General features: G+C 57.2%; 106 protein-coding genes and 1 tRNA gene. 34 read left to right on the top strand and 73 right to left on the bottom strand.

What is annotated here, in order from left to right; translation table 11 throughout:
- Window positions 1-485 precede the first annotated feature (485 nt).
- Both FDY93_RS01185 and FDY93_RS01180 read left to right on the top strand, forming a co-directional pair.
- A complete protein-coding gene (locus tag FDY93_RS01185) occupies window positions 486-794 on the top strand; it encodes an addiction module antidote protein (protein ID WP_138233902.1) in 309 nt (102 codons plus the stop codon).
- Between the two features lie 296 nt (window positions 795-1090).
- Window positions 1091-1633 (top strand): hypothetical protein, encoded by a 543-nt coding sequence (locus FDY93_RS01180; protein ID WP_138233901.1) that lies wholly within the window; start codon window positions 1091-1093, stop codon window positions 1631-1633.
- Between the two features lie 77 nt (window positions 1634-1710).
- Here FDY93_RS01180 and FDY93_RS01175 read toward each other — a convergent pair whose 3' ends face one another.
- The 25 genes from FDY93_RS01175 to gltX form a co-directional block, all read right to left on the bottom strand.
- Window positions 1711-2070: a hypothetical protein gene (locus FDY93_RS01175; RefSeq protein ID WP_171018851.1), complete on the bottom strand. Its 360-nt coding sequence runs from the start codon at window positions 2068-2070 to the stop codon at window positions 1711-1713.
- A 398-nt stretch (window positions 2071-2468) separates the two neighbouring features.
- Entirely contained in the window at window positions 2469-3311 is an 843-nt protein-coding gene (locus FDY93_RS01170) for a hypothetical protein (RefSeq protein WP_138233900.1), read from the bottom strand.
- A 321-nt stretch (window positions 3312-3632) separates the two neighbouring features.
- Complete coding sequence (locus FDY93_RS01165; RefSeq protein ID WP_138233899.1) at window positions 3633-4430, bottom strand: sulfotransferase family 2 domain-containing protein; 798 nt, start codon at window positions 4428-4430, stop codon at window positions 3633-3635.
- 178 nt (window positions 4431-4608) lie between these two features.
- Complete coding sequence (locus tag FDY93_RS01160; protein WP_171018849.1) at window positions 4609-5367, bottom strand: phytanoyl-CoA dioxygenase family protein; 759 nt, start codon at window positions 5365-5367, stop codon at window positions 4609-4611.
- A gap of 90 nt (window positions 5368-5457) precedes the next feature.
- Window positions 5458-7665 carry a glycosyltransferase family 2 protein gene (locus FDY93_RS01155; protein WP_138233897.1) on the bottom strand — a complete coding sequence of 736 codons (2208 nt, stop codon included), beginning with the start codon at window positions 7663-7665 and terminating at the stop codon, window positions 5458-5460.
- An 86-nt stretch (window positions 7666-7751) separates the two neighbouring features.
- Window positions 7752-8729: a sulfotransferase family protein gene (locus tag FDY93_RS01150; RefSeq protein ID WP_138233896.1), complete on the bottom strand. Its 978-nt coding sequence runs from the start codon at window positions 8727-8729 to the stop codon at window positions 7752-7754.
- A gap of 3 nt (window positions 8730-8732) precedes the next feature.
- A complete protein-coding gene (locus tag FDY93_RS01145) occupies window positions 8733-10985 on the bottom strand; it encodes a glycosyltransferase family 2 protein (protein ID WP_138233895.1) in 2253 nt (750 codons plus the stop codon).
- A gap of 88 nt (window positions 10986-11073) precedes the next feature.
- A complete protein-coding gene (locus FDY93_RS01140; protein ID WP_138233894.1) occupies window positions 11074-12243 on the bottom strand; it encodes a glycosyltransferase family 2 protein in 1170 nt (389 codons plus the stop codon).
- Between the two features lie 63 nt (window positions 12244-12306).
- Window positions 12307-12885, bottom strand: coding sequence for an LbetaH domain-containing protein (locus FDY93_RS01135; protein WP_138233893.1), 579 nt, complete (start codon window positions 12883-12885; stop codon window positions 12307-12309).
- On the bottom strand, window positions 12878-13150 hold the full coding sequence (locus tag FDY93_RS01130) for a hypothetical protein (RefSeq protein WP_138233892.1): 273 nt from the start codon (window positions 13148-13150) through the stop codon (window positions 12878-12880). The genes FDY93_RS01135 and FDY93_RS01130 overlap by 8 nt, the downstream gene beginning before the upstream one ends.
- Before the next feature lie 812 nt (window positions 13151-13962).
- The gene (locus FDY93_RS01125; protein WP_138233891.1) at window positions 13963-14850 is read right to left on the bottom strand and encodes a WcbI family polysaccharide biosynthesis putative acetyltransferase; all 888 of its coding nucleotides are present in this window, start codon (window positions 14848-14850) and stop codon (window positions 13963-13965) included.
- A gap of 47 nt (window positions 14851-14897) precedes the next feature.
- Window positions 14898-15569 (bottom strand): sulfotransferase family 2 domain-containing protein, encoded by a 672-nt coding sequence (locus tag FDY93_RS01120; RefSeq protein WP_220446070.1) that lies wholly within the window; start codon window positions 15567-15569, stop codon window positions 14898-14900.
- 77 nt (window positions 15570-15646) lie between these two features.
- Window positions 15647-18424 carry a glycosyltransferase gene (locus FDY93_RS01115; RefSeq protein ID WP_138233889.1) on the bottom strand — a complete coding sequence of 926 codons (2778 nt, stop codon included), beginning with the start codon at window positions 18422-18424 and terminating at the stop codon, window positions 15647-15649.
- Between the two features lie 101 nt (window positions 18425-18525).
- On the bottom strand, window positions 18526-19926 hold the full coding sequence (locus FDY93_RS01110; protein WP_281282502.1) for a mannose-1-phosphate guanylyltransferase/mannose-6-phosphate isomerase: 1401 nt from the start codon (window positions 19924-19926) through the stop codon (window positions 18526-18528).
- 18 nt (window positions 19927-19944) lie between these two features.
- On the bottom strand, window positions 19945-21048 hold the full coding sequence (gene rfbB, locus FDY93_RS01105) for a dTDP-glucose 4,6-dehydratase (RefSeq protein WP_138233888.1): 1104 nt from the start codon (window positions 21046-21048) through the stop codon (window positions 19945-19947).
- A gap of 307 nt (window positions 21049-21355) precedes the next feature.
- The gene (gene rfbD / locus FDY93_RS01100; protein WP_138233887.1) at window positions 21356-22216 is read right to left on the bottom strand and encodes a dTDP-4-dehydrorhamnose reductase; all 861 of its coding nucleotides are present in this window, start codon (window positions 22214-22216) and stop codon (window positions 21356-21358) included.
- 125 nt (window positions 22217-22341) lie between these two features.
- Window positions 22342-22890 (bottom strand): dTDP-4-dehydrorhamnose 3,5-epimerase, encoded by a 549-nt coding sequence (gene rfbC / locus FDY93_RS01095; protein ID WP_138233886.1) that lies wholly within the window; start codon window positions 22888-22890, stop codon window positions 22342-22344.
- Between the two features lie 127 nt (window positions 22891-23017).
- Entirely contained in the window at window positions 23018-23932 is a 915-nt protein-coding gene (gene rfbA, locus FDY93_RS01090; protein ID WP_138233885.1) for a glucose-1-phosphate thymidylyltransferase RfbA, read from the bottom strand.
- A gap of 164 nt (window positions 23933-24096) precedes the next feature.
- Entirely contained in the window at window positions 24097-25731 is a 1635-nt protein-coding gene (locus tag FDY93_RS01085) for a polysaccharide biosynthesis/export family protein (protein ID WP_171018848.1), read from the bottom strand.
- Window positions 25732-25778: 47 nt separating this feature from the next.
- Window positions 25779-26993 (bottom strand): KpsE/RkpR family capsule polysaccharide export protein, encoded by a 1215-nt coding sequence (locus FDY93_RS01080; protein ID WP_138233883.1) that lies wholly within the window; start codon window positions 26991-26993, stop codon window positions 25779-25781.
- Window positions 26994-27026: 33 nt separating this feature from the next.
- Window positions 27027-27719, bottom strand: a complete 693-nt coding sequence (locus FDY93_RS01075; protein WP_138233882.1) for an ABC transporter ATP-binding protein — start codon at window positions 27717-27719, stop codon at window positions 27027-27029.
- The gene (locus FDY93_RS01070; protein ID WP_138233881.1) at window positions 27716-28507 is read right to left on the bottom strand and encodes an ABC transporter permease; all 792 of its coding nucleotides are present in this window, start codon (window positions 28505-28507) and stop codon (window positions 27716-27718) included. The genes FDY93_RS01075 and FDY93_RS01070 overlap by 4 nt, the downstream gene beginning before the upstream one ends.
- A 289-nt stretch (window positions 28508-28796) precedes the next feature.
- Window positions 28797-28872 (bottom strand) — tRNA-Ala (locus tag FDY93_RS01065).
- Window positions 28873-29071: 199 nt separating this feature from the next.
- The gene (gene galU / locus FDY93_RS01060; protein ID WP_138233880.1) at window positions 29072-29983 is read right to left on the bottom strand and encodes a UTP--glucose-1-phosphate uridylyltransferase GalU; all 912 of its coding nucleotides are present in this window, start codon (window positions 29981-29983) and stop codon (window positions 29072-29074) included.
- A 374-nt stretch (window positions 29984-30357) separates the two neighbouring features.
- Window positions 30358-31833 (bottom strand): glutamate--tRNA ligase, encoded by a 1476-nt coding sequence (gltX, locus tag FDY93_RS01055; protein ID WP_138233879.1) that lies wholly within the window; start codon window positions 31831-31833, stop codon window positions 30358-30360.
- A gap of 310 nt (window positions 31834-32143) precedes the next feature.
- On the opposite strand from gltX, the gene FDY93_RS01050 reads away from it, so the two are divergent.
- Together FDY93_RS01050 and FDY93_RS01045 are read left to right on the top strand one after the other, a co-directional pair.
- Entirely contained in the window at window positions 32144-32701 is a 558-nt protein-coding gene (locus tag FDY93_RS01050; RefSeq protein WP_138233878.1) for a hypothetical protein, read from the top strand.
- 55 nt (window positions 32702-32756) lie between these two features.
- Window positions 32757-35249, top strand: a complete 2493-nt coding sequence (locus tag FDY93_RS01045; RefSeq protein ID WP_246068405.1) for a TcfC E-set like domain-containing protein — start codon at window positions 32757-32759, stop codon at window positions 35247-35249.
- Window positions 35250-35345: 96 nt separating this feature from the next.
- Here the strand turns inward: FDY93_RS01045 and FDY93_RS19910 are convergent, their stop codons facing one another.
- Complete coding sequence (locus FDY93_RS19910) at window positions 35346-35621, bottom strand: hypothetical protein (RefSeq protein ID WP_421654395.1); 276 nt, start codon at window positions 35619-35621, stop codon at window positions 35346-35348.
- Window positions 35622-35964: 343 nt separating this feature from the next.
- Between FDY93_RS19910 and FDY93_RS19905 the strand changes: the two genes are divergently transcribed.
- Entirely contained in the window at window positions 35965-36339 is a 375-nt protein-coding gene (locus tag FDY93_RS19905; protein ID WP_421654393.1) for a hypothetical protein, read from the top strand.
- Between the two features lie 7 nt (window positions 36340-36346).
- On the opposite strand, the gene FDY93_RS01035 is transcribed toward FDY93_RS19905, so the two are convergent.
- The 9 genes from FDY93_RS01035 to fliD form a co-directional block, all read right to left on the bottom strand.
- A complete protein-coding gene (locus FDY93_RS01035; RefSeq protein WP_138233876.1) occupies window positions 36347-37045 on the bottom strand; it encodes a fimbrial biogenesis chaperone in 699 nt (232 codons plus the stop codon).
- 65 nt (window positions 37046-37110) lie between these two features.
- A complete protein-coding gene (locus tag FDY93_RS01030; protein WP_138233875.1) occupies window positions 37111-37389 on the bottom strand; it encodes a hypothetical protein in 279 nt (92 codons plus the stop codon).
- 415 nt (window positions 37390-37804) lie between these two features.
- Entirely contained in the window at window positions 37805-38371 is a 567-nt protein-coding gene (gene flhC, locus FDY93_RS01025) for a flagellar transcriptional regulator FlhC (protein WP_138233874.1), read from the bottom strand.
- A gap of 11 nt (window positions 38372-38382) precedes the next feature.
- Window positions 38383-38685 carry a flagellar transcriptional regulator FlhD gene (flhD, locus tag FDY93_RS01020; protein ID WP_138233873.1) on the bottom strand — a complete coding sequence of 101 codons (303 nt, stop codon included), beginning with the start codon at window positions 38683-38685 and terminating at the stop codon, window positions 38383-38385.
- A 480-nt stretch (window positions 38686-39165) separates the two neighbouring features.
- A complete protein-coding gene (locus FDY93_RS01015) occupies window positions 39166-39525 on the bottom strand; it encodes an EscU/YscU/HrcU family type III secretion system export apparatus switch protein (RefSeq protein WP_138233872.1) in 360 nt (119 codons plus the stop codon).
- Window positions 39522-40475 (bottom strand): flagellar hook-length control protein FliK, encoded by a 954-nt coding sequence (locus tag FDY93_RS01010; RefSeq protein WP_138233871.1) that lies wholly within the window; start codon window positions 40473-40475, stop codon window positions 39522-39524. Before FDY93_RS01010 ends, FDY93_RS01015 begins: the two co-directional genes overlap by 4 nt.
- Complete coding sequence (locus tag FDY93_RS01005; RefSeq protein ID WP_138233870.1) at window positions 40472-40858, bottom strand: flagellar protein FliT; 387 nt, start codon at window positions 40856-40858, stop codon at window positions 40472-40474. The genes FDY93_RS01010 and FDY93_RS01005 overlap by 4 nt, the downstream gene beginning before the upstream one ends.
- On the bottom strand, window positions 40855-41271 hold the full coding sequence (fliS, locus tag FDY93_RS01000; RefSeq protein WP_138233869.1) for a flagellar export chaperone FliS: 417 nt from the start codon (window positions 41269-41271) through the stop codon (window positions 40855-40857). The genes FDY93_RS01005 and fliS overlap by 4 nt, the downstream gene beginning before the upstream one ends.
- Window positions 41272-41293: 22 nt before the next feature.
- The gene (gene fliD / locus FDY93_RS00995; protein WP_138233868.1) at window positions 41294-42646 is read right to left on the bottom strand and encodes a flagellar filament capping protein FliD; all 1353 of its coding nucleotides are present in this window, start codon (window positions 42644-42646) and stop codon (window positions 41294-41296) included.
- Between the two features lie 262 nt (window positions 42647-42908).
- Between fliD and FDY93_RS00990 the strand changes: the two genes are divergently transcribed.
- Entirely contained in the window at window positions 42909-44021 is a 1113-nt protein-coding gene (locus FDY93_RS00990; protein ID WP_138233867.1) for a FliC/FljB family flagellin, read from the top strand.
- Between the two features lie 140 nt (window positions 44022-44161).
- On the opposite strand, the gene fliE is transcribed toward FDY93_RS00990, so the two are convergent.
- A complete protein-coding gene (fliE, locus tag FDY93_RS00985; RefSeq protein WP_138233866.1) occupies window positions 44162-44491 on the bottom strand; it encodes a flagellar hook-basal body complex protein FliE in 330 nt (109 codons plus the stop codon).
- A 264-nt stretch (window positions 44492-44755) separates the two neighbouring features.
- On the opposite strand from fliE, the gene fliF reads away from it, so the two are divergent.
- The 13 genes from fliF (at window position 44756) to fliR (ending at window position 55831) form a co-directional block, all read left to right on the top strand.
- Window positions 44756-46495, top strand: a complete 1740-nt coding sequence (gene fliF, locus FDY93_RS00980; protein WP_138233865.1) for a flagellar basal-body MS-ring/collar protein FliF — start codon at window positions 44756-44758, stop codon at window positions 46493-46495.
- Window positions 46488-47525, top strand: a complete 1038-nt coding sequence (gene fliG / locus FDY93_RS00975; RefSeq protein WP_220446069.1) for a flagellar motor switch protein FliG — start codon at window positions 46488-46490, stop codon at window positions 47523-47525. Before fliF ends, fliG begins: the two co-directional genes overlap by 8 nt.
- On the top strand, window positions 47518-48195 hold the full coding sequence (locus FDY93_RS00970; protein ID WP_138233864.1) for a flagellar assembly protein FliH: 678 nt from the start codon (window positions 47518-47520) through the stop codon (window positions 48193-48195). Before fliG ends, FDY93_RS00970 begins: the two co-directional genes overlap by 8 nt.
- Window positions 48192-49634: a flagellar protein export ATPase FliI gene (gene fliI, locus FDY93_RS00965; RefSeq protein WP_138233863.1), complete on the top strand. Its 1443-nt coding sequence runs from the start codon at window positions 48192-48194 to the stop codon at window positions 49632-49634. Before FDY93_RS00970 ends, fliI begins: the two co-directional genes overlap by 4 nt.
- Window positions 49631-50095 (top strand): flagellar export protein FliJ, encoded by a 465-nt coding sequence (gene fliJ / locus FDY93_RS00960; protein ID WP_138233862.1) that lies wholly within the window; start codon window positions 49631-49633, stop codon window positions 50093-50095. The genes fliI and fliJ overlap by 4 nt, the downstream gene beginning before the upstream one ends.
- A gap of 20 nt (window positions 50096-50115) precedes the next feature.
- Complete coding sequence (locus tag FDY93_RS00955) at window positions 50116-51306, top strand: flagellar hook-length control protein FliK (RefSeq protein ID WP_138233861.1); 1191 nt, start codon at window positions 50116-50118, stop codon at window positions 51304-51306.
- A gap of 179 nt (window positions 51307-51485) precedes the next feature.
- Window positions 51486-51971, top strand: a complete 486-nt coding sequence (gene fliL, locus FDY93_RS00950; RefSeq protein ID WP_138233860.1) for a flagellar basal body-associated protein FliL — start codon at window positions 51486-51488, stop codon at window positions 51969-51971.
- Between the two features lie 11 nt (window positions 51972-51982).
- A complete protein-coding gene (fliM, locus tag FDY93_RS00945; RefSeq protein ID WP_138233859.1) occupies window positions 51983-53026 on the top strand; it encodes a flagellar motor switch protein FliM in 1044 nt (347 codons plus the stop codon).
- The gene (fliN, locus tag FDY93_RS00940) at window positions 53023-53490 is read left to right on the top strand and encodes a flagellar motor switch protein FliN (RefSeq protein ID WP_138233858.1); all 468 of its coding nucleotides are present in this window, start codon (window positions 53023-53025) and stop codon (window positions 53488-53490) included. Before fliM ends, fliN begins: the two co-directional genes overlap by 4 nt.
- Entirely contained in the window at window positions 53487-53885 is a 399-nt protein-coding gene (gene fliO, locus FDY93_RS00935; protein ID WP_138233857.1) for a flagellar biosynthetic protein FliO, read from the top strand. The genes fliN and fliO overlap by 4 nt, the downstream gene beginning before the upstream one ends.
- Window positions 53886-53932: 47 nt before the next feature.
- Window positions 53933-54649 carry a flagellar type III secretion system pore protein FliP gene (gene fliP / locus FDY93_RS00930; protein ID WP_421655070.1) on the top strand — a complete coding sequence of 239 codons (717 nt, stop codon included), beginning with the start codon at window positions 53933-53935 and terminating at the stop codon, window positions 54647-54649.
- A gap of 109 nt (window positions 54650-54758) precedes the next feature.
- Window positions 54759-55028 (top strand): flagellar biosynthesis protein FliQ, encoded by a 270-nt coding sequence (fliQ, locus tag FDY93_RS00925; protein WP_138233856.1) that lies wholly within the window; start codon window positions 54759-54761, stop codon window positions 55026-55028.
- 17 nt (window positions 55029-55045) lie between these two features.
- The gene (fliR, locus tag FDY93_RS00920) at window positions 55046-55831 is read left to right on the top strand and encodes a flagellar biosynthetic protein FliR (RefSeq protein ID WP_138233855.1); all 786 of its coding nucleotides are present in this window, start codon (window positions 55046-55048) and stop codon (window positions 55829-55831) included.
- 78 nt (window positions 55832-55909) lie between these two features.
- Here the strand turns inward: fliR and flgL are convergent, their stop codons facing one another.
- The 11 genes from flgL to flgB form a co-directional block, all read right to left on the bottom strand.
- Window positions 55910-57109 (bottom strand): flagellar hook-associated protein FlgL, encoded by a 1200-nt coding sequence (flgL, locus tag FDY93_RS00915; protein ID WP_138233854.1) that lies wholly within the window; start codon window positions 57107-57109, stop codon window positions 55910-55912.
- Between the two features lie 46 nt (window positions 57110-57155).
- Window positions 57156-58775 carry a flagellar hook-associated protein FlgK gene (gene flgK, locus FDY93_RS00910; RefSeq protein ID WP_138233853.1) on the bottom strand — a complete coding sequence of 540 codons (1620 nt, stop codon included), beginning with the start codon at window positions 58773-58775 and terminating at the stop codon, window positions 57156-57158.
- A 73-nt stretch (window positions 58776-58848) separates the two neighbouring features.
- Window positions 58849-59175, bottom strand: a complete 327-nt coding sequence (locus FDY93_RS00905; protein ID WP_138233852.1) for a rod-binding protein — start codon at window positions 59173-59175, stop codon at window positions 58849-58851.
- Entirely contained in the window at window positions 59175-60275 is a 1101-nt protein-coding gene (locus tag FDY93_RS00900; RefSeq protein WP_138233851.1) for a flagellar basal body P-ring protein FlgI, read from the bottom strand. The genes FDY93_RS00905 and FDY93_RS00900 overlap by 1 nt, the downstream gene beginning before the upstream one ends.
- 35 nt (window positions 60276-60310) lie before the next feature.
- Window positions 60311-60976, bottom strand: coding sequence for a flagellar basal body L-ring protein FlgH (locus tag FDY93_RS00895; RefSeq protein WP_138233920.1), 666 nt, complete (start codon window positions 60974-60976; stop codon window positions 60311-60313).
- Between the two features lie 8 nt (window positions 60977-60984).
- Window positions 60985-61767: a flagellar basal-body rod protein FlgG gene (gene flgG / locus FDY93_RS00890; protein ID WP_138233850.1), complete on the bottom strand. Its 783-nt coding sequence runs from the start codon at window positions 61765-61767 to the stop codon at window positions 60985-60987.
- 26 nt (window positions 61768-61793) lie between these two features.
- Window positions 61794-62546 carry a flagellar basal body rod protein FlgF gene (locus tag FDY93_RS00885; RefSeq protein ID WP_138233849.1) on the bottom strand — a complete coding sequence of 251 codons (753 nt, stop codon included), beginning with the start codon at window positions 62544-62546 and terminating at the stop codon, window positions 61794-61796.
- A 28-nt stretch (window positions 62547-62574) separates the two neighbouring features.
- A complete protein-coding gene (flgE, locus tag FDY93_RS00880; RefSeq protein WP_138233848.1) occupies window positions 62575-63765 on the bottom strand; it encodes a flagellar hook protein FlgE in 1191 nt (396 codons plus the stop codon).
- Between the two features lie 22 nt (window positions 63766-63787).
- Window positions 63788-64462: a flagellar hook assembly protein FlgD gene (gene flgD, locus FDY93_RS00875; RefSeq protein WP_138233847.1), complete on the bottom strand. Its 675-nt coding sequence runs from the start codon at window positions 64460-64462 to the stop codon at window positions 63788-63790.
- Complete coding sequence (gene flgC / locus FDY93_RS00870; protein ID WP_138233846.1) at window positions 64462-64863, bottom strand: flagellar basal body rod protein FlgC; 402 nt, start codon at window positions 64861-64863, stop codon at window positions 64462-64464. Before flgC ends, flgD begins: the two co-directional genes overlap by 1 nt.
- Window positions 64864-64899: 36 nt before the next feature.
- A complete protein-coding gene (flgB, locus tag FDY93_RS00865; protein ID WP_138233845.1) occupies window positions 64900-65310 on the bottom strand; it encodes a flagellar basal body rod protein FlgB in 411 nt (136 codons plus the stop codon).
- Window positions 65311-65477: 167 nt separating this feature from the next.
- Here flgB and flgA point away from each other — a divergent pair, with 167 nt between their 5' ends.
- The 5 genes from flgA (at window position 65478) to FDY93_RS00840 (ending at window position 68839) form a co-directional block, all read left to right on the top strand.
- Window positions 65478-66164 carry a flagellar basal body P-ring formation chaperone FlgA gene (flgA, locus tag FDY93_RS00860; RefSeq protein WP_220446068.1) on the top strand — a complete coding sequence of 229 codons (687 nt, stop codon included), beginning with the start codon at window positions 65478-65480 and terminating at the stop codon, window positions 66162-66164.
- 101 nt (window positions 66165-66265) lie between these two features.
- Window positions 66266-66550 carry a flagellar biosynthesis anti-sigma factor FlgM gene (gene flgM, locus FDY93_RS00855; RefSeq protein WP_138233843.1) on the top strand — a complete coding sequence of 95 codons (285 nt, stop codon included), beginning with the start codon at window positions 66266-66268 and terminating at the stop codon, window positions 66548-66550.
- Window positions 66547-66996, top strand: coding sequence for a flagella synthesis protein FlgN (locus FDY93_RS00850; protein WP_138233842.1), 450 nt, complete (start codon window positions 66547-66549; stop codon window positions 66994-66996). The genes flgM and FDY93_RS00850 overlap by 4 nt, the downstream gene beginning before the upstream one ends.
- A gap of 56 nt (window positions 66997-67052) precedes the next feature.
- Window positions 67053-68297, top strand: a complete 1245-nt coding sequence (locus tag FDY93_RS00845) for an EAL and HDOD domain-containing protein (protein ID WP_166217326.1) — start codon at window positions 67053-67055, stop codon at window positions 68295-68297.
- A gap of 155 nt (window positions 68298-68452) precedes the next feature.
- Window positions 68453-68839 (top strand): energy transducer TonB, encoded by a 387-nt coding sequence (locus FDY93_RS00840; RefSeq protein WP_138233840.1) that lies wholly within the window; start codon window positions 68453-68455, stop codon window positions 68837-68839.
- A 54-nt stretch (window positions 68840-68893) separates the two neighbouring features.
- Here FDY93_RS00840 and FDY93_RS00835 read toward each other — a convergent pair whose 3' ends face one another.
- The 13 genes from FDY93_RS00835 to motA form a co-directional block, all read right to left on the bottom strand.
- Window positions 68894-69595: an RNA polymerase sigma factor FliA gene (locus tag FDY93_RS00835; protein ID WP_138233839.1), complete on the bottom strand. Its 702-nt coding sequence runs from the start codon at window positions 69593-69595 to the stop codon at window positions 68894-68896.
- Between the two features lie 225 nt (window positions 69596-69820).
- Entirely contained in the window at window positions 69821-71920 is a 2100-nt protein-coding gene (gene flhA / locus FDY93_RS00830) for a flagellar biosynthesis protein FlhA (RefSeq protein WP_246068404.1), read from the bottom strand.
- Window positions 71917-73053: a flagellar biosynthesis protein FlhB gene (gene flhB / locus FDY93_RS00825; RefSeq protein ID WP_138233838.1), complete on the bottom strand. Its 1137-nt coding sequence runs from the start codon at window positions 73051-73053 to the stop codon at window positions 71917-71919. Before flhB ends, flhA begins: the two co-directional genes overlap by 4 nt.
- Before the next feature lie 132 nt (window positions 73054-73185).
- Window positions 73186-73878 carry a protein phosphatase CheZ gene (gene cheZ / locus FDY93_RS00820; protein WP_220446067.1) on the bottom strand — a complete coding sequence of 231 codons (693 nt, stop codon included), beginning with the start codon at window positions 73876-73878 and terminating at the stop codon, window positions 73186-73188.
- A 37-nt stretch (window positions 73879-73915) separates the two neighbouring features.
- Window positions 73916-74302, bottom strand: coding sequence for a chemotaxis response regulator CheY (gene cheY, locus FDY93_RS00815; protein WP_256367382.1), 387 nt, complete (start codon window positions 74300-74302; stop codon window positions 73916-73918).
- 24 nt (window positions 74303-74326) lie between these two features.
- Window positions 74327-76084, bottom strand: coding sequence for a methyl-accepting chemotaxis protein (locus tag FDY93_RS19830; RefSeq protein WP_138233836.1), 1758 nt, complete (start codon window positions 76082-76084; stop codon window positions 74327-74329).
- Window positions 76085-76131: 47 nt separating this feature from the next.
- A complete protein-coding gene (locus FDY93_RS00805; RefSeq protein ID WP_138233835.1) occupies window positions 76132-77187 on the bottom strand; it encodes a protein-glutamate methylesterase/protein-glutamine glutaminase in 1056 nt (351 codons plus the stop codon).
- Between the two features lie 145 nt (window positions 77188-77332).
- Window positions 77333-78166 (bottom strand): CheR family methyltransferase, encoded by an 834-nt coding sequence (locus FDY93_RS00800; protein WP_246068403.1) that lies wholly within the window; start codon window positions 78164-78166, stop codon window positions 77333-77335.
- 5 nt (window positions 78167-78171) lie between these two features.
- Window positions 78172-79800 (bottom strand): methyl-accepting chemotaxis protein, encoded by a 1629-nt coding sequence (locus FDY93_RS00795; RefSeq protein WP_138233833.1) that lies wholly within the window; start codon window positions 79798-79800, stop codon window positions 78172-78174.
- 6 nt (window positions 79801-79806) lie between these two features.
- A complete protein-coding gene (locus FDY93_RS00790; protein WP_138233832.1) occupies window positions 79807-80304 on the bottom strand; it encodes a chemotaxis protein CheW in 498 nt (165 codons plus the stop codon).
- A gap of 14 nt (window positions 80305-80318) precedes the next feature.
- Window positions 80319-82385 carry a chemotaxis protein CheA gene (gene cheA, locus FDY93_RS00785; protein ID WP_138233831.1) on the bottom strand — a complete coding sequence of 689 codons (2067 nt, stop codon included), beginning with the start codon at window positions 82383-82385 and terminating at the stop codon, window positions 80319-80321.
- Window positions 82385-83257, bottom strand: coding sequence for a flagellar motor protein MotB (gene motB, locus FDY93_RS00780; protein ID WP_138233830.1), 873 nt, complete (start codon window positions 83255-83257; stop codon window positions 82385-82387). Before motB ends, cheA begins: the two co-directional genes overlap by 1 nt.
- Window positions 83254-84117, bottom strand: coding sequence for a flagellar motor stator protein MotA (gene motA / locus FDY93_RS00775; protein WP_138233829.1), 864 nt, complete (start codon window positions 84115-84117; stop codon window positions 83254-83256). The genes motB and motA overlap by 4 nt, the downstream gene beginning before the upstream one ends.
- Before the next feature lie 238 nt (window positions 84118-84355).
- Here motA and FDY93_RS00770 point away from each other — a divergent pair, with 238 nt between their 5' ends.
- Together FDY93_RS00770 and FDY93_RS00765 are read left to right on the top strand one after the other, a co-directional pair.
- Entirely contained in the window at window positions 84356-85048 is a 693-nt protein-coding gene (locus FDY93_RS00770) for a PI-PLC domain-containing protein (RefSeq protein ID WP_138233828.1), read from the top strand.
- Window positions 85032-86240 carry a glycerol-3-phosphate dehydrogenase/oxidase gene (locus tag FDY93_RS00765; protein WP_138233827.1) on the top strand — a complete coding sequence of 403 codons (1209 nt, stop codon included), beginning with the start codon at window positions 85032-85034 and terminating at the stop codon, window positions 86238-86240. Before FDY93_RS00770 ends, FDY93_RS00765 begins: the two co-directional genes overlap by 17 nt.
- 281 nt (window positions 86241-86521) lie before the next feature.
- Here the strand turns inward: FDY93_RS00765 and FDY93_RS19900 are convergent, their stop codons facing one another.
- A complete protein-coding gene (locus FDY93_RS19900; protein WP_421655067.1) occupies window positions 86522-86731 on the bottom strand; it encodes a transcriptional regulator in 210 nt (69 codons plus the stop codon).
- Between the two features lie 163 nt (window positions 86732-86894).
- On the opposite strand from FDY93_RS19900, the gene FDY93_RS19895 reads away from it, so the two are divergent.
- From FDY93_RS19895 to FDY93_RS00740, 4 genes are read left to right on the top strand one after another with little or no spacing between them, the layout of a single operon-like run.
- A complete protein-coding gene (locus FDY93_RS19895) occupies window positions 86895-87080 on the top strand; it encodes a helix-turn-helix transcriptional regulator (RefSeq protein WP_171018847.1) in 186 nt (61 codons plus the stop codon).
- Window positions 87056-87466: a hypothetical protein gene (locus tag FDY93_RS00750; protein WP_138233825.1), complete on the top strand. Its 411-nt coding sequence runs from the start codon at window positions 87056-87058 to the stop codon at window positions 87464-87466. Before FDY93_RS19895 ends, FDY93_RS00750 begins: the two co-directional genes overlap by 25 nt.
- Window positions 87459-88535 carry a hypothetical protein gene (locus FDY93_RS00745; protein ID WP_138233824.1) on the top strand — a complete coding sequence of 359 codons (1077 nt, stop codon included), beginning with the start codon at window positions 87459-87461 and terminating at the stop codon, window positions 88533-88535. Before FDY93_RS00750 ends, FDY93_RS00745 begins: the two co-directional genes overlap by 8 nt.
- On the top strand, window positions 88535-89047 hold the full coding sequence (locus FDY93_RS00740; RefSeq protein ID WP_138233823.1) for a hypothetical protein: 513 nt from the start codon (window positions 88535-88537) through the stop codon (window positions 89045-89047). The genes FDY93_RS00745 and FDY93_RS00740 overlap by 1 nt, the downstream gene beginning before the upstream one ends.
- A gap of 23 nt (window positions 89048-89070) precedes the next feature.
- Here the strand turns inward: FDY93_RS00740 and FDY93_RS00735 are convergent, their stop codons facing one another.
- The 5 genes from FDY93_RS00735 to FDY93_RS00720 all read right to left on the bottom strand — a co-directional run bounded on the left by FDY93_RS00735 (window position 89071) and on the right by FDY93_RS00720 (window position 91363).
- Window positions 89071-89505, bottom strand: coding sequence for a hypothetical protein (locus FDY93_RS00735; RefSeq protein WP_138233822.1), 435 nt, complete (start codon window positions 89503-89505; stop codon window positions 89071-89073).
- Between the two features lie 8 nt (window positions 89506-89513).
- Window positions 89514-90005: a type II toxin-antitoxin system HicB family antitoxin gene (locus tag FDY93_RS00730; RefSeq protein ID WP_138233821.1), complete on the bottom strand. Its 492-nt coding sequence runs from the start codon at window positions 90003-90005 to the stop codon at window positions 89514-89516.
- Window positions 90006-90009: 4 nt separating this feature from the next.
- On the bottom strand, window positions 90010-90273 hold the full coding sequence (locus FDY93_RS19550) for a type II toxin-antitoxin system HicA family toxin (protein ID WP_138233820.1): 264 nt from the start codon (window positions 90271-90273) through the stop codon (window positions 90010-90012).
- Window positions 90274-90496: 223 nt separating this feature from the next.
- On the bottom strand, window positions 90497-90661 hold the full coding sequence (locus FDY93_RS19370) for a hypothetical protein (RefSeq protein ID WP_171018846.1): 165 nt from the start codon (window positions 90659-90661) through the stop codon (window positions 90497-90499).
- A gap of 204 nt (window positions 90662-90865) precedes the next feature.
- Complete coding sequence (locus FDY93_RS00720) at window positions 90866-91363, bottom strand: hypothetical protein (RefSeq protein ID WP_220446065.1); 498 nt, start codon at window positions 91361-91363, stop codon at window positions 90866-90868.
- Between the two features lie 205 nt (window positions 91364-91568).
- Between FDY93_RS00720 and dusA the strand changes: the two genes are divergently transcribed.
- Genes dusA through FDY93_RS00705 form a run of 3 tightly spaced genes read left to right on the top strand, consistent with a single transcriptional unit; the run spans window position 91569 to window position 94015 of the window.
- Window positions 91569-92504: a tRNA dihydrouridine(20/20a) synthase DusA gene (gene dusA / locus FDY93_RS00715; protein WP_246068408.1), complete on the top strand. Its 936-nt coding sequence runs from the start codon at window positions 91569-91571 to the stop codon at window positions 92502-92504.
- Window positions 92505-92564: 60 nt separating this feature from the next.
- Window positions 92565-93509, top strand: coding sequence for a transaldolase (gene tal / locus FDY93_RS00710; RefSeq protein WP_138233817.1), 945 nt, complete (start codon window positions 92565-92567; stop codon window positions 93507-93509).
- A 44-nt stretch (window positions 93510-93553) separates the two neighbouring features.
- Window positions 93554-94015 carry a tellurite resistance TerB family protein gene (locus FDY93_RS00705; protein ID WP_138233816.1) on the top strand — a complete coding sequence of 154 codons (462 nt, stop codon included), beginning with the start codon at window positions 93554-93556 and terminating at the stop codon, window positions 94013-94015.
- Window positions 94016-94098: 83 nt separating this feature from the next.
- Here FDY93_RS00705 and FDY93_RS00700 read toward each other — a convergent pair whose 3' ends face one another.
- The 7 genes from FDY93_RS00700 to hrpA all read right to left on the bottom strand — a co-directional run bounded on the left by FDY93_RS00700 (window position 94099) and on the right by hrpA (window position 103512).
- Window positions 94099-94623, bottom strand: a complete 525-nt coding sequence (locus FDY93_RS00700) for an STAS domain-containing protein (RefSeq protein WP_138233815.1) — start codon at window positions 94621-94623, stop codon at window positions 94099-94101.
- Window positions 94624-95006: 383 nt separating this feature from the next.
- Window positions 95007-96239, bottom strand: coding sequence for a PP2C family protein-serine/threonine phosphatase (locus tag FDY93_RS00695; RefSeq protein WP_138233814.1), 1233 nt, complete (start codon window positions 96237-96239; stop codon window positions 95007-95009).
- Window positions 96223-97176 carry an MlaA family lipoprotein gene (locus FDY93_RS00690; protein ID WP_138233813.1) on the bottom strand — a complete coding sequence of 318 codons (954 nt, stop codon included), beginning with the start codon at window positions 97174-97176 and terminating at the stop codon, window positions 96223-96225. Before FDY93_RS00690 ends, FDY93_RS00695 begins: the two co-directional genes overlap by 17 nt.
- 153 nt (window positions 97177-97329) lie before the next feature.
- Window positions 97330-98154 carry an HvfC family RiPP maturation protein gene (locus tag FDY93_RS00685; RefSeq protein WP_246068402.1) on the bottom strand — a complete coding sequence of 275 codons (825 nt, stop codon included), beginning with the start codon at window positions 98152-98154 and terminating at the stop codon, window positions 97330-97332.
- Window positions 98144-99016: an HvfB family MNIO-type RiPP peptide maturase gene (locus tag FDY93_RS00680; RefSeq protein ID WP_138233812.1), complete on the bottom strand. Its 873-nt coding sequence runs from the start codon at window positions 99014-99016 to the stop codon at window positions 98144-98146. Before FDY93_RS00680 ends, FDY93_RS00685 begins: the two co-directional genes overlap by 11 nt.
- 90 nt (window positions 99017-99106) lie before the next feature.
- On the bottom strand, window positions 99107-99385 hold the full coding sequence (locus FDY93_RS00675) for an HvfA family oxazolone/thioamide-modified RiPP metallophore (protein WP_138233811.1): 279 nt from the start codon (window positions 99383-99385) through the stop codon (window positions 99107-99109).
- A gap of 212 nt (window positions 99386-99597) precedes the next feature.
- Window positions 99598-103512 carry an ATP-dependent RNA helicase HrpA gene (gene hrpA / locus FDY93_RS00670; RefSeq protein ID WP_138233810.1) on the bottom strand — a complete coding sequence of 1305 codons (3915 nt, stop codon included), beginning with the start codon at window positions 103510-103512 and terminating at the stop codon, window positions 99598-99600.
- Between the two features lie 227 nt (window positions 103513-103739).
- On the opposite strand from hrpA, the gene FDY93_RS00665 reads away from it, so the two are divergent.
- Window positions 103740-105218 carry a peptide MFS transporter gene (locus FDY93_RS00665; RefSeq protein ID WP_138233809.1) on the top strand — a complete coding sequence of 493 codons (1479 nt, stop codon included), beginning with the start codon at window positions 103740-103742 and terminating at the stop codon, window positions 105216-105218.
- Window positions 105219-105586: the final 368 nt, after the last annotated feature.

Below are 105586 nucleotides of genomic sequence, written 5' to 3'. Positions count from 1 at the left end.
CAGGCGGTGAATGCCGAAACCCTGGGCTGGAGTGCTGCGACACTGGTTGCCGGCTACTTCGTCGTGCGCGACAAAATCAAAACCAACAGCGGCTACGCCCGCAACCTGCCGGGATTCATCAGTAGTACCTTCGGGGACGGGAACCAGCGCTGGGTGGGTTGACGCGCTGACTTTGGCTACCGGCTTGAGCGCCGGCTTTCCCGCGTAACGCTTGATGCAACATCTCCACACCTGAAGGTGGGAGTTACTGGCGCCACTAACCGCATTTTGGGTGGGCCACCCGACCAGAGACCAATCAGCCACGAGCTACGCAGTAGCAATCCAGACGAAAAAACCAGTTGCAGATAGTATCCCAAAGGATACACTTTGTGCGTGCCGGAAATGACAAACACCATCAACGAGTACACCGACGAACACGGAAAGAGTCCCCATGCGGAATGGCTGGGGAGGCTGCGTGTGGCAAGATCACAAGCGGAGGTATCCAAATGGCGCCTAATGTCAGAGCGACCCACAATGAGCATCTTCGTGACCCCGAAGTGGCAGCAGAATACCTGAGCGAAGCCCTGGAAGAAGGTGACGCCTCCGTTATTCTGATGGCTCTTCGCAACATCGCCGAAGCCCAGGAAGATGGTATTACCGGTTTGGCGAAGCGCTCCCACCTGGGCCGAGAAAGCATGTACAAAATGCTCTCAGCAAGCGGCAACCCCAAACTTTCCAGCTTCACTAAAGTGATCCATGGATTGGGCTTGAAACTGAAGGTTGAGATCGACAAAAACCCGCACAGAGCAGCCTGAAAGCGATGTGATCTCATACATCTGTGTATGAGTGTAGGTTGACGTACAAAGGTTCTCGCTGCGCGGTAAAGACAAGATTCTGGGACAATGGCGGATATTCTGTTTGGTGCGCAACATTGGAAAATTGATGGAGCAGATGGCAAATCAGTGAACCCAAAGGTTATTGACGGAAATCGAGTGCTTTTCTGGCAGGGCTGAATGATAATGTAAAAAATTTTTTAATCGACCATTGATGACCAATAAAATGTGGCTGGAAGAGAAACAGTTTTTCAACAGCCTCGTAGTGCGGAAAAATAGTGAAAGCAGTTCATCTTCTACCCCTAACTCTATTGTTGGCTAACATTTCATCTGCGGATGAGTTAATTATTTCGTATGCGCCATCTGCAACTATTAAGAGCGACATAGATGAAAGCGAGCTTAAAAGCAACTCATATTCGAGGTTGGATTTAAATCCCGGGACGGCTAACGGGATCCGATGGGTACCTTCGTCCGAATTGTTTTACGTCGATTTTACTTTTATTGATTCAGATAATGATGCCCGGGGTGATCATGACCGTGATTACAAATCGCTATCGGCTGGGCCTCGCTTTATCATAGAGGGCCCTATCAATGAAAGTCTAAAATCATATTTTGGGTGCACCGCAGGAGTAGGAGCGACTGAATTTGGCATTGAATCTGGAAAGATTCGATCTATGGCCGAGGCTTCTTTTAAAGGTGGTCTAGTATTCAAAGATACATTTATTATCGGCCCGGAAGTAAAATTCCAATTTATCGGTAGCCCTGGTGAAACAGTCGCCCACGTGCTTACATTTAATCTCAATGCGGGAATCAGGTTCTGACGTTTGGCACAGCGGTGTGCCGCCGGGATCCACAAGCATAACTATGTATTGCCAGGGAAAGCTACGTCCCGGCGGTGCTACTGATAGCTCCAGGCTCCACTTTCGTCGACCAGTGTCTTGCCGTTCTGCTCCACAAGCAGTTGACCCGACTCAAGTACCTTGTAGATAGTGTTGCCATTTTTGAACTGGTAGCCGAGAAACTGGCAGGGCGTGACGCCATCGGCACATGTTTTGGAGATAGTTTTGCCTTTCAGGCTCAGCTGCTCGCCAGATTTGTGCGAGGTACCGTGATAGCTGACATCGTCACAGGTTACATTGCCCTCGGGGCAGTTCACCTGGATCTTGATGGTGTAGTTATCGGTGACCAGTGTGTCAGCAACGACTGGGCTGACGAGTAGGAAAGTCAATGCAGCGGCAAGTATTCTGGGGCTCTGCATAAGTCCTCCGGCTATTTCTCTAACAATCGGTAGCGGTCGGTAGACAACTATTCTAGGGTGATGTGATCACTTGTCACTACTACAGGTAAATTCTGTTAGTGTTCCCCCCCCTCAAGCCCAACACCCACTCTCGCAGGGGCTTGCCGGCTACCACACAAACTCTCGAGCAGAGACGCCTCTGCTAGGCAGTAACTTCGGATTAGGTAAAGCACCGTTCATCTTGTTTTTCAGCAGCTCAATGGGCTTCATCTGTAATCGTTCATTTTAGAGCGTCATTCACCAAGCCAATAGTCAACACTATTCTGGCCACCATCAACAACACGAGGCGGCTCAAAAAATTAAGATCGAAATTTTACTGCCTACAAATATAAATATTCTTATATTCAACTAAAAAACACCTAACTAATTATTTTCTCCTGGGCGAGATATGGTTCAAAATCGAACCTATCAGGTTTCCCCAAAATTGTATGCACACAATACTTATCAATTGCATCAACATAATTCTCAAGAACACGCATAGTTGAGATATCGCCATTCTTCATATGAATAATTCGGTGCTTGGTTTTATCTAAAAATAAAATATCGCTCTCGGAATAGTCATAACCACCAGTAGGAACATGAACCAAAAAAGATCTTAAATCATAAATATTTCCATCAGTATCCCGTTGCAAATCTAAGGCATCAATGACACCTCTAAATTCATATTCGGTTAGATTCAACCACTCAGCCCAATGATTAATGATTGCCCAGCCACTGGCTATAGGGATGGGAAGGAATCTACCGGATGGCTGAGGTATGACATCATCTGATAAAACAAGCCCATCCATAACCCCCTTACGGTAATACGCTTCCCGAATTTCCACAGGTAAATCGTCAGCCATTGTTTGGCGTCGCATAATACTGGGACGGGGAACTCCAACTTGTACAAGTTGCCCGTGAACTTCTAGATACAAATAAAGCTTACCTTTAGGGCTAAGTCCATTTTTGTTAGGTGGTCTTAATGGGTAAGCTCCTCCGACGAACAATTCACCAGACTCTTGCAATAACTTACCTGTAAGTGGTTGAAATCGAGTCAATTCTGAAAACAACCACTCCTTACCATTATCTAGAACAGAAAGCACATCTGGTTCTTTACCAAAATCATAGATCATTGATTTGGCAAGTACCGAAGCATCTTCAGGCTTGAACCAGACTGAGTACGCTCGCTGTCGATACTTTTGTGCACTAAAGTATTTAGACATCATAAATTACCTCAATCAATTCCTACAGCCGTCATCAAGAAGCTCGCCTACTTTGTCCAACATTTCATCTTTAATTTCCGCCTGCCGAAACTTTAACCAAGCTTGATACTCCGCAGAAATTTCTGCATTGCAACTACTCGCCAAAACTAAAAATAAAGCTCTGCTAGCGTTGCACCCTCCACAAGCCCAACACCTGCTCCCGCAGCGTCTCCGCCCGCGCCGCCACATCCAGCGGCTTGCCGGCTACCACACCAATTCTCAACCAGATATGCCTCGGCCAGGAAGTAAAGGCCTGGCCACTCCGCTGCGAATTTCGAGCCACTAAGCGTACATCAAACCGTCAGCGCCAAATTTACTCAGATATAAATCAATATCACTCCGGAACACCCTTGATACAATCTCCACCAACTCCTCGTTATACAGTGACTTCAGATCAGGCAAAGCGCCGTTCATCTTGTTTTTCAGAAGATCAAAGGGTTTGACCATGCTGAAATCTTCCCCACTGACGAGATCAAAACCATCCCTGCCATGATTGGTCAGCGAGCGAGCATCGATGACATCGATACCAATACGCTCTTTCAGAGTTTTCACAGCTCGGGAAAAATCCTCCAGTGCAAAGTAGTCGTCATACTCTTCATACACCAGAAAATCCACCTGTGGCCTCCAGTGAATGTTGGAGTTGCGGACGCCGGGCTTCTCCATGCTTCTGACAAAAAAGTCGAAAGTAATGTCCTCCACACCGATATTACGGTTGTGGACATCCACGTAACGCCAGGCATCCAGATCCCGTCCCACGATTTTATCCAGGTATACGCTTACCAGTCTGGAAAAGGGGCAGCGCAAAACGGTAAACGTATACTTTGCCTTCACCAGCTCAGGCAAAGTAGCAACAAACGTGTGATTATTGTTGTGAATCCAATTGAACTCCGACTTATCCCTGATGCAGCCATTCGCATAGGCCACGGTGGTTCTGAGAGTGGAACACGCGTTTTTGGGGATAAAACTGTAAACCGCATCGCTGTTATATATACACAGAGCGTGGTTTTGCGCAAACTTGTGCTGGGGATTTTGGTTGAGCGGGCTATAGTTTTTATTGCTGTATTTTAAAAAACGATTCATTGGAGCCTCCAGGTCTCAAGCAATACTCTTTGATTTACGCACGGGAGAAATCTTCTTTGTATAGTGGACCCCAGAGGGACTGACGGGAGCTCGATTAATCCTTAACCTTCTGGATTTACTGACCGCCCATCATGGTCAGGCATCTATGAATTGGATGATGATCCCGTAAAATGTGCTGTTAGTTTTTACCAGGCTTACGGTAGAACGAATACCGCCGAACCCATCTGGGTTTGCGCCAGCGAATCTCCATCTCTGTACTTTGCATGGGAGTGAAATAACGACAACCGTCAAAGTAATAGTGGGTAACCTGACTGTGCCTTGTGCGCGCTTTGTCCGGATGGCTACCGCCCCCGTGCAGCAGATTGGCATGCCAGATCAGAACTTGCCCCTTTTGCAATATTCCGCGCTGAACCGGGAGCCCCTTCCGCTCAACCAGCGACTGTATATAGCGCTCGTACTCCGGATAATGCGCATAAGACGGTGTCACCCCGACATCCTGCATAGTTATTTCAGGTAATTTATGACTGCCCGGGTAATAGATGAGAGCGCCATTGGTCTCATCCACATCCTCCAACGCTACCCAGACTCCGGCCATAAAACCCGAAGGCTGGCTGTTGAAATGAATGGTATCCGAGTGCGTTTTCTGCTCGGTACCCACCGGAAAGTTCAAGGTCTGAAATGGGCGGGGCTTACGCCCAAACAACTGCTGCAACGACTTCAGAACCCGCTTGTCCAGCGCGACTGAACGCACCCCGGCGTCATAACGCCATGCATCCTGAACGCGAGTGCCATGCAGATATTGACCTCCACCACCAGGCCGATCATAGAGGCGTTCAACGCCCTCGATCACTCGGTCCAGAAGATCATCCTTGATCTTATAATCCAGTATCAGAAAACCATCTCGTTGGAACTCGGTAATCTGTTGCTGACTAAGCATCTCTCGAACTCTCCATGTTCTCCGCCCTATTCTGTTTACTGGACGGACTTTCCGCATTACTCGAGGGGCCGGCCACAGCACGAAAACGGTTTATGCCAATGAGAAATCTTCAAAGATCAGAGTAAGATTCGGGTTATACGCAGGGTCGCTATCCAGCTGCGATCCCCAACGCCTGCGCATATAGTCCGCCTCGCGCTGGGCGCGACGTCGTTTTGCAGCAGTATCGTCAGCACCGCGGGATACGGATTCGTGATGGTATAGCTCTGCATGGGGTGTCCACAGGTTGCGATACCCAGCCTCGCGCACTTTTAGGCAAAGATCGACATCGTTGTAGGCCACAGCGAGATATTCTTCATTCAAACCGCCGACCTCATCAAATACCGACTTGCGCAATACAAGACAAGCCCCAGTTACAGCGGAAAGATTCTGCACTGCCGACAAACGCCCCATATACCCCGCCGCATCTCGCAAAGCGTACTTGTGGCTGTGCCCGGCGGTACCGCCGATACCCAGAATCACCCCACCGTGCTGCAGCGTATCGTTGCCGTAATACAGCTTCGCCCCCACGCACCCAATCTCCGCGCGGCTGGCGTGCGCGACCATCTCACACAGCCAGCCCGGTGTAATCACTTCGATATCGTTGTTGATCAGCCCCAGAATCGAGCCACGGGCATGCGTAGCACCATAATTATTGATGCCTGAATAATTGAACGGATGGTTCCAACGGTGCACGCGCACCCGCGTATCCGACTGCACCCACGCCAGATAGGCCAGGGTTTCCGCGCAGCGGCTCTGGTTATCCAGAATCAGCACCTCGAAATTGGGGTATTCGGTTTTCTCCAGAATCGAATCCACACACCGGCGCAGTATGTGCACCCCATCCCGGGTCGGGATCAGCAGGCTGACCAGTGGTGCCGGTTGCGGCAGCGGCCAGCGACAGCGGGCCACGGCCGCGCCATGCACAGAGCGTGTCGGCAAAGCCTCCAGAGCGACCGGGTGTTTATCCCCCTCCGCCGACTGCAGATAAGTCTGCAGACTCTGCCACTCTTCTTCACACAGCAGTTCCAGCGCAGCGCCCGGCAACAGCTTCTGGTGATAGAGCACACGCGGAATATGCGTGACTGTGGCTGCTGGCAAAACATCTCGGCAGCGCAACAAATTGCCGTATACCGAGAGATTCTGCCCCGCCGGGAAATCAAACCCCAGCTGCTGCAACAGATCGCGCTGGAAAAAACAGCACTGGCCGACATAGTTATAGGCCAGCAAAAGATCCGGGTTCCAACCCGGCTTGAATAGCGGTGCCTCTCTGCCCCCCGCCCGGTTCAGGCTGTCTGCATCGGTATACAGCAGCTGAGCCTTCGGATTCTGGTTGACTACCCGAGCCACAAAAAACAACGCATGAGGATGCAAGCGGCCACAGGCCGGAAGTTCCGAGCAATACAGCAGGGTATTGTGCGGCATTTCTGGTTCTGGCAGTCGTGCTGGGGAATTTACAATCTGCAGGCGTGTGTCATCCTGCGCAGCCGCATTAAAGCGTTCGATAACCGGATGTCGCGCCCTCTGCAGTTCCGGACAGACTTCTACCGCCAGCCGCCAGTGCGGATAGGATTGTGCCAACACGGAGCGCTTGGCCTGCAGCGCATATTCCACCGTTTGTGCCGAGAGCCGCAAACGCAGGACAAACTCCACCGGTGTATCCAGCGCGGCGACAAACCCTGCAACCTCTTTGCTGCCGGGCATCTGCTCAGTCTCAACCTGCGCGAGCCATTCAGTGTACCCTGCATCCGGGCAGCGGTTGTGGAAAGTCTCCCCGTAGTGCATCAGCGCTACCGAACACCAGCTACGCCCCTTTTCAGCGGCTTCTTGCTTCAGGGCTTTGTTTACAACGCGACTGGACTGCCCACGAAAACTGCGGTGCATGTTGGCCAAGCGCTGGCATAGTCGGTCGCGGGCGAAGTGGGGGGCCAGCCAGGCGAGGCAACAGTGGGCAACGGTATAGCCGGTAGCAGGTCGCAGTCCAAGCTCGTCCTGTTCACCAACACTGAAAATCTCCAGCCTCGCTGCCCGCACCCGCGCCGGGAAATGACAGATACGTTTGGCGATCTTTCCCCGACGTAACGGCAGCGTAACCGTTAGTGCGGGATCAAAGCCCTCCCCACAATCCACATGCAACAACACGTGCCGGGCTCCGCGGGCTTCTGCCAACTGGAACTCAAGCATATACCAGCCTTTTCCGGGCAGGCGGCCGTGCCATACGAAGGATGCAGCACTGTTCGCGCCGCCGCTATCAGCAGACAACGCACTGGGTTCATGACGAATAAGCCTGCGGAATACTCTCAAACGAGACACCCAAACAACATCAAGCTGTACTTACGGTAGACATATTATGCTTTGCCCGGCACCTGCTTCGGTAAACGCCAGGGCGAATTTGCTAACGGTTGGCCCGTCGTTGCCACAGTACACTCGACTAAGTCTTTACTTGTCAGGCTTGGCAGCTTTACTGAAAAGCCAATGTTCGCTCCACGCGGAACACCGTAGGCATGCAGCCCTTGGCGAAATCCTTTGGCGGCAACTTCCGCCCTTAACTTTCCGTTTACGGATACTTGAATATACGCGGGTGACTGCGCACCGGTAGCATAAGCCCAGCCCATTAACTGCTGGTCCCGGTATTCGGTAACCATACCGGATACATAGGGATCGCCGCGACGACGGAGCTTAGTCCGCCAATCAAACTGATCGCGTGCCATGTTGTAAAGGCGGATATCAGCTGCATTCAAGCGACGGAATTCTATCTCCTGATCCTCGGAAAGCCTATAAGGCTCTCTCCAGTTTTCCCGCCCGGTATTGGATTCCATTCTGGGAACATCCAAGCCGAAACCATCACGCAGTAGATCAAGGGATTCGTCGTAGCGCTCGGTAATCCCGACAAATCCCAACGCCGCCCAATGCACCCCCCGGAACATATTGTGTTGCCGATTGATAAATTGCGGACTGCGGTAGAATTGTTCGAGGCTCCCCTCATACCCAGCATGCTTAACCAGGTGGTGGTACTCAGAGACTGTCCGTTGAAGCGGATCACGCAGAAACGTAATCATATTGACAACAGGAAATGCAGGCATGTACCGCGAGGCACCAAAGTGGCCGGTCAGGAATTGATAATTGCTTTGCTCAAATTTCAGCCTGAAATCCCACATGTCTGAACGTTCGTATAAACATTCATTGACGATAGCGCTGGTGTCAGAGCTGCCAGCACCGTAGTCCCTACAGACACGGTCTTCCCCAAAAAACTGATCTACACCCAAGCGGAAGCTGGTACCAGCTGTCTTGGGGACATGGACAAAAACTAGTGGAGAAACGCTCACTGACTACCTCAAAGAAAAATTTTCGTAATCCAAAGTAAGGTTACGGTTATACGCTGGATCAATCAGCAACACATCGCTCCACTTAGATCTCATATGGTTAATCTCCGCCTGGAAACGGGCGGCCTTTTCTGGCGCAGTATCATCACCACGGCTGATCGACTCGTGATGGTATAGCTCGGCATAGGGTGTCCACAGGTTTCGGTAACCCGCTTCGCGGACTTTTAAGCAAAAGTCGACATCGTTAAATGCAATGGTGAGGTTTTCCTCATCAAGCCCCCCCACCTCTTCGAATACCGATTTGCGCACCAACAGGCAAGCTGCGGTCACTGCTGAGTAGTTCTGAACAAGGTTCAACCGATAAAAATAGCCGGGGTCAGTGCGGGGAAAGTGCTTGTGGGAGTGTCCGGCCACGCCGCCCAACCCCAGCACAACGCCCGCATGCTGAACGGTATCATTTGGATAATAGAGTTTGGCGCCGACGCATCCTATCTCCTCGCGCGCTACGTGAGAGACCATCTCATCCAGCCACTCCGGCGATATTACTTCAATGTCATTGTTTACCAAACCAACAATATCGCCTTTAGCCTGTGCAACACCGAAATTGTTCATTGCTGAATAATTGAACGGGTAGTCGTAGTCCACAACCCTGACATTCTCACGCGCAGAAATTTCCTGGAAGTATTGCAGTGTCTGCTCGCAGGAGCTTTGATTGTTTAACACCAGAATTTCGTAATTCCGGTAAGTGGTCTTATCTATAATCGAGTCGATACACTGCTTCAGAATTTCGTAACCATCGCGCGTGGGGATGAGTAGAGTCACCAGGGGTTGCGGCTCTGGCACAGGGTGCTGGACACGGAAGGTATTCGGCGCAATGCCCTCACTGACGTCAACTACTTGCCCCTTCCGACGAAAGTGATCCGTTAGGGCCGCGATGCTTGCGGCAGTTGTATAGTCTTTCTCCCCGGAGTCCAGTGCCGTGGATCCCTCCGTCGCTCTCCAGTGATACAACACTCGGGGAATATGCACCACCTGCTCCGGGCGCACCATCTCAACGCAACGTAACAAAAGGTCGTAATCCTGACTGCCCTCAAAACCAGCGCGGAAACCACCCACCGTACGTACGAGGTCCGCATGGTAAACGCCCAGATGGGACACAAAGTTCTGCGCATACAGCAGATCAGGATTCCAATCGGGCTTGAAGTGCGGCTCGCAACGACGTCCGTCTTCGCCAAGCTTATCTTCATCCGAGTAGACGATTCTCGCATCCGTATGCACCTGCAATGCAGCAACCACCTCCAACAACGCATGCGGTGCAAGCTCGTCGTCATGATCGAGCAATGCGATGAACTCACCTCGAGCCAGCCCTAGCGCACTATTACTGGCTGCGCAAATATGACCATTCACTTCACGTCGAACCCAATTGATACGGGGCTCGTCATTTGCTGCTTTATCCAGAATCTGGGGAACCGATTCGTCCGTCGATGCATCATCCGCCAGGCACAACTGCCAATTCTGGTAATGTTGAGCTCGCACCGAGGCAATGCATCTCTCCAGGAGATCAGGACGTGTGTTATACACGGGAACAACAATCGAAATTAACGGTTGATACGTAAACGCCTTTATCCGGTTCGCTACCGTTTCAGGGTTATATTCCAAACGCTCGCGGGCAACAATCGTATCGTAATCAGCGCTCGCACTGGGAGATAACAGCTTGTGGTATTCCTGCCACAAACTACTCTCTTGCGGCTCCTGCTTATTGATTCCAGATGCTTTGAGCACCCGCAACTGATCTGCACCAACATAGGGAGAGGCCGCCAGCTTCCGCAGCATTGCCTTATGAGCAAAACCCGAAGTCACTCGAGCCAAAACAAACTGCTGGAATTCTACAGTGGCGGGACACTCACTGGGGTCAAACCGCAACGCCTGCACAACCCGCGGAAAGTAACAGAGGCGCTTGACAAGCTGGCCCGCGGGAACAGCCAAGGGAAAACACGTCTCTTCGGCGAAGCCATCCCCGTAGTCAACATACAGCTTGCCCAGCTGCATGGGCATATCGGACTGCATGCGAATCTCGAGCATGTACCAGCCCCTGGGGTACTGTTGTGCCTCGGGAACAACAGCCAGTGCTGGATCCCCCCCCGATAGCTGCCAATGCCGGTCTGCTCCGTGGGCATCATTGAGAGGATAAAATGAACAGGACTGGCGACGCGCCAGCCAACGGCGCAACTCGCCATAGAGGTCTTTAACAAACTGCATGAACTAACCAATTACTGAAACAGAAATCCGCAAAAAATGAAAACCGGGCCCGGCGATCATACAGTGACCAACCCGCCTTTTCGCTAAATTAATTAACACTACCTACTTTGTGAACCACAGCGGGCATAAAACAACCATATATGGATGCCTGCACTTCGTCATTCTCAGTAAATGCCCGGACGTGGCGAAAGCGGAATCCACATAGCAGCCGGTCCGACACCCCGGCCCTCACCACATCAGGCCGCTCCTGATCCACATCCACTATAAATTCATCGCCATTAATCAATAGCCTTACCTTAAGCGCGCCAGTAAACTCGCTCTTCGCCCATCCCTGTATAACGGACCCTTTGACAGAAAGGTGCAGGCTACCAAATGCCCAAAGCGGAGTTTCTGTCGCCAAGCGTGTTTTCAAAGCATCAATGCCCTTTTTAACATCAGCAACGTAAGGCAGCAGTGTGTCATCGAGGCACTCATTACGGTCATGTCCCTTAAAATACACTTCCCCTTTCTTGCGACCGGCACTCCCTGCGACCGATCCCTTGCTGAATTTTTTTAAGAAATGCTCTTGGCGAGACTTTACAACGTAGTGATTGACCCTTAATCCATCACCAACCACCTTCACTGTTCGTGGCGCCGATATCCTACTATCTTCAAAATCCGAAAGCTGACCATCTGGCCCGTAGTAACGTCCATCTTTTAACTCGCAATGATGCACAAGCATTCTCTGAACCATTGAGGGTTTGACCAAGGATTTAATATGACGATTGAAATCGTGGTGCACCTCTGAGCAACGAGTAAAGCGCTCTATCACTGGCTTTGCCTTAGTAAAAACCTCCCCCGAAGACCCAAAACACCGCCAGTTGAGTGCGAGCGCGCCAGCATCAGAAGTTTCATAAAACCATCTCAGATTATCCGGCAACGACTGGCCATTAGGGCAAACAATAAACTCATCCGCGTCGATAAAGGCCAGAAGGTCGACCTCATGGCCATGAGTGCGAAGAATATGCGTATACGCTGCGGACTGTGGCCCTTGATCTCCTTTTCTCGGAAAAAATACGCGGCTGATGATACCTAAAGAATCCAATGCCTCCAGTAGCTGAGAGGTTCCGTCATCACTGACGTTATCTGCGATAAAAAAAGGACCAAAGCCGATCAGGCTATGATAGGCAAGCCACTCCAAAACATAGTCCGCTTCATTCTTTAAAATTGCCGCGACACCTGTAATGTATTGGTTGCGCCCTAACGGATACTTACTCATCGTAAAAAATACCGAACAAAAAATTACAACCCCAACCCTAACCCAAGAAGAAATCAATTGAAACTAATCAGGAAGCAAAACTCTCGGTTTTTGCATCACTACCTTACTCCCCTCGGGAACGTCAAAGTTTAAAATTGCTCCGGCGCCAACCACAACACCATTCGCGACTGTAATATTACCTATCACCACGCTATTCGCCCTGACGGAAACATTATCCAAAATAGTAGGATTTCCGCCTTTTCCCGAGCCAATTGTTACATTCTGATTAACCCAAAAATTTTTCCCAATGCTCTTGGCAAAAATAACCGTAGAAAATCCATGTTCAATATAAAATCCAGGGCCAACATTATCGCATGACACGAAAAGATTAGTCACAAACATCCAGGGCGAAGAGCCAACTACAGATCGGAAACGAGAAAGCAAACCTGCCACTTCAAATTTTTTTTGCGCAATTCTCATGCGATACTGAATCAAACTGCGAAATTCCTGCCGACCAGACCATAATCTCTCAAAAGGATCACCAATGGGTTTCACCACATCGACCCATCGTTCAATATCCTGAAGAATATAGCTTTGAACTTCGGCCGGTAATGAGCCAATAAAAGACTTAATCTTCTCCGCTCCGGCTGGATCATTATTCATAATGAGCAATTACCTCCGGCGCTTTTCCAACCACTTTCTTAACTTCAAAAACCTGGGCGGACAAATCCTCACTCTCCCCATCTACCTCAACAACAAGAAGACCGCCTCTTCCGTCAATTTCAGCTAGCTCACGAAATTTATTAGTCAGCCTACTTACGACGGTAACCTCATCCAACTTATCCAGCAGGTAAGCTTGTAAAACGATCATATATTCAATGCGCCAATAACAATAGCGCTCTGACCTCCTAGAACGGGCAGTTAACATATGAGATCCTCTTTCCGCCAATCTAACTCTTTATCATCTAAAATACTTTGAAAGTAGTAGCACCAGCTTTATGAGGTCCCAGGTGAAAAATTATTCGATCAAACCTCACACTAATTTGACTACCACCCTCACAGGTTTCGGAATCAAGCTCGAAGTAAATGCTTTGATTCTTTTGCACTTTAGACCAATGCGCCTCGTTCTTATGCTCAAGATTGTTAGTAAGCGAAATTTGTTATCGACACCACCCTGCGGAAATATTGTCATGCCATTACTACCAGTAGAAAACACCTGATTAAAAACACCTACATCCGTCACTCCTCAAACTTTGTTAGAAATTCTACCGCGAACCTTACCAACTGCTCGGTCCAAAACAGCCTTCGAAAATTTTGAGCCCTGTGGTGCAACTATAAAGCCACTCCAAACCGCGCTATGCCACTTCCGCATCGAGGCAGCGTCAGAATTAAAATTGTCGAAAAAGTCCAATCTTGCCTTTGACTGAGTCGCCGCATCTATATAAATCCCACCATTTCTCAAGGCAAACGCAACCCCAAAATATCTGGCCACTCAGCCGGAAACGTTGCGGGCAAAAATGCGCCAACAACTTCAGGTTCGAAACTTTCTACGATATAGCTAACAGCTCGATCTTGATTAAACAGAACATGTGAATAACCGGACTTTCCGCCTCCCAAGCGTTCATTAATGGACCAATATCTTTAAGCATTCCTAACTAACCCCAATATTGGGCAAGTAACTTCAGCATCATAAAATCACACAAAAATTAAGGTTTCTTCGACATACGCATATGCGGTCTCTTAAATGCCAGAAATTTGGATATCCCCTGAATAATTAGCCAACTTAAAATTTTCAGAGAATCGGTCATATATTTCATAAAAGCCATGGACCATCTCTGTAGGCTCGTATTTTTTCCTTCTCCCCAGCTTAATCATTCCTGATTCCTCACAACTATACTCGACACCGAAATGAGCATCAGAACTTAGGAAATTCGCCCTTAAACTTGGATTTACACGCGGAGAAAACTGATTAAGCATCTCTGGAAGATGATCCATTGAAGACTTTACAGCAGGAACACCTGCAACCGCCATCAATCTTCGAGCATACTCAACAAGTAATGATGTTGATGGATGATTGAAAGTAAAAAACAAGCGTTCATCAAGGTATGTGTCCTCTATGTGTTTCGCAATTTTCACATCAACAATGCGTTCCCTGCTACGCAATTCCTCCAATGAAGAGGTAACGCTTTGAAAAAATTGAAGGTTATGACCTTTACTTTCCAAGTGTTCTACAGCCAACTCCGGACTTAAGCCTCGTTTCCATGATTCAAAAATCGTCCGGTTTTGATAATCGCCCATTGGCCCCTTAAGCGGCCCAACTCCAGGGATGCGAATATAGAACCAATCCGGCGTATATCCAGTAAAGTAGAGATTTAGCGTGGTAATCACCTTTTCATCGAACCTATTCTTTAGAAAACTTGTTCGAACAAAATCACAAGGATAGTTATCGAAGACCAGCTGAGAAATAATTATATCCGCCGAATCAAAAGCTGATTCAAACTCCGAAAACTGCTCACTTTTCAGCAAGTGAACTATCGCAACATCGGTAATTTGAACTTCTTCATTCAGTGATTGTAAAATTTTAGCCAGAGGCCTAGCTTGGCAATTACCAACAAGAACAATCTTCACACTTCCCCCTTACTTGCGAACACCCGCATCTCTGCTTAGCGGAAAAATCAGACAAGCTTTGTATATAGAGCAAGATCAAGTTGATTTTCGGTAACGAGCAGTTGGTACGTTTCGTCTCCCAGCTCATTTTTTATGGACTCCAGCTTTGCGTCCAATGCTGTATTTGAGTCCCGCGAAACATTCTTTCTTTCCGGAACGAGCTTAAGCCCTGGAAAACCGAAATCTCTAAGCTTGCGTTCTAGCAGTGAAATCGACTCGTCAAAACTTTCCACGACCCCAAGAAATGGTAGCGATTTAACAGCGCGAATCGCATTGTTTAACTCATCGTCTTCCGAGCCAGGAAACATTGGGGCGAATCGTGCAACGTGAAAATTCCTACACTGCCGGTCAGACTTAAGAGCCAACCTGGTTTCGATATATCCTTTGAAGCCGGTATTCCTAGCTAGTACAGCACCAAAGCTATCTCCACCTTGTTTCCGTTCAAACGCATATGCAGATGCAATTCTGTCAATTGGGTGGCGAACAAATACAACAGGAAAAACTTCCACGCCATCTATGGCCGGCGGAGGGAGCATCGCAGTATGAGAAGAAAAACATTTTGCCTGCGGATTATCAACAATCCACTGACGAACTTGCTCATGATTTATCTTCGGGTTACCTGGAAACTCTCGAGTAACCCATTCATCACCTTTAAAATTTTCTTTAAATGCAGCATCCAATGAAGTTCCCGCATTTTTGAACAGATGGTAATGAAAAATTATTTTCCTCACTTCAACCTCACATTTCTAAATGGTAACTAGCGAATAGAATATATGCCGATTGAAGCAAATATATTCTTGAACTGTTTCTTACCATACTCCAACGAAAATTGTTCTTGCACTATCACGTTACTGCTCTCTGAGAGTCTCACCCAAAGAGCTCTATCATCATAAAGTTTGCAAATTGCGCTTACCCAAGCGTCAGGATTTTCAACGATGAGCGCACTAACACCATTAGTGAGTCCGGTACCTTCAGCGGCAACTTCCGTCAACACAGTTGGTAAGCCATAAGCCATTGACTCCAGCACTTTGCCTTTGATACCTGCGCCGGACAGCAGTGGAGCGACGAATACCCGGTGATCCATATACACTTGATCCAAATGTTCAGCAAAGCCGACCATTTTTATATTATCGGCTTCGAACTCTTTAAAGCTATCGGGCATATTACTGCCATACACATATAGACAAATATCCGGGCGGGCCTTTCGCAGGCGCGGCATAATCTCTCGAGCCAGGTACTCTACTGCCTCGACATTAGGATAATGGTTGTACCCGCCAAGAAAAGCGATCCCTTCCCGCTTTTCAAATGCGGGGCCTGCGGCCTTCTCTTCAAGCACCCAAGGAGTAATATGGAGCTTTTCTGCTTCAAGGATATGAGAAGTAATTACCGCATGTTCCGTTGCGTTGTAGCACAGTACTGCATCTGCCTTCCGGCAAACTGCGAGCTCTTTTTCGCGGGTTTCTATGGCTCGACGAAGCATTTCCTCATTTCGGCCATCTTTCAGCGCACCACGCATTTCTCGCAGGAAGTGGAGATCTGCGTTATTGAAAACGATCTTTGCGCTAGATGCCTGCTTGATGTAATCAATGTACTTTTCCGCTACTTGATAGCGAGTGATGTACACCGCATCCATCTCTTGCAAACGGCGCTCTAATACCTGCTGAACAGAAGTATAAAATGGCGCGTATAACACCTCTACGCCTAATCGCTGCAATTCTGTGGTGTACTTACCAAAGTGCGCCATATTCTCCGGAATAAACGTCACCTTGAAACCGAGTTCAAGCATCAGTTTGATTTCCTGAACAGCCGCATAGCTCCCTGCGTCCTTGTTCGGCATGGGACTTGCGTAGTCGATCACGAGTATGCGCTGATCAACATTGCGATCTTTTTCTTTCGCAAGGGCTTTAAAGCTGGGCTGGCCATTATTGCGGAATGCGCGGAACCACTTGCTACGGAAAGTCCGCTCATTGATCACCTGATAGCGCTTCAGTCCTTTGGTTACGTCACGGCCATGACTCTGGCCTTCAAAGTGCACAACCACAGAATGAGGCACATATACGGTTTTGAAGCCTGCGGCGCGCACTTTGAATGCAAGGTCCGTGTCTTCGTAGTAGCAGGGTACTAGTTCTTCACTAAAGCAGCCCACCTGCTTCCACAGTTTGGCGCGAATACACATGGCCGCGCCGGTAAGATAGTCCACTTCTCGTGCATAGTTATACTCGGGTGTATAGGCGTTTTCACCACGCCCGACGTTCCAGGGCTGACCGTTACCCCAAACGATACCGCCAGCCTCCTGCAAGGTGCCATCAAGGTTCAACAGCTTTGAGCCGGTCATGCCGATGGAGTCATCACTATCGAGCTTCTTTATTAGTTCATCCAACCAGTAGGATGTGACTTCGGTATCGTTGTTCAAAAATACGATAAACTCGCCTTTCGCCATTTCTGACGCGCGATTACAGCTGCGCAGGAAGCGAAGATTTTCCAGGTTTCTGGATACTACCAGGTTGCCAATTACCTGCTCCGCATAGCGCGTTTCGTCGGTAGAGCAGTCATCAGCCAGAATTACCTCATAACTCACGTTGTTATATGCCAGCGCGATGGAGGCGATACAGTGATAGGTGAGTTCAAATTTATTGTACGCCGGCACAATAATGGAGACCCGTGGTGCCTCAAATTGCGGCAAATTGAAGCTGGGAAACTTTTTGCGCCCTTCGTAACCTTCAACGACAACCTTGTGGACCGTGGCGAGATCAGCTATAGCCAGTACAGATTCCGCTCTGGCATGTGCCTCAAGGTGATAATTCATTGACTCGTAGCGATGCCCTGCCTGAGGCGGGCGAGACATAAATCCCGGCTCACGGTAGCTTTCACGAATAAACTGCCAGGGCGTTGAAACCGGATGTACCGTAAACCATTCCATTGCAAGAATGCCCTGGTCGCCTTGCATGCCAAGTTTAAAGAGTTTTGGCTGTCCATCTTGAAGGCTGATCGGCAAAGGTAGCAAAATCTCTTGCGCCTCTGGTGTGCAGTCCACATCGCGGGAGAAGACAGGCTGCTCTTCGTGATACAAAGTGATGTGTCGCACACCAACCGGACCATTTGCCTGCAGGCGTGCCACGATATGTCCATCGCGTACCCGGAGGAGCTCTGCATAAACCGCCTGTCCATTTTTTGCTGAAACAGAAAATTCATGATGTTCAATCTTTGCCAGGGTTTCGCCGTGGAGCAGAGTTACCTCAAGATTCCCTGATTGCGGGGCATCAATCTCTACTGGAATTTCAAACCCATGTCCACCTTCGTTTACTCCAGCCTCAAGCAAGTCTGCACGATAGAGATTGGCCATTCCGGCGCCAACCACTCGATCATCGACGACGACCTGCAGTGGTACCGGCTCACTTTCACCGATAATTGCAGCCCACCCCCGAATCACGCCGGCTTCCAGAGCGTCGATATTTCCTTTGACTCTTCGCACAGGCTCGTTCGCGCTCTGTGGTACTGACTCGCTGATATTCACAACATCTTCCAGTGGACTCATATCGAGCACCCCATCTCAAATTTCCAATTTTGTTGTAAGCCACGGCAGTCATGTCGAAATGTGCTGTAGCTACGGATATGTCTTACTATGACACCGACAGACTAGACGCGGCCGTACTGATCCTCGAACCGGACAATGTCATCTTCACCAAGATATGAGCCTGTTTGAACTTCGATCATCTCGAGAGGAATTCGACCGGGATTTTCCAGACAATGCACTACACCAATCGGGATATAGGTAGATTCGTTCTCACTGATCAGGGATGTTTTCTCCCCTACCGTTACCCGTGCCGTTCCAGAAACAACGACCCAGTGCTCCGCTCGGTGGTGATGCATCTGAACAGAGAGCTTCGCCCCAGGGTTTACGGTAATACGCTTTACCTGATCACGCTCACCAAAGTCTATCGAATCGTACTTCCCCCAGGGCCGGTATACTTCTCTATCGTGCAAGCTCTCTCTCCGGCCGCTTGCTTTTAACTGGGTGACGATCTTCTTAATACTCTGCACTTGGTTTTTGCAAGCGACTAACAGTGTATCTTTTGTCTGGACCACGACGATATTATCGAGCCCTACGGTCGCGACTAGTTGCTGACCGGCATCGATGTAGCAGTTCTTGGTATCTTGCGCAATAACATCCCCATTTAGTACATTTCCAGAGTCATCTTTTGCACTAACATCCCAAAGGCTCGCCCAGCACCCCACATCACTCCATTGCGCATCCATTGGTACGACGATGGCCTTTTCCGTTTGCTCCATGACGGCGTAATCGATCGACACATCGGAACAGGCTGAAAAAATTGCTTTATCTGGCCGCACAAACAGCTGATCATTTACTGCGCACGCCATGGCATTTTTGCAGGAAGTGAGAATATCGTTTCTATACTGCTGTAATTCCGCGATATAACTATCCGCACGAAAAGCGAACATTCCACTGTTCCAAAAGTATTCGCGACTTGCAAAGTATTCTTCGGCCACCTCAGCAGAAGGCTTTTCTACGAATTGCTTTATAGCAGATGGCTGGTGGATGGATTCGGCTTTTATATACCCGTATCCCGTATGTGCAGATCGGGGCACCACCCCAAAGGCGACTAAATTTCCTTCCGCAGCAAAGTTCTGTGCGGTAATAACCGCCTGCTGAAATGCCTCTCTATCCTGGATGACATGATCTGCGGCAAGCACAAGGAGCAATTCGTCCGGTTCGGAAACGAGAGCCGCGAGTGCAATCGCCGGTGCGGTATTACGGCCTTCCGGCTCCAGGATTATTTTTGCTTCGTGCTGGCCACATTGCCTCATCGCCTCTGCAGCGAGAAACCGGTGCTCCTCGTTGCAAATAATGATGGGGTCATTGCAATCCATGCCCTCCAATCTGGCAAGTGTCTCAACCAGCATTGACTGTTCCCCAAGTAAGTTGAGGAATTGTTTCGGCATCAGCTGCCTTGATGCTGGCCAAAGGCGGCTACCGGTGCCGCCAGCCATGATCACTGGTGTGATTTTTCCCTCCACGTCAAATCCCTCTGTATTTCAGACTTCGTATTGTGTTTTTACCCAATCCTGGTAGCTGCCATCCATCACAGATGACCACCAAATTTCATTCTCAAGAAACCACTGCACGGTCTTGGCAATACCGCTGTCAAAGGTTTCTGCGGGCTGGTAGCCGAGCTCTTTATTGGAGCGGGATGGATCGATGGCGTACCGCCGATCATGGCCAGCGCGATCTTTTACATAGGCAATCAAATCTACAGACTTACCCGACTTGGCCTGAGTGGCTTGCGGGAAGCGTTCTGCCAGCTCTGGATTCTCCGCAAACGCTTTGTCCATCAACCCACAGATTAGTTTGACGATATCAATATTGGCCCATTCGTTGATGCCGCCAATGTTGTAACACTCGCCCAGGCGTCCTTTTCTTATCACCAGATCAATTCCACGCGCGTGATCTTCCACATACAACCAGTCACGGATCTGCTGGCCGTCGCCATAAATTGGCAGCGGCTTGTCGTGCAGAATATTGGTAATCACTAGTGGAATGAGTTTTTCCGGGAAGTGGTAAGGTCCGTAATTGTTGGAGCAATTACTGGTGGTTACGTTCAGGCCATAGGTGTGGTGGTAGGCGCGCACCAGGTGGTCTGATGCGGCCTTACTGGCGGAATATGGGCTGTTTGGTGCGTAGGGCGTGGTCTCGCTGAATGCGGGGTCATTGGGCCCTAGAGTGCCGTACACCTCGTCTGTGGAGACGTGGTGGAAGCGATGGTTTTCTTTATTGAGACCTTCATCCAGCCAGATTTTTTTGGCGGCTTTGAGCAGGCTGTGGGTGCCGATGATGTTGGTTTCAATAAAAGCATCCGGACCAGTGATGGAGCGGTCCACGTGGCTCTCTGCGGCGAAGTGCACCAGGGTGTCGATACGGTGTTCTTTCAGCAGGGTTTCTACCAGGGCGGTATCACAGATATTGCCGTGGCAGAACACGAAGTTGGGGTTTTCTGCTACCGGGTCGAGGTTGGCTTTGTTGCCGGCGTAGGTAAGTGCATCCAGCACGACGACTTTGTCTTGTGGGTAGGTTTTCATCCAGTAGTGGACGAAGTTGGCGCCGATAAAGCCGGCGCCGCCTGTTACCAGTAAGTTGTTCATTGTTTTCGTTCCGTTGGTCTGGATTCCGGCCTGCGCCGGAATGACGATGCTTAGTAATTTTTTGCCTGGATTCCGGCCTGTGCTGGAATGACGGGCTTAGTAATTTTTTCTCTGGACTCCGGCCTGCGCCGGAGTGACGGTGTTTGGTAAATTTTTTCCTGGATTCCGGCATTCGCCGGAATGACGCGTCTTATGTGCCAAGCGGGGGCTTGGTGTTGCCGGCGGTTGGGTTGTGGAGCTTGTGCGGCGTTTTTGGGTTCGCCTGCAGGCAGGCTCCTACATGGGTGCCGGTGCGTATTTTGTCTGGTTACTGTGTCAGGACTTTTCTTAGGACTTGGCGCCAGTGGGTTAATTCGAGCCCTGTTTCTTTTGCCAGCCGGGTTTTGTCCAGCACGCTGTAGTGCGGGCGGGTGGCGGGGGTTGGGTAGTCGCTGGTGGCGATGGGCTTGATCTGCACCTGTTTTTCCTGAGGTAACAGGTTTGCGGCTTTGCCTTCTTCGAATATGGCGACGGCGAAGTCGTACCAGCTGGCGGCACCGGCATCGGTGCAGTGGTAGATGCCTTTGGCCTCGGGATTTTTTGCCAGGGCGAACAGGGCCTGCGCCAGTGTGCCGGCCCAGGTGGGTGTGCCAACCTGGTCTGCCACTACGCCGAGTTGCTCGCGCTCGTTCATCAGGCGCAGCATGGTATTTACGAAATTGCCGCCTTCGCGATCGTATACCCAGGCGGTGCGCACGATGATTGCTTCCGGGAGGACGGCTTCTACCGCTTTTTCACCGCGGGCTTTACTCTCGCCATACACACCCAGTGGTTGGCGTTGGTCTTGCGGTTGGTAGGGATGGGATTGTTTGCCGTTGAACACGAAGTCGGTGGAGACGTGGATCAGACGGATGCCCAGTTCGCGGCAGGCCAGTGCGAGGTTTTCCGGGCCCTGGGCGTTGATGGCGTTGGCCTGATCCGCATCAGTTTCCGCTTTGTCTACGGCGGTGTAGGCGGCGGCGTTGATTACGGTATCAGGCTTTTCCTCTTTCAGTACTGCAAACACTTGCTCTTTGTCTGCGATATTTAAGGTTTCGCGGCCGTGGGCGATAACAATAATATCGGACGAGGCTTGCTTTTGTAGTTGCTGGCCCAGTTGGCCGTTTTTGCCGGTAATCAGGATTTTCATTTTTTCTGCGCTTGTGGGTTCGCCTGCAAGCAGGCTCCTACGGGTAATTTGTTTGTTTTTTGCCGAGCTAGGGCTCGGCGGTCCCGGGGTGGTTCGCCTGCAGGCAGGCTCCTACGGGAGTGGGCTCAACTGAAGACGGTGGCGTCTTTTAGTAATTTGCCTTCGGCGTCTTTGGCGGAGAGTTTTGGTTGCTCGCCGTTGACCAGGGGCCATTCAATACCGATTGCCGGGTCGTCCCAGCGCAGGGAGTGTTCGTGTTCTGGGGCGTAGTAGTCGGTGCACTTGTATACGAACTCGGCGTATTTGCTGGTGACGTAGAAGCCGTGGGCGAAGCCTTCCGGCACCCACAGTTGACGCTTGTTGTCTTCGTTCAGCAGCACGCCCACCCACTGGCCAAAGGTGGGGGAGCTTTTGCGTAGGTCTACGGCTACATCAAACACCTCACCGGCGGTAACGCGCACGAGTTTGCCCTGGGTGTTCTGGGTCTGGTAGTGGAGGCCGCGCAGGATTCCCAGGCTGGATTTGCTGTGGTTGTCTTGTACGAAGGTGCGCTCGGCGCACTCGCGGTTGAAAAAATCCTGACGGTAGGTTTCCAGGAAGAAGCCGCGTTCGTCGCCGAAGACTTTGGGTTCGAGGATTTTTACGTCGGGGATTTTTGTTTCTATTACGTTCATTGGTATTTCAACTTGGTGTTTCTGGTGCCCGGGGTTTGTTTGTTGGGCACGTCGCTTTGCTTTTTTGCGCAACCTACGGTTGGTTCGCCTGCAGGCAGGCTCCTACAGGCGGTGGTGGCGTCCGGGCTTAGCGGGTGAAGCGGTGGTCGGTCTTGGACTCGGCGAGAATCTGCATCAGGTATTCGCCGTAGCCGCTTTTCATAAGCGGTTGGGCCTGTTTTTCCAGTGCTTCTGCGTCGATAAAACCTTTGCGGAAGGCGACTTCTTCCGGGCATGCGATCTTCAGGCCCTGGCGGCGCTCGATGGTCTGTACAAATTGTGCTGCTTCCAGCAGGTTGTCGTGGGTACCGGTGTCGAGCCAGGCGGAGCCGCGGCCCATCAATTCCACGTTGAGCAGTTCCCGCTCCAGGTACACGCGATTGAGATCGGTAATTTCCAACTCGCCGCGGGGGCTCGGTTTGATCTCCCGCGCCAGGTCGCATACCTGGTTGTCGTAAAAGTACAAACCGGTAACGGCGTAGTTGGATTTTGGTTGCGCCGGCTTTTCTTCGATGCTGATGACCTTGCCGGTGCTGTCGAATTCCGCCACGCCGTAGGCGCGCGGGTCTGCCACGTGGTAACCGAAAACCGTTGCGCCCTCGGCGCGCTGATCTGCACGCTTCAGTGTTTCGGTAAAGTGCTCGGCGTAGTAAATGTTATCGCCCAACACCAGCGCGCTGGGGTTGTTGCCCACATGTTCGCGGCCGATCAGGAATGCCTGCGCCAGGCCATCCGGCGAGGGCTGCACGGCATAGGAAAGGTTGATACCCCACTGGCTGCCGTCTTCCAGCAACTTCCGAAACAGCGGCTGCTCTTCCGGTGTGGTGATAATGAGGATATCGCGGATACCCGCCATCATCAGTGTAGTGAGTGGGTAGTAGATCATCGGCTTGTCGTACACCGCCATCAGCTGCTTGCTCACCCCTTTGGTGAGCGGGTACAGGCGGGTGCCGGAGCCGCCGGCAAGAATTATTCCCTTTCGTGACGCATTCCCTGTTTTCATTCACTCCCCCAATTACACTTTGCTTAAATTTGGCCTAACACTGCTCAGCAAGTTTGAGGCCAAGTTCACCTTTCGTGCGCACTTTGCCACATCAATTTTTACTGCGCTTACGAGCGGCCAGAATTTACCTGGCCGCGCGAATTTTCATTTTCAGAACGTCATTTTCAGAACGAGAGTACTGCCGCCGTTCCCACCGCAATACGGTAGAGAATTTCCGTTACGTCTTTAGTGACCTGTAACTCACTTGCCTGAATTTTTGGCATCACCATGATCTCATCGCCCGGGCGAAGGACGCCTTTCAGGCGGTTATCAAATTTGCTTTCCTTGATACGGCTGATGGTGCCGTCCAGATGCAATACCACCAGCTCATCGGTATCGGCATTGTTGGAAAAACCACCCGCCAGCTCGATGTAATCTTCCAAGGTATTGCGCTCGTTAAAGACCAGCGAAGTGGGGAATATCACCTCACCCACCACAGAGACGGTAGAGGCGCGCAGCGGCACTACCAGCTCGTCGCCATCCTCCAATAGCATGGCGCCGGCGTTAGTATTGTTCGCCAGCACAACCTGCCCACGAGGCTTGGCATTGCGCGCCTTGGCGATGAAGTTCTGGATCATGGCCGCGGAATCTTTGATCGAGGCCTTATCGGAGGTGGTGGTCGGCTGCCGGGTAAGCGCCTCCATTTCCAGCGCATCCAGTGAGCGTTCCAGCGCGACCTTCTGTTTTTTTGCCACACTTTTGCGGTAAAGCTGAATCGCGAAAGGATCCGCGTTATCCCGGTAGCGCAGCTTGTCCAGCAGGTCCTGCAGGGTAGCGCCGTATGGCAGTACATAAGCCGCCGGGCCATCGACTTCACCGTTCACCCGCACCGAGATACTGCTGATGTCGCTGTCGCTGACCAGCTCAACGTGCGCACCTGGGTGCAACGGCGTGAGCAGGGCCTCCTGCAACGGCATATAGCTCGCCTGCTGTTCATCGTCGATGACCTGGGTAATGCGCGCATAGTTGGCCTGAGGATCAGGCTTTGCCACCATCAGCATTTCACCCAGCTGCGTGGTCGGGCCTATAAATTCAATCTGCCCGGACTCCTGCACCGCACCCTCAATACTGATAAAGCCCTGCCGCGGCCCCACCACAATGGAGTCACCATTGCGCAGTTGCAGTGCCGGCATCCGCCCGTCTACCAGAAAGTTGTACAGGTTTATACGCTGGAGTTCTTCGCCCTGCCGCAAGACCTTGATGTCGATAAAGCTGCCGCTCTCACGACTGATGCCGCCGGCACTGTCGAGGTAGTACAGAACGGAATCGGATGAAAATCCGGGGTACAGCCCGGGACTTTTCACGTAACCGGTAACGAACACTTTTACCGGCTGGCTGGCTTCAAGATTGGCGTAAGCCTGCACATTATTCTTGAACACACGCTTTACATGGCGCAGTACAAAGTTATTCAGCTCGCCGTTATCGACGCCCGCCACATGGACCGGCCCTACCTCCGGGATAAAAATATTGCCCTGCGCGTCTACCGTGAGCACGGCGTTAAAGCTGTAGGCCCCCCACAGTTGCAGCGCAATCTGGTCGCCAACGGTGACGCGGTAGCCGCCGTTAAATCCGCGGAACGGTTGATCCTTGAAAGCACCCTTGAACAGAGACTCACCAAACGCCGGCAGATGATCGCCAGCCTTCACCTGTTGACGCTCTTTATCCAGCTGCTGGGTGTCCAGCGCCCAGGCCCCAGACGCCAGGCCCAAAAGAACAAGCAGACTGAAAATCCTACCTTTGCGGAATGATTGTTTTGCCATAGCGGATGTCGATTTCAGGAGTTTCATTTTTTTCATGTTTACTGTGCTCACACGCGATGGTCGCGGATGCTGGCTACCAGCATTCTGCCAATGCCATAGAGCAGTAGCAGGATCACAGCCAGGCTCGCCAGGTTATACAGCTTGTGCGGGTATTCCGCCTCCTCCGCCACGGAGGGCTGACTGATGACCATCAGGTGCTTGAGCCGGCCCGAGGCCTCCATACGCGCGGTTTCGAGCGCCGTCAGAGATGCCTGGTACGCATCCATGGCAAACTGGAGATCCAGCTGTAGGTTCTGGAAGTGCGCATTGAGGCTATTGAGGCGCTCCTCCCCCCCCTCTTTAGAGACACCGACAAGGCGCACTTTCTCCGCCTCGATCTGTTGTTCGATGGAATTGATTTCCGCCTGCAGCGAGACAACCTGAGAGGAATCGGAGTGCAGGTAGGTTTTTGCCGCGGTGAGCTTAGCCCGCTGCTCCGCGAGCGTTGCTTCCAGCCCCTGGATGATGGCGCTGATGCCCTTGGTCAGCTCTTCGGGGCTGACCACGTTATTGCGGTTTTGGAAGTCGAGAATGTTTTGCTTGCTGGTGCGCAGTTTTGCCTGTGCCAGCTCCATTTCACTGCGCACAAACGAGACCTGTTTGTCTGCGAGCTGGTTACTGATGGCGTTAACAAAATCTTCAGATTTGCGCACCACGGTATCCACCAGTTGCCGCGCGAATTCCGGCTCGAACGCCTGCACCTCGATTGTGATGATACCGGAAGTTTCGTCGTGACCAATGGCGATGTGACTGCGGTAGTACTCCAGATAGTCTTCTTGCGACGCATCGGCCGCCAGGCGGGAAAATACATCGTATTGATCGCTTTTGTAATACTCCGCCAGCTTCAACGTATCATCGAGGTACAGCGCCATATCCAGCGACTGGATATAGTTCACCACGAGAAAAGCATCCTGATTGTCTGACCCCATACCCGGCACCAGAAAGCCGAGAGAGGACGACATACCCTGATTGCTGCTGTTGTCTTTCACAATCAGCTGGGTAGTGCTCACGTAGCGGTCTGACACCCAGAACAGGTAATAGGCGCTCACCGCGAGCAGAGGCAGCAGCACAAAAGCGGTAGCGCCACTCAGGCGTTTTATCCACGCCGGTTTACGGCCATCACCAGCAGCCGTCAGTTTGCGCAAAATCGCGCGCGCTGTTCTGGCGGCTTTCTTCTGGCCAGCCTGCTCCACTTCAGTTGTTGTTTTCTCTACAGCTTCCATAATGCTTCTTTACTATGCACCCTATGCGCCCGCCTACGGCTGCGCGGGGCTGTTTTGTGCCGGTTTGGGTAAACCCTGTTGATAGAGCCGGATCGCTTCATCCACGGTATCGAAGATCTGCAGACCCGAAGGCCCCAGATAAAGCCCCACATCACAATTTTTTTTCAGTGTCGGCATGCTGTGGGCGACGATGATAAAGTTTGCGGACTTGCGCTTTTCTTCGATCACCTGTTCACACTTGTGCTTGAAGTGCGCATCCCCCACGGACATGACTTCGTCTACCAGGTAGTAATCAAAATCCACAGCAATACTCAAGCCAAAGGCGAGCCTTGAGCGCATGCCCGAGGAATAGCTTTTTACCGGCGCGTCAAAATAGTCACCGATCTCGGCGAAATCCTGCACTCGGTCCAGTACCTTGCGTTTCGCACTGCCCCAGATACCGTGAAGACCGCAAACGAAGGCGGCATTCTCGCGCCCGGTCATGCTGCCCTGAAAACCGCCGGACAGCCCCATGGGCCAGGATATGCGCTGGTCGGTAATCACACGCCCGGAGTCCGGGTAGTCAATACCGCCCATGATCCGCAGCAAGGTGGTCTTGCCCGCGCCATTGCGGCCGAGAATACCGATATTCTTTCCCTCGGGGAAAAAAGCATTCACATCCCGAAACAGCACCTTGCGACCAGCCGGAGTGCGAAACGACTTAGTGAGATTACGCAACTCGATCATTGACTGCGCACCAGGTCTCGCCATTGACTGCGGTATACCAGCAGCCCGAATGCCAGCATGACCAGCGAGCTCGTCGCCAGATAGGGTAAGTTCGCAAACATACCGTGGTAACTGGCAAATAGCCCCTCACGGGTGAGCTCGATCATATGCAGCAGCGGATTCCAGGACAGGTAACCGTGATACTCCTCCGGCACCTGTTCCAGCGAAAAAAACACACCAGAAATAAAATACAGCGGGCGCACGATCATCGGTGCAAACTTGGAGGCTTCAGGAAATTTGGTGCCCATCACGCACATGGTCAGACTGATGCCGAGGCAAAAACCGAAAAACAGCAGATTGATCACCACCAACAGCAAAAAGTCGTTGAAGCGGGCGCTGATGCCAAACCAGGCCAGAATACCCAGCAGAACAACCAGGCTGAACAGGTAGATGGCGAATTCCAGCAGCACACGCGAGAGAACGGCATCGAAGGGCCGCAACTGGCGGTAGTTGAACAGGCCACGATTCGACTCAACCGCGGCCACCCCCTTGCTGAAACAGTTACTGAAAACGATAAACGGTGCAATGCCGCCCAGCATAAACAGCATGGTGGGGATACCGGGGTAAAATTCCGCACCGGTAAAACTGAAGATGGCCGCCAATAGCAGAATGTGCATGGCGGGCTCCAACAGCACCCACGCATAGCCGAGACGCCACTTGCCGAAGCGGGTCTTCATCTCGCGGATCAGCAGCGCGCGAATTACGTCGCGCTGGATCTGCCAGGGGCTGCGCTGGATACCTGGATACATGGGAATTTGTCTTGCTTTTATGGCTATGCCGGGTAGTTATTTCTGAAACCGGGCCCCGAGAAAAAAAATATTCCAAACCTGGGAGATTTATCCCAAAAATGCCGTCAACAAACGCAAAAAGCGCGACATGCATCCGCAAATGCGAGCGGGCAATTCTACTTGAATGAGCATCGAGAATCACCGGCAATGCCATTACATGTGATTACACGCGCTGTAATTCACGACAATTTTTTTGGCAGCAAACCAGAAACAAAAAAGCCGCATCCTCTCGGATGCGGCTTTTCGTATTTGGTGGAGCTAAGCGGGATCGAACCGCTGACCTCAACACTGCCAGTGTTGCGCTCTCCCAGCTGAGCTATAGCCCCAAATTTTGCTGCGCTTTCGTGTTGCGTTTCCCCCGAAAGCGAGGCGCATTTTAACAGCGAACCTCCGGGTGTCAACAAGAAAAAACAACTTTTTAATCAAATAGTTAGCGACCAAACTCCGCATCCAAAACTGGCGCCAAATCTGGAGCTGTGGTCACAACCGAGAAAGCCGCCCCCCGGCTGGACCAAACCCGCCCTATCAGGCGGATACGGGTTCTTCGCTGGCGCGCACCGCCAGGAACTTTTTCAGCTCACTGCCGATTTCTGCATGCTGCAATCCATATTCGAGCTGGGCCATCATGTAGCCCACCTTGTTGCCGCAATCGTGACTGCGGCCGACAATGTGGTAGGCCTCCACCGCCTGCTGCTTGAGCAGTTCGTCGACAGCGTCGGTCAGCTGGATTTCACCACCGGCACCGGGGGCGGTTTTTTCCAGCAGGCCCCAGATTTCTGCCGGCAACACATAGCGGCCGACCACGGCCATGTTTGAGGGAGCCACATCCACTGCGGGCTTTTCCACCATGCCGTCAATCTTGGCCACACCGCCAACCGACAGTTCCGCCCCCAGGCAATCCACCACACCGTATTTGCTGACTTCCGCCCACGCCACCGGTTCCACCATGATCTGGCTGGCCTTGGTGAGTTCGAAGTTGCGCACCATGGCCGCGAGGTTGGTGCTGGTCAGATCCGCCGCGTATTCATCTACCAGCACATCGGGCAGCAGCACCGCGAAGGGATTGTCACCCACTACCGGGTGCGCGCACGCAATAGCATGGCCGAGGCCCTTGGCCTCCGCCTGGCGCACGGAAATAATCGTTACATCCTTGGGGATGATGGCCCGCACTTCGTCCAGCAGCTGGCGCTTGAGGCGGTTTTCCAGCTGGGCTTCCAGCTCGAAGGAGGTATCGAAATGGTTGGTGATGGCATTTTTACTGGCGTGGGTAACCAGCACGATTTCCTTAATGCCGGCCTTGACCGCTTCGTTGACCACGTACTGGATCAGCGGCTTATCGACAATCGGCAGCATCTCCTTGGGGATGGCCTTAGTGGCCGGCAGCATGCGCGTACCCAGTCCCGCCACGGGGATGACTGCTTTCTTTACGGTCGTCATATTTTTTCCTTATTTCCTTATTGTTACTTCCGGGTTAATCCATTAATCCAAACTGCGCCGAATTCTACATGTGAATTGTGACAAATGTCACACAGAGGCAGGTGACTGCCTGATTCGGCTGGCGGCTTTGTTTTTTGTACAGACAATCGCTCAAGATTTCTACAGCAAAATAAGTGCCAGCCGAGAGTGATGTGGGACGGCATCGGTGATTGGCTCTGTAGGAGCTTGCCTTGCAAGCGAACTTTCCGGAGTTCGGTGTTCGGTGTTCGCCTGCAAGCAGGCTCCTACACAGGGTGCGATCGGTGTTCGCCTGCAGGCGGGCTCCTACACAGGGTGCGATCAGCATCGGCCGAGGTTCGCCTGCAGGCAGGCTCCTACAGGGAGGCGTACTCTTTTTCCCAGCGCTTCAATACCTTTTTACCGGCACCGCCCAGTACCTCGATGGCCTGGCGCAGGCGCGCGCGGCTGAGGTCGGGGCCCAGCAGGTCCATGGCGTCCATTACGGAGAAAGACGCGGTGGTACCGCTGATGGCGACAAACAACGGCGCGTTAAAGTCCTTGAGTTTGATCTCCATCTGCGCGGACAGTTCTTTCATCGCGGCAAAAATATTGTCTTTGCTCCAGCTGCGCAGGGCCTCCAGACGCCACAGGGCGAATTGCACCAGGCGTTTCTGCTCCTCCAGCTCCAGCTTGCTGCCGCTGGCGAAGCTCGCTTCACTCAGGTCCAGCTTGCCAGCCGCAAGAAAACTGACCAGCGGCGCGAAATCACCGAAGGTCTCCATGCGGCCCTTGGCGTGGGGCAGGACCTTCATCAGGTTGTCGCGGTTCAGCAGCCAGTTCTGCAGGCGGTCGGCCAGCTGTGTGTCTTCCAGCTCGCGAATCCACAGGCCGTTCAGCCAGCTCAGCTTCTCCACATCGAACACCGGGCCGCCCAGTGACACCCGCTTGATATCGAAGTGCGCTCGCATCTCGTCAAGGGTGAACTTTTCGCGCTCGTCCGGCATGGACCAACCCATGCGGCCGAGGTAGTTCAGTAGAGCCTCGGGCATGTAGCCGGCACGCTGGTAGTAAAGGATGGAGGTGGGGTTCTTGCGCTTGGACAATTTGGTCTTATCCGGGTTGCGCAGCAGCGGCAGGTGACACAGCACCGGCATTTCCCAACCGAAGTACTCGTACAGCAGTTTGTGCTTGGGCGCGGAGTTGATCCACTCCTCACCGCGCAGTACGTGGGTGATTTCCATCAAATGGTCGTCCACCACGTTGGCCAGGTGGTACGTGGGCATACCATCGGACTTGAGCAGCACCTGGGCATCCACCTGGGCCCAGTCGATCTCGATGGTGCCACGCAGCAGGTCTTCGATCACGCAGGTGCCGGATTCCGGCACATTCATGCGCACCACATAGGGCTCTCCTGCGGCCTTGCGCCTCTCCACCTCTTCCGCGGGCAGCGCGAGGTCGCTCGGCTTCAAGGTTACCCGACCGGCTTCCTGCAACTGCGCGCGCAGCTGCTCCAGTTCGTCCGCGGTGCGGTAGCAGTGGAAGGCATGGCCTTTGGCCACCAGATCGTTGCAGTGCTTCTTATATATGTCGCCGCGTTCACTCTGGCGGTACGGACCGTGCGGACCACCCACGTCCGGACCTTCGGCCCAGTCGAGCCCCAGCCAGCGCAGGCTGTCGAGGATTGCCTGTTCGGACTCGGGGGTGCTGCGCACCTGGTCGGTGTCTTCGATACGCAGGATGAACTGGCCACCCTGGGCCTGGGCAAAGCACTGGTTGAACAGGGCGATATAGGCAGTACCTACGTGGGGATCACCGGTGGGGGAAGGAGCAATACGGGTTCTTACGGTCATTGGAAACCTGGATTCTGGGTGGACAAAGGGATGAGAAAAAAAGGAGCGGCATTATATCGCCACCGCCCCAGAGCGCCCAGTGGGCTCGAAAAGTTGAATCAAACGCCACTCAAACCTGTATAACCCGCCCCAATGAACTAACCACAAAAAACAAGCAATATTTCTCAAAATTTGCGTGACTGCTATCACAAAAACCGTATGATCGCGCCGATGCCGGCATAGTTGGAGGAACTAACGCCAACCTGCGGTAGTCGGCGCCTGGGCTCGAGCCCGACAACAACACTACAAGATTTCGTAGGGGACACCCAAAATGAAAAAAGGCATTTCCGCACTCATAGCCCTACTCGCGAGCACCGGTGCTCTGGCCGCGACTCAGGGCAACGTCGGTGACAGCACCTCAACTGGCACTGTTGGCATCACCCTCGATGTGAACACCAGCATTGTTGCCAAGAACTTCAACGACATGAGCCTCTCCCTGGAGAACACCGCTCCGGGCAGCGACATTGTGGGCTCCGAATCCTTCTGCGTGGGCGGCCTCGGCTTCAACGAGTACACCATTGCCTTCAGCAGCCTGAACGGCAGCACCGGTAGCGGTACGGCCACCGATGCACCTTTTGAGCTGGAAAGTGGCGCCGATCAGATCGCCTACCAGGTTGGGTTTGCTGACAGCGTTGGCGCCACAACCCCGGCGGCCAGTGCCGACAGCAACGGCGATGTGAGTAGCCAGTACGCGAAAAATGGCGACCTCGGCTGTGGCACTGACAACGCCAAGCTCTTCGTGACCATCCCCTCCTCCGAGTGGGAAGCGGCCACCCAGGCAGCCGATTACAGCGACACCCTGACTGTCACCGTTACCGTTGACAACTGATCGCATCGACTGATTCCCGGCGGCATCCGCTGCCGGGAGCCATCTGATTCTTTCTATGCTTCGCTGGGCAGTCGCCGCGTGTTCACTGTGTACGGGCATACTGGCTGCCGCCGACTCGCTCGCCGCGGCCGCGACCGCGTTTGTGCTGGAAACCGGTACACCCGCGGGTTTCTCTGAGTTTACCGATGCACAGGAGCTGGTTGCCGATCTCTATTTCGGAGGACGCTTTGTGGGCAGCGTTCCCGTGACGGTTACCCTTGAGGACGTGACCTTCCGCGACCCGCACGCCACGGCGAACCTGTTGCCGGAGACGCTACAGCCCGAGCGCGTGCTCACACTCCTTTCGCACCCCCTCGCGCGCCACTCCTCCAAAGTCTGTTACACCCGGCAACAACAGGACTGCGGGGTTCTGCAGCCCGAGGAACTGGGAATTATCTACGACGAATCCCGCTTTCGGGTCGATGTATTTTTCTCACCGGCGCTGTTGCCGCAACAGGCGGCCATCAAGGATCCCTATCTGCCGGACGCCCGCGCCGGGTTCTCCGTGCTGCAAAATCTGAGTGGCGCCTGGTCAGGTGTGGAAGGCAAAAGCAGTGCACACACCGCCGCGCTTTACGGGCAGACCATTGTCAGTTTCGGGGAGAGCGGGCTCCACGGCCACTGGACCCTGAACAATGCCGGTAGCACGCAACTCTATCGCCTGCATTGGACGCGGGACTACCGGGGCCGCGCCTACTCCGTCGGCCTGCTGCAGCCCTATTCCGGCTTTGGCGCATTTGTAAGCGCTCCCTATCTGTACGGTGTTGAATATCGCAGCAGCGACAACAGCCGGGTCGACCGCGAGTACCGCCTGGGTTCACCGGTGGAAGTGAACATGCCGATCCGCGGGAGATTGGAAATATTGCGAGACGGCGGCCTGATCTATAGCGCCCTGCTCGAAGCCGGCAACCAACTGATAGACACCACAACGTTCCCCGACGGTGCCTATGAAATCGAAGTCCGCACTTACGATGAAGGCGGGCGTATCATCAATGAGTACCGGGAATTTTTTACCAAAGACACCCAGCTGCCTGCGCTGGGTGAATGGCAGTGGAGCCTGCAGGCCGGTACCCCGGCGGAGATAAACCCAAGCAGCACACTGCCGGACCGGCACGACGAATATTTTGTACAGGCCGGTACGGCCCGCAGACTCAGCAACAATTTCGGTATTTTCACTAACCTGGCCGCCACCGGCGAGGAATCCGCCCTGGAACTGGGGGGGCGCTGGATACTGCCCTGGCTGGAAGTTTCCCCGAGCCTTCTGCATGCAGAGGGGCGCAACGGCCATCGACTCTATGGCAGCCTGAAGACGCCGTATTTCACGCTCGGCGTTAGCGATACGCGCCTCAACGATGCATCAAGCCCGGCCAATCGGGATTTTTCGCTGCTCAACAGCGGCTACAGCAACCGCTCCGCCAATATCAGCACACCACTGCTCGGTGGCCAGTTGAGTTTGCGCTATACGGAAAGAAGCCGTGCTCTGTCGGTCAATGACAGCGGTTTTGTATTGGACTCGGAACTGGGCGGTGCCAATCGACTACAGACGCTCGAATTCCGCCGCGGTATTTTCAGCAATCGTTTCTGGCAGGGAAATATCTTTCTTTCCCACAGCGACGCCGACGGTATCGCCTTTACCCGCGCCACTGTCGAGTTCCGATGCCGCGGCGAAAACTGGCATCACAGCGCCCGCTCACGGGTGGAAAAAAGCCATTCCGGCGCCACCCCGTTTCTGGGCTTGAGTAGCTCATGGAATGATCGAGACCGCTGGTCGATGGTAGTGGATCAGCAGTTTTCCGCCGAACTGTCGGAAGACCAGCAGTATCTGCGCAGCGTCAGCCGCGCCGCCGGGCTGCGCGGCCAGGCCAGCGCAACCTTCGACTGGAACAATGACGCCCGCAATGACCTCCGCTCGCTCAATTATCTCGGCACCTTCAACACCAATCTGATGAGCGACGGCCACGCGTTTGCGTGGGGCGGCGAGTCGGCCCTGGACAGCGCCATTCTGGTGGATATCAAAGGCAGCGAAGATCAAGACTTTGAAGTACTGGTAGATGGCATTCGCCGCGGCTACGCACGCGGCGACAAGATATCGGCGATCAACCTGCCGGCATTCAACACCTACGATGTCACCCTGCGCCCACTGGGCGAAGGGTTTTACGATTTTGAGGAGCACTCCGAAGAAATTACCCTCTACCCGGGTAATGTGACCAGGTCTGACTACGAAGTTGAAAGCGTGGTGCTCGTTCTGGGCAGAATACTCAAGCAGGGCCATCCCGCTGCGGGCGTGAGCATCTCAATCGGCGACCGCCGCGCGGTGACGGATGAGTTCGGAATTTTCCAGATGCAATTGCGCCTACCCCCAAACGCGCGCACATCGCCGCCGCTGCAATGGGGCGACTGCCAGATCGCCGTCGGCCAACAGGTACACAGCGAACACTGGATCAATCTCGGTGATATAGAGCTGAACCGGGATTACTGTTTCTCAGAGGTGGCCCATGCTTCGCACTGACCACCACTATGCCGGCGGAAAAAACCATTCGCTGGTTTTGATCGCATTGCTGTTGCTACTGTCACTCTGTACCGACCAGACCCACGCGCAGCAGGCCTATTCGTCAACCAACCGCTTTCCCTGTACCGACGGCGCCGAAGTGACGACACCTTCAGATGAACCCAGTGGCGATAAAGCTATCGGCGTCTGCGGGTTGGACCAGTTTATCGAGCCCGCCGATGGCGCCAGCGAGATTGTTGAAGACTTCTCCATCCGCAGCTGCTGGGCCTGGTGGGGCGGCAACCAGTGGACGGCAGCACCCTGCGCGGATGCGCGCAGTTTCACCGTAGCGCTTGCCGGCGATACCGACCCCTCCGGCAAAAATTTTGTCATTACCGGCCCTTCTGGTCCGGTTCCCGTGGATATCTGGTTCCGCTACAAGCCCAGTGGGGCAGAATTCCAGTTTTTGCCCAATGCCCAGAGCCAGGCATTTCCCGGTGCGGCCAACGGTCAGCAGATTCCCGTAGAAATACGCATCACACCGCAGAGCGGCCAGTTTGCCGCCGGCGAGTACAGCGGAAACTTCTATTTTTCACTGTACCAGTGCGAAGGGAACTGGCAGGAGCCGGACTGCCACAGTGCCGACTCGGGCGGCAAAGCCAATCTGGAACCGGCGCTGCCGTTCGGCGTGACTGTTTCCCAGCCGGCACAAATTCGTATCAGCGGCCTTGAGGACATGCACCTGCTTTCGGTGGGCGAGGATATTCAGGCGAGCCAGACGTTCTGCGTATTTACCACAGACGCCGCCGATTTCCGCCTGAAAGCAGACAGCCTCCACGGAAACGCTTCGTTCCAGTTGAAAGGAATCAGCGGCGACCAGACGGTTGAATATGATCTGCGGGCGTGGGCACTGATCGGCCCGCGCAGAAGAACGAACCTTGAGGAAGGCAGCTTCACCACCACCACTTGGCGCGGGCACGCGCAACAGGAGTGCAATTCAGGCAGCGAAGAAAATATGCTGCTGGAGCTGACAATACCCGCCAGCCGCCTGCAAAACCTGCAGGCGCACAGCTATCAGGACACATTGACACTGACCGTTGAGGCCGAGTGAATGAGGCTCACGGAGCCAGTGGGAGGTCGACCGTTGAGGACTGCTTGTTGTTGACGGCGGTGAAGCGGAGGAAACCGTCCCGGATCCCGGCGGCATTTTCCGGCAGGGATATACTCACGGTCTCGCCGGGATATACCCGCTCACTGAATTCCAGCGGGGTACACGACATCTCTGAGGCACAGACCTCCATGTTACTGGCCTGCGCATTGACGTTTCCGGTATTGGTCAGTTGCAGGGCGTTGTCTCTCCGCTCAAGGCGGAAGGCGTAGTTTCCATTCTCAGGTTGAACAAAGACCAGTGCCTGGTAGGCGACCAGAATTTTTACCGCCGGTTTATCGCTCTTGATTTCCCCTACTACCGGTTTGAACGTAACGCGGTATACCCGTTCCCGATCAAGCTCGGTATCGAGAGACATGATCCGGAATCGCTTGCGGGTTCCCGGTGCCAGTACTGCCTTGGCGGGGTTGACCAGGATGCGAAACTCTTTGGGATCGGTAACACGCACCCGCGCTTCATTTTCCAACCCCGGGTTGTCTACGCGGTAAATCTCGGTCGCCAGGTACAGCGGGGCTTCATCCGGATTGCTGATCAGGATATCGTCACGGGAATTCGGCGCATCTGTGAGATAGACGATTATCTTGTCCAGCGTCATTGCCGCCTCGGCGGGCTGCACAAGCAACAGCAGAACGATCAACAGCTTCTTCATGAATATCGTGGCAAATGGGGAAATAGCGCTACATTCTAGCGGTTGCTTTCCCTTTGGGAAACCGGCTACTCCGCTACAATGAATACCAGTTTCCCGGCCTTGGATGCCGATACGGGAAAGCAGGCACTCTGGTGCTTGCTGATGAAGATTGAGTCTGCGCTGACTGGCGCCTCCATATCCCTGACGTAGATATGATAGTAGGCCGCCGGCATCCGCTTCATGCACAGCACATCGAATGCGGGGTCTTCCGTCTGGCGCAGACTGACCTGTGTTGGCACCTGAAGAGAGATCCTCATGGACGCCGATGCAGACAGACTGGACTCGCTCCAGTTATAGGGCGACATTCCGCTTCCCGCTATAAACAATATTGCCCCAAGCGCCCATCTTTCATTCCGCATGGCTAGCATCTCCCGGCCTGCTATCAGAGCCAACACCTTCAGTGTATCCGCCAGCGCGAAAAACACCCGTGTGGCCAAGCGAGATGGCGCAAGTCGCATCTCCTGCGTCGCAAATAGCGCTTATCAGGAAATTATTTATTGCGCCTCTCTTTCTTTATCGGCACGAAATTAGTCGACTTGAAAATCATTCAGAAAGAATAGAAAAGAAAATAGCGGGCACCGGAAAAATCGGGGCCCGAAAAGCAAGAAAAGGGGAGAGAGGGAAGAGAAAACGAGACGAACGGAAAAAAGCGGGAAATACGGCGCTGCCACACCGAAAGTCCGATGTGGCAGCGAACAGCACGCCTCAATTCATAAGCCGCTAGGCGACTTCAATTTTCTCATCCGGTGTTGTGGTTGGCGTATTAGCGCGCTTACGGGTTTTCCCGGCCCGCGACGGAGGCTGGCATATACCACAGACATAGTCGTGGCTGGGAGTATGGGCGTGATTCACAAACCGCCCCTTGCAGCTGGTACAGGTGGAGAGATCAAACAGCCCGCTTTCAAAAAAGCGCACAAGGGTCCAGGCCCGGGTCAGGCCGAGCACTGGCTCAGCTTCATCCTCGCTCGCCGCCAGTTCAAGGTAGAGGCGGTAGGCCTTGATGAAACCTGCCATACGCTCGCAGCCCTGATTCCGCGTCAAGTGCAGGTAAATACCGTAAAACAGCGACGCGTGGATGTTGGGCATCCAGGTGATGAACCAATCCGTAGAGAATGGCAGCATCCCCTTAGGTGGAGAAATACCCCGTACCTCTTTGTACAGGCGAATCAGGCGTCCACGGCTGAGGTCGGTTTCAGATTCCAGCACCTGCAGCCGGGCATTTAATTCAATCAGCTCGATCGCCAGCTGAACCTGCTGCATCTCATCAAGCAAACTTTTCTCGGACATTTCCAGCTCACTCAGTTGACGCTGGATGACATGAGAAGAGCAGCGTGAATGTGTTCCAGCCCTTCGGCCCGCTTGGTACTGGTGAGTTGCTCCAACTGCGCGGCGTCCTCAAAGTTCATCTTGAACACCAGCTGGTTGGAGCGGGCCAACCTGGTCAGTTGCCGCGCGGTGAGGGATGCGAGCACAGAGGCTACGGACTCATCCAGCTTGAACCTGAACAATGCCGTCGCGTAGTCTTCTTTCAAAAGCCGCTGCGCCAACAAAAGATAACTGAGATTGATATCCTGGATTTCGTTGATTGCATTATCGAACATTGAACCGCCATCCTCCTTTACTTCTTTTTATCTGCTGATCGCACCTTCAATAGGTTGGTTGCGTTCAGCGAATGCCCGGAAGCAAAGGGACCCCTTCAAGCCGAGTCCTTTCTTTAATGCAGGAAAATCCGATCTTCGCACCAACAGAACTGGTGTTAAAACCGCCCCCAATCACTCCGTCCCTGGAAGTACTTTTGAATGGAACCTGCAGAACTCAAGCGAGAATTCTAAACAGCTCCCTTCAGAAGGACCCCACTTCGCACAAGACACTTTTAATAAGAAGGGTGTCTACAGGCCGCGCTTCAAAACCCCTGAAATTCACGACTCTGCTTAAAACAACACCAGTTTGCAGTACCGCATTCAGCATCAAACAAGATAACCGCAAACTGTGAACTTGGTCACAAAACCCCGGAGAACCCGTTCACCTTCAAGGCAAAGGTAACACAATTACCCGCAGATAAATCTATTTTTTTGTCCAATTTAATCAGATTGTTCATTGCATGACTCTTGTCCATAAATGAGACAGTTTTTGTTATTCAATTGGTTCTTTTTTAACTTTTCTGTCTCGAAATTCCGCGACCAGATCAAAATTTCTGCAATAACTGCGTAGAGTTTCGGCGGTATTTTTTGATCGAGATTCAGTTGCATTAACAGAGAGACCAGCGCCGGCGCATCGCGCACAAAAATTTCGTGTTCCCGCGCAGATTCAATGATGCGTTCTGCCACTTCTCCGTAACCTGCAGCCAGAATCTTTGCAACATCATCACGGCCGTTCTGCCCGATCGCCACGGCGCGGCGGCGCGGTTGATTGTGGCCCTGGTTTCCGCTGTGCTTTGTCATTGCACCGAGCCAATGTCCAGCTGCAACCGGATGAAACCGAGCGCGTCCAACTGACGATGCAGATCGGGTATTTTATTTGCCACGAGATTTGCCACCACAGGGGTTTCCGGTTGTGCAACAATTTTAAGACTCTCGTCCGACATCATTAGATGCAGAGATATTTCACCAACAACAGGCAGAACAAGCTTCAGGTCCACCTCCCAGAAAACTTCCGACGCGTCGCCCATCTCGCTCCCGGAATTTCTGTGCGCAAAGCCGGTATTCTGTCCGTCCTCTTCTCGCATACGGATGCACAGTTCAAGGTAATGTCCGGGCCAGACTTCCCCTTCCCAACGTAACTGTGGTGTCGCTAGCAACTCCAGTTGCTGCCGCAATAAAACCTGTAACGATTCTTCTTTCACCGGTGTACCGGAAGCAGACGGCCCACCCGCGCCGGTTTGCATTTGCGGTTCGCTATCCAGCAACAAACGTTCCCGCTCACCGCGATACCACCGCAACAAATGCGACTCGTAAAACAAGCCGCTGTTCTCCACGCTGAATTTCAATGTGGTTGCCAGTTCCGTCGCTCGCGGCTGGTCGCTATCGGCCAGTGGTCGCGCGGGGCGGATAACCGGCGCGGTCTCCTGCGTATCACGCAGTAGTTCCGACAGGGTGCGCGCAACGGTGCTCAGCTGTACACCAGCGTGCTGCATTTTGGGCCGGGAAACATTCTGCAGGCCGGTGGCGCTATCTGCAACGAAAGCGTTTTTTCCGGAAACATTCTCATTCCCACCGAACAAGGTGGCGTCGCGACGCGGGTCGAGACGCGAATCGCTGCGCAGTTGCTGCACGGCGTCCGCCGGTGTCAGCGGTTTTACCGGTGCTGGCTGCCGCTCCGGCGCCGCGGTGTCCACCCGCTTGCCCAGCACCTGATGCAAAAGGGTGTCCAGCAGGAAGGTAATGCCGCTCAACGGTAATCCGTCTCCAGCGGTATTACGACGCCATAGGAACGGGACAGATTGCGTTTTCTCTGGTGAGTACCTATCAACTGCCGCAGTTCTCCCTGGCGTTCGCGCAATCGCCGGCGTATTTCCAGATCCTGCTCGACGATCTGCTCCAGCAGCAACAATTTACGGCGGCGCTCGTCATCACTCAGTGTTATGTTCACTTCGGCTGCAGCAATGGATTCAACTTCGATGGCATAGCAGGTTTGCTCTTCCACCAGATTGAACCAGTCGTGCTCTTTCACCCAGGTCAACATACGGGTGGAGCGGGCCAGCAGGTTGGCGTAGGCAGCCAACAGGCGCGATGGCGTGGTCAGCGGGCTGTCGTCGACGATGTGATGGTTCTTCATGAATGTTGCCGTCCCGGATCAACTTCTCGCCAGGCGGATGCCAGATCTTCCAGCAGTTTCCGCGCTTCCAGCAATGGCGTGCTGTCGTTTTTCAGATTGGCGTTGAGTAACTGGCGGGCAATATAGTCGTACAGGCTGGCCATCTGCACGGCCAGTTGGCCGCCCTGTTCCAGGTCAAGTGCTGCGGCCAGACCGTTGTTTACAATGTCCAGTGCCCTGGAAATAGCGCGACCTTTTTCTGCGGCATTGCCGTCCTGCATATAGACCAGGGCGGCACCGATCGCCGTGTCCGCGCCTTGGAACAACAGCAAGATAAGACGATGCGGGCTGGCCGACAGCACGTCACTTTCCAGCCCGACCTTGGCGTAACTGGCAGCACCTTGTGCACGACCTGGGGATCGTTTCGAGTACACCTCTGACCTCTTTCATCCGTTGTTATTTTTGGGTTTGCGCGGCCAATGCTTCAAATTGCTGGGTCAGATAAGTACTGGTGGAATTCATCTGCGCAATCAGGCTATCAAGCTGGCTGAACTGGGTGCGGTAGCGCTCTATGGTGCTGGCAATTTGGGCCTCGACCCGTGCATAGCGATCTTCGGTGGATGCAATGCTGGCTTCCAGTCCGCTGGTCGCGGTTTCCAGCAGTCCATCTTCTTCGGTCATCGCACCCAGCACACTTTCGATGCGATCAGCAAAGCCATCGGAGTCGTCACTGGTACCGGCAAAAAAACGCGAGAGTTCGCCGAGGCGATTGCTCACCAGGTCGTCGACTTTTTCTTCATCCAGCGTCAGTGTGCCGTCGATCTCCAGGGTGATACCGAGGTCCGCCAGGGATGAGAAGGTATCGCTCTCCAGCGAACCGCCGAGCAAATTGCGCATCTGTGACTCGATGCTCCGCACCGTGGCATTGCCCTGCAGCACACCACCGACGCCGGACTCGGTATTAAACTTGGTCAGGTCGGAGAGGCGCTCCTGCAGGTCGTTGTAGGCATCCACAAAACTTGTCAGTTTCTTTTCAATACCATCGGTATCACGGGTTACTTCGAGTGTGGCGGTCCCTGTCTTTTCAAGATCCAGGGTAATACCCTCTATGGCACCCTCGACGCGGTTATTCTGAGACTGAATCGCAATACCGTTTACGGTCAGTTGCGCGTTCTTCGCCTCAACTTCCGTGGCCGCATCCAGCGCCAGCGAAGCACCGAGATCACCGGTGAAGTCGATATTCGCAATCGCCGCCTCGGTGCCGGATTCCGCAGAGGAAAGTACCAGCCGGTAAGGGGTACCACTGCCGTCATTTACGATCGACGCCACAATACCGGCGTCGGCACTGTTGATGGCATTGCGCACATCTTCGAGGGAGCTGTCGGCCTCGTCGATGGCGACGCTCAACGTCTCACCGTTGCCGAGGGTGAATTCGATGCTGCCACCGCCGAGCTGCGCCTCTTTATCCGCTACGCCCAGGGTGGCGATACTGTAACTGCGCGCGCGCTGGGTAACATCGATCTCATAGTTACCAACGATGGCGCCTTCGCCGGCACTGATAGTCAGCGCCTCGCCACTGAGACTGGTTTCCACATCGGCAAAGTCTTCCGCGTCGCTGAGTGCGGCCGCGGCGTCTTTCACTTTATCCAGTGCACTCTCCAGCAGGCCAAAGGCGGAGATTTTGGTTTGATAGCTTTGCTGCTGCCGCGCAATCGGCGTCAACTTCTGACGCTCCGCGGATTCCAATTGGTCCAGCAGCCCGCTCAGGTCCAGTCCCGACCCTATTCCCAGGGATGAAATACTGGCCATCGAGTTCCCCTCATTTAGAAATTTCCAACCCGGATTGCATCACCGGATTCCACCTGAAACCCGTCAGGCACTAACGGTCACTTTCCACATCGGCTGCGGCAGGCGCAACTTTAGGTTTTTTTCCAGCGCTTTCTTCTCAAGGCGGAAATTCAAAAATTACCGGTAAAAGTGCTAAAGCTCATTTCGCTGCTGCCGAAAAACGGAGTAACGGCCTGCGCCGTTGTTTTGACAATCAAACGGTGACACACAGAGGGACACAACAATGTCAGTGATCAACACCAATATCACGGCCATGATCGGCCAGCAGAACCTGAGCAAATCCCAGAGCGCCCTGCAGACCTCCATGGAGCGCCTGTCTTCCGGTCTGCGCATCAACAGCGCCGCCGACGACGCCGCCGGTCAGGCCATCGCCAACCGTATGAGCTCCCAGATCACCGGTCTGTCTCAGGCTCAGCGCAATGCCAACGACGGTATCTCCGTGGCACAAACCGCCGAGGGCGCTCTGAACCAGGTAAACGACAACCTGCAGCGCATCCGCGAACTGACCGTGCAGGCGCAGAACGACACCAACTCCCAGAGCGACCGCGACTCCATCCAGGCGGAAATCAACCAGCGCCTGTCCGAGATCGACCGCATCTCCTCCGAAACCAACTTCAACGGCGTGAAAGTGCTGTCTGAAGACCGCGGTTTCACCATTCAGGTTGGCGCCAACGACGGCGAGCAGATCACCATCGACCTGAAAGAAATCAATTCCCAGACCCTGGGCCTGAGCGGTTTCAACGTCGGTTCCCTGTCCAGCTCCCTGACCGAAATCACCACCGATGACGGTGCTGGCAATACCACCACCAACCAGATCGACCTGAGCGGCATCGCCAACGGCCCGGCTGGAAACGTAACCCTGCACGGCTATGGCGCCTACGATTCCGCTACCGGCAAATACGCCGAGTATGCGATCAAGGACGAAGACGGCAACATGTACAAGATTGCCGCCGGTGACGTCGCTGCGAACGGTGCTGTCACCCACGACTTCACCGACGCCGCCGGTCTGCAGGCAGCAAAAGATGCCTACGATGCCGACGCGGAAGCCGGCCTCACCGCCACCGCCAACCCGCTGGCGACCCTGGACAGCGCGCTGAGCAGCGTTGACTCCCTGCGCTCCGACCTGGGTGCGATCCAGAACCGCTTCGAGTCCGCAATCAGCAACCTGAGCACCACCGAGACCAACCTGTCCGCGGCGCGTTCACGTATCGAAGATGCCGACTACGCGACCGAAGTGTCCAACATGACCCGTGCGCAGATTCTGCAACAGGCCGGCACTTCCGTTCTGGCACAGGCCAATCAGCTGCCGCAGAACGTGCTGTCCCTGCTCGGCTAAATCCATCCTCCCAGAGTAATCAACTCTGTTTCGGGCCCCTTATGGGGCCCATTTTTTTAGCCCGTATTGCGGCGGACTGGACCGCTTATTGAAAACGATCATCCTTGCCCCGGCTTAACAAGCTGATCTTCAACAGCCGGTTAAACCTGCATATTCATGATGTCTTTGTAGGCATTCAGCAGGCGGTTGCGCACCTGCACCCCCATTTCAAAAGCAATACTCGCCTTCTGCCCGGCAATCATCACCTCGTGTAATTCCACACCCGGATCGCCAGACTGGAACGCCTGAGCGGTAGCGGTACTCGCATTCTGCAGGCTGTTAATCCGCTGCAGGCTCTCCCGCAGCGCAGCGCCAAAGCTGCCACTGACCTGAAGATCCACAGGCGTTTTTTTGCCGGCGGCCGCATCGGACATCTCCTGCATCTGACCGAGGAGCTTCTGCATCGGCAGAGAGGTGACTGGTGTGGTCATGGTTTCGTCTCGTCTTTTTTACAGTAAATGCAGTTTCGCAGTGCAAAGGTAACAGCGCAGCCCTACCACCCAAGCGGTCAATTAGCGGCAAAAAAATCCGGCTTTTCCTTCCTTTAGCATTTTCCCCGCTGCTGATAATCAGCGCTGCTTATTCAACCGTTTCTAACGGTCTACTAATCAGGGTGAACCAGCAGCAATGCCTTTCAGAGAGCGAACCAACCCCGACCGCGCCAGAACCGGCGCGGCAAATAAGAGGAACCCGCGATGAGCAGCGCCGCGCAAAGCGCCGCATCGTCGGTGCAGTCTCTGGGCCAGCTGTCTTCGCGCCTGCTGGCCAATCCGCTGATTCCACTGCTGGTCGCCGGTGCCGCCGCTATTGCCATCGTCGCGGCGGTACTGCTGTGGTCGCAGGCACCGCAATACCGGGTACTGTTCAGCAATCTCAGCGAACAGGACGGTGGCCGTATCATCAGCGAGCTGGAGAGCCGCGCCATTCCCTACGAATTCAGCCAGGGTGGCCGCACCCTGCTGGTACCGGAAGACCAGGTATACCGCCTGCGCCTGCAACTGGCTGAGCAGGGCCTGCCGAGCGGCGGCAACGCCGGGTTTGAAATCATGGACCGCCAGGCCTTTGGCATCAGCCAGTTTGCCGAGCGTGTGAATTTCCAGCGCAGCCTGCAGGGCGAGCTGGCCAGTTCCATCGAATCCCTGGGACCGGTGACGCGCGCACGGGTGCACCTGTCCATGGCCAAACCCTCGGTGTTTATCCGCGAGCGCGAACCGGCGAAAGCCTCCGTGGTGCTCACCCTCGCGCCCGGACGCGTACTCGGCGAGGGCCAGGCGGCGGCCATTGTGCATCTGGTATCGAGCAGTGTGCCGGATCTGAGTGCTGAGAATGTGACACTGGTAGACCAGACCGGGCGGCTGCTCTCCCGCCCGGGTACGGATGAAAATAGTCTCGACGGCACCCAGCTCGACTATGTGCACAGTATTGAAAGCAGCTACCAGCAGCGGATCGAACGCATCCTCGAACCAATGCTCGGCCGCCACAATGTACGCGCCCAGGTCACGGCTCAGGTAGATTTCGACCAGCGCGAGGAAACCAGCGAGCGCTTTGCCCCGAATCAGGACGGCGCGCCCGCGACCGTGCGCAGCCGGCAGTTCAATTCCGATTACAACGGCGATGCCACCAACCCCGGCGGTATTCCCGGCGCGCTCACCAACACCCCGCCGGGCAGCGCGCCCTCCCCCATTGATGCCACCGCGCAAAACAACGAGGAAGAAGTGAGCCGCCAGCGCAGCCATCTGCGCCAGGAGCAACTGGTCAACTACGAAATCGATCGCGATATCACCCATATCCAGCGCCAGCGCGGGCGCGTGCAGCGGCTGAGCGCGGCGGTGGTAGTGAATTACCGGGAAGTCACCGACGAACAGGGCGCAGTGTCGCTGCAGCCTCTGGGTGAGGAAGAGTTGCAACATATCGAGCAGCTGGTGCGCCAGGCGATGGGCTATTCCGAAGAGCGCGGCGACGGCCTGGAAGTGGTCAACAGCCGGTTTTCCTCACAGGAGCAATCTGCACCGCCGGCAATCGCCTGGCATGAAGATCCATTCTGGCGCCAGTTGATGCTGTCACTCGGCCGCTATCTGCTGGTGGGACTTGCGCTGCTGCTCGCATTCCGCTGGCTGGTACGCCCGATGGTAGAGCGCCACAACCAGCTGCGCGCACAGACGCCCGCCACCACAACCGCAACGCCGAACTTGCCGCGCGCGCCGGGCACAGCCCCCAATGCCGTGCCCGCCACCGCCGATGCCGAAGGCTACCTCTACGATACGGGCGAATATTCCGCCGACATGGACGAACCGCCACAGGAGCAACCGCGGCCACGCAAACGGCGCCGCTCCTCGGTGTACGAACAGAACCTGATGGATTTGCAGGGCATGGCGAAGGATGACCCCGCCATGGTGGCCATGATTGTTCGCAGCTGGATGAACCAGGATGACTAATACCAATCAGCACTTTCAAAATGCCGTGCGCAAGCAAAAAGCCATGAGCAGCAAGCGCCGCTGCGCGATCCTGCTGCTGGCACTGGACGAAGACGCGGCCGCCGAGGTATTCAAACATCTCACTGCGCGCGAGGTTCAGGAAATCAGCCAGGAGATGGCATCACTGCGCAGCGTGTCCCATGAGGAAATGCGTCAGGTGCTGCACGATTTCCACGAGGAGTCGGAGGAGTTCGGTGCGCTCAATCTGTATTCCAGCGATCGCATCCGCGCGGTACTGACCAAAGCACTGGGCAGCGAACGCGCAAGCAGCCTGCTGGAAGATATTTTCGATGTGACCAATGCCGACTCCGGCATCGATGCACTCAACATCATGGACGCAAATACCGTGGCGGAGATGATCCGCGACGAGCACCCGCAAATTATCGCCACCATCCTTGTGCATCTGGAGCGCCGCCAGGCGGCCTCGGTACTGGAGTACTTCGAAGACAAGCTGCGCGAAGACGTGGTGCTGCGCATTGCCACCTTCAGCGGTGTACAACCGGCGGCGCTGCAGGAACTCACGGAAGTACTCACCAGCATGCTGGATGGCCAGAACCTGAAGCGCGCAAAAATGGGCGGCGCCCGCACCGCGGCGGAAATTCTCAACCTGATGAATTCCAATTCCGAGGAAAGCGTAATCGAGCGGGTGCGCGAACACAGCGAAGATCTGGCACAAAAGATCATCGACGAGATGTTCCTGTTCGAAAACCTGCTGGACCTCGACAACCGCGCGATTCAGCTGGTGCTGAAAGAGGTGGAGAACAAACAACTGGTTACCGCCCTCAAGGGTTGCGACCCGGCACTGCTGGAGAAATTCCTCAACAATATGTCGAGCCGCGCCGGCACCCTGCTGCGCGAAGAGTTCGAAGCCAGCGCGCCGCTGCGCATGTCGCAGGTGGAGCGCGAGCGCAAAGCCATTCTGCAGATCGTGCGCCGCCTCGCCGACAGTGGCGAAATCGTTCTGAGCGGCGGGGAGGAAATCTATGTCTGAGGCACGCGCCTGGACCCGCTGGCAACCGGACGACCTGAGCGGACAGCACGAACGGCGCGCGGCGCTGCACCGCTCCCTGAGCGACGAACTGAATGCGCTGCGCGAACAGGCCCGCGCCGAGGCGCGCCAGCAGGGGTACGACGCGGGCTATGCCGAAGGCTTCGAGCGCGGCCGCGCCGAGGGATATACCGAAGGGCACAGCGCCGGTCTCGCCGAGACCGGCCAGCAGCGCCGCGAGCTGCTGACACCACTGACCGCACTGGCGCAGAACTTCAGTGAGGCGCTGGCGCAACTGGATAGCGATATTGCCGCCGATATCACCGCGCTGGCACTGGTGGTAGGAAAACATCTGGCCGGTGAAGCCCTGCGCGCAGAGCCGCAGCAGGTAACGCGGCTGGTACAGAAGCTGCTGCGCGCGGAACCCACCACCAACGGACACACGCGCCTGTGGCTCCACCCCGACGATCTGCCGCTGGTGCAGCAGGAACTGGGCGCGGAACTCGAACGCGCCGGCTGGGAACTGGAGCAGGACCCACGCCTCGCCCGCGGCGGCTGCCGCGTGACCACCGGCACCGGAGAAATCGACGCAAGCCGCGAAAACCACTGGAACGCACTGCTGGCGCGGCTCCTGCCACAGGCCGACGGTGGCAGCGGGGAACACGCCCCATGACAGGCACCGCCGCAGCGGCCGAGCCGCACAACCCGCACCCACAACGCTGGCGCGCCGCGCTCGGCCGCGCCGGGAGCCGCGCCGCCGAAGTACCGCCTTATCGCACCAGCGGCAAGATTGTCCGCGCCACCGGGTTGGTGCTGGAGGCGGTGGGCCTGAAGATTCCCCTGGGCAGTGGCTGTCGCATTGAACTCAGCGCCCCCGGCGAGCCCCCCTCCTACGCGGAAGCGGAAGTGGTCGGTTTCACCGGCGAGCGTTTGTACCTGATGCCGCTGGAGCCGGTCAGCGGGCTCATCCCGGGCGCGCGGGTATTCCCCCTGGGCGGCAACGGCGCGCGCCGTTTTCCTCTGGGTGAACAGCTGCTCGGGCGCGTGGTGGACGGCAGCGGGCGCCCGCTCGACGGCGGCCCGGCACTGGACCTGTCGGTTGGCGGATGTCTGGCCGCCGCCCCGTTCAACCCGCTAAACCGCACGCCGATCAAACAGCAAATTGATGTCGGCATCCGCGCGATCAACAGTCTGCTGAGCGTCGGGCGCGGTCAGCGGCTGGGCCTGTTTGCGGGCTCCGGTGTGGGCAAATCCGTACTGCTCGGAATGATGGCGCGCTACACCGCGGCAGATGTGATCGTGGTGGGCCTGATCGGCGAGCGCGGGCGCGAAGTAAAAGACTTTATCGACAACATTCTCGGCGACGAGGGGCGCCGTCGCGCCGCGGTGGTAGCGGCGCCCGCAGATACCTCCGCGTTGCAGCGCCTGCAGGGCGCCGCTTATGCCACGCGCATTGCGGAGTACTTTCGCGATGCGGGCAAAAACGTGTTGCTGATCATGGATTCCCTCACCCGCTATGCCATGGCGCAACGGGAAATTGCGCTCGCCATCGGCGAGCCACCCGCCACCAAGGGTTATCCACCGTCGGTGTTTGCGCGCCTGCCGGTGTTGGTGGAGCGCGCCGGCAACGGCGAAAACGGCGGTTCCATCACCGCCTTTTATACCGTGCTCACCGAAGGCGATGATCAGCAGGATCCCATTGCCGATTCCGCGCGCGCGATTCTCGACGGCCACATCGTGCTGTCGCGGCCGCTGGCGGAATCCGGCCACTATCCGGCGATAGACATCGAAGCGTCGATCAGCCGCGCCATGAGTGCGATTGTCGACGATACACAGCTGCGCCGGGCACAGCGCCTCAAGCAGCTGTTTTCCCGCTATCAGCGCAACCGCGACCTGATCAGTGTCGGCGCCTACAGCCCCGGCCACGATCCGCAACTGGATCAGGCGGTGCAGCGCCACCCGATGATAGAGCGCTTTTTGCAGCAGGGCATGCACGAGTGCGCCGATCTGCCGTCCACCGCCAGCGCGCTGGCCGCGCTGCTGCCGGAGATTGCCGCAGCGGCGACAAACACCGCACCGAACATCCCATCGACCACCGGAGCAACACCATGAGCCGCACCGGCCCGCTCGATCTGCTGATCGATCAGAGTCGCAAGGCCCGCGACAGCGCCGGGCGCGCACTGGCGGAAGAGCGCCAGTCCCACGAGCAGGCCGCCGGTCAGCTCGCCACCCTGCAGCGCTATCGCAACGAGTATTGCGATCGTCTGCAGCAGGCCATGGCCCAGGGAATTGCCGGCGCCACACTGAACGATTACAACCTGTTTATCGGCTCGCTGGACAAGGCCATCGACCGCGCGCGCGGCCTGCTGGCACAGCAACAGGAGCGGATGGATAGCAGCAGCGAGCACTGGCGCCAACGCCAGCGCCAGCTCACCTCCTACAGCGCGCTGGAATCCCGCCGCGCACATCAGGAACAACAACTCGAGCAGCGCCGCGAGCGGCGTATGGCCGATGAGATGACCCAGAATCTGCTCGCCCGCCGCCCCCGGCAGGACGACAACAACCCGCAATAAGCGATCCAGGAATCGGCTGAATGGACATTACCTCACTGCTCAATCTGACCCCCGCCGGCACTGGCACCGGACCAGGAAATGGCACAGGCAGAACGGCGACCGGCGAGACCACCGCACGCTTCGCAGACACCCTGCAGGCGGCCACCGCACGCTCCAGCGAAACACCGGCCGCCGGCGGTGCAACCGCCGGGATTGCGGTGCAGACCTCCCCGCTCGCCACCGGCAGCCTGCTGCAACAGCTGGCACCGGGGCCGATCACTGCAACCCTTGCCACACCACTGAGCATCGCCGACATCGCGGACGCGGCACCGACGGAAGCCGAGTGGAGCGACACGGAACTGGCGGAAGCCATGCTCGGGGAAAGCGGTGAAGCCGCCGGAATACCGGCAATGGCACTGCTCTCCGCGAGCCCTGCGGCAATGCCTTCCGCTGAAATCGCCGGTGCCGGATCGCCGCTGCCAGCGGCGGTATCACAAGCGATTGGCGGAGCGGTGAACAACCGCGTCGGCGGGGGTGTTGGTGAGGTTGTTGGCAGCCGCATTGCCAGTAGCGAAGCTCCGCTGGCCGCTGCCAGCCTGGCACCGCCCGCGCCATCCGCATCGCCCATGACCAGCGACGGCGCTACGGCCAGTGGCGTGATCGTCAGCCCGCTGGCGGTCGAGGCCGCACAGGCTGCCGGCGCGGAGTCCCTGCCCCTGCTGCCCACAACCCCCTCTGCGGCATCGCCGACCGCCGGCCAGGCCCTGCCGGCCGCGCCTGCGCTGGCGATGCAGTCCGCGCTGGGCAGCGCCGCCTGGGGCGATGAGTTTGGCCAGCATCTGCTGAACATGGTCCACCGCGGCGAACAACAGGTGGACCTTTACCTGCATCCCCGCGAGCTGGGCGCGCTGTCGGTGAGTCTCAGCCTCGATGACCAGGGTGCGCGCGCGCAGTTTTTCTCGGCGCACGGCGCGGTGCGCAGTGCGGTGGAACAGGCACTGCCGCACTTGCGCGAGGCACTCGCGCAGCAGGGTATCAGCCTCGGTGAAACTTCCGTGGGCGACCAGCGGCAGCCGGCGCACCAGCAACAGTCTGCATCCGCGCAACACGATGGAGGCAATGCCCGCGGCAACAGTGGCGCGGACCAATTCGGCAACAACGGCTTCACCGGCACGGACGACGCGCCCGGAGCCGTTCCTGTTTCGCTGCGCGCAATCGATTTCTACGCCTGAATGCGCACAAACCACACCTTCCCGCGATGACGAAACGCCGAGATAGACCCAATTCGCGGGTCTATTCTCGCCTTCACCTTGACGCCGCACCGGCATACTCCCCGCAGCCGGAGATAAAATTTTTTGTTTATCTCCGCGCATCAAACCTGCATCTATTTCGGGGACCAAGGCACAACCCAATGGCTGAAGAGACATCTGGAAAATCCCGCGGCCTGCTGTGGCTCGCAATCATCGCGGTGCTGCTGATCGCCGCGCTGGTGGCAATGAATATGTACCTGCTGCTCAGAGAAAATCCGCGGGCTACCGTGGAAGCCGACGCGCAGAGCACGGGACCGGTTCGCGCCGACAATCCGATTTTCGTCAAGATCGATCCCTTCACCGTCAATCTGCAGGGCGATCAGTTCGCCAACCGCCTGCTGTATGTGGGGTTTTCGCTGCAGGTGGGCAACAACGAAACCCGGGATTTTCTCCTCGAACACATGCCCCAGGTGCGCAGCCGCCTGCTGATACTGCATTCGTCCCAGTCGCCCGAGGCGCTGGCGACACTGGAAGGCAAGCAGGCGCTGGTCAAAGGTATTCTCGCCACTCTCGCCGAGCCCATGGGCAACAATCAGCCGGAGCTGCTGATTGACGACGTGCTGTTCACCGAGTTCATCGTGCAATAGGGAAACCTTTCATGTCCCAGGACGATCTGCTCTCCCAGGAAGAAATCGATGCGCTGCTGCACGGCGACGGCGACAGCGGCGATAACCAGAGTGCCGCCGAACCCCCGCAACTGCGCCTGTACAATCCGGCCACCCAGCAGCGGGTAATCCGCGAACGTCTGCACAGCATCGACATCATCAACGAGCGTTTTGCGCGGCACTTCCGCGTGAGCCTGTTCAACCTGATCCGCCGCTCCGCAGATATCACCGTGGAATCGGTGCGCTACCAGAGTTTCAAGGACTTCGCGCGCAATCTGCCGGTGCCCACCAATCTCAACCTGATTGCCATGAAACCGCTGCGCGGTACCGGACTGATGGTGTTCCCGCCGGCGATGGTGTTTATGGTGGTGGACAGCCTGTTCGGCGGCGACGGTCGCTTTGTCACCCGCTCCGAAGGGCGAGAATTCACCAATACCGAACAGCGCGTGATCCAGCGTATTCTGGATCTCGCCATCAATGCCTATCAGGATTCCTGGCGCTCGGTGTACCCGCTGGAAATCAGCTACCTGCGCTCGGAGCTGCAGGCGCGGTTCGCCAACATCACCAACTCGCCCAACGAAATTATCGTCAATACCAGTTTTCATCTTGAAGTCGGCAATCTGTCTGAACATTTTCAGATCTGCATGCCTTATTCGATGATCGAACCCCTGCGCGACCGCCTCGCCAACCCGGTGGTGGATGGCCGCGATGCCGGCGACCAGACCTGGAACCGGCGCATGGCGGGCGAAATCCGCCAGTCTGAAGTCGAGCTGGTAGCGGAGTTCGCCGCTATCCCAAGCCGTATCGGCCAGGTACTGGCGCTCAAACCCGGTGACGTTCTGCCCATCGAACTTCCCACCAGTGTCACCGCACGGGTGGACGGTGTGCCGGTACTGGAATGCGACTACGGCAGCCGCAATGGCCAGAGCGCACTGCGGGTTACCCAGGTTATTGAGCGCCGCGCGCACACGCCATCCACCATGGCCAGTAGTTTCAACGCGGGACTCACCCCGCAAGTCGAGGAATCTGAAGCATGAGCGACAGCGACAAGGTCGAGAACCAAACCCCGCAGGACAGCGCCGACAGCTGGGCCGCGGCCATGGCCGAACAGTTGACCGAATCCGCCGCCGATCCCTGGTCGGAAGCGCTGGCGGAACAGGAAAATGCCGGCAACGGTCCGCGCAGTGCCGCGGACCAGGTGTTCAAACCGCTGGATGCGGGCAACACCAGCGCCATGTCCCGCGATCTGGAAATGGTGATGGATATCCCGGTGCGCCTGAGTGTCGAACTGGGCCGCACCCGCATCACCATCAAACAGTTGCTGGAGCTCGCCCAGGGCTCCGTTATTGAACTGGACGGGCTCGCCGGCGAGCCGATGGATATCCTGATCAACGGCTATCTGGTGGCGCAGGGTGAAGTGGTGGTGATCGAAGACAAATACGGCATTCGGATTACCGAGATCGTCACCCCCCAGGAACGCATCCACAAACTCAACCGATGAACACCGCCAGCGCCGCAGCCGGCGAATCCGTCATCGGCCTGGCGATGCTGGGCAAAGTGGCCGGCGTGCTGATTGCGCTGATTGCCCTGATTCTTTTATGCGCGTGGCTGCTGCGCCGGCTCGCGCCGGGGATGGGACACAACAGCCACGGCCCACAGTTGAAGATTGTCGCCAGCAAGGCGCTGGGTACGCGCGAAAAGGTGGTGGTGTTGCAGGTACAGGATCAGTGGCTGCTGCTCGGCGTGGGTGGCGGCCAGATCAGTCACCTGCACACGCTGCCGGCGGAAATCCCGCCGAGTGAGCAATCCACCTCAGCACCGCTGCCCGACACCTTTGCCCAGCGCCTGGCACAGGCTATGCGACAGAATCTGCGCGGCGGGAGCGACAAGCCGTGACCGCAAATATTCCGACACTGCGCACCGCGCGTGCACTGGTTCCCGCACTGCTGTTATTCACTTTACCTTCCCTGGGCTGGGCGCAGGACAGCATTACCGGGCTGGTGAGCCAGCCCACCGCAGACGGCGGCCAGCAGTGGTCGATCAAACTGCAGACGCTGCTGCTGCTCACCAGCCTCGCGTTCCTGCCGGCGATCCTGCTGATGATGACCTGCTTCACCCGCATCATCATCGTGCTCGGCCTGCTGCGCACCGCCATCGGCACTCAGGCAGCGCCCCCCAACCAGGTGTTGCTGGGGCTTACCCTGTTTCTGACATTTTTCGTGATGGCGCCGGTGTTTCAGAAAATCTACGACGATGCGTGGCAGCCGTTGGCGCGGGAGGAAATTCAGTTTGAAGAATTTCTCGAACGCGGCAGCGAGCCGTTAAAAGCGTTCATGCTGGCGCAGACCCGCGAGCCGGATATCGCGCTGTTTGCCAAGCTCGCGAAGGCGGAAAATATCCAGGGGCCACAGGATGTACCGCTGCGGGTACTGGTGCCGGCGTTTGTCACCAGTGAATTGAAAACGGCGTTCCAGATCGGATTTACGATTTTTATTCCGTTCCTGATCATCGATCTGGTGGTGGCCAGTGTATTGATGGCGCTGGGCATGATGATGGTACCGCCGGCCACCATTTCGCTGCCGTTCAAGTTGATGCTGTTTGTGCTGGTGGATGGCTGGCAATTGCTGATTGGTTCACTGGCGCAGAGCTTTTATACATAGGCCGGTGCTTCGAATAATTCCGGTGGCGGCGCTGCTACCGGGGGCAGCTTCGCCAATCGTTCAGCACACTGAAAAAACCGAATAGCAATTAAACGGACGACGAAATACCGTGACCGCTGAAACTGTAATGAACCTCGCCTACCAGGCCATGCTGGTCGCGCTCTCCCTCGGTGCGCCAATGCTGCTCACCGCACTGGTCGTGGGTCTGCTGGTAAGCCTGTTCCAGGCCGCCACTCAGATCAACGAAATGACACTGTCCTTTATTCCGAAAATTCTCGCGGTATTTGCGGTGCTGGTCATCGCCGGGCCCTGGCTGCTGGCGTTGATTGTCGACTACACCCGCACCCTGTTTATGAATATTCCCCTGTTGATATCCTGATCCGGGTCGCAAAAGCCGTGATCGACATTTCCTACGCACAATTACACGCATGGCTGGTGGTTTTCCTGTGGCCGTTTGTGCGTATCAGCGGCTTTCTGATGGCGGCACCGCTGCTCGGTCATCGGGCGGCGCCGGTGCGGGTAAAAATCGGTCTCGCCGCGCTGCTCGCGTTTGTGATTGCACCCAACCTGCCGGCCCTGCCTGCAGTGCCCATCTGGTCCTGGGCGGGGCTCGGGATCATGGTCGAGCAAACGTTGATCGGCGCGGCCATCGGGCTGGTATTGCGAGTCATGTTTGCGGTGGTGCAGGCGGCGGGAGATTTTATTGGCCTGCAGATGGGGCTGGCGTTTGCCACGTTTGTCACCCCCGACGGGGTCAACACCATGGTGCTATCGCGCTTTCTGCACCTGATTGCGATGATGGTGTTTCTGGCGGTGGACGGGCATCTTATTGTGATCGACACGCTGGCCGCGAGCTTTCACACACTGCCCATCGGCTATAGCGGGCTGAACCCGGCGGGGTTTGAAATGCTGGCGCGCTTTGGCGGTACGATTTTTTCCGCAGGGTTGATACTGGCTCTGCCGATGGTGGCGGCGCTGCTCGTGGTTAATCTTTCCCTCGGCATACTCAACCGCTCGGCGCCGCAGCTAACGGTATTCTCCATCGGCTTTCCGGTTTCACTTACTCTCGGGTTGCTGCTGTTACTGATGTTGATGACCGACCTCGGTCGTTTTCTGCAGCTGCTGTTTGAGCAGGGGCTCGGTACCATCCAGCAATTGCTCGCGGCACTTGCGCCCGCCTAGTGGTATCTGTAGGAGCCTGCTTGCAGGCGAACACCTGCCAATTCGCCTGCAAGCAGGCTCCTACAAGTTATGCGCGACTTATATACGGTCAAACAGGGTCATACCCTTGATGTCGATAAACGCCTGCTGCGCGGCCTGCAATCCGATCTGGCGCAAGCTGTATTCGGCGATCGCGGAAACGTAATCCAGGTCCTCCAGTCCCGACAGCTTTTCCTGGTAATTCAGGCTGCGGTTGTCGGAGACCGAGTCCACCACATCCAGTTCGTTCATACGCGCACCGACAGACGCGCGGGTGGTGAGCACGTTATCGAGACTGTTGTCGAATTCGCGCAACACATTGCTCAGGGTGTTGGCGCGCGCGGCGCGGGCGGTATCGCCACTGGCCGGCTGTTCCAACACCGCAAGTGCTTTCTCGAAGGTTCGGAACAGATCCGTATTCATGTTCTGCGCCCGATCCAGCTGGATGCTATCGCCATCGGCGGGGGTGCCGTCGAGGGTGATCGACAAACCGCCAAAGCGAATCGACTGCCCGGCTTCATAGGCCTGCGCGGTGCCCCCGTTGACCGAATAGGTGGCAACACCCTGTGCATCCACGGAAAAGGCGATGTCGTAGGCATCGCCGTAACCTGGGTCACTTTCATCCACCACCTGCGGGCCTTTGAACACCACGCTGCCCTGATTGCCGCTGTCGGCCTCTGCCAAATATCCCGCACCGGTGTGCACGCTGCGGAAAATGGCATCGCCGTTGTCCGCCACCGGCATCAGGCGGGAGGCGTCTACGCGCACCTCGCGGCTGTTGGTATCACCGACATAACTGACATTTCCGCTGGCGTCGCGCACGAAAGGTTCGCTGCCGTCCTTGTAGCCGCCAAACAGATAGCGGCCATTGCCGTCGGTGGCGTTGGCCTGGCCGATGACGGTTTCGTAGATGCCGCGCAATTCACTGGCCACCGAAGCGCGATCGGCGTCGCTCAGGGGATCATTGCTGGCCTGAATGATCAGGGTGCGCGCACTGCTGATCGCACTACTCACACTGTTGAGAATGCTTTCTTCCTGCGCCAGCGCATTGCGTGCGCTGACCCGCGCCTCCGCATACTGGCTGTTGATGGCAAGAGACTGGGAAACCTGCACCGCCTGCGACGCCGCCTGCGGATCGTCAGACGGATTGACCACCCGGCGCCCGGAGGCAATCTGCTGACTCACATGCATGAGGCTGCCCTGCTGGCGGTTCAACGAACTCATGCTCTGTTCGAAAATAGTGAGCGTGCTGATACGCATCGCGGTCCCTCTGTCAAAAGGTCAATAGTGAATTCGGATACCCGGATCAGCGCAGTCCGAGAATTTCATCCAGCACCGTGGATGCGGTCTGGATCACTCTGGCGTTGGCCTGGTAAAACTGCTGATAGCGAATAAGATTCGCGGCCTCCTCATCCAGATTCACGCCGGACTCGGACTGCTGCAGTGCCGCCAGCTGTTCGCTCAGGCCCTGGCGCGCGTCGAGGTTCACCTGGGCGATGTTCGTCAGGTTGCCTGCATCACTGACCATAATGGCGTAAGCGCCGTTGAAGGTGGCGCTGCCGCCGACCAGGGATTTCTGCTGCAATGCCTGCAGTGCCAGCGCATTTTCATTGTCGCCGCTGCCACCGCCCGCACCGGCAGCAATAGCACTGGTATCCGCAATCAGATTTTCCATCGCGCTCGCGGTACCGCGCACCGGTTGCAGGGAGAAGCGGTCGCCGTCGGCCAGCGCGGCGGCGTCGTCAATGGTGAGTACCACGCCGCCAAAATTCAGCTGACCATTCGCATCCAGCGTGGCGGTAACGCGCTCGCCATTGTCGACACGGGTCACCTGAAATTCGCCACTGGCGGCATCGGTGACTTTCAATTCGTAGTCCGTTGCCGCCAGCTGGCCTAGGTCGCTAAAGGCAGCACTGAATTCCGCGCTGCCAGTGTTGTTGGCATTGCGCAGGGCCCTAGGCTCGCCCACACTGAACATATCGCCGCCGGCATCGCCATTCAGGTCAAAACCGGCGCGGTGCTGCTCGTTGATGGCGCTTGCCAGTGTCACCGCCAACTGCCCAAGCTGATTCTGGGTTTTATCCAGTGCTTCGGTGCGGAAGCTGAGCAGACCGCCCAGGCTGCCGCCGCTGATGCTGTCCTGTTTCAGTTCAACAAGATTGCCGGCGGCATCGTGATACCCCACCACCGAGCGCGCCGGATCACTGGCACTGGCCACCGCTTCCAGTTCAAAACTGCGGCTGCCGGCAACGATGGGCTGGCCATTGCCGATGGAAAGATTGTAGGTACCGCTCTCCTGCACCGACAGTTCTACGTCGATGCGCGTGCTCAGGTCCGCCACCAGCTGGTCGCGCTGGTTAAGCAGGCTGTTGGGTGCCTCGCCGTGCTTGGCCTTGGCGAGGGCAATTTCCCGATTGAGATTGGCGATCTGCGCCGCAGTGTTATTGACCTGGGTGATCTCATCGCGGATCTGGCTGTTGATGCCATCCTGCATGTCGTTGAGGAATTCATCGAAGGAGCGGAACTGCGCACTCAGGGTATCCGCAGCGCCGATCACGCCCTGGCGCGCGGCGGGATCGGACGGCGCACTCACCAGATCCTCAAACGCGCTGAAAAAATTCTGCATCAGCGGCGCCAGCCCTGCGTCCTGATCCGCCAGCAGATTGTCGATCTGGGAAATCTGTGTGACGTAGCTGCCCAACGCACTGGTCTGGCTGTTGGCGCGGTTGAGCTGGCCTGCGACAAAGCTGTCGAACTGGCGCTGGATGTCATCAACCGTAACGCCGCCCAAGCCATTGCGTTCGCTCAACAGCGTCAGCTCCCGGTTGTAACCGGGTGTATACACATTGCTGATGTTGTTGCTGGTGGTATTGAGGGCGTTCTGGGCGGCGCTCAGGCCGCTGAGGCCTATGGAGAAAATGCTCATCGTCGTGATTCCGTGTCACCGTTATTCCGGTTATCGGCGGTACTCCACCGAATCTTGATAGCGGTACAAAATTTTATTCAGATCGGTTTTCGGTGTGGGCGCGCGGCAGCTCCGCTGACAGCTGGTCCACCAGTTGTTGCGCCAACCCCAGTCCGCGGCCTGTGAGGTGGGTCGAGAGCTGCTGGTCAAACAGCGATTCGTAAAAACGCGTGGCGCTGCTGTTCATCAGATCGGACTGAGGCACCGCATCGCGCATGCTTTTTACCAGCTGGTGCAGCAGCAGCGCTTCAAACTGTTCCGCGGCACTTTGCAGCTGCTGTTTGCTGTCGCCACTGTTGTGCACGCGGTTCATGCCCTGCAGATCAAGGGCGAAAGTGGCAGAAGTGTCGATTGGGCGCATCAGATGATCTCCAGTTCCGCATGTAGTGCACCGGACGCCTTCAAGGCTTCGAGAATCGTCATCAGATCCTGCGGTGTGGCACCGAGTGCGTTGAGTGCATCGACCACCTCCATCAGGTTGGCGCCCTCGACATAGCGCAGCGTTCCCACAGGCTGACGCACGCTGATTTCGCTGTGTGGCACCACCACAGTGTCGCCTTCGCCGAAGGCGTTCGGCTGACTGACGCCAAAGCTGGTGCCGATCACCACCGACAGGCTGCCGTGCGCGACCGCGGCGGCGCCAAGGGTAACGCGGCCGTTCAATACCACGGCACCGCTGCGGGCGTTGAGTATCACCCGCGCCGGCGGTGCCTGCGGAGTGACCTCAATGTTCTGCACCCGGGCGATAAAGCCGACCCGCGCGTTGTCGTCCGCGGGACTCTGCAGGTGGATCATGCCGGCGTCCACCGCACCGGCCACGGCGCGGCCGAACGTCTGGTTAATCGCCCGCACCACGCGTTCGGCGGTGCCGAAATCCGCTTCCCGCAATTGCAGGTCCAGATATCCGCCCGCCCCCAGGGCCACCGGCACTGCGCGCTCGACCAGTGCACCGCCGGCGATACGCCCGCCCGCCTGCTGATTGATCTGCACACTGGAGCCACCGGCTTCGCCGCCGGCACCCCCTACCAGCAGGTTGCCCTGGGCCACCGCGTAGGTGAAGCCATCCAGGCCTTTCAACGGCGTCATCAACAGCGTGCCACCGCGCAGGCTGCGGGCGTTGCCGATGGAAGACACCACCACGTCGAGCTGCTGCCCGGGACGCGCGAATGCCGGCATTTGCGCCGTCACCATCACGCCCGCCACATTGCGCAGTTGCATGTTGGTACCGGCGGGAATCGTGATGCCGAGCTGGGAAAACATGTTGGTCAGGCTCTGGGTGGTAAAGGGGGTCTGCATGGTCTGATCACCGCTGCCATCCAACCCGACCACAAGGCCATAACCCACCAGCTGGTTGTCGCGCACACCGGCGAAGTCCGCCAGCTCCCGAATCGGCGCGGCGTTGGCCGCGGCGCACAGCGACAACAACAGCAGTGAAATCAGAACCGGATATAACTTGCCCATGGGTGTTTCGCCGTCCGAAGTGGTTGAGGAGAACATCAGTACGGCGACAGGTTCAGCAGCAGGCGCTGCAGCCAGCCCATGGTCTGAGCTTCGTTGATATAACCGTCGCCCACATATTCGATGCGCGCGTCCGCCACCTGGGTGGACAACACCGAGTTGTCGCCGGCGATTTCTCGCGGATCGACGATGCCGGAAAAGCGAATGAACTCCGTGCCCTGGTTGATGCGGATCTGTTTTTCGCCGCGCACCCGCAGATTGCGGTTCGGCAGTACTTCAAGCACGGTCACCGTCAGAGTGCCGGTGAAGGTATTGCGCGCCTGGGCGCCGCCACTGCCTTCAAAACTGTTGCTGCCGGAAACCTCGATACCGTAATCCGCCAGTTTTTCCAGGCCAATCGGCACCGTGTCCGCCACGAATGCGGTGCTGCCCTCGCGGTCGGCATTTGCCTGCGAACTCTTGGACGCACTGACCTGTTCATTGAACACCACCGTCAGCAAATCACCGCTCATGCGCGGGCGATAGTCCTCAAACAATGGCCGGTAACCCACGTCCGGCTGGAAGATGGCACCGTTGGCGCGGGGCGCCGGCGGCTGCGGAATTTCCACCCACTCGGGTTCGCCCGCGAGCGATGGCTGCGGCAGCTGCGCGCAGCCGCCGGCGAACAGAACAACCGCGAGGATGGCGACAATGGGCGCGCGCATCAGGGGCGTCACAACTGCGCAAGGCGCGACAGCATTTCGTCGGATGTCTGCACCGCCTTGCTGTTGATTTCGTACGCGCGCTGGGTCTGAATCATGCTCACCATTTCCTCCACCACATTGACGTTGGAGGTTTCCACATAGGACTGATACAGGGTACCGGCGCCGTTCATGCCGGGAATGCTCTCACTGCGCATGCCAGACGCGGTGGTTTCCAGATACAGGTTTTCACCCACACTCTGCAAACCGGCGGGATTGACGAACGTGGACAGGGTGAGCTGCCCCACCTCCACACTCTGCGACGATCCCGGCTCGGTGATGGACACCAGCCCATCGCGGCCCACAGTGACCGAGAGCGCGTTGTCCGGGATCAGCACCGCGGGTTCCAGCGGATAACCGCTGGCCGTCACCATCTGCCCGTTCTGGTCCAGCTGGAAGCTGCCGTCGCGGGTGAAAGCGGTGCTGCCGTCGGGCATACGCACCTGAAAAAAGCCGCTGCCATTGATCGCGAGATCGCGGGAATTGCCGGTATTTTCCAGGCCGCCCTGAGTGTGCAGACGCTCGGTGGCCACCGGGCGGACGCCGCTGCCCACCTGCATGCCAGACGGCAGCGTGTTCTGGATATCGTTGCTGGCGCCGGGCTGGCGCAGGTTCTGGTACAGCAGGTCTTCAAACACCGCACGGGATTTTTTGAAGCCATTGGTGCTGACGTTCGCCAGATTGTTGGCGATCACGTCCATTTTCACCTGCTGGGATTCGAGGCCGGTTTTTGCGGTCCAGAGGGATTTGATCATTGCGTTACCTTGTTTTTGTTCCAGCCTTAATCCAGCGACAGCAGGCTGTCTGCCTGGCGGCCGTTTTCATCGATGCTTTCGATCATCTTGAGCTGCATGTCATAGCGACGGGCGTTGTCGATCATCGCCACCATGGATTCCACCGGGTTGACGTTACTGCCCTCAAGCGAGCCGGAGATCAATCGCGCCTGTTCGTCCTGCGGCAGGGGGCTACTATTACCGGCGGCGTCGCTATTGCGAAACAGACCGTCGGTACCGCGCTGCAATCCGGCCTCGCCCGGCGTCACCAGTTTCAGGCGCGCAACCTGTACCAGCGACTCCGGATCTTCACCCGCGCCAATGGCGCTGATGGTGCCATCGGCCCCCATGGACAGCGCGGAACCCAGCGGAACCACTACCGGACCATTTTCCCCAAGCACCGGGTGACCACCGCTGGTGAGCATGCCGGTGGCATCCAGTTGCAGATCACCGCGGCGGGTGTAGGCTTCACTGCCATCGCCGGCCTGCACCGCAAGCCAGGCGTCGTCCTGCAAGGCAATATCCAGCTCGCGTCCGGTCGCATTGACCGGGCCTGCAGTGAAGTCCGCACCGGGCGTAGACGCCACCACCGAGGTGCGGGTGGCAAGCGCGCCATCGCCCTGTACCGGCACCGCGCGCAGCGCATACAGCTGCGCGCGGAATCCCGACGTGGTGGCGTTGGCGAGGTTGTGGCTCACCACCGACTGCTGCTCCATACTCTGGCGCGCGCCACTCATGGCGGTGTAGAGAATGCGGTCCATAGCGTTGTTCCCGGATCGTTATCAGTGATCAGCGCAGATTCACCGCGCTCTGCAGCACTTCGTCCTGCACCTTGATGGTCTGCGCGTTGGCCTGGTAGTTGCGCTGCGCCACGATCAGATCCACCAGCTCGCGGGTGAGATCGACGTTGGAGGTTTCCACCGTGCCGGATTCCAGTGTCCCGAACTGGCCGATGCCGGCGAGCCCCAGCAGCGGCTGGCCGGAGGCGCCGGTCTCGGTCCACACATTGTCACCGGCGGCCGTCAGCCCCTCGGGGTTGCGGAAATTCGCCAGTGAAATAACGCCCAGCACCTGACTTTTTTCGTTGGCGTAATTGCCGATCAGGGTGCCGTCTTCGTCAAAGGTGATGCCCACCAGCGCACCGGCGGCGTAGCCATTCTGCGTGAGCGAATCAAGGCTGAAGTCATTGCCGAACTGGGTGGAGCCGTCAAAACTGAAATCGAAACTCAGTGCATCCGCACCGCCACCGGGAGTAAAACCGTAGACCGGAAATGTACTCGCAGGCTCGTTCAGGCTGCCGTTATTGTTGAACACCAGTTCTCCGACATTCGCCGCATCCGCATTGCCGTCTACCGCAACGCGCACTTCCCACACGTTGTCCGCGGTCTTGGTGAAGTAGGTGGTCATGGTGTGCTGAACGCCGAGGGAATCGTACACGGTGCCGGTGTTGGCATAGGAGTAGCTGTCGCTGTCGGTCGCGTCGAACGGAATCACAGCGCGATCGACGCTATCCACCGTGGCATCCAGGTTCAGGGACATTTCCACACCGCTGGTGGCCACCGCGTTCATGGCACCGGCCGGCACCCGTAACTCCACCGGCTGGCCGCCGGTACCGACACCGGCGGGGAAGCCGGTCAGGCGCGCGCCCTGGGAATTCTGTAAATAGCCATCCGCCGTCAGCGTCAGCTGGCCGTTGCGCGAGTACACCACTTCGCCGGCCTGGGTGAAGCGGAAAAATCCATTGCCATTGATCCCGAGATCGAGGCTGCGCCCGGTGGCTTCCAGAGTGCCGTTAGAAAAATCCTGCAACACCGCGGCCACGCGGGTGCCCTGCCCCGCGAGCGCGCCCGTGTAGACGTCGGCGAACTGGACGCTGGAACCTTTGTAACCCACCGTCTGCGAGTTGGCGATGTTGTTGCCCACCACATCGAGATTGATTGCGGCGGCGTTGAGTCCACTGAGTGCCTGTGAAAAGCCCATACTGTTTTTCCTGCGGGTTCGATTAAAGAATTTGTCGGATATCGCTGAGCCCCACTGGTTCTGCAATACCACCGAGATCCAGCATGGGCGCGCCCTGTGCATTGAGGCTCACGCCGCTGACCAGCGCATAGTTGAGCGCGTTCGCCACAATACTCTCGCCACCCGCGCTCGCCGTTACCGATACGGAGTACGAGCCTTCTGGCACCTGGGTGCCGTCATTCATGGTGCCGTCCCAGGTGAAGGACTCGACACCGGCATCCATGGAAAATGGCTCGAAACTGCGCACCACTTCGCCGCTGGCGTTGCGGATGGTGATCCGCACTTCGTCCGCTGCCTGCGGCAGTTCAATACCGAATGGCGTCGTCGCCCCCTCTTCGCCCACCAGCACACGGTCGCCCTCTACCAGCACGCCCTTGCCGATCATGTCGGCGGCCTGCAATACCTGGCTGGTATCCAGCTGGCCGTTGATGCCGGCGAGGGTCGCGTTGAGGGACTCAATACCGCTGACGGTATTGATCTGTGCCAGTTGCGAAGTCATCTCCGCGTTTTCCATCGGATTCATTGGATCCTGGTTTTGCAGCTGCGCCACAAGCAGGGTCATAAAACTGTCCTGCATGCTGGCGGCATTGCCCGATGTGGTTGCCGTGGCGTTCAGCGCGGAGCGCACGCTGCTGTCGATAACACCGGATACCGCCATCAGTTTTCTCCCAGGGTGAGGGTTTTCAGCATCAGCTGCTTGCTGGTATTGAGCACTTCCACATTCGCCTGGTAAGAGCGCGAGGCCGCGATCATGTCCACCATTTCATTCACCGGTTCCACATTCGGCAGGCTCACGTAACCCGCCTCATCCGCTAGCGGATGTTCCGGGCGGTACTCCTGGCGCAGCGGCGCGCTGTCTTCCACCAGGCCGCGTACCCGCACACCGCCAATTTCGCTGCCGGGCTGCTGGCGCGCTTCAAAGATCAGGTGCTTGGCCCGGTAGGCTTCGCCATCAGGCCCCGCCACACTGTCGGCATTGGCGAGGTTGCTCGCGGTTACGTTCATGCGCTGGCCCTGTGCCGCCATCGCCGAACCGGAAATATCAAAAATGGAAAACATGGATCTGCTGCTCTTCTGCGTTGTGGGCTATCAGGATTATTCCGGCTGCATGGCGGATTTGAGGCCGCGAATGCGACTGTTCAGCAGCGTTAGCGCCGCCTGGTAACGCACGGCGTTATCGGTAAAGCGTGTGCGCTCCTGGTCCATGCTGACGGTGTTGCCATCGAGACTTGGCTGATCCGGCATCCGGTACAGCAGATCCGCCCCGGACGTGATACCGCTTTTCGCACTGAGATGCCGGGATGAGGTGGTCGCAAGGGCAATGGAACTTTGCGCCGCGGTGCGCGCCGTCGCTTGCGCCAGGGCCCGGGAAAAATCGAAATCCCGCGCCTTGTAGTTGGGTGTGTCCGCGTTGGCGATATTGTTGGCCAACACCTGTTGTCGCTGATTGCGCAGGCCGAGCGCTTCCCGATCAAAATTCAGGGCGGCGGAGAGTCGATCAATCATGGCGATTCTTCCCACGTTATTTTTGCAGCTTGCAGACTACCGATACCGACCAGATCACAAAGGAAAAAAAAGGGACCTGTTTTAGTGCCAATTCCTGCCTTCACCGCCGGTGCACCCACCTAGAATGCTTCCGCAACCCCGCAGCCTTCTGTCGTCTCGCCATGAATATGCGCCGCCCCTCTTTGAAAATCGCCCTGCTGCTCGCACTCGTTACCGGCGGCCAAAACGCCCGTGCGGCTGCCAGTGCCGCGGATGCCGCACGGCACTTTCTCGAACAGCACAACCGCCACCTGGGCCAACGTGTGGAAGTCGAGGTTATCCGCAGCGGCACCCACTGGCCGGACTGCCACAACCCCGCGCCGTTCCTGCCCGCCAACGGTCAATCCGGCTGGGGGCGGGTGACCGTCGGCGTGCGCTGCGATGCCGACCGCCGCGCGCGCTACCTGCAGGCACTAGTGCGAGTGTTCGATCACTACTGGGTTGTGCGGGAGAGTGTTCCGGCGGGAACGGAAATCACCCCAGCGTTGCTACAAAAGCGGCAGGGTGACATCAGCGCACTGCCGAGAGGCGTGCTGCGACAGCTACAAGATATTGTCGGCCTGGTAGCGAGCCGCCCGCTGCGCAAAGGCAGCCCGCTGCTGCAACATCAGCTGAGCAAACGGCCACTGGTGGCGCGCCGGCAGAGCGTTACCCTGGTGGCATCAGGGGAGGGATTCCGCATTGCGCGCGAAGGTCTGGCCATGGATGAAGGCGCCATGGGCGATCTGGTACGGGTAAAGCTAGAGGACAGACAGGTTATTTCCGGGGAGGTGACCGGCCCCGGTGAAGTGAGCGTCCGCGGCAGCGGGCGCTGACGGCGCCGTCAGTCAAAAATGAGAACCAGCGCACACAAAAACCCCTCAAGCACCACAACAAACCGCCGATATCCCGAAGGAAGAACAACGGAGACCGCTGCTTGAAAATCCACAATATCACCCAGTTTACGCCGGCGGGCACACTGCGCGAGAAGCAGCCCAGTGGACAGGCGGAATCCGCAAAACCTGCAGGTACCGCAGACGCCACAGCGAATGTCAGTGCGCTGCCTCAGCAGGGCCAGGACAACCGTCAGGATATCGATATGGCACGGGTGGAAGAACTGCGCCAGGCCATTTCTTCCGGCAAGTTTGAAATTCGCGCCGAGCGTATTGCCGACGCCTTGATCGCCAGCCTGCAGGAGCAGATACCTGCGGATACGCCATGAGCCTCGCGCAATTTCTCCAGCATCACCAGCGCCGGATCGCGAGCCTGACGGAGCTTCTCCGGCAGGAGCGGCAGCTGCTCGGCGAGGGCGAGATTAACGGTGCCCGCCTCACCGACATCGCACACACCAAGCAGCGCAGCCTGGAAGAAATCAATTTCTTTGAACAGCAGCGGCGACAAACCCTGCAGCGTCTCGGCTACCGCGATGACCGCGATGGCGACGAGCAGGCCGCGCGGGATGCAGCCTGTCTCGACCAATGGCAGCAGCTGACCGCGCTCGCTCGCGAGGCCGCGGAGCTGAATCGCACCAATGGCGTCATGATCGGCATCCGCAGCGAGAGCAACCAGCGGCTGTTGAACACGCTGCAGGAGGCCGCCGGCAAGGCGCTCTACGGCCCCGACGGCCGCGCCCGCAATCGCACAGGCAAGGTCAGCTCCCGCGCCTGAATTCTGGCAGCGTGTGCATGGCCCGCCGCCGTTTCCCATGTCATCAAGGAGTCCCCGTGACACCACTTGCCCAATTCCTCAACGACGACCCCCTGGACGTATTGCTGGCCTGCCGGCCGGTCTACACCCGCAGCCAGGACGTGGCAGCCTTTGAGCTCCTGCTACAGGGTGAAAGCGCCAACAAGGGCGCAACCCTGAAGCAGATTGAGGCCAGCAGCCCGATCATCCTCGGCAATTACAACCAGGTGTACCAGCGCGGCCAAACCAGAAGCGTGCCTGGTTTTCTGAAAATTACCGACGATGTCATTTTCGCCCCGGTGCTGCCAGACCTGCCGCAGCAACACTATATTCTGGAAGTCGGCGAGGATGTGCTGCTGACATCCGAGCGGGTGGAACGGCTGCGCGACATGGCGAAGCGCGGCTACCGGATTGCGCTTTCCAGCTACGATCCCGATGACAGCGAACTCGATGCCATGCTGGATGTGGTGCATATCGTCAAGCTCGATACCAGCACCATGAGCCAGGAGCAGCTGCAGAAAGCCGTAGCCAGGTTGCGCGCGCACGGAGTGGAAACACTGGCCGACAACCTCGAAAACAAAGAGCGCTTTGCCGCCTGCATGGATATGGGGTTCACCTATTACCAGGGTGATTTTCTCAGCACGCCCGAACCCATCAAGGGTAAGAAAATCAGCGGCAATAAGGTACTGTTGCTGGAGCTTCTGAGCGAACTGCAAAATCCCGCCGCGTCCCCGCTGAGGCTGGAAGAAATTGCCTTGCGCGACGCGCGCCTCACTTACCGTATTCTCAAACTGGTGAACTCCGCCGCAGTAAGCCTGCACCGTGAAGTAAATTCCATCTCCCATGCCATCGGCCTCTTGGGCATGAAGGAAATCCAGCGCTGGGCCAGCCTGTTTCTTATTGAGGGCGAGCGCGGAAAGCCGCAGGAGCTGACGCGGAAGATGCTGGTGCGCGGGCGCATGTGCGAAGTTCTGGCAGAGGTCAGTGGCAATGGCAGCGCCAGCGACAACTTTATTGTTGGCCTGCTCTCACTGCTGGACGCCATGATGGATATTTCCATGCCCGAGCTGATGCAGCAGGTACCGCTCAACCAGCAGGTCAAAAATGCCCTGCTGCACCGCGATGGCAATCTCGGCGCAATACTGGCGGAAGTGGAACTGTATGAATCGGGCCGCTTCTCCGAACTGAAGCTGATCGGCAGCCAGCCGGTCTACGAAACCGCGTACCGCCACAGTGTGGCCTGGGCACGCCAGGCTATGCAGGTTATTTCCGGCGAAGAATAACGACCGCGCCATCTTTGGCGCCGCTTTAACAGGCTGTTTTTCAACAGCCTGTTAAAGCCCCCCGGTGTGCTGCCGATAATTCCTGTAGCGGGTGAACAATCCCCGCTGGCCAACCCCAAAGGCAGAACTGGAATTCAACTAACCGGGAATCGACCATGAAAATCAAACACTTCGCGCTGGCGCTGCCGCTATTGGCGGCCGCCATTTCCGTGGACGCGATGCCGCGCCTGAACGGCGTGAAACAGCAGAATGTATCGCAGAAGTATGAAACAGACCTCACTCGCCACACCCTGAAAAATATCAGCTACCCGAGACGGGCCCAGGAAAAGGGCTGGGAAGGTGAAGTGTTGCTGAAAATCAGCATCAACAAAAAAGGTGAGGTTCAGGAGATCCAGGTGGTCAAAGAATCCAACTACTCCAGCCTTAACCGCGAAGCCCTGCGCAGTGTGGAGCGGGCCAACCCTTACCCGGGCATCCCCGACGAACTCGGAACAGACACTTACTTTTTCACCGTCCCCATCAATTTCAAAATGTCCGGCTGACAAAAAGCGGCGGTAACTCGGTACCGCCGCTTTTCCGGAAAGCTGTGCGTGCGTTTACCTGTCGAGCAGCCGGGCGCGCAGTCGCTTGACCGCCTGGCTGTGCAGCTGGCTTACGCGGGATTCGGTAACGCCCAATACCGCCCCGATCTCCTTCAGATTCAATTCTTCCTGGTAGTAGAGTGCCATCACCAGCTTTTCCCGCTCTGGCAGCATTTCAATGGCCTCTACCAGATTCGCGCGCTGCTCCTGATCGAGCAGGGCGGCAAATGGAGAAGGCGGTGCATTTGCGCCAGCCTCCGGTTCACCGGTTTCGGCGACGATTTCCTCAAACGGCAGTAAATTGCCGTTGTTGGTGTCGTGCAGAAGCTGGTGATACTCAGCGAGGGAGATCCCCATCTGCACAGCAATTTCCCGCTCCTCCGCCGGGCGCCCAAGCTGCTGCTCGAGCCGCCGCAGGGTTTCCTCCAACAAGCGGGCACTGCGGCGCACGCTGCGCGGCACCCAGTCGCGGGTTCGCAACTCGTCGATCATCGCTCCGCGAATGCGCTGATTGGCGAACGTAGAAAAGGTTGCACCGGCGTTGGGATCGAATCGCCGCAGCGCGTCCAGCAATCCCAGGGTGCCGGCCTGGATGAGATCATCGAGATCGACACCGGAAGGCAGCCGGACCTGCAGTGACAACGCCTGGCGTCGCACCGCCGGAAGATGTTCCTCCAGAAGAACATCGCGATTGATGGTGCCCTGAGCTGTATACATTGATTACCCCGTTTCGTCCCTGTGAAACCATTTTTCTTGTGGGAGCCACGGAAGAAGTCCGTTGTCATCGGGCGATGACGTGGTTCTGCCATTACCAGAGCTATTATTTGCCGAGCAAATATTTTGTATGCGGGAAATAGGCAAACTTCTGTGCGTCATTTCCGCCGTTAGCCGTCGTGAGAACAAGGGTGTCCGGAAAAAACGCGCAGAAAAAAACCGCGGGGCTCAACCCGTCGCCCCCAGGCGATCACCGATGAGGTTGGTCATTTTCATCGTGCGATCATCGGGAATTTCCGCCTGCGACAGCACCGTCAGCTGACGCAGACGGCGGCGCAGAAAATGCGCCAGCAGCGGACGCAGATTGTGGCGCACCACCAGCACGGGTGGATCGCCAGCGGTTTCATGGCGCTCAAGTGCCGCCGCCGCCTGTGCCATCAGGGTATCCGCCAGCCCCGGCTCCAGAGCCCCGCCGCTTTCGAGCGCCTGTGTCAGCACCTGTTCCAGCTGGCTGTTCAGCCCGATCACCCGCAGCTCGCTGTTGCCGGGGAACCACTGGTGCACGAGTACACGCCCCAGTGCGAGCCGCACCCGCGCGGTCAGCTCGTGCACGTCGCCCATGCGCTCTCCCTGGTCGCTCTGATCTGCCAGCGTGTCAAGGATGGTGCGCAAATCCCGGATGGGAACTTCCTCATCGAGCAGGTTTTGCAGAATGCGCTGGAAGGTTGTGAGCGATACCGTTTTCGGCACTACCTCTTCCACCAGGCTTTTGTTGTCTCCAGAAAGCTTGTCCAGCAGTTGCTGCACCTCCTGGCGGCCGAGCATCTCGGCGCAGTGCCGGTGCAGCAGGTGGTTGAAATGTGTCGCCACCACCGTACCCGCATCGACAACGGTAAAGCCGTACACTTGCGCCTGCTCGCGCTGTTCTTTTTCAATCCACACTGCGGGCAACCCGAATGCGGGCTCTTCGGTGACCACCCCTTTCAGCTCTCCACTCACCTGTCCCGGATTGATTGCGAGCCATTTTCCGGGGAAGGCTTCGCCGCGCCCCACTTCCGCACCCTTGAGGCTGATCACGTAGGTATTGGGTGCAAGCTCCAGGTCATCTCGGATATGCACCACCGGCGGCAGGAACCCGATGTCCTTGGCAAATTTTTTGCGCACACTCTTGATCCGCGCCAGCAACTCGCCCTGCTGGCGCTGATCTACCAGTGGAATCAGCCGGTGCCCCACTTCCAATCCAAGCGTGTCGATGAGTTCCACATCGTCCCAGCTGGCTTCGGGGACTTCGCGGTAGGCGGGTGTATCGGTCTCGAGTTGCTCGCGCACCATCTGATCGTCGCGGCGCCGTCCCATCCACCAGGCGGCACCCGCCAAAATAGCGGTGAACATCAGGAACACCAGGTTCGGCATACCCGGCACCAGTCCGAGTAACCCCATGACACCGGCCGCCAGATATAACACCCGCGGATTGGTGAGCAGCTGCTCGATCATCTGCTGGCCCACGTCCTGGTCGGTATTGACCCGAGAGACGGTGACACCGGCGGCGGTGGAAATAACCAGTGCGGGAATCTGCGCGACCAGGCCATCGCCGATGGTGAGCAGGGTATAGGTGTGTGCCGCCTCGCCAAACGAAAGCCCGTGTTGCATGGTGCCGATCAGCAGCCCGCCGATGACGTTCACCGCCATGATGACCAGGCCGGCCACCGCATCGCCGCGCACGAATTTGCTTGCGCCGTCCATGGAACCGTAAAAGTCCGCCTCCTGCGCCACCTCGCTGCGTCGTTTGCGCGCCTCTTCTTCGCCGATCAGGCCGGCATTCAGGTCCGCGTCGATGGCCATCTGCTTCCCGGGCATGGCGTCCAGCATAAAGCGGGCGCCCACTTCAGCGATGCGCCCGGCCCCCTTGGTAATCACCATAAAGTTGATCACCACCAGAATCAGGAATACCACCAGCCCCACGGCAAAGTTGCCCCCCACCAGGAACTGTCCGAAGGCCTCGATCACTTTGCCTGCCGCGGCGCCGCCGTTGTGTCCCTCCATCAACACCACACGGGTAGAAGCCACGTTCAACGCCAGTCGCAGCAGCGTGGTAAACAGCAATACCGCCGGAAATGCGGCGAAGTCCAGCGCTCGCAGGGTAAACATGCTGACCAGCAGCACCATCAGAGAAAGCGCGATGTTGAAGGTAAAAAACAGATCCAACGCAAACGGCGGCAGTGGCAGGATCAACATCGACATGATCAGCATGATCAGCACCGGACCTGCGAGGACCCGTCCGGCGGGCAGACTCAGTCCGCCGCCAAAATACTGGTTAACGAACTTCACGGATTGACCTCCAGTTCTGCAGGGATGGTTATTTGCTGTGGTGTGACCGGCGGTATACCGCCGGCTTCATTCGCGCGCCGCAACTGCATGGCCCACGCCAGAACCTCCGCCACCGCACTGTACAGCCCGGCGGGGATTTCGCGCTCCAGATCCACATGGCGGTACAACGCGCGCGCCAGCGGCGGCGCTTCAAGACGCGGGATACGATGCTCCTCACCCACGGCGCGAATGCGCGCGGCCACCGCCTCAACCCCCTTGGCGACTACCCGCGGCGCGCCCATTTGGCTTTCGTCATAGCGCAGCGCCACCGCGTAATGGGTGGGGTTGGTAATAATCACGTCGGCATCGGGAACGCGGCTCATCATACGGTTGCGCGCCATCGCCTGTTGCTGTTGACGGATGCGCGCCTTGAGCTGCGGATCACCCTCGCTCTCCTTGAATTCGCGGCGCACCTCGTCTTTGCTCATACGCAGTTTTTTTGCGTGGCTCCACAGCTGATAGGGCGCGTCGATTGCCACCACCAAAATGAGGGAAAACGCCATCAGGCCACAGGCCTGGGCCGCGAGCCGCAGTGCGGAGGCCATCGCGCGCTCGCTGCCGAGATCCATCAGCGCAAGAAATTCTCCGCGTTTGCTGTGCAGAAATACGGCCAGCACGGTTCCCACCAGCAGGGATTTGGCGATGGCCTTGGCGAGCTCCGCCAGCGCCTGCGCGGAAAATTGTCGTTTGAGACCTTTGATGGGATTGAGCCTGGAAAACTGCGGCTTGAGGGATTTGGCGGAAATCAGCAGACCGCCGAGGACATTGGGCGCAATCAGCGCAACGGCCGCCAGCAGGGCGAATAACGGCAACAGCGAAAACAGGCTGTGCGCGCCGATCCCCGCGGCACTGCTCAGCATTGCAGAGGGATCGAACACGCGCTGGCGGTCGAACATCAGGGACTGTTCCATGACCAGCCCCATACGGGTAAACAGCGCGGGCCCGAGCGCCCACAAACCCGCGAGCCCGGCGCCGAGCAGCATGACGGTGGCGAGTTCGCGCGAGCGCACCACCTGCCCCTCTTCGCGCGCCTTTTCCAGGCGCCGGGGGGTGGCCGCTTCTGTCTTGTCCTGATCCTGGCTGTCGTCGGCCATGTGGGCGTCCGCTGCTGCTGGGGTGCCGGCCATTGTCGGCCACAGCAGGGGGCGCCTAAGCGGGGAATAAGCGGGGTTTGCAGGCGCTAATCAGCCTACCCCCGCAGGGGCGGGGGCAAGCCTGCACGGAAATCAGAAGCCGAGTTCTGCCAACAGGTCGTCCACCTGATCCTGGCTGCTGACCACATCGTTGCGCGACGTGTCGATCTGCGGACCGTTGATGAGCGAGTCGTCGCGGCGGCGGCCATCGCTGCCCGCACCATCCTCCAGGCGGCGCTTGAACGCCTCGCGGTCTTCGCCTTCGGGCACGCTTTCCAGCAGTACCTGCAACAGTTGCCGCTCCACCTCCTGGATCACTTCCATCATTTTTTTGATGACCTGGCCAGTCAGATCCTGAAAATCCTGGGCCATCAGGATTTCGAGTAATTCCTTGCTGGTCTCGCGGGCCATTTTCGGTACCGCGGCCAGATATTCGCGGGTTTCGCGCACCAGCTCGCGGGCATCGGCCAGTTCCACGGGTTTTTCAAACCAGGCCTGCCACTGTTGATCGAGCGCTTCGGCGCGGGTCTCGATTTCGTTCTGGATCGGCTGCGCACGATCCACGGAATTGAGCGCGCGCTCCGCCGCCTGCTCGGTCATGGAGGCGACATAGTTCAGGCGCGCGCGCGCGTCGGGAATGGCCTTTGCCGCCTTTTCCACTTCCTTGTCGAGCCCCAGCTCGCGCATACTGTCGCGCAGCATTCTGGTCAGATGCCCAATGCGCATGACCAGCTCATCACTCTGGAAATTATCGAAAACCGCTGGCGGCATTTCTTTGTCAATCATCACTTTCCCTCACGGGTGAAGGCGGGAGCGAAAAACCTCATTTCCCCAACTTCTCGAATATTTTGTTCAGTTTTTCTTCCAGCGTTGCGGCGGTAAACGGCTTGACGATGTAGCCGTTGGCGCCCGCCTGTGCCGCGGCGACGATGTTTTCCTTTTTGGCTTCGGCGGTCACCATAAGAACCGGTAGTGCGCTGGTCGCCGCGTTTGCGCGAATCTGCTTGAGCATATCCAGGCCATTCAGGTTCGGCATATTCCAGTCGGACACCACAAACTCGAAGCCGCCGCTATTCACCTTGGCCAGCCCCTCCTGGCCATCCTCGGCTTCGTCGACATTGTTGAACCCGAGCTCCTTGAGCAGGCTGCGGATGATGCGCCGCATGGTAGGGAAATCATCCACTACCAGAATTTTCATCGTTTTATCCATGATTTCTTCTCTTTCGATTCAGGGTCAGAACTCTTCCCACTCGTCGTCACCGGCGGCAACAGGCTCGCGCTCGGCCTTTTCCCTGGTGGCCACAGGTTTGGTTTCACCGGCTTCGCCAGCGTGCGCGGCGGGTTTGCGTCTGGGCTCGTCCAGTTGCGGTTTTACTGCCGCTTTGGCGGGCTCCACGCGCTCGTCTTCTTCCTCATCGGTTTCCCCTCCGATAGCGAGACGGAAAATCGCCACCGCCTCTTCAAGGCGATGCGCCTGGGCTTCCAGTGAGGCCGCGGCGGCCGATGCCTGCTCCACCAGAGCGGCGTTCTGCTGCGTGGATTCGTCCATCTGGCTAACCGCGCGACTGACCTGTTCGATGCCACTGCTCTGTTCCTGGGAAGCCGCTGAAATTTCATCCATGATGTCGGTTACCCGCTTCACCGCATCCACCACCTCTTTCATGGTATTGCCGGCCTGGGTTACCAGGGACGCGCCCTGTTCGACTTCCGCCACGGAAGTTTCAATGAGTGCCTTGATCTGGCGCGCGGCATCCGCGCTGTTTCCCGCAAGATTGCGCACCTCGCCCGCCACCACCGCGAAGCCGCGGCCCTGTTCGCCGGCACGCGCCGCTTCTACAGAGGCGTTGAGCGCGAGAATATTGGTCTGGAAGGCGATGGAATCGATCATGCCGGTGATATCCGCAACCTTGCGCGAACTCTCAGTGATGCCCTGCATTTTCTGCGATACCTGTTGCATCACCTCGCCGCCGCGAGTGGCGGTGCCGGAGGCATCATTGGCGAGGCTGCTGGCCTGGCGGGCGTTGTCGGCATTCTGTTTGACCGTCGCGGTCAGCTCTTCCATGCTGGTAGCGGTCTCCTCCAGCGCGGCTGCCTGCTGCTCGGTGCGCGCCGAGAGATCCACGTTGCCGCGCGCGATTTCCGATGACCCGATATAAATTGAACTGCTGCCGGCACGCACCTGAGTGACGATGCCGCTGAGGCTGCTCTGCACCTGGCGCATGGCGTTGAACAATTTTCCGATTTCATTGCGGCCGTGGTCGCTAATGGGGCGCGAGAGGTCGGCCTTGGCGATGCTCTGCAAATTTTCCACCGCTTCATCCAGCGGGCGCACCACGGTGCTGCGCAGCAGCCAGTAGATCAGCGAGAGAATCAGTGCAATCACCACCAGCACGAAAATTCCGATGTTTGCATAGAAGCCGGTGGTATCGCGGTAGTTCTGCATGATCTCGGCGCTGTCCACGTCTGCGCCGTCGAGCATGGTGAGCAGGGCCGCGTTCAGGTCGTCACTGAATACCGCGAGATCTTCCCGGCGCTCGTAGTAGCTGTCCATGTCCGGTTTTTCCGGCAGCAGCAGCTGATACTGCGCGTCGACTTCCACCAGCATTTCAGAAAAGATTTCCGACAACTCGGCGAACTGTTCTACCTCGTCATCGGATAGGTCGACGGCTTTCACCTTGTCGAAGTCCGCGCGCGCGCGCTGTAGCGATTCACCCACGTCTTTCAGATACGTCTTGGCGCTCAGGCTGCGACCATCGTCCAGTTCGCCCGCGGCCAGATTGAGGCCGATCATTCCCTGATTCATCACCGAGTAGGCCCGGAATACGTCGTGCATCACCTTCACATTTACCCGGTGCAGGGCGTGAATGGATTCTTCACCCACCTGATTGGTGGCCATGCGCACGGCCACCAGCGTAGCCATCAGCAGGGCACAGCACAGCAGCACGCCGGCCACCACCGTATTGATATTCAGGTTTTTTATCAGTTTCATCATGGCCGGCATAACTCCTCGTCAGTGAGCCAGGAATATTTGTGTATTCATCAAACCCGTTGCGCGCGGCCGGAGGCCGCCGCCAGGGTTAAAAGTCGCTCCGCGACATGGTCCAGCGCGACCGTTTCCACCGCCGCGCCCAGTGCAATGGCCTCGCGCGGCATGCCAAAGACCAGGGATGTGGCCTCGTCCTGCGCCAGAGTCACCGCGCCCGCGTGACGCATGGCCAGCAGACCCGCGGCACCATCGCGCCCCATCCCGGTCAGCAACGCGCCAATGGCGTTGCGCCCGGCGAGCTCAGCGGCGGAGTGGAACAGCACATCGACCGAGGGCCGATGGCGATTGACGGCGGGCCCGGCGTCCAGCAGTACCTGATAGTTGGCGCCGCTGCGCGTCAGGCGCAGGTGCTGGTCGCCGGGGGCGATGTACGCATGCCCCGGCAGCACCCGCTCGCCCTGCTCGGCTTCCTTCACCCGGATGCGGCACAATCTGTCGAGCCGCTCTGCAAACGAGCGGGTAAACCCCGCCGGCATGTGCTGGGCGATCAGGATCGCCGGGCTGTTTGCCGGCAGCGGTTCTAGTACCTGGCGGATCGCTTCCGGCCCGCCGGTGGAAGCGCCGATAATCAACAGCTTCTCACTCGACACCATGACCGATTCGAGCGCGCGCTTCGCACCTGTGGTCTGCGTTTCTCTGCGGGCGGGACTGGTGCGCGCCGCCGCGCGGATTTTTTCCGCAATCTGCTCGCCGTATTCCAGCAGCCCGGAGCGGATCCCCAGTTGAGGTTTGGGTACAAAATCCACCGCACCCAACTCCAGCGCCCGCAGGGTAATCTCGGACCCCGAGCGCGTCAGCGAGGACACCATCAGCACCGGCATGGGGCGCAAGCGCATCAGCCGTTCGAGAAAATCGAGGCCATCCATACGGGGCATTTCGACGTCCAGGGTGAGCACATCCGGGTTTAGCTGTTTGATCAAATCGCGCGCTACCAGAGGGTCCGGGGCCACCGCCACGACTTCCATATCCGGCTGCGTGTCGATGATTTCACGCATCAAACCGCGAATAAGTGCCGAATCGTCGACACACAGGACTCTGATTTTATTCATGGGTAACGCCTGCTCTCCTGCGCACGCTACTGACCGTGGTCGATTTTCCGTTACTGATATACATCGGCAGCGAGGTCCCGGGCTTTAGGGGCCAGCCGCGATAATCAGCGGTTATTATGTTTGCGGAGCGAAGCGGCGGGCGGACTCAGGAGAGCACGTATACCGTCTGCCCACGCAGACGGAATTGCTGACTGATGTGGGTAAAATTTTCCGAGTGGCCGACAAACAGGAGCCCGTCGGGTTTGAGCAGCGGCGCGAAGTTCTCCAACAGACGCGCCTGGGTGGCGCGGTCAAAATAGATCATCACATTGCGGCAGAAGATGGCATCGAAACGCTGCTTGATCGCCCACGGCGAGCCGACCAGGTTGAACTGCTCAAAGCGCACCTTCTGCGCCAGTGTCGGTCGCACCCGTGCAAACCCGGCGCGCGCCCCGCTGCCCTTCTGGAAAAAGCACTTCATGCGCTCCTCGCTGACCTGGCGACGAACCTGGTCGAGCGGGTAGACGCCGGCGCGCGCGCGGGCCAGCGCTTCGCTGTCGATGTCCGTCGCCCACACTTCCAGGTCGCCACCACTTCCCAGCACTTCGCTCAATGTCATGGCGATGGAGTAGGGCTCCTCTCCGGTGGAAGAACCCGCACTCCAGATCCGCACCGTATCGCGCCGGCCGCGGAAGTGATCGGCGAGCAGCTCGAAGTGATGGGACTCGCGAAAAAAAGCCGTCAGGTTAGTGGTCAGCGCATTGACGAACTCGTCCCACACGCTCGTATCGCTCACCCTGTCCAACAGATTCAGATAGTCACTGAAGCGGAGCAGCCCGTGCTTGCGGATACAACGGCCAAGGCGGCTGTAGACCATATCGCGCTTGTGCTCGGCGAGGACGATACCGGCGCGCGCGGCGATCAACTCCCGCACTCGCTTGAAGTCCCTGTCGGTCAATTCGATATCTCGTGCAGCGGCCGGTGCCGGCGTCTGGATCACCGTCGTCAACCTGCGCGCTCGACGTCCGCTTTCTGTGCGGATGCCACTTTGTCCCGTTGCGAACCGATCAGGAATACGCCCATGGCCTGGGAGAGCTGCGCCATGCGCGACTGCAACGCGCCGGATGAATCCGCGGTGGCGCGCACCAGATCCACATTGCGTTTGGTAACTTCATCCATTTGCGATACAGCCAGATTGATATGGCCGATACCGGTGCTCTGCTCCGCGGAGGCCGTGGAGATTTCGCGCATGATATTGCTGACGCGGGTGACAGAGTCCACTACCAGCGCGATGGACGCGCCCGCGTCGCGCACCAGGCCGGCGCCGTCGTTTACTTCCCGGGTAGAGCTGGCAATCAACTGGCGAATTTCCCGGGCCGCATCCGCGGAGCGTCCGGCAAGGTTGCGTACTTCCTGTGCCACCACCGCAAAGCCTCTGCCGTGCTCGCCGGCGCGCGCAGCCTCCACGGAGGCGTTCAGCGCTAGGATATTGGTCTGGAATGCGATACCGTCAATGGTTTCGATAATCGCCGCCATCTGCTTTGAGCTGGCCGTCATGCGTTCCATGGTATCGACGATGTGCGACATGGTTTCGCCGCTGGTTTTTACTTCCTGGGATGCCCCTTCCGCGAGACTGCTGGCCTGACGCGCATTGTCGGCATTCTGCCCCACGGTAATGGTGATTTCCTCCATGCTCGACGCGGTCTGTTGCAGAGAGGCGGCCTGCTGGTCCGAGCGAGTGGCAAGGTCGTCATTTCCCGCGGCGATGCGCCGCACCGCCGGCACCACCTCGGATACACCGGCGTTCACTTCTTCCACCGTGTGGTAGAGGCTGCGGTGCATGACATTCAGCGCCCGCGCGAGATGGTGCATTTCTCCAACTTCGTTTTTCAGTGTCGGAGCTTCGAGATTGCCCGCGGCAATCTGCAGCGCAAAACTCTGCATCGCGGACAGCGGGCGGCGCACCGCGCGCGCGCACGAAAGCCCCAGCCACGCCAGAATTACAATCTGCAACGCGGTACCGGCCAGTAGCAGCGGCGACATTGCCTGCTGGTTTGAAGCCGCGAGTTGCCAGCACCATACGGCGCCGCCGATGAGTGCAGCACTTGCCAGACCAACGAGAGCCGCCAGCCTTGCCGTGAGCGAAACATGGCTGAGCCGCTGCCACCAGCCGCGCACTCCGCGCGGCAGAACCTGCCCGCGCAGCAGAGTGAGATGTGCCCCGCGCCCCTCCCGCATTGCGCGGTACTGGGATTCGGCATTGTCAATGGCAGCGCGCTCGGCCTTGAGGCGCACCGAGACATAGCCGCTGACCGCACCGTCTTCCATCACCGGAATAACGTGCGCGTGCACCCAATAGAAACCGCCGTCTTTGCGGCGGTTTTTTACCAACCCGATCCACACGTCGCCGTTTTTGATGGTTTGCCATAAATTGGCGAACGCCTGCGGCGGCATATCCGGGTGGCGGACAATATTGTGCGGTGCGCCTATCAATTCTTCCGCGCTGTAACCGCTGACTTCGACAAAGGCCGGGTTCGCATAAACAATATTGCCTTTGAGGTCGGTTCTGGAAATAAGGAAGTGATTTCCGCGCAGGCGGTATTCCCGGCCGGTTACCGGTTTATGATCTCGCATGGCGGTTTACTCTCCGGCTTCTGCGACCAGTGCCATTTCCTGGCTGGTCAGTAGTTTTTCAATATCGACCAGTACCAGCATGCGTTTGTCCAGGCTGCCGAGCCCGCTGATGTAATCCAGCGGCAGGTTCACACCGAATTCCGGCGCGGGCTTTATCTGTTCGTCATTCAGGGTCATTACATCGGACACACGGTCCACCACAATGCCCACCACCCGGCCGGCGATGTTCACCACGATCACCACCGTCTGCCCATCGTAGATCGCCTTGGACAGACGGAACTTGATCCGCAAATCCACGATCGGCACGATCACGCCGCGGAGATTGGTTACGCCTTTGATAAATTCCGGCGCGTTGGCTATTCGCGTCACATTGTCGTAGCCGCGGATCTCCTGCACTTTGAGGATGTCGATCGCGTATTCTTCTTCACCGAGCGAAAACACCAGGAATTCCCGGTCCCGGACCTCAATCCTGGTTTTCTTTGCTGATGCATTGACTTGGTTCATGAATGTGCTGCCTCTCAATGAACGCGGCGCGGCTGTGCCGGCGCTCCAAAATCGGATATGGAATTGGTGGAGGAATACGATGGTGCGGCGCCGTGCGCTGCCCGGGATTTTTTGCTTTGGTGCAGCCGGTACATATCGGCGATGTCGACAATCAGCGCGACGCTGCCATCCCCCAGTATCGTGGCCGCGGATACCCCGGGTACCTTGCGGTAATTGGTTTCCAGGTTTTTAACCACCACCTGTTGCTGCCCGACCAGCTCGTCTACCTGCAGCGCGTAACGCCGCCCCTGCCCCTGCACGATGACCGCGATAGCGCGGGTCGGGTCCTGTTCCGCACCGGAGATATCCATCGCGGTGTGCACGGCAATCATCGGCAGATAGTCTTCCCTCACCTTGAGCAGCAGGTCTTCCCCGACCATGGGGTAGAGGTCTTCCGGTTTCGGCTGCAGAGATTCGATCACGCCGCTTACCGGGAGGACAAAGGTTTCATCGCCGACGCGCACCGACATGCCGTCGAGAATGGCGAGCGTGAGCGGCAGCACAATGCGTGTGGTGGTGCCCTGCCCCGGGCTGGAGTCAATTTCCACGTGCCCGCCCATGGCTTCGATGTTGCGCTTAACCACGTCCATGCCGACGCCGCGCCCTGAGACATCGCTGACCTCCGCCGCCGTGGAAAAGCCCGGGGCAAAAATCAATTGCCAGACATCTTCATCGCTCATGTTTTCCGAGACATTGAGACCGTTGGCCGCCGCTTTGGCGAGAATTTTTTCGCGATTGAGTCCGCCGCCATCGTCGCCGACTTCAATCAGAATACTGCCGCCTTGATGTTGCGCGGACAGCAACAGGTTGCCGGTGCGGGATTTGCCGGCGGCCTCCCTCTGTGCGGGCGTTTCGATACCGTGGTCCAGACTGTTGCGCACCAGATGTGTCAACGGATCGATAATGCGTTCGGTCAGCCCCTTGTCCAGCTCGGTGGATTTGCCTTCGGTAATCAGTTCAACATCCTTGCCCAGCTTGCTGGCGAGATCCCGCACCAGACGCGGAAAACGGCTGAATACATAGTCCATCGGCACCATACGCACCGACATGACCGCCTCCTGCAGATCGCGCGCGGTACGCGCCAGCAGGCTGAGTCCACTGCTCAGCTTTCCAGCCTGGGCACCCTGGGTATCCTCGGCCACCTGATCCAGCATGGACTGGGTAATGACCAGCTCTCCCACCAGGTTGATGATCTGATCAACTTTGGCCACGGGGACGCGGATGGACGCGCTCTCTCCCGCGCCGGTGGCGGGCCTGGCAGCCTTCTCCGGTGCGGTGCGCGCGGTATCGCTGGAAGCCGGCGCCGGCTCAGGCGCCGCGTGCTGCGCTGCTCGCGCGGCGACAGGCTCGCTGGCTGCCATCGGGGTAATCTGCAGCTGATCTGGCTCCGCGATAAAACACATCACAGCTTCGATATCGTCACTTCTCAGTGACGACGCCAGAACAACTTCGTAACGGGTCTCATCGCCACTTTGACGCTCTACCGTGCCGAGATGTGCCAGCTCTTCGATGAGCAGGCCGCGATCTTTCGCCTCGACATTCAACAGCGCCACGCAGTAGCGACCGCTGGCTTCCGCCGGCGCAGCCGTGTCCACCGCGGTTGTCGATTCGACTGGCGCAGGCGCGGCATCGGCGATATCGACCGACCCCTTGCCAATTTCTTCAAGCGCCAGTTGCTGCAGCACCCGGCAGATGCGCTCCAGCGCCTCCGGGTCGGGCTCCTGACTCTGGCGATAAGCCGCCAATTGCTCATTCAGCATGTCTTTGGTTTCCAGGAATACATCGACGAGATCCCGCCTCAGCTTCAGTTCACCACAGCGCGCATAGTCCAGCAGGTTTTCCAGCAGGTGCGTGGTGCGTTGCAATGCCTCGAAGCCAAAGGTCCCCGCGCCGCCCTTTATCGAATGCGCCGCACGGAAAATGGCATTGAGCTGCTCCGGATCGGGATCATCTACGTCCAGGTCCAGCAGGAGCCGCTCCATATCTGCGAGCAGTTCTTCGGCCTCTTCAAAAAATGTGTCGTAAAAGTCGGTTATATCCATCATCGCTCCTGCAGTGCCTGCAGCGGTTCGGTGCGTCCACCCGAGCGGATACGCGCGGCTGCGGCATCGCTCAATATTTCCAGGCTGATACGCCGGTTGACGGCATCGCCGGGGCGGCTTCCGGGAATGGGAAGCCGGTCCCCCATGCCAATCACCCTCAGCATCTTTTCACTATCGAGACCTCCGGCCACCAGCTCCCTGCGGCACGCATTGGCACGCCCGGCAGAGAGTTCCCAGTTGCTGTATCCCTGATCTCCAGCGGCGTAGATCAGGCTGTCGGTGTGGCCGGTGATACTGATGGCGTTTGGCAATTCGTTCAGCAGCGGCGCGATGGCGCGGATCAAATGGCGCAGGTCCTCCGCCAGGCGGTCACTGCCGAGCTCGAACATGGAGCGCTTCTCCGTATCCAGCAGCTGTATGCGCAGCCCATCCGGGATGAACTCAAAGCGCACCTGGTCGCGGAGTTCCCATAGCTGAGGGTCGCCCTGGATCGCACTCTCAATGCGAAAGCGCAGCTCCATCAAGGTACGGCGCACGTCGTCGGGGAGCTTTTCACTGCGCAGGTCCACGCGCGCGCGCTCGCCGCTGACATGCGCGGGGTCGGTGCCGCCGCCGGGAATCACACTGGTGCTGGCGCTGTCGCGGTCGCCATTGCTAAGCGCAACAGCGAGCGGCGTGCGGAAATACTCCGCCAGCCCCTGCAGCTCCTGCGGCGACGCGTTGGAAATAATCCACATCACTAAAAACAGCGCCATCAGCGCGGTCATCAGATCCGCCAGCGCGATTTTCCAGGCACCGCCGTGGTGTTTTTCCTGGGTCTTTCGCGGGCGGCGAATGACGATTCGACGCCCGGCATCTCGCGCCGCACTCATGCGGCAGACAGCGTCGGACGCACGTGTTCCTCCAGCTCGCCAAACGTCGGGCGATCCGAGGTATCCAGGGTCTTGCGCCCGAACTCCACCGCGAGCTGCGGTGCGTAGCCATTCAGGCTGGCGAGCAGGGTTACCCGCACACACTGCAGAACCTTCACCGCCTCCTGCACCTGGCGCTCGATGCGGCTGGCAAGCGGGTTCACAAATCCGTAGGCGAGGAGGATGCCAACAAAGGTACCCACCAGGGCGTGCGCCACCATCAGCCCGATTTCCCCCGCACCGGCGTCCGCGGAAGCCAGCGCTTTCACCACGCCGAGTACCGCGGCGACGATGCCGAACGCAGGTAGTCCGTCTCCGACTTTCAACAGGGCGTCCGCCGGTACCCGGGCCTCGTGCTCAAAGGCTTCAATTTCATGGGTCATCAGCTCGTCGAGCTCAAGCGGGTCCATGCTGCCGCTGACCATCAACCGCAGATAATCGGTGGTGAACCCCATGATCATTGGGTCACGGGTGATGCGCGGGTACTCCTGGAAAATTTCACTGTCGGCCGGCGACTCGATGTCTTTTTCAATGCCGATGGCGCCATCGCGGCGCATTTTCCACAGCAATTTGTAATAGAGCCCCATGAGATCCATGTAGATCTCTTTGTCGTATCGGGTGGAGCGCTTCAGGCGGGACAGGGTGCGCAGGGTCGCGCGGATGGCCTTGCCATTGTTGCCGGCAATAAATGATCCCAGTGCTGCGCCGATGATGATCAGAAACTCCATGGGCTGATACAGAGGGCCAAGGTGCCCCCCTGACATGGCGAAGCCTCCAAACACTGAAACCGCAACAATCACAAACCCGATAACTATCAACACGACGTCTACCCAGCCAATCCATTCGCATAGGCTATCGGCAGGAATAAGGAGATCTTGAGAGTGGGCGCCGGGTTAAATTCGCTGGCAGGTTTCGCCACACAAGAGTAATCACTTCAGGTTGCAAGGCATTCGGCAACGGCTATTTTTTAAGAGAGAAAAGAGTGCGAGGCGCGTACGCGCAGCTTGTACGGTCAATACCCCTTCAGACAATAAACTACCCCACGCGGACCTACCCTCCATGCTAATTGCGCATTCAGGCGACAAAATCCACCACCCGGAGAATACCCTGGCGGCCTTTGAGGCAGCCCACGGTCTCGGCGCCTGCGCGATTGCCACCGAGGTGCAGTTCAGCCAGGAACGCACGCCCTGGTGCTGCGGCGGCAATGCGCTGGAATTTTCGCCAGCAGGTATATCCGCGCCGCTGCATATGCTGAAAGACAGGGACCTCAGAACCCTGCCCCTCAATACTTTTCCGCAGTTGGTGGAGTGGGCTCAACGCCACCGCCACCTGGAATGGTTTATCCACCTGAGCGCAGAGACACTTCAGACTGTGGGTGCGGAAGTGGCAATCCGTCGATTGCGGCAAGAAATTCTCGGCTCCGCCGACAACTTTGTGCTGCTGACCGCCGACCTGCGCAGTCTGCGCCTCGCGCGCAGCCTGGGGTTTGATCTGGTGGCCTTGCAGGTACCGAGTGTTGCCCGCTGTCTGTCCGTCGACGTAGTGACGCTGGCGCCGGATTACCTGTTTATCCATCACGCGTCCGTGGACTGCCAGGAACTGCCCCCCGGCCCCTGGCAGTGGGTCGTATATGAAATCAATACGGCGCAGGGCGCGGTGCACTGGCATCACCGCGGCGCACACCATATCCTTACTGGGAATCTGCCGCTGCTGATGCGATCCCGGGAGGCCAGCAATGTCTATGGAATATGACGTTCTCGTCGTGGGTGCCGGTATCCAGGGTGCCGGCGTCGCCGAGGCGCTCACTGCGGCCGGCTACCGGGTGGCGATTCTCGAACAGGAGTCGGTCGCTTACGGCACATCCTCGCGTTCATCCAAGCTGATTCACGGCGGTCTGCGCTATCTCGAGAGCGGGCAGATTTCCCTGGTGTACGAGTGCCTGAAAGAGCGCAAGTGGCTGCTGGCGAACAAGCCGGACCTGGTGCATTTGGTGCCGTTTTTGATTCCGGTCTACCGCCACAGCCGTCGCGCGCCCTGGAAAATCCGCCTGGGTCTCAGTGTCTATGCACTACTGGCTGGCCTCTTCTCCCCCCATTCGCGCTTCCGCTCCATCAGTTTGCGGGACTACGACGCACTTGGCGGTCTCAATGGCGATGATCTGCTGGCGGTGTACCGCTACTACGATGCGCAGACAGACGACGCCGCGCTCACCCGGGAGGTGATTCGCACCGCCTTGCGCGGCGGCGCCGAGCTGATCTGCCCCGCCAGCCTGGTGGGCGCGGAGGTAACGGACAAATGTGTGCGCGTGGATTATTTCCACGACGGCAGACTGAACACCCTGCATTGCCGCGCACTGGTGAACTGCACCGGCCCGTGGATCGAAGAGACTAACGACAAATGCAGCCCCAAGGCCAAACTGCCCCCACTGGAACTGGTGGCTGGCACCCATATCCAGGTACCCCTGAAACTCGCCAACAAGATTTTCTACGTGGAAGCGGAGGATGGCCGCGCGGTCTTCGTAATGCCCTGGCAGGGTGAAACCCTGGTCGGCACCACCGAGCGCCCCTACCACGGCAACCCCTCCGACGTCGCACCGACCCTGGAGGAAAAGGCCTACCTGCTGCGCACCCTGAAGCAGTACTTCCCCGAAACCCGCCCGCTACAGCTGAACGAGCTGTCTGACAGCTTCGCCGGACTGCGGGTGCTGCCCCACGCCAGCAGCAACCCCTTCTCCCGCAGCCGCGAAACCATGATCTGCTGCGACGACGACAAGCAACCGCACATCGTCGCGGTAGCCGGCGGCAAACTCACCAGTTACCGCGCCACCGCGCGCAGCGTGCTGAAAAAGCTCCGCCCGCACCTGACCACCGGTGGCCACTGGTCCCCCGGCACCAACACCCCCACCGCAAGCACACCTGTGGATGCTCGGGAGCGCAATCTCTGATCCCCAGTCAAAATCAGCGAGCGTCCACAGAGACGTCGGGGCGTTCATGGCCATAACTACTCCGTGGAGCAACATCAGAACCAGCGCTGCCCGGCTGATCCTCTCCATTTGCCGGCGGTAACTGCGCTGGTGTTCCTGCTCGCTCATCTCGCTCCCTGTATGGATACCCATATATCCGGCCTGATTTTTCTACCCTACCCCCAGTGCCAGAATGACGATCAGGGAAAAGGTAGATTCACAATGTTCGTTATTCTTCTGCATACCTCGCCGCCACCGCAGGCTCAGCCTGCGTTCTTCAACCCGTGAGCCGGCGCCGGGCCAAATACGTCTGGGCGCAGCTCGCAACGGGTTACTGCTCCGCCGGTAGCCTCCTCGGCCTTAATAGCGTTGAGCGGGTTAATCCCTTGCTTGCCCCGAAGCAGCCAACTAATCGCAGGCTGTGAGACCCCAATGGCCTTGGCCGCCTTAGTTTGCGTACCAAAGTGCTCCACGAGTTTTTTGGCGGCATCTACTGTGTTCACGACCCAGAATTATTAAGAAACTTATGAGTGGCCAATTGAAAATCTTATTGGATATAAGTATAAGGACGCTCATAACATTGGCGGCAAGAATAAATTGCCGCCCGAGTCCGAAGCGGGCACTCAGGGGGAATCCGTGGGGGAGTCGTTGCTGGATCGCCTTAAAAGGGCAAGAGAGGAGGCTGGGCTGAATCAGGAAAGCCTGGCAAAGCTCGCAGGCGTCACCCAGTCCGCCTACAGGTCAGCTGAAAGCGGAAAAACAAAAAAGGGAAGAATCTGCCGGAAATTGCCCAGGCGTTGGGTGCCAGCGTTGACTGGCTAATGCATGGCGGCGGCCCCTCGAAGCGGTTTACTGCTGGCCAGAAGCAGGCACAACAGAACCTCCGCGCCATCTGGCAGGCTAAGAAAAAGCAGCTGGATCTAACTCAGGTGAAGGCGGCGCATCTCATGGACTGGAACTCTCCGAGATCTTCCGCCTCGCACCTCGACGGACGAATTCCGTTGAATACCGATGTAATGCTGAAGTTCGCTGAACTGCTGAATGTGCCGCCAGAGAAGATCGACACGGAATTTCCCTATGGCGCCATGGCCAATCCTCCCAGCAAGTCCGTGGAAGACTGGCCGGCTGCCCGACAGGAAACCGATATTCCCCGCCACATCCGCGATCTGTTCGACGCCGCCCTAAACGGAAAAAACTCTAATGCTTGAAGCTCGAATAAAGTTTTACGACATAAAAAAATGCGGCTATTACCAGAGGGCAGCTAAGGCCCCACTGTTTGGTGGCCTTGACGATACCCTGTCAAAGCTGAGCGTCTGGGCCAAAGCGCACGGAAGAACTCTGATAAACACAACCACTTATGAACCCGACCCAGACAAGGACATTCTCAACACATATTTCTGCGACTGGTTCAAGCCTGCGGGGGGCAGCGACAGTGTCCTCGTCCTATGGAATGAGGTGCAAAACGATAAGGGGGTCATATATGGAATGAACCCAAATGCTACGCCTGGGGAGCGCTCCATGCGCGCTACAGACTTTGGTGATGAGCCAGCGATTCCGGGATCCCCAAGCTACTTTTGGTTCATTCCTAACTTGAATGTATTTGCAACCGTAATTTTCGAGCACTCGATGTCGGGCAAGCAGAACTTGGATTTTTTCATCAAAGGATTTATGGCCAATAAATCGCCATATCGGGTCTTTGACCCAGAGGATGGAAATAAAGTCATTGGGTATTCCAGGAGTGGGGCCGCAAATGCCGACTCCTCTAAAACGCTGTCTCATTTTTTCGCCACAGGGCGCAAACAGGATGAGCTCGAACAAGAACTGCTGCAAAATCGCAACAAGATCCGCAAATTGATCAAGCGGGAAACACTGCAATATACCAGCCAGGACGGCCGAAACTGGATTGAAAGAATATTTTCCGACCTTACTGAAAACACTCCTGAGTTCGACAATAACAAACGGACAATCTCACACGAACTACAGTTTGAACCTACAGATGCACAAATCCGACAAATTGTGAATAGTTACTCTGAACGCGGCCCACAAAGCTCGATAAAAAATATCGGCTTCGTTTACAATGACCAGACGAAGATCATGCTGAGCGGGAAAAGTATCACGGCGAAAGTTGAACTCAACGTTAATCGTCGCGCCAATCAAATTATACGCCCGCAATCTCTCTTGGCGGCTCTTACTACACGGAAAACAGCATTACTACAAGCTTTAGATGAAGCCCCTTTCGAAATTGAAGAGGCAGCTGAAGAAACAGCTGAAGCATAATGATAAAATACGGCGCAATCGCATTTTTGGCGTTTCTCGCCACCGTTGTATTAAACAAGGCGGTGGTCACGCTTGACTACAATGCCTATAAAGAAACGCTGGGAGCATTGCTCAATATATCGTCGATCATTTTCGCGATCATTGGAGCTTGGATTGCCATCATTTATCCGCGCGCTATTGGCCGGGTTTTTAAGGGCGAAGAGCTTAATCAACCCGCCATTAAAGAAGCTAGAAAAGACACAGATTACCTAAGTCAGTTAGTAGAAATTGTACTGGTTTCAGCCTTGGTCCTAATGGTAGTGCTGATTGCCCAGTTTACCGTACCGATAATTCAGTCGATGAAAATCCAGTCGATGGAAGTTGCCTTCAAGCTCTTCGGCTTTTTTGTAATCGCACTCCTCACGTTTTCTCAGCTGTACGCGATTTCAAGAGTGATCCTAGCTAATTATTTTTTCCTGAATGAGCTTCGGAGAAAAGAAGTTGAGGATGAGGTGGACTGGCTCCACAAATAAAAGCCCGCAATCGCGGGCTTTTATTATGATTGGCTCATTTCTTCCAGGGCGGCAAGGTTGACCATTAACGGCAAATTGGGCATACCCGCCCCATGGATATTAAATACCTGCTGCATCTTCTGATACACATGCGGATAGATCACCATCAGGGAATCTTTCGCAAATGCATCCAGCTCCGCATCGGTCCACGTCTCATCCTCTAGTTTCTCATCCTTAAACAGGGATTGAGAGAAAATCTGGCTCTTGCCGATCACCTCCGGCTCTTCCCGATCCTCTCCCTGCGTGCGCACAAATTCCAATGTAAGGTCAAAAAATACGGAGATAACCCCTTTCTGCCCTTCATACTTGTCACCGCGCTCACAACGGGTATTCAGTTCGACGCCAAATGCGACATTGTCTTGGTAGGCTATTTCTCCAAGATTGGATTCGATCTTTAAAACTCTTATTCCTTTAAACATATCTTTACTTAGTGATGAGCGAGTTTGAAATCGGACTTAAAAAACTGTGCGAAATTCGATTTTCGGCTTTCCCAGATATCTTCGTTAACCTGCTGAAGCCCCAGGCTCACTCTAAAGCTATGCCCGGCATGCACATGATTATGGGTGTGAGTATGAATTTCACGCTTGCCCGATTGATCTGCAGCTACAAGCCTTTTTATATATTCATTAATACTAACTTTATCTTCAGCCGCTTTGATACAGGCGTATTCATGAAGCTCTGGACCAATGCGCACATTGAATGTTCCACTTAGCGAAACATTTGGTTCAAAACCAAGCGCTTTACAATCTTCAATATAATCATCCACCGCCTCTTCGAAAGCGGCTTTAATGCCTTTTATATCTTCGGCTTCATAATTGACCAGATCTCTTATAAAAAGAATTTTCCCATACAGAAAACCCTCATCAAGATCATACTCAACAGAACCCTTATAACCCTTATATGACAATAACTTGCTCATATACTCACGACCTCCCTACATAAGGTCTTAATGTGTCTCTGGCCTGCTTAATGTAAACCTTCTTCACAATAGAGCCAGGATGCGGAGTGTGGAAGCGAAGTTGCGGCCAGCTGTTGTCAGGCATGTAAAACCGCACCCTAGAGCCGCTCCCTTGCTGAATCTCATAACCATATACACCCTGAAGCAGAGTGCATAAATTGTCCCAAGTAAAATCTGTTGGCACCGGATCGCCCCAGAACAGATCCTCCAGCTTGTCCTTCTTACTCATTTAATACCCTAATCCTACGGGGCTGCAACTATATTTTAGTTGCAAAATCCTGTAAAGCTTAGTTAACAACCTAATATCTACGCCAAAGCCGCCACTAATTATGCCAAAATGGCCACACCTCAAGCGACGAACCTGATGACTTGGCCGTCACTTCAATCCGCCGCAAATACTTTTCGTCCTTCGGGCTGCGCATGATTAACACCACCGCCGCCCTGCGCTTCGTCTAGCTCGCGTAGTACAGCGCCTGCCCTATCGCCTCCGCCCACTTCGGGGCAAAGTCGAACTCCATCGCGTGGGTTTCAGTCAGGCAGTCCACCCGGGTGCGATCCGGTAGCACATACTCGGCCACACCCCCAGCCGTTTCGCACCAGGGGAGCTGGTAATCCACCTCTGCTCCCATCGCTAAATGGGCAAATGAGCCCCCCAAAGCAGTGCTAACAGGCGCGCCATATGTGGCTACTCATCGAGTAATTCGGCAGCCGCAGCCACACATTGCATCCAGTGTTCTTCGGAAACAATGGCCAGCTTACCTCCACCTTCGCGTAGCTTTACCGCATCCTCGATTTTTCTGCCGTGAGTCGAATGTATCCAGTCACGGCTGCCCACCTCGCCAATAACCACATAGTCGGTTTTGGAGGACGATTTGGATACTCACCACGGCGGCGGCGATTGGCCACTCGCGGCTGGCGGCAACAGTCTTGAACGCCACCGACAACCACATGATGCCATTCTTAACGGTTTGCGGCTTGGCCTCTTTAAGGCGGCGACGCAGGTAATCCAGAATATCGGAGCGACGCAGATTCATGGCATCCATGCCTGCCAGGTCCGGCCGATTGATCAGCGCTTTAATGGCGGCGAGCTTGGTGCGCCCAAAGTTACCCACATCAATGAAGTCGTCCAGGTAGGTCTGTAACACGTCGCCAACAGTGTACCTGCGGCACTGTTTTTTGAGCCGTTCGTTCGGGTCTTGCAGCTGCATCCACCGGCGGTCTGCCCAAGCCTTCGCCTGGGTCTTTTTGCCGAATGTCTCGCTCTCCGTATAAACTACCTTCCCATTCTGAAACAGGCGAAGTTGCGCCGTATACCGCATCTCCCCCTTCGCACTCCTGCACGCCCTGATGGTTGCCATGATCCCCCACTGGTACAAGCGTTTTCTTGTACCACATTGGTGGTAAAAAGGGGGGTTACTGCTACAAATACGGAATATACCAATGTCGCCAAACCCAGAAAGACCGTTGTAAAATCAAATAGTTATGCCGAACAAACTCTCTCACCGCTTCTGTACTGCGCCTTTGATGGATTGGAGCGACCGCCACTGCCGCTATTTCTGGCGCCTGTTAAGCAAGAATGCTCTGCTCTACACCGAGATGGTCACCACCGGTGCCATTCTGTTTGGCGATCGCGAGCGCCATCTGGATTTTGACGCGGCGGAGCAGCCGGTGGCACTACAGCTGGGCGGTAGCGACCCGGACGATCTGGCGCGCTGTGCAGAAATTGCCGAGCAGTGGGGCTACAGCGAGGTGAACCTCAATTGCGGCTGCCCCAGCGACCGGGTGCAGAAGGGGCGCTTTGGCGCCTGCCTGATGGCGGAGCCGGAACTTGTCGCAGAGTGCCTGGGCGCGATGCAAAGTGCGGTTTCCATTCCGGTGACGGTAAAGCACCGCATCGGTATCGACGACATGGAGGATTACCCGGGGCTGGTGCGCTTTGTGGAGGCCCAGGCCCGCGCCGGCGTTTCCACCTTTATCGTGCATGCGCGCAAGGCGTGGCTGAACGGTCTTAGTCCGAAGGAAAACCGCGAGGTACCGCCGCTCAAGTATGAGATGGTGTACCAGCTGAAACAGGATTACCCGGACCTTGAAATCGTGCTGAACGGGGGCATCAATTCCATCGAGGAGTGTCGCCAGCATCTGCAGCAGCTCGACGGTGTTATGCTCGGCCGCGCGGCCTACCAGACTCCGGGTATCCTCGCGGACGTGGACGCGGAACTCTTTGGCGGGGCACCGGGGCCGAGCCCCGCGGATGTGATCCGCGCTATGCTGCCGTATATCGAATGTGAGCTCGGCAAGGGTCAGCGCCTCAATCATATTACCCGGCACATGATGGGGCTGTTCCAGGGCGTACCCGGGGCGCGCCGGTTCCGCCGGCATCTGAGTGAGTACGCGCATACCGCGGGGGCGGGGCCGGAAGTACTGGAGCGAGCGCTGTCCCTGGTGACCGACGCCGCCTGAGCGGTAAAAACTCAAACCTGACAGAACTGAAACTGATCGTGCAATAAGGATGTGGGGAAGATGAACAAACTGGAACAACTCAAACAACGCAGCCTGGTGGTTGCAGATACTGGCGATATCGAAGCCATTCGCCGCTATCATCCGCAAGACGCTACCACCAATCCCTCCCTACTCTACAAGGCAGCGCAACTGCCGCAGTACCAGCAGTACCTGAAGGACTCACTGAGCTGGGCGGAAAAGCGCGGCGGCGATGTGATCGCCGATGCCTCCATGAAGCTTGCCGTGGCCATCGGCCGGGAAATCCTGCAAATCGTGCCAGGCCTGGTCTCCACTGAAGTGGACGCGCGCCTGTCTTTCGACACCCGCGCCAGCATCGAATATGCGCGCAAACTGATCACCATGTATGAGGAAGCCGGTATCGGGCGCGAGCGCGTGCTGATCAAGCTGGCCTCTACCTGGGAGGGCATCACCGCCGCCTCAGTGCTGGAGCGCGAAGGCATCCACTGCAACCTGACCCTGCTGTTCAGCCAGTGCCAGGCGGTGGCCTGCGCGGAAGCCGGTGTCACCCTGATCTCGCCGTTTGTGGGCCGTATCCTAGACTGGTACAAGGCCAGTACCGGACGCGATGACTACACGGCACAGAGCGATCCCGGCGTACTTTCAGTCACCAGCATCTTCGAGTACTACAAATCCCGCGGCTATCCCACCATCGTTATGGGTGCCAGTTTCCGCAATACCGGCGAGATCGAAGCGCTGGCAGGTTGTGACAAGCTCACTATCAGTCCACAGCTGCTGCAGGAGCTGCAGGACGACGACGGTGAACTCGCGAGTGGTCTCAGCAGCGATGTTGAAAGCCAACCTCGGCCAGCAGTGCCACTCAGTGAAGCCGAGTTCCGCTATCAGCTGAACGCCGACGCCATGGCAACGGAAAAACTGGCGGAGGGTATCCGCAACTTTGTGGCCGATCAGCTCAAGCTGGAAGAGCTGCTTCAAAAAGCGCGTTAAGCGCTATCACCCAAGCCATTTAGAAGATCACAAGGGGCACAACCATGCTGCAACAGATACGCAAGCTGTTCGAGCAGATCGGCCGTGGGGACAGTGTGGAAGTGCACCCGGAAAAAGATGTGCGCATGATCAGCGCGGCATTGATGGCAGAAATTGCCACGGCAGACCACAAAGTGGATGAACGCGAGAAGCAAACACTGCTGTGCCTGCTTATGCAGCATTACCAGCTGGACCGCGAGACCGCGGAAGAATTGGTGGAGCGCGCACTGATGGAGCGCCACGAGGCCACCTCGCTGTATGAATTCACGCAGACGGTGAACGATAACTTCAGCGAGCGGGATAAGTACCTGCTGGTGAAACAGATGTGGCAGGTGGCGTTTGCAGATGGTGAGATCGATGCTTTTGAGGAACACCTGATACGGCGGGTGGCGGAACTGATCTATCTGCCCCACGGGTTGTTCACCCGCGCGCGCGCAGAGGCGAGAGACGGTAACTGCGCCGGCTGACTCCGCGATTTCCACTTTAGCCATTACTGGCGCTCAATTCCTCGCACCCTCAAGCTCACACACCAGTGGGAAGCGTTACCAGCTCAGTGGCTGACGGCGGATTTGTGCTTATTGGCGCCCTGTTCGCTCTCCAGCACATTCACCAGATCGCGAAAAGTATCTTCATTTTTTTCGTTCAGGCTCATCAGCACACGGTGCGCTTCCAGCACCATATCGCGAGCACTCTGCTCGTCGGGCGCGTTGCATTTGAGCGGGGCGGGCTCGGCCCGGTAGGCGTCGTTGTCCGCATCGCTGGAAAAATCCATCAACGCGTCAAATCCCATCGAATCCAGCAGATGCAGCAGGCCCCGGTCCTCGCACAGCACCAGGGGCTTACCACCCTTGTGCTCGGCACTGCGAATGGCAATCTTGGCCATCAGGCCGAGCGTAGTGCTGTCGACCCCCTGGGTGTCGTGCATATCGAACACCACGCCACGGAAGTCGTCGTGGGAAAACATCTTGCCGATATAGTTATCGAACGATGTACATAGATTGAGGCGCACATCGCCCACCAGTTTCACGACATAAATGCCCTGGTGGTCACCAACCATTATCTGCCCGGACTGCATAGTAACCTCAAACGCGCCCTGCCCTGTTCCCGAGCCGGGGTGCGAGATGGAGAATTTGCGGTTTGCACCGCAGCACAGTTCCTTGTGCGGCTCAGGTCCGGCGACACTGATAAAAAACCGTACGCCGATTGACCATGAAGTGGGCGGAGCTTACTCCTGCCCACCAGCGCTGACAAGACCAGTGTGAACGGGTTAACAGGTATGACCAGAAAGTCCGTACTTTGTAGCTCCGATTCCTTCCGCCACCCCAGAAAATCCCGTTTACCTCTCAAGTTTCAGGCAACCGCGATGAACCCACCGTGAACAACCGATGGCGGTAACATGGCGGTAACAAAGGAAATCAAGGCAAGAATCGGACCGGCGCGGGGTTTTCCCGGAGAGGCTCAGGGGTTGTCCTGGCGCAGAGTGAGGATGGTGATGTCATCGGGGAAGGAGTCAGCGGTGTCCACCTTGAGCGCCGCGCACAAACTGTCGAGGTCGCCGCGAGTGCGGTCGATCATCTGCAGCAGGCTCTCTTCCTTCTGCAACAGGTCACCCGCAAGCAATTCAAGCACCCCATCGGAACAGGCCACCAGGCGCCAGCTCGCGGGAAGGCAGCAGTGGCGCACTTCCCATTCACCGCGCTGGAACAGCCCCAGCGGCCGGCCCTTGCCGGAAAGCCACCGGGCTCCATCACTGGTGACCAGCGCGGGCATGGGTACCTGCCCCGCCACCGCGTAGTGCAACTGGCGCGCGCGGCTGTCCACCACACCGACGAACATGCTGGCGTGCTTGTCGAGACCGGCGGCGATCAGTTCGCGGTTGATCATCTCCAGCACACTGGTGATGTCCTGGTCGATGGTGTCGAGCTGGCTGAACAGCGAGCGCTCCCGCAACAGGTGCATGATGCTGTGCTTGATCAGTGCGGTGACCAGCGCGGACGATACGCCGTGGCCGGAAACATCCACCAGATAGAAGGCGATGAAACGCTCGCCAAACAGACCGTAATCAACGAAGTCGCCGCTCAGGTAGAGCGACGGCAACAGGCGAAATGCCGCCTCAATACCGGCGGGGTAGTGATAGGGGGTGCGCGGCAGCAGATGCTGCTGCAATTGCCGGCCGGCCTCGTGATCCCGCTGCAGCAGCTCGATGTGTTCGTGCAGCTCGCGATTGCGCTCCTCGAGCTGATGGCGGTAGTCGCGGTTCTGTGCGGCGAGCTCCCGCGCCTCGGCGATTCGCGTCACCGCGTGCTCGATCACCCCCTCGTCAGTAAGGGGTTTCAGCAAATAGTCGCTGGCCCCCAGGCGTAGGGCCTGGACAACATCGTTCACCTCGCTGTCGCACGCCAGCACCACCACCGGCGTGTCCGCGGAAAGGCGTTTGATCTTACGCAGGACTTCCAGCCCGCCCATATCCGGCAGGTGCAGGTCGGTGATGACCAGATCGTATTTGTCGGGAGAGAAGTGGCCGATGGCATCCACACCACTTTCCTCACGGGTCACGGTGTAGCCGAGCCGTTTGAGCGTGGCGCACATGAGCTCGTAGGACGGCTGGTCGGGGTCGCTCAGCAACAGAGTGTGACCACCGGCCGCCGTAGCGGCCAGCGGTGCGGAGCGGGGGTCAGAAATCGTATTCATCCAGATCGCCGCCGAAATCATCTTCCTGTTCGCCGTCTTTGATCAGGAATTCCCGGCGCTGCAGGTAGGCGTCGCGCAGAAGCACATAGCGGTCGCCCTGCAGCAGCGACTCGGCCTGTAGCAGACTCGCACGCGTTTGGATCGCATCGACGGCTTTCAGGGTGTATTCAACGGAGTTCTCATCAACATAGCTGAGTGGGTTGGTGTACCACTCCACCACCTCCCCGGGGAAATCCCGAACGGTGGACGGCCCCAGTACCGGCAGCACCATGTAGGGCCCGGAGGATACGCCCCACGCCGCCAGTGTCTGGCCGAAGTCCTCGCCGTCGCTGGGTTCCATCCCCATGTGTTGGGCCACATCGAACAGACCGGCAATACCCACGGTGCTGTTCACCAGAAAGCGGCCGGTATCGTTGCCCGCCTGGCCCCACTTCCACTGCAACACGTCATTCAGAACGTTGTTGATCTCGCGCAGGTTGGAGAAAAAGTTGGACACCCCGGTCTGCACAAAGATCGGGGTTATTTGGCGATAGCTCGTAGCCGCGGGCTTCAGGACCCAGCGGTCTGCGGTGTCGTTGAAGCGGAACATGGCGCGGTTGAACCCCTCCCAGGGATCGCGGTCTTCCGGTTCTTCGGCGCTGGCAAATTCATCCGCCGGGTCAAAGCCGTATTCGTCTTCGAGCTCCGAGGCGAACTCGTCGGATGCACCGCCCTCGGCGAAGGGATCACCTTCGACCCCTGCGGCGGCGCTGCCCGCACCGGGATCGGTCTTGTCGGGTGTGCTGTTTACCGGAGTAGTGGCTGCCGGTGCACTGTCCGACGATTCCGCAAAGGGATCTGACGCGTCCTGCGCGACAGCAAAAGGTGCCGACAGCAGAGTGGTCAGAATCCAGGCGGCCCAGGCGGGCTGGGGGGTATGGTGTGTGCGTTTAAGCAAATCCCTGCTCCTCGCAAAATAATTTCGATTGTTCAAACCAGGTTCTTTGTGTCAATTTGCGCGCGATTTTAGCACTGGCCGCTATGGCAGCATAGCAGCTGACACTTTTGGTCAATGCTATTGAGCTTTCGACCTCCGCGTCGCAATGTGAATTTAACGGTTGACCCGGGTTCCGACGGGACGGTACCCGGCAATAATATCCAGGCTGAGCAGTTTTCGCAGAAGTTCGGTGCCGAACTCCAACAACTGCTGTGGCTCAGGGTGTTGCATATCCTGCGCCAGTTGCAGCAGCAATTGACGGCCGGTTTTCGGCGCGTCCACGTCTGTCTGCGCCAGCTGTAGCAAGTGCGCGGTATTGGCATTGACCTCGAGAAATCCCACCCGATCCGCGCGATTGCGATACACCAACAGGAAGGTCGGCGACGACGGCGTCTCCCGCGGCTGGTAATCCGGCCCCAGACGGTGCACCGGAAAGCGATAACTGAGACTCCACGCGAGCGGCGACACCACCGGTTCCCCATCGAGCAGCAGTGTTGGCTCCGGATGGCGCACTAGTCCCTCGGGAAACGCCTCCTCGCTCACATCCAGCGCAAGCTCCACCCATTCGTAGTGTGCGAGCTCAAGCAGGAAAGGCGGATCATCGGCACTCGCGGGGCTCTCCCCGCGCTCGTCCTGCAGGTAGCGCAGGAATTCCTCGCTGATCTGCAAAAAATACGGGCTTTCCGACGTATGCCGATGCACAAAATCGCGCACCAGCTCATGCCACTGATCGTCCGCCAGGATGCTGCGCAGTACCGGGAAACCGCTGGCGATAAAGGATTCGATATTGTTGTAAACGAGATCGCGGTAAATACCCATGCGACGGTCTTCGATGGATGACGGCGCCGTGTACTCATCTGGCTTGCGCAGATGGGCGGCGAATGCCCGCTGCTCTTGGACAAAGCGGGGATCCATGCCAGGCGCTGCGTTATCGGCCAACGTGCATCTCCATCAGTGAACCCATTGGCGAAGGATTTGACGCCATGGCTTGAATATCGCGAATGCGCGCCACTTCGCTGTACAGTTCCGCCAGCGGCGGAATATTGAAATCCCGCTCCAACAGTGTGGGTATGGGACCGAACTGCCGGTAAGCACGCTGCAACAGCTGCCATACAGGATCTATTACCGGCGCACCGTGGGTATCCACCTTGAGGTCATCCGCCTCGTCAAAATGACCGGCCACATGGGCATAGCGGATGCGATCGGCGGGCAGACCGCATAGAAATTCCACGGGATCGTAACGGTGATTGACCGCGTTGACGTAGATATTGTTAACGTCGAGCAACAAATCGCAATCCGCTTCCTCAAGCACCGCATTAAGAAATTCCAGCTCACTCATTTCCTGCCCGGGCGCGGCATAGTAGGACACATTCTCCATGGCGATGCGCTGCTCAAGGAGATCCTGCACCCGACGGATGCGGCCGGCCACATAGTGCACCGCCTCACCGGTAAACGGGATAGGCAGCAAATCGTAAAGATGGCCGTGATCGGAGCAGTAGCTCAGGTGCTCGCTGTAGCAGCGGATATCGTGTTCGCGCATAAATGCCTTGATGGAGAGCACCAGTGCTTCATCGAGCGGTGCCGGCGAACCGATGGAGAGCGACAGGCCGTGAATCACGAAAGGAAAACGCTCAGTGTACTGACGCAGCCAGCGCCCGTAACGGCCGCCAACACCGATCCAGTTTTCCGGTGCGACTTCGAGAAAATCCACCTGCTCCGGTACCAGTTCTTCGTCCATCATCGAGCGTCGCAGGCCAAGACCCGCACCCTTCACCGGATACTTGCGCAGATTGTTCGACATGTCTCTGATCGCAGCTCTGAAAACCTGAAAACATTCCCGGCAATCCTACCGCTACGGGGATTGCCGGGAGCGGCAAAATGTCAGGCGGCATCAACCACCGCACTTACCCTCGCCGCATTTGCCTTCTTTTTTCTTATCTTCGTCTTTTTTTCCTTCGCCACATTTACCTTCTTTCTTTTTACCTTCCCCGCACTTACCTTCTTTCTTCTTACCCTCCTCCGGTGTTTCCGTTTGCGCGACTTTCAAGTTGTAGCCGGCAGACAGTTCTGTGGCAGTGAACGGGTTGGCTGAGGTGGAAACACTCAGGGTGGCAGAGGCAACGAATGCCGCACCTACGGCCGCAGCCAGGGGCAGACTCTTCTTGTTCATGGCGATCTCCTGTAGACCTGATGTGTTGGTCTCGGTGGGTTGCATGGATAAGTGAAGTGAACATCCGAAGCGGCGCGTAAACCGCCGCCCCCGGATTATAGTTTCCCGAAAACGAATTGGGAGTTCAGTTAGACCAACGGTTCACAAACCGGGTTCAACCGAACGGGAAACGGTGGAAAAAATTGCGAACTCGTTCGAGCATGGTCACTGAATCACATCACCTGCCGCTCGGACCACAGCTTGCGCAGGCGCTTGATGGATACCGGCATCAGGGTTTTCAGGGTCTGCGCAAACAGCGAGACGCGGAATTCCTCCAGCATCCAACGGTATTGCACCAGCGCCGGGTCGCCGGCCAGTAGCAGGGGCTCGCTCTTGCTCGCCTCCGCCTGGTAAGGCTCTTCCGCTTCCTGGTATTCCGCGGTAAGCCGGCGGTCGCGGTTGGGATCGAGCGCCGCCTTTTCCAGCCGCAACTCGATACCCTTCAGATAGCGGCTGTATTGGCGCAGCCACTCCAATGGCGTGTGGAACAGAAAACCGCGATAGAAGAGCCCGTTCAGCTGGCGATTGATATCCGCCACTGCCAAGGCCACCGCCAGGTTTTTCTGTTGTTTGATCAGTTTGCGCAGCGGCACCAGTTGCGCCAGTGCTTTTACCAGCAGATCACCGATTTCCTGCGCGGTCGTCACCAGCTGTTCGCGATTTTCCAGGGCGGCGAGAAACTCCTCCTCGCTGCGCGGCCACTGTTCATCGGCCCAGAAACACTCGCGTACCGCCGCCATTAGAATATCGTCCGCTACTTCTTCGCGGCGCCCGAGGTCGGCGGCGCCGAGCCCCAGCTCCTTGCCCTTGAGCAGTTCCTTGCGCAGGTACTTCACCGGTTCCGGCAGCTGCAGAATCGCGAGGCGGCAGATACCGGCACGGGTCAACCGCCGGGCCTCTTCGGGGTTGTCCAGCAGTTTCAGGTCCACGCTTTCCCTGCCCGCGACCAGCGCCGGGTAGGCGCGCACCTTGAGCCCGCCCTGATCCAGCTGGTGGGTTTCCGGCAGGTCGCCAAAATCCCAGCGGGTGATACCGCTGCGCTCAAAGTCATCGCCGGCACTGGCGATTTCCCGCTGCACCCGGTCGCGGTATCGCAGCTGCAGGATTTCCAGATCCCGCGCCTGGTCCAGCAGCTTGCCCTTTTCATCCAACACCTGGATGTTGAAGCGGTAAAAATCCTCGAGCCCCTGCTCGGCGGTTTTCCACGCATCTTCCGGCAGTTCCAGTGCGGTCTGGCGCTTCAACTCATGGGCGAGCGCCTGCCACAGTGGCGTATTGCCCGTCTGCATGCGCGGCAGCGCCTTGTCCACCGCAGCCGGTACCGGTACAAAATGTTTGCGGTATTGTTTGGGCAGATTTTTCACCAGCGCGATGCACTTGTCTCTCAAAATGCCCGGCACCACCCATTGCAGGCGCGCCGCGGGTACCTGGTGCAAGGCACCGACCGGCACCCGAATACTCACACCGTCGTCCACGCTGCCCGGCTCGAAGTGGTAACTGACCGGATATTCGATCCCGCCACTGGTGATGGAGTCCGGGAACTGCGCCTCGCCCACGTGGCCGGCATCCTGCTGCATCATCAACTCACGGGGAATAAACAGCAGCTGCGGTTCCTTCTGCTCCGCCTGCTTGCGCCATTTGTCGAACCCGGCGAGGTTAACGATATCCGCCGGCAGGCGCTCGTCGAAAAAGCGGAACACCACTTCATCGTCCACCACGATGTCGCGACGGCGGGATTTGGCTTCGAGATCCTCAAGCTCCGCCAGCAGGTCCTTGTAATGCTGGAAGAACTTGCCCTTGCCGCGATAGCGCTGCTCCACCAACGCCTCGCGGATAAACACTTCGCGCGCGGTGGCGGGGTCGAGTTTGCCGTAGTGGATGCGCTGCTTGTCCACCAGCACCAGGCCGTAGAGCGTGACTTTTTCGAACGCCATCACCGCGCCCGAGCGCGGGTTGTAGTGCGGCTCGAAATAATTGCGCTTGACCAGGTGCTCGGAACAGCCAAGTACCCATTCCGGTTCAATTTTTGCCACGGTGTGCGCGAACAGACGGCTGGTTTCCAGCAGCTGCGCGGCCACCACCCAGTGCGGAGGTTTCTTGAACTGGCCGGAACCGGGGAAGATATGGAAGCGGCGGTTGCGACAGCCGAGAAACTCCTTATTTTCGTCCTTCACACCGATATTGCCGAGCAGCCCGGGCAGAATCGCCTTGTGCACACTGGCGTAATCCGCGGGCTCGCGGTTCATCTCCAGGTCGAGGTCGCGAATGGCCAGGCGCAACTGGTGGTGGATGTCCCGCCACTCGCGCAGGCGCAGCCAGCTCAGGTAATTTTTCTGGCACCACTTGCGCAGCTGACTCGCACTCAGGTCCTGGCGCTGGGCCTCGTAGCCATCCCACAGGTTCACCAGCGTCAGAAAGTCCGAGTGCTCATGCTCCCACTGTTTGTGTTTTTCGTCTGCCGCCTGGCGCTTTTCCGCCGGGCGCTCGCGCGGATCCTGGACGGCCAGCGCGGCTACGATGATCAGCAGTTCACGCAGGCTGCCGGTCTTACCCGACTCCACCAGCATACGCGCCAGGCGCGGATCCAGCGGCAGCCGCGACAGCGCGCGCCCGAGCGGAGTCACATGGCCCTTTCCATCCACCGCCTGCAGCTCCTGCAACAGACTGTAACCATCGTTGATCAGGCGCTGGTCTGGCGGATCCACAAACGGGAAATCGCGAATATCGCCGATGCGCAGCTGCAGCATCTGCAGAATGACCGCGGCGAGATTGGTGCGCAGGATTTCCGCGTCGGTAAATTCCGGGCGTTGCAGGTAATCGCTTTCCTCGTACAGGCGGATACACACACCGGCACTGACACGGCCGCAGCGGCCGGCGCGCTGGTTAGCGCTTGCCTGGGAGATGGGTTCCACCGGCAGACGCTGGATCTTGCTGCGGTAGCTGTAACGGCTGATACGCGCAGTGCCCGGGTCGATCACATAGCGGATACCGGGCACGGTGATGGAGGTTTCCGCCACGTTGGTGGCAAGCACGATGCGGCGCCCCTTGTGCGGGGCGAATACACGGCTCTGCTCGGCGAGACTCAGGCGCGCGTACAGTGGCAACACATCGATGTGTTGCAGCGGTGCGTCCCGCAGCGCCTTGGCACATTCGCGGATTTCGCGCTCGCCACTCATGAACACCAGAATGTCGCCGCCGCGGCGCGGTGAGGATTTTTCTTCCTGCAGCAGCTCCTCCACCGCGGCGATTACCTGCTCGTTCAGGTCGGCGTCGCTGTCTGCCGACGGGCGGTAGTGGATATCCACCGGATAGGTGCGACCGGAAACCTCGATGATCGGTGCATCGTCGAAGTGCCGGGAAAATTTTTCCAGGTCGATGGTGGCGGAGGTAATGACGATTTTCAGGTCCGGGCGTTTCGGCAGCAGGGTCTTCAGGTAACCCAGCAGAAAGTCGATATTCAGGCTGCGTTCGTGGGCCTCGTCGATGACCAGGGTGTCGTAATTGGTGAGCAGCGGATCGCGCTGGATTTCCGCCAGCAGAATACCGTCGGTCATCAGTTTGATATGGGTGTGCTCGGTGCTCTGGTCGGTAAAGCGCACCTGGTAGCCCACCGAGTCGCCGAGCGGCTGACCGAGTTCCTCGGCAATGCGGTTGGCCACGGTGCGCGCGGCGATCCGCCGCGGTTGGGTGTGGCCGATCTGGCCAAAGATACCGCGCCCCAGTTGCAGACAGATTTTCGGCAGCTGGGTGGTCTTGCCGGAGCCGGTCTCCCCCGCCACCACCACCACCTGGTTAACCGCGATCAGCTCGGCGATTTCCTCCCGCCGCGCCACCACCGGCAGACCTTCCGGCCACTCCACCTTCGGCAGCTTTTGCCGGCGCGCCTCCGCCAGGGCGACCGACCTGGCCACTTCTGTCTCCAGCTGCGTCAGCATCCGGTCCGCGGGCTTGCCCTCTTTCAGTCGGCGGCGTGCATTGCTCAGGGTGCGCTGCAAGCGAACGCGATCGCGCCCCATGCACCGGGGCAACAACTGTTCAATGGGCTTCAGGGCCGATGGCGCGTGCGGGCTGGTGGAATCTTGGCTCATGTGTGACTGGCAATCCGGAAAATACTGCAAACCGGCGATTATACCCCCTGGGGACCACCGGGGTCTGTCCTTACACTTGCGGGCGCCACGCCTGGCCTATACTCAGATCAATGGCGCGCATTACAACCCTAGATTTGCCAACGATGCGCGACAAATTTCCACCGCCTGAAACGCAGGCTGGCTCTCGGCCCGATTTCACCAGCGCGAGCCATCTCAAAGGAGCGTCCATGCACGACCTCAAGCCAAGACCCCCAGCGTCCGCCGGCGATATGATGGGCCACCCGAAGGGGTTGTTCCTGCTGTTCGGAACCGAAATGTGGGAGCGCCTCAGCTTCTACGGTATGCGTGGCATCTTCGTGTTCTATCTCACCTCCGCGACCACCGCGGCGGTGTTCGGCTGGGAGGCGTTGTCGGATACCGAGTTGCAGTCCAAGGCGCTCAGTTATCTCGGCACCTACGCCATGCTGGTGTACCTGACACCGATCATCGGCGGCTGGATGGCAGACAACATGTGGGGGCAGCGGCGCTGCATTATGTTCGGCGGTGTGCTGATGATGCTGGGACAGTTTGCCCTCGGCTTTCCACACAATTGGCTGCCGGATGGCTCCGAAATTTACATGCTGTGGCTAGGGCTGGCGCTGATGATTATCGGCAACGGCTTCTTCAAGCCAAATATTTCGACGATGGTGGGCGACCTCTACGACGAGGGCGACCGGCGACGGGATACAGCCTTCACGATTTTCTATATGGGGATAAATATCGGTTCGATCCTCGGCTACCTGGTGATTGGCTGGATTGGCGAGAAGGTCAATTACCAGCTGGCGTTCTTTGTGGCGGGGCTCGGCATGTTGCTGGGTTTACTGCTGCAGATGTCCAAGTCGGAAAAGCTGTTGGGAGAAATCGGCAAACAACCGTCGGCTAAAGTGGGCCTGAAAGCAAACCTCGCCGCCGACAAGAAACGACCGCTCACGCCGGAAGAGCGCGACCGCATCAAGGTCATCCTGATACTCGGTGTATTTACGGTGATTTTCTGGGCCGGATTTGAACAAGCCGCCGGTTCGATGAACCTGTTTGCCAAGCACAATACGGACTTGCATATTTTCGGCTTTGAAATTCCTGCGAGCTGGCTGCAGATGGTGAACCCGCTGTTCATTATTATCCTGGCGCCGGTGATGGCGAGTATCTGGGTGGGCCTTGGCGCGCGCGAGCCGACATCGCCGGCAAAATTTTCCATGGGCCTGATTTTTCTGGGCCTGGGGTTCGTGTCCATGGTGGGTGCGGCGCTGCAGATCGGTGATTCGGAGACGGTAAAGGCGAGCCCCTGGTGGCTGGTGGTTGCGTACATTTTCCACACCATTGGCGAGTTGTGTTTGTCGCCCATCGGTTTGTCGATGGTGACGAAACTCGCTCCGCTGCGTTTTCTGAGTCTGATGATGGGTTTGTGGTTTGCGTTTATCGGCATTGCCAACAAGGGTGCAGCGGAGATCGGCAAGCTCGTAGGCGAATCCGGCCCGTTGGCGACCTTTGGTGGCGTGGCCCTTGCGGCAATTCTTGCGGGGATTATCCTTTTCTTCCTGCGCGAGAAACTGGTGGACTGGATGCACGGTGCCGAGGAAGAACATACCGTGATCAAGGACACCACCAAGGAAGAAATCGGCATCACCGCGGATCACGATGTGGCGCCGCAAAGGAAGTTTGGGGAGTGAGGTCTTGCTCGAACCTAAGGTGGCGGCAAGGCACCGGGGGCGGGTTTTCAGGACCGCTGTGAACCCATCCCTGGGCGCTGCGGCGCAAACATCCTGTTTGCGACGCTCCTGAAAACCCGCCCCCGGCACCTTGCCTTAGCGTCTAAGTTCGGGACTTCGATTCAACACAATTTCCAACATAGAATTCTCTCGAAGATTCATCAAGAGTGGACCACACACTTGTCTCGAAGCACTTCTGTTACGCGCGAAGGCCGAGTGCCGGATGGAAGTTTTCAGGAGCGTCGGCGACAGGGACGTCGCCGACGCAGCGTACAGGGATGTATTCACAGCGGTCCTGAAAACTTCCATCCGGTGCTTGGCCGCCACAA

The sequence above is a fragment of the Microbulbifer harenosus genome (assembly GCF_005771435.1).
Lineage (GTDB): Bacteria > Pseudomonadota > Gammaproteobacteria > Pseudomonadales > Cellvibrionaceae > Microbulbifer > Microbulbifer harenosus.
Note: the sequence above shows the minus strand (reverse complement) of the source record. Positions and strands in the feature narration are given on the sequence as shown.

Coding starts and splice junctions, on each gene's coding strand:
- flgD (WP_138233847.1), bottom strand. CDS start 64,462: ATGGCGGTATCCGGTGTTATCGACAGCAGCGTGCGCTCCGCGCTGAAC.
- FDY93_RS00735 (WP_138233822.1), bottom strand. CDS start 89,505: ATGTTTAAAGGAATAAGAGTTTTAAAGATCGAATCCAATCTTGGAGAA.
- flgK (WP_138233853.1), bottom strand. CDS start 58,775: ATGAGCATTTTCTCCATAGGCCTCAGCGGCCTGAGCGCCGCCCAGAAC.
- flgE (WP_138233848.1), bottom strand. CDS start 63,765: ATGGGCTTTTCACAGGCACTCAGTGGACTCAACGCCGCCGCAATCAAT.
- FDY93_RS19905 (WP_421654393.1), top strand. CDS start 35,965: ATGCACCTGCTTTCGGTGGGCGAGGATATTCAGGCGAGCCAGACGTTC.
- FDY93_RS01080 (WP_138233883.1), bottom strand. CDS start 26,993: ATGGAAGCTGTAGAGAAAACAACAACTGAAGTGGAGCAGGCTGGCCAG.
- tal (WP_138233817.1), top strand. CDS start 92,565: ATGAACAAACTGGAACAACTCAAACAACGCAGCCTGGTGGTTGCAGAT.
- FDY93_RS00850 (WP_138233842.1), top strand. CDS start 66,547: ATGAGCCTCGCGCAATTTCTCCAGCATCACCAGCGCCGGATCGCGAGC.
- fliL (WP_138233860.1), top strand. CDS start 51,486: ATGGCTGAAGAGACATCTGGAAAATCCCGCGGCCTGCTGTGGCTCGCA.
- fliE (WP_138233866.1), bottom strand. CDS start 44,491: ATGACCACACCAGTCACCTCTCTGCCGATGCAGAAGCTCCTCGGTCAG.
- FDY93_RS01175 (WP_171018851.1), bottom strand. CDS start 2,070: ATGCAGAGCCCCAGAATACTTGCCGCTGCATTGACTTTCCTACTCGTC.
- FDY93_RS00705 (WP_138233816.1), top strand. CDS start 93,554: ATGCTGCAACAGATACGCAAGCTGTTCGAGCAGATCGGCCGTGGGGAC.
- FDY93_RS00680 (WP_138233812.1), bottom strand. CDS start 99,016: ATGTCGAACAATCTGCGCAAGTATCCGGTGAAGGGTGCGGGTCTTGGC.
- rfbB (WP_138233888.1), bottom strand. CDS start 21,048: ATGAACAACTTACTGGTAACAGGCGGCGCCGGCTTTATCGGCGCCAAC.
- flhB (WP_138233838.1), bottom strand. CDS start 73,053: ATGGCCGACGACAGCCAGGATCAGGACAAGACAGAAGCGGCCACCCCC.
- FDY93_RS00770 (WP_138233828.1), top strand. CDS start 84,356: ATGCTAATTGCGCATTCAGGCGACAAAATCCACCACCCGGAGAATACC.
- FDY93_RS00765 (WP_138233827.1), top strand. CDS start 85,032: ATGTCTATGGAATATGACGTTCTCGTCGTGGGTGCCGGTATCCAGGGT.
- FDY93_RS00885 (WP_138233849.1), bottom strand. CDS start 62,546: ATGGACCGCATTCTCTACACCGCCATGAGTGGCGCGCGCCAGAGTATG.
- FDY93_RS00895 (WP_138233920.1), bottom strand. CDS start 60,976: ATGCGCGCGCCCATTGTCGCCATCCTCGCGGTTGTTCTGTTCGCCGGC.
- FDY93_RS00740 (WP_138233823.1), top strand. CDS start 88,535: ATGATAAAATACGGCGCAATCGCATTTTTGGCGTTTCTCGCCACCGTT.
- FDY93_RS01145 (WP_138233895.1), bottom strand. CDS start 10,985: ATGCAGTTTGTTAAAGACCTCTATGGCGAGTTGCGCCGTTGGCTGGCG.
- fliO (WP_138233857.1), top strand. CDS start 53,487: ATGAACACCGCCAGCGCCGCAGCCGGCGAATCCGTCATCGGCCTGGCG.
- flgB (WP_138233845.1), bottom strand. CDS start 65,310: ATGATTGATCGACTCTCCGCCGCCCTGAATTTTGATCGGGAAGCGCTC.
- FDY93_RS01165 (WP_138233899.1), bottom strand. CDS start 4,430: ATGAATCGTTTTTTAAAATACAGCAATAAAAACTATAGCCCGCTCAAC.
- FDY93_RS01140 (WP_138233894.1), bottom strand. CDS start 12,243: ATGAGTAAGTATCCGTTAGGGCGCAACCAATACATTACAGGTGTCGCG.
- FDY93_RS00805 (WP_138233835.1), bottom strand. CDS start 77,187: ATGAATAAAATCAGAGTCCTGTGTGTCGACGATTCGGCACTTATTCGC.
- flgG (WP_138233850.1), bottom strand. CDS start 61,767: ATGATCAAATCCCTCTGGACCGCAAAAACCGGCCTCGAATCCCAGCAG.
- fliG (WP_220446069.1), top strand. CDS start 46,488: ATGACTAATACCAATCAGCACTTTCAAAATGCCGTGCGCAAGCAAAAA.
- FDY93_RS01015 (WP_138233872.1), bottom strand. CDS start 39,525: ATGACAAAGCACAGCGGAAACCAGGGCCACAATCAACCGCGCCGCCGC.
- dusA (WP_246068408.1), top strand. CDS start 91,569: ATGGATTGGAGCGACCGCCACTGCCGCTATTTCTGGCGCCTGTTAAGC.
- fliF (WP_138233865.1), top strand. CDS start 44,756: ATGAGCAGCGCCGCGCAAAGCGCCGCATCGTCGGTGCAGTCTCTGGGC.
- motB (WP_138233830.1), bottom strand. CDS start 83,257: ATGAGTGCGGCGCGAGATGCCGGGCGTCGAATCGTCATTCGCCGCCCG.
- FDY93_RS00840 (WP_138233840.1), top strand. CDS start 68,453: ATGAAAATCAAACACTTCGCGCTGGCGCTGCCGCTATTGGCGGCCGCC.
- flgC (WP_138233846.1), bottom strand. CDS start 64,863: ATGTTTTCCATTTTTGATATTTCCGGTTCGGCGATGGCGGCACAGGGC.
- FDY93_RS01045 (WP_246068405.1), top strand. CDS start 32,757: ATGCTTCGCTGGGCAGTCGCCGCGTGTTCACTGTGTACGGGCATACTG.
- FDY93_RS00695 (WP_138233814.1), bottom strand. CDS start 96,239: ATGAATACGATTTCTGACCCCCGCTCCGCACCGCTGGCCGCTACGGCG.
- FDY93_RS00970 (WP_138233864.1), top strand. CDS start 47,518: ATGTCTGAGGCACGCGCCTGGACCCGCTGGCAACCGGACGACCTGAGC.
- FDY93_RS01130 (WP_138233892.1), bottom strand. CDS start 13,150: ATGTTAACTGCCCGTTCTAGGAGGTCAGAGCGCTATTGTTATTGGCGC.
- FDY93_RS01005 (WP_138233870.1), bottom strand. CDS start 40,858: ATGAAGAACCATCACATCGTCGACGACAGCCCGCTGACCACGCCATCG.
- FDY93_RS00790 (WP_138233832.1), bottom strand. CDS start 80,304: ATGAACCAAGTCAATGCATCAGCAAAGAAAACCAGGATTGAGGTCCGG.
- FDY93_RS01075 (WP_138233882.1), bottom strand. CDS start 27,719: ATGATCGAGTTGCGTAATCTCACTAAGTCGTTTCGCACTCCGGCTGGT.
- FDY93_RS00745 (WP_138233824.1), top strand. CDS start 87,459: ATGCTTGAAGCTCGAATAAAGTTTTACGACATAAAAAAATGCGGCTAT.
- FDY93_RS19550 (WP_138233820.1), bottom strand. CDS start 90,273: ATGAGTAAGAAGGACAAGCTGGAGGATCTGTTCTGGGGCGATCCGGTG.
- FDY93_RS00835 (WP_138233839.1), bottom strand. CDS start 69,595: ATGTATACAGCTCAGGGCACCATCAATCGCGATGTTCTTCTGGAGGAA.
- FDY93_RS00665 (WP_138233809.1), top strand. CDS start 103,740: ATGCACGACCTCAAGCCAAGACCCCCAGCGTCCGCCGGCGATATGATG.
- FDY93_RS00900 (WP_138233851.1), bottom strand. CDS start 60,275: ATGGGCAAGTTATATCCGGTTCTGATTTCACTGCTGTTGTTGTCGCTG.
- rfbC (WP_138233886.1), bottom strand. CDS start 22,890: ATGAACGTAATAGAAACAAAAATCCCCGACGTAAAAATCCTCGAACCC.
- FDY93_RS00730 (WP_138233821.1), bottom strand. CDS start 90,005: ATGAGCAAGTTATTGTCATATAAGGGTTATAAGGGTTCTGTTGAGTAT.
- gltX (WP_138233879.1), bottom strand. CDS start 31,833: ATGACCGTAAGAACCCGTATTGCTCCTTCCCCCACCGGTGATCCCCAC.
- FDY93_RS01115 (WP_138233889.1), bottom strand. CDS start 18,424: ATGAGTCCACTGGAAGATGTTGTGAATATCAGCGAGTCAGTACCACAG.
- FDY93_RS00990 (WP_138233867.1), top strand. CDS start 42,909: ATGTCAGTGATCAACACCAATATCACGGCCATGATCGGCCAGCAGAAC.
- FDY93_RS01070 (WP_138233881.1), bottom strand. CDS start 28,507: ATGTATCCAGGTATCCAGCGCAGCCCCTGGCAGATCCAGCGCGACGTA.
- FDY93_RS01085 (WP_171018848.1), bottom strand. CDS start 25,731: ATGGCAAAACAATCATTCCGCAAAGGTAGGATTTTCAGTCTGCTTGTT.
- FDY93_RS01160 (WP_171018849.1), bottom strand. CDS start 5,367: ATGCTTAGTCAGCAACAGATTACCGAGTTCCAACGAGATGGTTTTCTG.
- cheY (WP_256367382.1), bottom strand. CDS start 74,302: ATGGATAAAACGATGAAAATTCTGGTAGTGGATGATTTCCCTACCATG.
- cheA (WP_138233831.1), bottom strand. CDS start 82,385: ATGGATATAACCGACTTTTACGACACATTTTTTGAAGAGGCCGAAGAA.
- FDY93_RS19830 (WP_138233836.1), bottom strand. CDS start 76,084: ATGATGAAACTGATAAAAAACCTGAATATCAATACGGTGGTGGCCGGC.
- FDY93_RS00675 (WP_138233811.1), bottom strand. CDS start 99,385: ATGAACAAGAAGAGTCTGCCCCTGGCTGCGGCCGTAGGTGCGGCATTC.
- FDY93_RS00700 (WP_138233815.1), bottom strand. CDS start 94,623: ATGCAGTCCGGGCAGATAATGGTTGGTGACCACCAGGGCATTTATGTC.
- flgA (WP_220446068.1), top strand. CDS start 65,478: ATGCGCCGCCCCTCTTTGAAAATCGCCCTGCTGCTCGCACTCGTTACC.
- FDY93_RS00795 (WP_138233833.1), bottom strand. CDS start 79,800: ATGCGAGATCATAAACCGGTAACCGGCCGGGAATACCGCCTGCGCGGA.
- hrpA (WP_138233810.1), bottom strand. CDS start 103,512: ATGAGCCAAGATTCCACCAGCCCGCACGCGCCATCGGCCCTGAAGCCC.
- fliJ (WP_138233862.1), top strand. CDS start 49,631: ATGAGCCGCACCGGCCCGCTCGATCTGCTGATCGATCAGAGTCGCAAG.
- flhD (WP_138233873.1), bottom strand. CDS start 38,685: ATGTTCGATAATGCAATCAACGAAATCCAGGATATCAATCTCAGTTAT.
- FDY93_RS01185 (WP_138233902.1), top strand. CDS start 486: ATGGCGCCTAATGTCAGAGCGACCCACAATGAGCATCTTCGTGACCCC.
- fliD (WP_138233868.1), bottom strand. CDS start 42,646: ATGGCCAGTATTTCATCCCTGGGAATAGGGTCGGGACTGGACCTGAGC.
- FDY93_RS01135 (WP_138233893.1), bottom strand. CDS start 12,885: ATGAATAATGATCCAGCCGGAGCGGAGAAGATTAAGTCTTTTATTGGC.
- flgL (WP_138233854.1), bottom strand. CDS start 57,109: ATGCGTATCAGCACGCTCACTATTTTCGAACAGAGCATGAGTTCGTTG.
- flhC (WP_138233874.1), bottom strand. CDS start 38,371: ATGTCCGAGAAAAGTTTGCTTGATGAGATGCAGCAGGTTCAGCTGGCG.
- cheZ (WP_220446067.1), bottom strand. CDS start 73,878: ATGATTGACAAAGAAATGCCGCCAGCGGTTTTCGATAATTTCCAGAGT.
- FDY93_RS00720 (WP_220446065.1), bottom strand. CDS start 91,363: ATGCGGTATACGGCGCAACTTCGCCTGTTTCAGAATGGGAAGGTAGTT.
- FDY93_RS00955 (WP_138233861.1), top strand. CDS start 50,116: ATGGACATTACCTCACTGCTCAATCTGACCCCCGCCGGCACTGGCACC.
- fliM (WP_138233859.1), top strand. CDS start 51,983: ATGTCCCAGGACGATCTGCTCTCCCAGGAAGAAATCGATGCGCTGCTG.
- rfbD (WP_138233887.1), bottom strand. CDS start 22,216: ATGAAAATCCTGATTACCGGCAAAAACGGCCAACTGGGCCAGCAACTA.
- FDY93_RS19910 (WP_421654395.1), bottom strand. CDS start 35,621: ATGACAAAATTTTTGCCGGAGGGGTCGGTATCGCCGGCAAGCGCTACG.
- rfbA (WP_138233885.1), bottom strand. CDS start 23,932: ATGAAAACAGGGAATGCGTCACGAAAGGGAATAATTCTTGCCGGCGGC.
- FDY93_RS01035 (WP_138233876.1), bottom strand. CDS start 37,045: ATGAAGAAGCTGTTGATCGTTCTGCTGTTGCTTGTGCAGCCCGCCGAG.
- fliN (WP_138233858.1), top strand. CDS start 53,023: ATGAGCGACAGCGACAAGGTCGAGAACCAAACCCCGCAGGACAGCGCC.
- FDY93_RS01030 (WP_138233875.1), bottom strand. CDS start 37,389: ATGTCGCCCTATAACTGGAGCGAGTCCAGTCTGTCTGCATCGGCGTCC.
- fliI (WP_138233863.1), top strand. CDS start 48,192: ATGACAGGCACCGCCGCAGCGGCCGAGCCGCACAACCCGCACCCACAA.
- galU (WP_138233880.1), bottom strand. CDS start 29,983: ATGACGACCGTAAAGAAAGCAGTCATCCCCGTGGCGGGACTGGGTACG.
- FDY93_RS01050 (WP_138233878.1), top strand. CDS start 32,144: ATGAAAAAAGGCATTTCCGCACTCATAGCCCTACTCGCGAGCACCGGT.
- FDY93_RS00905 (WP_138233852.1), bottom strand. CDS start 59,175: ATGCGCCCAATCGACACTTCTGCCACTTTCGCCCTTGATCTGCAGGGC.
- FDY93_RS01170 (WP_138233900.1), bottom strand. CDS start 3,311: ATGTCTAAATACTTTAGTGCACAAAAGTATCGACAGCGAGCGTACTCA.